Annotated in this window: 106 protein-coding genes (1 of these 106 cut by a window edge); 63 read left to right on the top strand and 43 right to left on the bottom strand. The window is 63.8% G+C overall.

Annotation, left to right across the window (positions count from 1 at the left end):
- On the bottom strand, positions 1-2,167 hold the 5' portion of the coding sequence (locus AC0L3U_RS21780; protein ID WP_473363147.1) for a multidrug efflux RND transporter permease subunit. The gene continues 980 nt to the left of window position 1, outside the view; only the first 2,167 of its 3,147 coding nucleotides appear in the window; the start codon lies at positions 2,165-2,167; its stop codon lies off the left edge, out of view.
- Entirely contained in the window at positions 2,164-3,336 is a 1,173-nt protein-coding gene (locus tag AC0L3U_RS21775; RefSeq protein WP_473363146.1) for an efflux RND transporter periplasmic adaptor subunit, read from the bottom strand. Before AC0L3U_RS21775 ends, AC0L3U_RS21780 begins: the two co-directional genes overlap by 4 nt.
- A gap of 376 nt (positions 3,337-3,712) precedes the next feature.
- Between AC0L3U_RS21775 and AC0L3U_RS21770 the strand changes: the two genes are divergently transcribed.
- The 6 genes from AC0L3U_RS21770 (at position 3,713) to AC0L3U_RS21745 (ending at position 9,622) form a co-directional block, all read left to right on the top strand.
- Positions 3,713-3,952 carry a hypothetical protein gene (locus AC0L3U_RS21770; RefSeq protein WP_456764784.1) on the top strand — a complete coding sequence of 80 codons (240 nt, stop codon included), beginning with the start codon at positions 3,713-3,715 and terminating at the stop codon, positions 3,950-3,952.
- Positions 3,953-4,180: 228 nt separating this feature from the next.
- Positions 4,181-6,712: a TonB-dependent receptor gene (locus tag AC0L3U_RS21765; protein WP_473363145.1), complete on the top strand. Its 2,532-nt coding sequence runs from the start codon at positions 4,181-4,183 to the stop codon at positions 6,710-6,712.
- Positions 6,713-6,731: 19 nt separating this feature from the next.
- Positions 6,732-7,421, top strand: a complete 690-nt coding sequence (locus AC0L3U_RS21760; protein WP_473363201.1) for a Fe2+-dependent dioxygenase — start codon at positions 6,732-6,734, stop codon at positions 7,419-7,421.
- Positions 7,418-8,338, top strand: a complete 921-nt coding sequence (gene exbB / locus AC0L3U_RS21755; RefSeq protein WP_473363144.1) for a tonB-system energizer ExbB — start codon at positions 7,418-7,420, stop codon at positions 8,336-8,338. The genes AC0L3U_RS21760 and exbB overlap by 4 nt, the downstream gene beginning before the upstream one ends.
- A 3-nt stretch (positions 8,339-8,341) precedes the next feature.
- Positions 8,342-8,797, top strand: coding sequence for a TonB system transport protein ExbD (gene exbD, locus AC0L3U_RS21750; protein ID WP_018459254.1), 456 nt, complete (start codon positions 8,342-8,344; stop codon positions 8,795-8,797).
- Positions 8,798-8,806: 9 nt separating this feature from the next.
- Entirely contained in the window at positions 8,807-9,622 is an 816-nt protein-coding gene (locus AC0L3U_RS21745) for an energy transducer TonB (RefSeq protein WP_473363143.1), read from the top strand.
- Here AC0L3U_RS21745 and AC0L3U_RS21740 read toward each other — a convergent pair.
- The 7 genes from AC0L3U_RS21740 to gntR form a co-directional block, all read right to left on the bottom strand.
- Positions 9,610-10,032: a hypothetical protein gene (locus tag AC0L3U_RS21740; RefSeq protein WP_456769649.1), complete on the bottom strand. Its 423-nt coding sequence runs from the start codon at positions 10,030-10,032 to the stop codon at positions 9,610-9,612. The two genes, AC0L3U_RS21745 and AC0L3U_RS21740, sit on opposite strands and share 13 nt — an antisense overlap.
- Before the next feature lie 65 nt (positions 10,033-10,097).
- The gene (locus AC0L3U_RS21735) at positions 10,098-10,778 is read right to left on the bottom strand and encodes a site-2 protease family protein (protein WP_456769648.1); all 681 of its coding nucleotides are present in this window, start codon (positions 10,776-10,778) and stop codon (positions 10,098-10,100) included.
- 149 nt (positions 10,779-10,927) lie between these two features.
- A complete protein-coding gene (locus AC0L3U_RS21730; RefSeq protein WP_473363142.1) occupies positions 10,928-11,320 on the bottom strand; it encodes a GFA family protein in 393 nt (130 codons plus the stop codon).
- 7 nt (positions 11,321-11,327) lie between these two features.
- A complete protein-coding gene (locus tag AC0L3U_RS21725) occupies positions 11,328-12,074 on the bottom strand; it encodes an SDR family NAD(P)-dependent oxidoreductase (RefSeq protein ID WP_473363141.1) in 747 nt (248 codons plus the stop codon).
- A gap of 27 nt (positions 12,075-12,101) precedes the next feature.
- The gene (locus AC0L3U_RS21720; protein WP_473363140.1) at positions 12,102-12,833 is read right to left on the bottom strand and encodes an SDR family oxidoreductase; all 732 of its coding nucleotides are present in this window, start codon (positions 12,831-12,833) and stop codon (positions 12,102-12,104) included.
- 112 nt (positions 12,834-12,945) lie between these two features.
- Positions 12,946-14,775 carry an IlvD/Edd family dehydratase gene (locus AC0L3U_RS21715; protein WP_473363139.1) on the bottom strand — a complete coding sequence of 610 codons (1,830 nt, stop codon included), beginning with the start codon at positions 14,773-14,775 and terminating at the stop codon, positions 12,946-12,948.
- Between the two features lie 122 nt (positions 14,776-14,897).
- Positions 14,898-15,998 (bottom strand): HTH-type transcriptional regulator GntR, encoded by a 1,101-nt coding sequence (gntR, locus tag AC0L3U_RS21710; protein ID WP_473363138.1) that lies wholly within the window; start codon positions 15,996-15,998, stop codon positions 14,898-14,900.
- 201 nt (positions 15,999-16,199) lie between these two features.
- On the opposite strand from gntR, the gene AC0L3U_RS21705 reads away from it, so the two are divergent.
- The 12 genes from AC0L3U_RS21705 (at position 16,200) to AC0L3U_RS21650 (ending at position 27,709) form a co-directional block, all read left to right on the top strand.
- Entirely contained in the window at positions 16,200-17,261 is a 1,062-nt protein-coding gene (locus tag AC0L3U_RS21705; RefSeq protein WP_007592328.1) for an ABC transporter ATP-binding protein, read from the top strand.
- Positions 17,262-17,339: 78 nt separating this feature from the next.
- Positions 17,340-18,653, top strand: coding sequence for an ABC transporter substrate-binding protein (locus AC0L3U_RS21700; RefSeq protein ID WP_473346519.1), 1,314 nt, complete (start codon positions 17,340-17,342; stop codon positions 18,651-18,653).
- A 66-nt stretch (positions 18,654-18,719) separates the two neighbouring features.
- Positions 18,720-19,667 (top strand): carbohydrate ABC transporter permease, encoded by a 948-nt coding sequence (locus tag AC0L3U_RS21695; protein WP_473363137.1) that lies wholly within the window; start codon positions 18,720-18,722, stop codon positions 19,665-19,667.
- A 2-nt stretch (positions 19,668-19,669) separates the two neighbouring features.
- A complete protein-coding gene (locus AC0L3U_RS21690; protein WP_007592322.1) occupies positions 19,670-20,545 on the top strand; it encodes a carbohydrate ABC transporter permease in 876 nt (291 codons plus the stop codon).
- 79 nt (positions 20,546-20,624) lie between these two features.
- Entirely contained in the window at positions 20,625-21,611 is a 987-nt protein-coding gene (gene denD, locus AC0L3U_RS21685) for a D-erythronate dehydrogenase (RefSeq protein WP_473363136.1), read from the top strand.
- Positions 21,612-21,634: 23 nt separating this feature from the next.
- The gene (locus tag AC0L3U_RS21680; protein WP_473363135.1) at positions 21,635-22,603 is read left to right on the top strand and encodes a sugar kinase; all 969 of its coding nucleotides are present in this window, start codon (positions 21,635-21,637) and stop codon (positions 22,601-22,603) included.
- Between the two features lie 13 nt (positions 22,604-22,616).
- Positions 22,617-23,267 carry a bifunctional 4-hydroxy-2-oxoglutarate aldolase/2-dehydro-3-deoxy-phosphogluconate aldolase gene (eda, locus tag AC0L3U_RS21675; RefSeq protein ID WP_473363134.1) on the top strand — a complete coding sequence of 217 codons (651 nt, stop codon included), beginning with the start codon at positions 22,617-22,619 and terminating at the stop codon, positions 23,265-23,267.
- A 59-nt stretch (positions 23,268-23,326) separates the two neighbouring features.
- Positions 23,327-24,496 (top strand): acetyl-CoA acetyltransferase, encoded by a 1,170-nt coding sequence (locus AC0L3U_RS21670; protein WP_007609038.1) that lies wholly within the window; start codon positions 23,327-23,329, stop codon positions 24,494-24,496.
- 172 nt (positions 24,497-24,668) lie between these two features.
- Positions 24,669-24,875: a hypothetical protein gene (locus AC0L3U_RS21665; protein ID WP_027517389.1), complete on the top strand. Its 207-nt coding sequence runs from the start codon at positions 24,669-24,671 to the stop codon at positions 24,873-24,875.
- Between the two features lie 121 nt (positions 24,876-24,996).
- Positions 24,997-26,220 carry a CaiB/BaiF CoA transferase family protein gene (locus AC0L3U_RS21660; protein WP_473363133.1) on the top strand — a complete coding sequence of 408 codons (1,224 nt, stop codon included), beginning with the start codon at positions 24,997-24,999 and terminating at the stop codon, positions 26,218-26,220.
- Positions 26,217-27,353 (top strand): thiolase family protein, encoded by a 1,137-nt coding sequence (locus AC0L3U_RS21655; RefSeq protein ID WP_473363132.1) that lies wholly within the window; start codon positions 26,217-26,219, stop codon positions 27,351-27,353. Before AC0L3U_RS21660 ends, AC0L3U_RS21655 begins: the two co-directional genes overlap by 4 nt.
- Complete coding sequence (locus tag AC0L3U_RS21650; RefSeq protein WP_473363131.1) at positions 27,350-27,709, top strand: Zn-ribbon domain-containing OB-fold protein; 360 nt, start codon at positions 27,350-27,352, stop codon at positions 27,707-27,709. Before AC0L3U_RS21655 ends, AC0L3U_RS21650 begins: the two co-directional genes overlap by 4 nt.
- 437 nt (positions 27,710-28,146) lie before the next feature.
- On the opposite strand, the gene AC0L3U_RS21645 is transcribed toward AC0L3U_RS21650, so the two are convergent.
- Complete coding sequence (locus AC0L3U_RS21645; RefSeq protein WP_473363130.1) at positions 28,147-28,317, bottom strand: hypothetical protein; 171 nt, start codon at positions 28,315-28,317, stop codon at positions 28,147-28,149.
- Here AC0L3U_RS21645 and AC0L3U_RS21640 point away from each other — a divergent pair.
- Complete coding sequence (locus tag AC0L3U_RS21640) at positions 28,316-28,843, top strand: carboxymuconolactone decarboxylase family protein (RefSeq protein WP_473363129.1); 528 nt, start codon at positions 28,316-28,318, stop codon at positions 28,841-28,843. The genes AC0L3U_RS21645 and AC0L3U_RS21640 overlap by 2 nt on opposite strands.
- Before the next feature lie 26 nt (positions 28,844-28,869).
- Positions 28,870-29,172, top strand: a complete 303-nt coding sequence (locus AC0L3U_RS21635; RefSeq protein ID WP_007609049.1) for a nucleoside triphosphate pyrophosphohydrolase family protein — start codon at positions 28,870-28,872, stop codon at positions 29,170-29,172.
- Between the two features lie 5 nt (positions 29,173-29,177).
- On the opposite strand, the gene glsA is transcribed toward AC0L3U_RS21635, so the two are convergent.
- From glsA to AC0L3U_RS21615, 4 genes are all read right to left on the bottom strand, one after another.
- Positions 29,178-31,025: a glutaminase A gene (gene glsA / locus AC0L3U_RS21630; RefSeq protein WP_473363128.1), complete on the bottom strand. Its 1,848-nt coding sequence runs from the start codon at positions 31,023-31,025 to the stop codon at positions 29,178-29,180.
- Between the two features lie 22 nt (positions 31,026-31,047).
- Positions 31,048-33,123 (bottom strand): TRAP transporter permease, encoded by a 2,076-nt coding sequence (locus tag AC0L3U_RS21625; protein ID WP_473363127.1) that lies wholly within the window; start codon positions 33,121-33,123, stop codon positions 31,048-31,050.
- A 35-nt stretch (positions 33,124-33,158) separates the two neighbouring features.
- Entirely contained in the window at positions 33,159-34,325 is a 1,167-nt protein-coding gene (locus AC0L3U_RS21620) for a TAXI family TRAP transporter solute-binding subunit (RefSeq protein ID WP_473363126.1), read from the bottom strand.
- A 166-nt stretch (positions 34,326-34,491) separates the two neighbouring features.
- On the bottom strand, positions 34,492-34,713 hold the full coding sequence (locus AC0L3U_RS21615) for an acyl-CoA carboxylase biotin carboxyl carrier protein subunit (protein ID WP_247408262.1): 222 nt from the start codon (positions 34,711-34,713) through the stop codon (positions 34,492-34,494).
- Between the two features lie 94 nt (positions 34,714-34,807).
- On the opposite strand from AC0L3U_RS21615, the gene AC0L3U_RS21610 reads away from it, so the two are divergent.
- From AC0L3U_RS21610 to AC0L3U_RS21585, 6 genes are all read left to right on the top strand, one after another.
- Complete coding sequence (locus tag AC0L3U_RS21610) at positions 34,808-35,782, top strand: IclR family transcriptional regulator (RefSeq protein WP_247286556.1); 975 nt, start codon at positions 34,808-34,810, stop codon at positions 35,780-35,782.
- Positions 35,712-37,271: an acyl-CoA carboxylase subunit beta gene (locus tag AC0L3U_RS21605; RefSeq protein ID WP_473346509.1), complete on the top strand. Its 1,560-nt coding sequence runs from the start codon at positions 35,712-35,714 to the stop codon at positions 37,269-37,271. Before AC0L3U_RS21610 ends, AC0L3U_RS21605 begins: the two co-directional genes overlap by 71 nt.
- A gap of 413 nt (positions 37,272-37,684) precedes the next feature.
- The gene (locus AC0L3U_RS21600) at positions 37,685-39,382 is read left to right on the top strand and encodes a GMC family oxidoreductase (RefSeq protein ID WP_473363125.1); all 1,698 of its coding nucleotides are present in this window, start codon (positions 37,685-37,687) and stop codon (positions 39,380-39,382) included.
- Between the two features lie 260 nt (positions 39,383-39,642).
- Positions 39,643-41,157 carry an ATPase domain-containing protein gene (locus AC0L3U_RS21595; RefSeq protein ID WP_473363124.1) on the top strand — a complete coding sequence of 505 codons (1,515 nt, stop codon included), beginning with the start codon at positions 39,643-39,645 and terminating at the stop codon, positions 41,155-41,157.
- Positions 41,154-42,863: a response regulator gene (locus AC0L3U_RS21590; protein WP_473363123.1), complete on the top strand. Its 1,710-nt coding sequence runs from the start codon at positions 41,154-41,156 to the stop codon at positions 42,861-42,863. The genes AC0L3U_RS21595 and AC0L3U_RS21590 overlap by 4 nt, the downstream gene beginning before the upstream one ends.
- 304 nt (positions 42,864-43,167) lie before the next feature.
- Complete coding sequence (locus AC0L3U_RS21585) at positions 43,168-43,731, top strand: hypothetical protein (protein WP_473363122.1); 564 nt, start codon at positions 43,168-43,170, stop codon at positions 43,729-43,731.
- A 716-nt stretch (positions 43,732-44,447) separates the two neighbouring features.
- Here AC0L3U_RS21585 and AC0L3U_RS21580 read toward each other — a convergent pair.
- Complete coding sequence (locus AC0L3U_RS21580) at positions 44,448-45,611, bottom strand: patatin-like phospholipase family protein (RefSeq protein ID WP_473363121.1); 1,164 nt, start codon at positions 45,609-45,611, stop codon at positions 44,448-44,450.
- Between the two features lie 230 nt (positions 45,612-45,841).
- On the opposite strand from AC0L3U_RS21580, the gene AC0L3U_RS21575 reads away from it, so the two are divergent.
- The 3 genes from AC0L3U_RS21575 to AC0L3U_RS21565 all read left to right on the top strand — a co-directional run bounded on the left by AC0L3U_RS21575 (position 45,842) and on the right by AC0L3U_RS21565 (position 49,176).
- Positions 45,842-46,624, top strand: a complete 783-nt coding sequence (locus tag AC0L3U_RS21575) for an acetoacetate decarboxylase (RefSeq protein ID WP_473363120.1) — start codon at positions 45,842-45,844, stop codon at positions 46,622-46,624.
- Between the two features lie 109 nt (positions 46,625-46,733).
- Positions 46,734-47,750, top strand: coding sequence for a transporter (locus AC0L3U_RS21570; RefSeq protein WP_473363119.1), 1,017 nt, complete (start codon positions 46,734-46,736; stop codon positions 47,748-47,750).
- A 13-nt stretch (positions 47,751-47,763) separates the two neighbouring features.
- Complete coding sequence (locus tag AC0L3U_RS21565; protein WP_473363118.1) at positions 47,764-49,176, top strand: carbohydrate porin; 1,413 nt, start codon at positions 47,764-47,766, stop codon at positions 49,174-49,176.
- Here the strand turns inward: AC0L3U_RS21565 and AC0L3U_RS21560 are convergent.
- The 3 genes from AC0L3U_RS21560 to AC0L3U_RS21550 all read right to left on the bottom strand — a co-directional run bounded on the left by AC0L3U_RS21560 (position 49,173) and on the right by AC0L3U_RS21550 (position 52,810).
- Positions 49,173-50,468 carry an MFS transporter gene (locus AC0L3U_RS21560; protein ID WP_473363117.1) on the bottom strand — a complete coding sequence of 432 codons (1,296 nt, stop codon included), beginning with the start codon at positions 50,466-50,468 and terminating at the stop codon, positions 49,173-49,175. The two genes, AC0L3U_RS21565 and AC0L3U_RS21560, sit on opposite strands and share 4 nt — an antisense overlap.
- Before the next feature lie 110 nt (positions 50,469-50,578).
- A complete protein-coding gene (locus AC0L3U_RS21555) occupies positions 50,579-51,775 on the bottom strand; it encodes an acetyl-CoA C-acyltransferase (protein WP_473363116.1) in 1,197 nt (398 codons plus the stop codon).
- Between the two features lie 264 nt (positions 51,776-52,039).
- Positions 52,040-52,810: an enoyl-CoA hydratase gene (locus tag AC0L3U_RS21550; RefSeq protein WP_473363115.1), complete on the bottom strand. Its 771-nt coding sequence runs from the start codon at positions 52,808-52,810 to the stop codon at positions 52,040-52,042.
- A 148-nt stretch (positions 52,811-52,958) separates the two neighbouring features.
- On the opposite strand from AC0L3U_RS21550, the gene AC0L3U_RS21545 reads away from it, so the two are divergent.
- Positions 52,959-53,498 carry a PaaI family thioesterase gene (locus AC0L3U_RS21545; protein WP_473363114.1) on the top strand — a complete coding sequence of 180 codons (540 nt, stop codon included), beginning with the start codon at positions 52,959-52,961 and terminating at the stop codon, positions 53,496-53,498.
- Positions 53,499-53,557: 59 nt separating this feature from the next.
- A complete protein-coding gene (locus AC0L3U_RS21540; protein WP_473363113.1) occupies positions 53,558-54,178 on the top strand; it encodes a TetR/AcrR family transcriptional regulator in 621 nt (206 codons plus the stop codon).
- A 103-nt stretch (positions 54,179-54,281) separates the two neighbouring features.
- On the opposite strand, the gene AC0L3U_RS21535 is transcribed toward AC0L3U_RS21540, so the two are convergent.
- Complete coding sequence (locus AC0L3U_RS21535) at positions 54,282-55,196, bottom strand: LysR family transcriptional regulator (protein WP_473363112.1); 915 nt, start codon at positions 55,194-55,196, stop codon at positions 54,282-54,284.
- Positions 55,197-55,297: 101 nt separating this feature from the next.
- On the opposite strand from AC0L3U_RS21535, the gene AC0L3U_RS21530 reads away from it, so the two are divergent.
- The 8 genes from AC0L3U_RS21530 to AC0L3U_RS21495 all read left to right on the top strand — a co-directional run bounded on the left by AC0L3U_RS21530 (position 55,298) and on the right by AC0L3U_RS21495 (position 64,608).
- The gene (locus AC0L3U_RS21530; protein ID WP_007592262.1) at positions 55,298-56,794 is read left to right on the top strand and encodes a CoA-acylating methylmalonate-semialdehyde dehydrogenase; all 1,497 of its coding nucleotides are present in this window, start codon (positions 55,298-55,300) and stop codon (positions 56,792-56,794) included.
- Between the two features lie 119 nt (positions 56,795-56,913).
- Positions 56,914-58,059 (top strand): isobutyryl-CoA dehydrogenase, encoded by a 1,146-nt coding sequence (locus AC0L3U_RS21525; RefSeq protein ID WP_473363111.1) that lies wholly within the window; start codon positions 56,914-56,916, stop codon positions 58,057-58,059.
- A complete protein-coding gene (locus AC0L3U_RS21520; RefSeq protein ID WP_473363110.1) occupies positions 58,056-59,123 on the top strand; it encodes an enoyl-CoA hydratase/isomerase family protein in 1,068 nt (355 codons plus the stop codon). Before AC0L3U_RS21525 ends, AC0L3U_RS21520 begins: the two co-directional genes overlap by 4 nt.
- A gap of 30 nt (positions 59,124-59,153) precedes the next feature.
- Complete coding sequence (mmsB, locus tag AC0L3U_RS21515; RefSeq protein WP_473363109.1) at positions 59,154-60,044, top strand: 3-hydroxyisobutyrate dehydrogenase; 891 nt, start codon at positions 59,154-59,156, stop codon at positions 60,042-60,044.
- The gene (locus tag AC0L3U_RS21510) at positions 60,044-61,762 is read left to right on the top strand and encodes an AMP-binding protein (RefSeq protein ID WP_473363108.1); all 1,719 of its coding nucleotides are present in this window, start codon (positions 60,044-60,046) and stop codon (positions 61,760-61,762) included. The genes mmsB and AC0L3U_RS21510 overlap by 1 nt, the downstream gene beginning before the upstream one ends.
- Positions 61,763-62,242, top strand: coding sequence for a MaoC family dehydratase (locus AC0L3U_RS21505; protein ID WP_007609115.1), 480 nt, complete (start codon positions 61,763-61,765; stop codon positions 62,240-62,242).
- 225 nt (positions 62,243-62,467) lie between these two features.
- Positions 62,468-63,385, top strand: a complete 918-nt coding sequence (locus AC0L3U_RS21500; RefSeq protein WP_473346482.1) for an SDR family NAD(P)-dependent oxidoreductase — start codon at positions 62,468-62,470, stop codon at positions 63,383-63,385.
- Positions 63,382-64,608 (top strand): BaiN/RdsA family NAD(P)/FAD-dependent oxidoreductase, encoded by a 1,227-nt coding sequence (locus AC0L3U_RS21495; RefSeq protein WP_473363200.1) that lies wholly within the window; start codon positions 63,382-63,384, stop codon positions 64,606-64,608. The genes AC0L3U_RS21500 and AC0L3U_RS21495 overlap by 4 nt, the downstream gene beginning before the upstream one ends.
- An 8-nt stretch (positions 64,609-64,616) precedes the next feature.
- Here the strand turns inward: AC0L3U_RS21495 and AC0L3U_RS21490 are convergent, their stop codons facing one another.
- On the bottom strand, positions 64,617-65,834 hold the full coding sequence (locus AC0L3U_RS21490) for an MFS transporter (RefSeq protein ID WP_473363107.1): 1,218 nt from the start codon (positions 65,832-65,834) through the stop codon (positions 64,617-64,619).
- A gap of 91 nt (positions 65,835-65,925) precedes the next feature.
- On the opposite strand from AC0L3U_RS21490, the gene AC0L3U_RS21485 reads away from it, so the two are divergent.
- Entirely contained in the window at positions 65,926-66,828 is a 903-nt protein-coding gene (locus AC0L3U_RS21485) for a LysR family transcriptional regulator (protein ID WP_473363106.1), read from the top strand.
- Here the strand turns inward: AC0L3U_RS21485 and AC0L3U_RS21480 are convergent, their stop codons facing one another.
- The 3 genes from AC0L3U_RS21480 to AC0L3U_RS21470 form a co-directional block, all read right to left on the bottom strand.
- Complete coding sequence (locus AC0L3U_RS21480) at positions 66,829-67,908, bottom strand: D-TA family PLP-dependent enzyme (RefSeq protein ID WP_473363105.1); 1,080 nt, start codon at positions 67,906-67,908, stop codon at positions 66,829-66,831.
- Between the two features lie 64 nt (positions 67,909-67,972).
- Complete coding sequence (locus AC0L3U_RS21475) at positions 67,973-69,778, bottom strand: ABC-F family ATP-binding cassette domain-containing protein (RefSeq protein ID WP_473363104.1); 1,806 nt, start codon at positions 69,776-69,778, stop codon at positions 67,973-67,975.
- Positions 69,779-69,786: 8 nt separating this feature from the next.
- The gene (locus tag AC0L3U_RS21470) at positions 69,787-70,284 is read right to left on the bottom strand and encodes a YaiI/YqxD family protein (RefSeq protein ID WP_007609125.1); all 498 of its coding nucleotides are present in this window, start codon (positions 70,282-70,284) and stop codon (positions 69,787-69,789) included.
- A gap of 141 nt (positions 70,285-70,425) precedes the next feature.
- Between AC0L3U_RS21470 and AC0L3U_RS21465 the strand changes: the two genes are divergently transcribed.
- Positions 70,426-71,226 carry a hypothetical protein gene (locus AC0L3U_RS21465; protein ID WP_473363103.1) on the top strand — a complete coding sequence of 267 codons (801 nt, stop codon included), beginning with the start codon at positions 70,426-70,428 and terminating at the stop codon, positions 71,224-71,226.
- 128 nt (positions 71,227-71,354) lie between these two features.
- On the opposite strand, the gene AC0L3U_RS21460 is transcribed toward AC0L3U_RS21465, so the two are convergent.
- Positions 71,355-73,727 carry a xanthine dehydrogenase family protein molybdopterin-binding subunit gene (locus AC0L3U_RS21460; protein WP_473363102.1) on the bottom strand — a complete coding sequence of 791 codons (2,373 nt, stop codon included), beginning with the start codon at positions 73,725-73,727 and terminating at the stop codon, positions 71,355-71,357.
- Positions 73,728-73,938: 211 nt separating this feature from the next.
- Here AC0L3U_RS21460 and AC0L3U_RS21455 point away from each other — a divergent pair, with 211 nt between their 5' ends.
- Both AC0L3U_RS21455 and AC0L3U_RS21450 read left to right on the top strand, forming a co-directional pair.
- On the top strand, positions 73,939-75,006 hold the full coding sequence (locus tag AC0L3U_RS21455) for a Ppx/GppA phosphatase family protein (protein WP_473363101.1): 1,068 nt from the start codon (positions 73,939-73,941) through the stop codon (positions 75,004-75,006).
- A 1-nt stretch (position 75,007) separates the two neighbouring features.
- On the top strand, positions 75,008-75,688 hold the full coding sequence (locus AC0L3U_RS21450) for an RlmE family RNA methyltransferase (protein ID WP_473346467.1): 681 nt from the start codon (positions 75,008-75,010) through the stop codon (positions 75,686-75,688).
- Between the two features lie 158 nt (positions 75,689-75,846).
- On the opposite strand, the gene AC0L3U_RS21445 is transcribed toward AC0L3U_RS21450, so the two are convergent.
- Positions 75,847-77,337, bottom strand: coding sequence for an MFS transporter (locus tag AC0L3U_RS21445; protein ID WP_473363100.1), 1,491 nt, complete (start codon positions 77,335-77,337; stop codon positions 75,847-75,849).
- A 392-nt stretch (positions 77,338-77,729) separates the two neighbouring features.
- Here AC0L3U_RS21445 and guaB point away from each other — a divergent pair, with 392 nt between their 5' ends.
- The 3 genes from guaB (at position 77,730) to AC0L3U_RS21430 (ending at position 80,897) form a co-directional block, all read left to right on the top strand.
- A complete protein-coding gene (gene guaB, locus AC0L3U_RS21440) occupies positions 77,730-79,220 on the top strand; it encodes an IMP dehydrogenase (protein WP_007609139.1) in 1,491 nt (496 codons plus the stop codon).
- 212 nt (positions 79,221-79,432) lie between these two features.
- Positions 79,433-80,455 carry an NADP-dependent oxidoreductase gene (locus AC0L3U_RS21435; protein WP_473363099.1) on the top strand — a complete coding sequence of 341 codons (1,023 nt, stop codon included), beginning with the start codon at positions 79,433-79,435 and terminating at the stop codon, positions 80,453-80,455.
- A gap of 151 nt (positions 80,456-80,606) precedes the next feature.
- Complete coding sequence (locus AC0L3U_RS21430) at positions 80,607-80,897, top strand: hypothetical protein (RefSeq protein ID WP_354161479.1); 291 nt, start codon at positions 80,607-80,609, stop codon at positions 80,895-80,897.
- 16 nt (positions 80,898-80,913) lie between these two features.
- Here AC0L3U_RS21430 and AC0L3U_RS21425 read toward each other — a convergent pair whose 3' ends face one another.
- Together AC0L3U_RS21425 and AC0L3U_RS21420 are read right to left on the bottom strand one after the other, a co-directional pair.
- A complete protein-coding gene (locus AC0L3U_RS21425; RefSeq protein ID WP_473363098.1) occupies positions 80,914-81,756 on the bottom strand; it encodes a metallophosphoesterase family protein in 843 nt (280 codons plus the stop codon).
- A gap of 70 nt (positions 81,757-81,826) precedes the next feature.
- Positions 81,827-82,474 carry an acriflavin resistance protein gene (locus tag AC0L3U_RS21420; protein ID WP_473363097.1) on the bottom strand — a complete coding sequence of 216 codons (648 nt, stop codon included), beginning with the start codon at positions 82,472-82,474 and terminating at the stop codon, positions 81,827-81,829.
- A gap of 168 nt (positions 82,475-82,642) precedes the next feature.
- Between AC0L3U_RS21420 and AC0L3U_RS21415 the strand changes: the two genes are divergently transcribed.
- Both AC0L3U_RS21415 and AC0L3U_RS21410 read left to right on the top strand, forming a co-directional pair.
- Complete coding sequence (locus AC0L3U_RS21415; protein ID WP_275167293.1) at positions 82,643-83,065, top strand: MAPEG family protein; 423 nt, start codon at positions 82,643-82,645, stop codon at positions 83,063-83,065.
- Positions 83,066-83,099: 34 nt separating this feature from the next.
- Entirely contained in the window at positions 83,100-84,398 is a 1,299-nt protein-coding gene (locus tag AC0L3U_RS21410) for an RsmB/NOP family class I SAM-dependent RNA methyltransferase (protein WP_473363096.1), read from the top strand.
- A 126-nt stretch (positions 84,399-84,524) separates the two neighbouring features.
- Here AC0L3U_RS21410 and AC0L3U_RS21405 read toward each other — a convergent pair whose 3' ends face one another.
- The 3 genes from AC0L3U_RS21405 to AC0L3U_RS21395 all read right to left on the bottom strand — a co-directional run bounded on the left by AC0L3U_RS21405 (position 84,525) and on the right by AC0L3U_RS21395 (position 85,852).
- Positions 84,525-84,734: a cold-shock protein gene (locus AC0L3U_RS21405; protein ID WP_007592195.1), complete on the bottom strand. Its 210-nt coding sequence runs from the start codon at positions 84,732-84,734 to the stop codon at positions 84,525-84,527.
- A 258-nt stretch (positions 84,735-84,992) separates the two neighbouring features.
- A complete protein-coding gene (locus AC0L3U_RS21400; protein WP_473363095.1) occupies positions 84,993-85,325 on the bottom strand; it encodes a DHCW motif cupin fold protein in 333 nt (110 codons plus the stop codon).
- Between the two features lie 155 nt (positions 85,326-85,480).
- A complete protein-coding gene (locus AC0L3U_RS21395; RefSeq protein ID WP_473363094.1) occupies positions 85,481-85,852 on the bottom strand; it encodes a nuclear transport factor 2 family protein in 372 nt (123 codons plus the stop codon).
- A 148-nt stretch (positions 85,853-86,000) separates the two neighbouring features.
- Between AC0L3U_RS21395 and guaA the strand changes: the two genes are divergently transcribed.
- Entirely contained in the window at positions 86,001-87,599 is a 1,599-nt protein-coding gene (guaA, locus tag AC0L3U_RS21390; protein WP_247360693.1) for a glutamine-hydrolyzing GMP synthase, read from the top strand.
- A 3-nt stretch (positions 87,600-87,602) separates the two neighbouring features.
- Here the strand turns inward: guaA and AC0L3U_RS21385 are convergent, their stop codons facing one another.
- From AC0L3U_RS21385 to AC0L3U_RS21375, 3 genes are all read right to left on the bottom strand, one after another.
- Complete coding sequence (locus AC0L3U_RS21385; protein ID WP_473363093.1) at positions 87,603-88,145, bottom strand: hypothetical protein; 543 nt, start codon at positions 88,143-88,145, stop codon at positions 87,603-87,605.
- Positions 88,146-88,391: 246 nt separating this feature from the next.
- Entirely contained in the window at positions 88,392-89,153 is a 762-nt protein-coding gene (locus tag AC0L3U_RS21380; RefSeq protein WP_473363092.1) for an FRG domain-containing protein, read from the bottom strand.
- A gap of 358 nt (positions 89,154-89,511) precedes the next feature.
- Positions 89,512-90,405 carry a LysR family transcriptional regulator gene (locus tag AC0L3U_RS21375; protein WP_473363091.1) on the bottom strand — a complete coding sequence of 298 codons (894 nt, stop codon included), beginning with the start codon at positions 90,403-90,405 and terminating at the stop codon, positions 89,512-89,514.
- 99 nt (positions 90,406-90,504) lie between these two features.
- Here AC0L3U_RS21375 and AC0L3U_RS21370 point away from each other — a divergent pair, with 99 nt between their 5' ends.
- The 5 genes from AC0L3U_RS21370 to AC0L3U_RS21350 all read left to right on the top strand — a co-directional run bounded on the left by AC0L3U_RS21370 (position 90,505) and on the right by AC0L3U_RS21350 (position 93,921).
- Complete coding sequence (locus AC0L3U_RS21370) at positions 90,505-91,146, top strand: NADPH-dependent F420 reductase (RefSeq protein ID WP_473363090.1); 642 nt, start codon at positions 90,505-90,507, stop codon at positions 91,144-91,146.
- 58 nt (positions 91,147-91,204) lie between these two features.
- Positions 91,205-91,807 carry a glutathione transferase GstA gene (gene gstA, locus AC0L3U_RS21365; RefSeq protein WP_473363089.1) on the top strand — a complete coding sequence of 201 codons (603 nt, stop codon included), beginning with the start codon at positions 91,205-91,207 and terminating at the stop codon, positions 91,805-91,807.
- A 97-nt stretch (positions 91,808-91,904) separates the two neighbouring features.
- Complete coding sequence (locus AC0L3U_RS21360) at positions 91,905-92,438, top strand: hypothetical protein (protein ID WP_473363088.1); 534 nt, start codon at positions 91,905-91,907, stop codon at positions 92,436-92,438.
- A gap of 77 nt (positions 92,439-92,515) precedes the next feature.
- Entirely contained in the window at positions 92,516-93,181 is a 666-nt protein-coding gene (locus AC0L3U_RS21355) for an SMI1/KNR4 family protein (protein WP_473363087.1), read from the top strand.
- A complete protein-coding gene (locus tag AC0L3U_RS21350) occupies positions 93,178-93,921 on the top strand; it encodes an SDR family oxidoreductase (RefSeq protein ID WP_473363086.1) in 744 nt (247 codons plus the stop codon). Before AC0L3U_RS21355 ends, AC0L3U_RS21350 begins: the two co-directional genes overlap by 4 nt.
- A gap of 123 nt (positions 93,922-94,044) precedes the next feature.
- Here the strand turns inward: AC0L3U_RS21350 and AC0L3U_RS21345 are convergent, their stop codons facing one another.
- From AC0L3U_RS21345 to AC0L3U_RS21325, 5 genes are all read right to left on the bottom strand, one after another.
- Entirely contained in the window at positions 94,045-94,677 is a 633-nt protein-coding gene (locus AC0L3U_RS21345) for a class I SAM-dependent methyltransferase (protein ID WP_473363085.1), read from the bottom strand.
- An 11-nt stretch (positions 94,678-94,688) separates the two neighbouring features.
- The gene (locus AC0L3U_RS21340) at positions 94,689-95,099 is read right to left on the bottom strand and encodes a nuclear transport factor 2 family protein (protein WP_473363084.1); all 411 of its coding nucleotides are present in this window, start codon (positions 95,097-95,099) and stop codon (positions 94,689-94,691) included.
- A 69-nt stretch (positions 95,100-95,168) separates the two neighbouring features.
- Complete coding sequence (locus AC0L3U_RS21335; RefSeq protein WP_473363083.1) at positions 95,169-95,768, bottom strand: NADPH-dependent F420 reductase; 600 nt, start codon at positions 95,766-95,768, stop codon at positions 95,169-95,171.
- Between the two features lie 32 nt (positions 95,769-95,800).
- Positions 95,801-96,553: an SDR family NAD(P)-dependent oxidoreductase gene (locus tag AC0L3U_RS21330; RefSeq protein WP_473363082.1), complete on the bottom strand. Its 753-nt coding sequence runs from the start codon at positions 96,551-96,553 to the stop codon at positions 95,801-95,803.
- A 52-nt stretch (positions 96,554-96,605) separates the two neighbouring features.
- Positions 96,606-97,340: an SDR family NAD(P)-dependent oxidoreductase gene (locus AC0L3U_RS21325; RefSeq protein WP_473363081.1), complete on the bottom strand. Its 735-nt coding sequence runs from the start codon at positions 97,338-97,340 to the stop codon at positions 96,606-96,608.
- Positions 97,341-97,603: 263 nt separating this feature from the next.
- Here AC0L3U_RS21325 and AC0L3U_RS21320 point away from each other — a divergent pair, with 263 nt between their 5' ends.
- A complete protein-coding gene (locus AC0L3U_RS21320; RefSeq protein WP_473363080.1) occupies positions 97,604-98,500 on the top strand; it encodes a LysR family transcriptional regulator in 897 nt (298 codons plus the stop codon).
- Between the two features lie 416 nt (positions 98,501-98,916).
- Positions 98,917-102,759, top strand: coding sequence for an SIR2 family protein (locus AC0L3U_RS21315; RefSeq protein ID WP_473363079.1), 3,843 nt, complete (start codon positions 98,917-98,919; stop codon positions 102,757-102,759).
- Positions 102,760-103,162: 403 nt separating this feature from the next.
- Here AC0L3U_RS21315 and AC0L3U_RS21310 read toward each other — a convergent pair whose 3' ends face one another.
- On the bottom strand, positions 103,163-104,068 hold the full coding sequence (locus tag AC0L3U_RS21310; RefSeq protein WP_473363078.1) for a LysR family transcriptional regulator: 906 nt from the start codon (positions 104,066-104,068) through the stop codon (positions 103,163-103,165).
- 111 nt (positions 104,069-104,179) lie between these two features.
- On the opposite strand from AC0L3U_RS21310, the gene AC0L3U_RS21305 reads away from it, so the two are divergent.
- The 3 genes from AC0L3U_RS21305 to AC0L3U_RS21295 all read left to right on the top strand — a co-directional run bounded on the left by AC0L3U_RS21305 (position 104,180) and on the right by AC0L3U_RS21295 (position 106,199).
- Positions 104,180-104,824, top strand: a complete 645-nt coding sequence (locus AC0L3U_RS21305; RefSeq protein WP_473363077.1) for a DsbA family protein — start codon at positions 104,180-104,182, stop codon at positions 104,822-104,824.
- Between the two features lie 72 nt (positions 104,825-104,896).
- Positions 104,897-105,793, top strand: a complete 897-nt coding sequence (locus AC0L3U_RS21300) for an MBL fold metallo-hydrolase (RefSeq protein ID WP_473363076.1) — start codon at positions 104,897-104,899, stop codon at positions 105,791-105,793.
- Between the two features lies 1 nt (position 105,794).
- Entirely contained in the window at positions 105,795-106,199 is a 405-nt protein-coding gene (locus AC0L3U_RS21295; protein ID WP_473363075.1) for a nuclear transport factor 2 family protein, read from the top strand.
- A 74-nt stretch (positions 106,200-106,273) separates the two neighbouring features.
- Here the strand turns inward: AC0L3U_RS21295 and AC0L3U_RS21290 are convergent, their stop codons facing one another.
- Together AC0L3U_RS21290 and AC0L3U_RS21285 are read right to left on the bottom strand one after the other, a co-directional pair.
- Positions 106,274-106,918 carry an NADPH-dependent F420 reductase gene (locus AC0L3U_RS21290; protein ID WP_473363074.1) on the bottom strand — a complete coding sequence of 215 codons (645 nt, stop codon included), beginning with the start codon at positions 106,916-106,918 and terminating at the stop codon, positions 106,274-106,276.
- Positions 106,919-107,057: 139 nt separating this feature from the next.
- Complete coding sequence (locus AC0L3U_RS21285; protein ID WP_219683236.1) at positions 107,058-107,504, bottom strand: Rrf2 family transcriptional regulator; 447 nt, start codon at positions 107,502-107,504, stop codon at positions 107,058-107,060.
- A 266-nt stretch (positions 107,505-107,770) separates the two neighbouring features.
- On the opposite strand from AC0L3U_RS21285, the gene AC0L3U_RS21280 reads away from it, so the two are divergent.
- Entirely contained in the window at positions 107,771-108,343 is a 573-nt protein-coding gene (locus tag AC0L3U_RS21280) for a suppressor of fused domain protein (protein WP_473363073.1), read from the top strand.
- Positions 108,344-108,408: 65 nt separating this feature from the next.
- Here the strand turns inward: AC0L3U_RS21280 and AC0L3U_RS21275 are convergent, their stop codons facing one another.
- Positions 108,409-108,756 carry a hypothetical protein gene (locus AC0L3U_RS21275; protein ID WP_473287192.1) on the bottom strand — a complete coding sequence of 116 codons (348 nt, stop codon included), beginning with the start codon at positions 108,754-108,756 and terminating at the stop codon, positions 108,409-108,411.
- 323 nt (positions 108,757-109,079) lie between these two features.
- Between AC0L3U_RS21275 and AC0L3U_RS21270 the strand changes: the two genes are divergently transcribed.
- The 3 genes from AC0L3U_RS21270 to AC0L3U_RS21260 all read left to right on the top strand — a co-directional run bounded on the left by AC0L3U_RS21270 (position 109,080) and on the right by AC0L3U_RS21260 (position 112,257).
- Positions 109,080-109,961 (top strand): AraC family transcriptional regulator, encoded by an 882-nt coding sequence (locus tag AC0L3U_RS21270; RefSeq protein WP_473363072.1) that lies wholly within the window; start codon positions 109,080-109,082, stop codon positions 109,959-109,961.
- A gap of 166 nt (positions 109,962-110,127) precedes the next feature.
- A complete protein-coding gene (locus tag AC0L3U_RS21265) occupies positions 110,128-110,886 on the top strand; it encodes an SDR family oxidoreductase (protein ID WP_473363071.1) in 759 nt (252 codons plus the stop codon).
- Positions 110,887-110,997: 111 nt separating this feature from the next.
- Positions 110,998-112,257 (top strand): serine hydrolase domain-containing protein, encoded by a 1,260-nt coding sequence (locus AC0L3U_RS21260; protein WP_473363070.1) that lies wholly within the window; start codon positions 110,998-111,000, stop codon positions 112,255-112,257.
- Between the two features lie 6 nt (positions 112,258-112,263).
- On the opposite strand, the gene AC0L3U_RS21255 is transcribed toward AC0L3U_RS21260, so the two are convergent.
- Positions 112,264-113,317, bottom strand: a 1,054-nt coding sequence (locus AC0L3U_RS21255) for a carboxylesterase family protein (RefSeq protein WP_473363069.1), incomplete at its 5' end; no start/stop codon positions are given.

Genomic DNA, 113,317 nt, shown 5'->3' with positions numbered 1-113,317 from the left:
CGTAACGCGCAGCCGTGTCGCGGTTGATCTTGAGCTGAACGGTGGTGCCCTGGGTCTGCTGGTCGGTCGCGACGTCGCGCAGTTGCGGCAAGGTCTGCATCTTGGCAAGGATCTTCGGCGCCCAGTCGTTGAGCTCGGCGAGATCGGCGTCCTGCAGGGTGAACTCGAACTGGGTGCGCGTCGGCCGGCCGCCGAGCCGGACGTCCTGGGCCGCCTGCATGTAGAGGCGGGCGCCGGACACCTTCTCGAGCTTGGGACGCAGCCGCGCGATGATCTGCTGCGCGGAGCCTTCGCGCTCGTTGCGCGGCTTCAGCGTGATGAACATGTTGCCGTTGTTGCCGGCGCGGCCGCTGCCGCCGATGTTCATCGCGATGGATGCGATGTCGGGATCGTCCATCACGATCTTGCCGAGCTCGACCTGGCGGCGCTGCATCTCCGCGAACGAGATGTCCTGGGAGGCTTCCGAGGTCGCGGTGATCAGGCCGACGTCCTGTTGCGGGAAGAACCCTTTCGGGATCAGCACGAACAGATAGACCGACAGGGCAAGGGTTGCGAAGAAGATCGTGAGCGTGGTGCGGCGCCAGGCCAGGGCATGGTCGAGCATCCATTCGTAACCGCGCAACATCCGGTCGAAGCCGCGCTCGCTCCACTGGTAGAACTTGCCGTGGGTGACCTCGCCATGGGCGCGCAGGAAACGCGAGGCCATCATCGGGGTCAGGGTCAGCGACACGAACATCGAGACGAAGATCGTCATCGCCAGCACGACTGCGAATTCGCGGAACAGGCGGCCGATGATGCCGCCCATCAGCAGCAGCGGAATCAGCACTGCGACCAGCGAGATGCTGATCGACACGATGGTGAAGCCGATTTCCTTGGAGCCCTTGAAGGCCGCCGCCATCGGCGATTCGCCTTCCTCGATGTAGCGCGTGATGTTCTCCAGCATCACGATGGCGTCGTCGACGACGAATCCGACCGCGATGGTGAGCGCCATCAGCGACAGATTGTCGAGCGAATAGCCGAACACCCACATCAGCGCGCACGCGCCCAGCAGCGCCAGTGGCACCGTGATGGTGGGAATGACAGTTGCCCAGAAGCTGCGCAGGAAGATGAAGATGACCATGACGACCAGCGCAATGGTCAGCAGCAGCGTGAACTGGACGTCTTCGACCGCGGCGCGGATTGTCGTGGTGCGGTCGCTGATGACCTCGATCTTGATTGCGGGCGGGATCGCTGCGACGAGGCGAGGCAACGTCGCCTTGATCCGATCGACGGTCTCGATGACGTTGGCGCCGGGTTGCTTGAACACCACCAGGAACACGCCGCGCTTGCCGTTGGCCCAGGCCGCCTGCTTGGCGTCCTCGGGGCCGCTGACCGCCTGGCCGATGTCGCGGATTCGCAAGGGACCGCCGTTGCGATAGGCGATGATGACGTCGTTCCAGTCCTTGGACTGGGTGAGCTGGTCGTTGGCGTAGATCGTGTAGGCGCGCTTCGGGCCGTCGATGTTGCCCTTGGGGCTATCGACCGTGGTGATCGCGATCTGGCTGCGCACGTCCTCCATCGACAGGCCCTTGGCGACGAGCTTCGCCGGGTCGATCTGAATGCGGATCGAGGGCTTCTGCTGGCCGCCGATGAAGACCTGCGCGACGCCCGAGAGCTGGCTGATCTGCTGGGCGAGCTGGGCATCGACCGCGTCGCTGACGCTGGTCAGCGGCATTGTCTCGGAGGTTGCCGACAACAGCAGGATCGGGGCGTCGGCCGGGTTGACCTTGCGGTAGGTCGGTGGGGAGGGCAGGTTCTTCGGCAGCTGACCGCTCGCGGCGTTGATGGCGCCCTGCACGTCGTTGGCGGCGCCGTCGATGCTGCGGTTGAGATCGAACTGGATGGTGATCGACGCGGTGCCCAGATAGCTCGTCGAGGTCATCTGGGCGATGCCCGGGATCTGGGCGAATTGCCGTTCGAGCGGCTGGGCCACCGACGAGGCCATGGTCTCCGGGCTGCCGCCCGGCAGATTGGCGGTGATCTGGATGGTCGGGAAGTCCACCTGCGGCAGGGGCGCGACCGGCAGCAGCGGATAGGCGACGAGACCGACGAAGAGAATGCCGGCCATCAGCAGCGAGGTGCCGATGGGATAACGGATGAAAGGTGCCGAAATCCCGCCCGCGTTCATTCCTGTCGAACCTTGTTCTGGGCCGGATCCGTACTCGCCACGGCCGTGGAGACGAGGCTTCCGGGCTGGACCTTGAATTGGCCCCCGGTGATCACCTGCTGCCCGGGCGTGAGCCCTTCATCGACGACCGAACGTCCGTCGATGGCGTAGCTGACCTTGATCTTGTGCACCTCAGCCTTGTTGTCCTGATTGACGGTATAGGCGTAGAGGCCGTTGGTGGAGTGCTGGACCGCGTCATCCGGGACAACAGTCGCATCCTTCAGGGTGCGCACCAGAAGGCGTGTCGACACCGATTGACCGGGCCACAGCGCGTGGTCCTTGTTGTCGAACACCGCCTTGAGCCGGATCGTGCCGCTGCTGGTGTCCACCTGGTTGTTGATGACGGCGAGCTTGCCCTCGGCCAGTGTCTTCTTGCCGTCGGTGGTGAACGCGATCACCCTGAGCGCGCCGGCCTTCTGGCCCTCGCTGATATAGGGCAGCTGATCTTCCGGCGCGGTGAAGATCACCGAGATTGGCTCGACCTGCGAGATCGTGACGATGCCGGTCTGAGTCGAGGAATTGACGATGTTGCCGACGTCGACCTGGCGCAGGCCCGCGACTCCGGTGATCGGCGCCTTGACCTGGGTGTAGTCGAGCTGGGTCTGCGCGTTGGAGATCGAAGCTTCGTCGGCGGCGATCTGCGCCGTGAGCTGGGCGACCGTGGAGCGCTGGGTGTCGACCCGCTGTGCGGTGGCGAATTCGCCGAGTTTCATGGCGCGCTGGAGCTCGAGATTGGCGTTGGCCAGATTTGCCTCGTCCTGCGCCTTCTTGGCCTTGGCCTGGTCGAGCGTGGCCTGATAGGGGCGGGGATCGATCGAGGCGAGAAGCTCGCCTTCCTTGACGATCTGGCCTTCGGTGAAGGCGATCTTGTCGATCTGGCCATCCACCCGGGTCCGGACTTGGACGGTGTTGAAGCCCGCAACCGTGCCGAGACCGGTCAGGTAAACCGGAAAGTCCACCTTCTGGACCGGCGAAACGCTCACGGGGACGGCGGGCGGGCGCTGCGGCCCCTTCTGTGCGGTCTGGGTTTTTCCGGCGCCGGGCGCGCCGAATTTCTGCCAACCATAGTAACCCGCGGAGGCCACGGCCGCGATGATCAGAATCCAGAGGATCGGCCGGGACTTTTTCATATCGTCTCGTGTCGGCTCTTATGCCTTAAGCTACGAATTGTGAGGCAATCATAGGGTTCCAGCGCGCTTGTATAATACACGCCAAGTTCCAGTGTAAACAGCACTATCGGCTGAGAATCCTAAACAATTGGAAAGCTTTGCACTGCCTAGGCAGCTCCGTGTCACTACGGTGTGCAGTGCTGCATTTTCCCGTCAGGAACGATCAGCGTGCAAAGTTTGTGCAATGCTCGAAAGCGGTGTGCTCTGGACCGAGCGGGGCTGCGCATACGCCGCAAGGCGTCGGCTCGCGAGAACGGTTCTAAATCGTGCGGAGGCCGTTTCGGTTGTCAGGAAAACCGGCATCAGTCATATCGGCGCTCCACAACGGGAGCGCAGCATGGACGAACTGAACGGCAAGCTGATCGCGTGTCAGATCCTGATCACGGGACTGATCGCACGCGTCGCCAACGAGCAGCGTGATCCCTTGCGCTTTCTCACCGACTTCCGCGACGAGATCAGAGCCGTCGTCGGCGGCGTCAACATTGCCGGCATGGACGACAGCGATCGCGTGCGCGCGGTGGCGCAGAAGACCGTCGACGAATTGTTCTCGCTGATGAAGCCGCCGAGCAGCGATTGACGATGCGCGCGCGACCGCCAATCCAGCGGCATTTTCGTGCTTTCTTTAGAACGAATCCAATGTCGATTTAGAACGATTTCAAACTGCAGTTTAGAATCGCTTTGATCTGGACTTATTCAAGCGTTCTCGCGGCTTACTCGCATTGACCCGATATTTTACGGCCGATACCAACACTCCAATCGCTCATCGAAGTGAATGGGCGAACAGGAATATGGGGCGTGTTTGGTAATGGGGCAGGTGGTCGCACCGAAGTCGTTGCGTTCGGTCGCAGCATTCGATGAAAAGTTCACGGGCGTTTCCGGCAAGAAGGTCTCGGCTGTCGCGGGCCTGATCGCGGCAGCATCGGTGTCGAGCGGCGCGGAGGCGCAGCAGTCGAACCTGCCGCCGGTAACAGTCGATGCGCCGGTCGCGCGTCCGCGCCCGGTGGCTTCGAAGCCGACGGCGGATCAGGTCCGCGCGCGCAATGCGCTTCGCCGCGCCGCGCAGCGGCAGCAGGCGGCGCAGCAGACCGCTCCCACCCCGCTGTCCGGTCCCGCCGACGCCAATCCGTATGCGGATCCGGCCGCGCCCTACAAGGTCGATCACGTGCAGGCCGGCGGAAAATTCCCGGAGAAGCTGGTCGATACGCCGAAATCCATCACGGTTCTCAGCAAGGAAGTGCTCGCGGACAAGAACGCCACGTCGCTGAAGCAGGCGATTCTGAGCACGGCCGGCGTGACGCTCGGTTCAGGCGAGGGCGGCAATGCGTTCGGAGACCGTTTCTTCATTCGCGGCTTCGATGCTCGCAACGACATCTTCATCGACGGCGTTCGCGATTCCGGCGTGAGCGTTCGTGAGAACTTCTTCACCGAGCAAGTTGAGATCCTGCGTGGTCCCGGCTCGACCTTTTCCGGCCGCGGTGTCGCTGGCGGTGCGATCAACATCGTCACCAAGCAGGCAAATTCGGACAAGAGCTTCTACAACATGGACACGACGTTTGGCACCGACCAGACCAAGCGTGTCACGCTCGACGTCAACCAGGTGATCAATCCGACGCTCGCCGTTCGCGCCGGCGGTCTGTTTCAGGACGCCAATGTCGCCGGTCGCGACTACGTCAAGGACGACCGCAACGGCGCCTTCGTCGCGACGACCTGGAGGCCTGTCGACGCCGTCAACGTCACCGCTGGCTACATCCATACCGAATTGACGGGAGTTCCGGACTTCGGTGTGCCCTATTATCGGCCGAGCACGACCTCGGCCGCGGGCGGTCCATTCCCGGACTTCGGCGCCAACCGCAACAACTGGTATGGTCAGATCGACCGGGACTTCTTCCGGACCGGTCAGGACATCGGCACGCTCAACGCCGAGGTGCAGATCACCCCGGACCTGATCGTCAGCAACAAGTTCCGCGCGTCGCGTTCGACGCAGAATTATGTCGGAACTCTACCGGAGAGCCCGGTCATCGCCACTCCGCTCTCGGGGTCGACGCTCACGATGAATCCGCAGAGCCGCCTGCAGATCACCGACGTGCTCGCCAACCAGACGGAGGCGACCTACAAATTCCAGGATGGGGCCGGCTTCAAGCATACCGCGCTGGCAGGAATCGAAGTCGATCGCGAGAGATCGTCGATCGATAAGTACCTCGGGCTTACCTCGGAGGGAAATGGTGTTCTCGTAACGCCAGGTGGCTCGCCGACGGGCGTCAGTGTGTTCTCTCCCCAGGACACTTATCTGCCAGGCAAAGCGCTCGCACTGGCAGGTCTGCCCATCAGCGTCGGCATCGACACCGTCAGCGGCTACGTCATGGACAGCGCGAATTATCGCGACCTGCTGATCCTCAACGGCGGCTTTCGCTACGACAATTACAGCATCAATTCATCCGGCTATGCGGCAAATGGCACGCTCGGCCAGCAGTCGGCGGAATTCCTGATCCCCAACTTCAATCTCGGGCTGACGCTCAAGCCTGCTCCGAACGGCAGCGTCTATGTGGCCTATGCCACTTCGGCGAACCCCGTCGGTGCCGAGTTCGACGGCACCAGCACGCCCTATGGCGCCTTCAATCCGACTCTCGCCGGCGGCAACACCCAGATCTTCGGGCCCGAGAAAAACAAGGCGATCGAACTCGGCACCAAATGGGAGCTGTTCGATCGTCATCTTTTGCTCACCGCGGCGCTGTTCCAGACCACCAAGGACAATGCGCGCGAGTCGCAGAACGTCGGTAGTGCGGCCGCCGCTGCGCCCTTGGGATGCGTCTATCCGACCGGAACGACCGGCAACATATCTTGCATTACCGCCGGTGCAGCCTACCGCATCCGCGGCATCGATCTCGGTATCGGTGGCAAGATCACCGACAAGTGGAGCGTGTTCGGCGGTCTCGTGCTGATGCAGTCGGAGGTGACGCAGTCGCTGGCGCCGTCGGCGAACAAGGCGCTGTATCCGACAAATGTCGGGCGTCCGCTCGCCAACGTCGCCCATGAGTCCTTCAGCTTGCTCACGAAGTACCAGCTCACCGACGTCTGGGAACTGGGTGGACAGGCGGTCTACCGTTCGAAGATCTACGGCGGCACTTTGCTCGCGGCGAACGTGGGCACGTCGCTTCCGAGCTATTGGCGTTTCGACATGTTTGCTGAGGCCAAGATCAACAAGAACTGGCAGGTCAAGCTGTTCGTGAACAACATCTTCGACAAACGCTATTACGACGCGCTGTACCAGAGCGCTGCGCCCTTCGTGCTGGAAGCACCGGGCCGTGCCGCCTATGTGGTGCTCTCGGCGCGCTACTGATGGAGCGACAGCCAGTTTCATGCTGACATGCATAGAAAACGTCCTGAGCAAAGATGATGTGGCGGATTTCCGCCGCATCATGGAGGCCAGCGAATGGGAGGACGGCCGTTCCACCGCCGGCTCGCAGTCGGCCATGGTCAAGCGCAACGAGCAACTGCCGCCTGATAGCGAAGTCGCGCGAAAACTCGGCAACCGCATCATCTCGGCGCTGACGTCGAATCCGCGCTTCATCGCGGCGGCGATCCCGCTCCAGATCTTCCCGCCGCTGTTCAACCGCTATGCGGCTAGCAGCGGCCACCATTTCGGCCTGCACGTCGACAATGCCATCCGCGGCGACCGCCTGACCGGCCTTCGCATCCGCACAGACCTGTCGGTGACGCTGTTCCTGGCCGAGCCGGAGGAGTACGACGGTGGCGAACTTGTGATCGAGGACAGTTACGGTTCGCACGAAGTCAAGTTGCAGGCCGGGGACTGCGTGCTCTATCCCTCGACCAGCCTCCATCTGGTCACCCCGGTGACCAGGGGAACGCGGGTTGCGTCTTTCTTCTGGCTTCAGAGCATGATACGGGACGATCAAGCCCGGAGCATGATCTTTGACCTCGACACCGCGATACAGGCGCTGGTGGAACGGCTCGGGCGTGACGATCCCGAAACGGTCAAATTGACGGGTATCTATCACAACCTCATTCGCTACTGGGCCGAAGTATGAAGATCATGTCCTTCCAAGCAAGTCTTGCCGCAGCTCTGGTGCTGGCGGCCGCCTGGCTTGCATCCCCTGTTTCTGCCCAGACACAGGCCGCGCCCGCGGCACCGGTCCAGTCGACGGCTCAGCCGTCTGCGGTCGGCCCGGTCCCGGTTGTTGCTCCGCCTGCGGCGCCCCAAGCTGCCGCGCCTGCGGCTGCAAAGTCCGATACGGCGGCCGGCATCGCGCCAGCCATGAAGGAATTGTCGCCCTGGGTGATGTTCCAGTCGGCGGACATCATCGTGAAGGCGGTGATGATCGGGCTCGCCTTTGCATCGCTGATGACCTGGACGGTGCTGATCGCCAAGTCGATCGAGCTGTCGATCGCCGCGACCAAGCTTCGCTCGGCGCTGAAGAAGATCGCGGAGGCGCGCTCGCTCGCGGAAGCGCAGATGGCGCTCGGCGCCAAAGCGGGCATCCTGCCGTCCTTCCTGGCGGCGGCGCTGCGCGAGGCGCGGATGTCGGCCGGCCTTTCCAGTGACACCGGCATCAAGGAGCGGGCGGCTTCGAGCTTCTCCGAGATCATGCGCGCGGAGGCGCGGCGCATCCGCGTCGGCATGGGCGTGCTCGCGACGATCGGCTCGACCTCGCCCTTCGTCGGCCTGTTCGGCACGGTGTGGGGCATCATGAACAGCTTCATCGGCATCTCGAAGTCGCAGACCACGAACCTTGCCGTGGTCGCGCCCGGCATCGCCGAGGCGCTGCTCGCCACCGCGATCGGCCTGGTCGCCGCCATTCCCGCCGTCATCATCTACAATTACTTCTCGCGCGTGACGAAGAGCTATCTCGAGCTCGTCAGCCGTGCTTCGGGCGCGGCGGGGCGGTTGCTCTCGCGCGATCTCGACCGTAGCCACGGCAGCGTGCATTCGCGCGCGGCGGAGTGAACCATGGGCGTTTCGCTCGCAGACAATGATGACGACGACGATTTCGGCGAGACGCATGAAATCAACGTCACGCCGTTCATCGACGTCATCCTGGTGCTGCTGATCATCTTCATGGTCGCAGCGCCGCTCTCGACCGTCGACCTGCCGATCGATCTGCCGACGTCGAGTGCGACGCCGCAGAAGAAGCCGGACAAGCCGACCTATCTCAGCATCAAGCCCGATTTGACGCTTGCCATCGGAGAGAACCCGGTTCACCGCGCCGAGTTGATCGGCACCCTCGACGGGCTGTCCGACATGAGCAAGGACAAGTACGTCTTCCTGCGCGCCGATCGCTCGGTGCCGTATGGCGAGTTGATGGGCGTCATGGAGCTGTTGCGCTCAGGCGGCTATTCGCGGGTGAAGCTGGTTGCGCTGGAAGGCGCTCCGGGAGCGCCTGCGGCAGGCGCCGCTCAGCCTTAGAGGCCCGCGATGTCGGACGAGTCCAGACCAGCCCGGACGCTTTGGATTTTGGCAGCGATGGCGGCGCTCGCGCTCCATCTCGGTGGCGCTGCGCTCGCGCTGGCGCACCTGCGGGCCGATGACGGCGACGATGGCCTCGGCGCGGCCGGCGCGGAGTTCGCTGTCGAGATGGCCTCGCCGAAGGCGCCCGACACCGACCTTCCGCCGGGACCGGATAGTGAAGCGATGCAGGAACAGCAGGCGCTTCCCGAGCAAAAGGCCGAGACCAGGGAAACCGAGCTTCCAAAGGATCAGTCGCAACAGGTCGACGATCCCGATCGGGTCGTCACCGAGAACATCTCGAAGAAGCCACAGGACGAGGATCCGAAGATCGCGGCCGTCGAGACGCCCGCTGCGGAGGCCTCGCCGAAGTCCGTCGCGACGGCGCGGCAGACGCTCGACGAGGACGCGCGCGAGGCCGAGAAGGCGCTGGCGCCCGTGCTCGGCATCGGCAAGGACATTCTGAAGCTCACGGCGGACTGGAATCGCAAGATCAGCGCGCATCTCACGGCCCACAAGGTCAACCCGGAGGGCAAGGAGCCCAACAATCAGAAGGTCAAGGTTAGCTTCGCGATCAACCGACGGGGCAACGTGCTTTCAGTCGACGTTGTCGAGTCGTCCGGGGATGCAGCTTACGATGCGGCGGCGATCTCGATTGTCCGCAAATCCGATCCCATCCCGCAGCCGCCCGCCAGCCTGACCGACGACCGGTTCGAGCGCACCGTCGACATCATCTTCACACCGCCGGACGCAAAGAAAAAGAAGAAGTCGGCTCAGCGCCAGTAGAGCCTGATCCCGACATAGACCACGACTAGGCAGGCGAAGATCAAGGCCACCGGGAGCGGCCGTTTCTGGGTTGCGCCAGCGGTCGCTGCCCCGAAGAAATTGACCTTTTTCGGCTTCGGGTCTGGGCGACGGAAAGCGGTAACATTGTCCGCCGCCGGTTCGGCCGCCCGGGGGCGGACGTCAGGCGGGGTTCCCGCGCCGCCCATCTCGGCATAGTAGGCCTTGTAGATGGCGCCGATGGTGGCCTCGGTAGCCTCGCCCTCGTTCATCTGCGCCTGCAGGTTCTTGTAGCTCACCAGGAACTCCTGCGCCCCCGGAGGCAGCGCGGACGACCCGTTGAGCTTGGCCATCATCTTCCAGGTGGCGAAATCGGCGCGGGCGCGGGTGTCGGCGCGTCGCGCGATCAGCATATCGGCAGCTTTGACCAAGTCGGCCTCGAGCCCTTCGGCTTGTGTTCGGGTGTGTCGCTGTTCAACTACGCATTGCCGGTCAGAATGAGAACACCCTGAATCACATAACCGGTCAACGTTCGCAGTATTGCTGAAATAACATCAAGATTTAGACCGAACTGGGAGCCCGCCAGCGGTAGCAGGATCAGCAAGCCGATCAGGATCAGCATCCCGAAGGGCTCGAGCCGGGCCAGCGGCAAGGCGAGCGCGCGGGGCAACAGCCCCACCGCGACGCGCCCGCCGTCGAGCGGCGGGATGGGCATCATGTTGAACACCGCCAGCACCGCGTTGATCAGCAGTGCGTTCTTGAGATTGTCGAAGATCCATTGCGCCGAGTTGGCCGGAGCCCAGGGGAGGGCGTGCAGGGCAAGAGCTGCGGCCAGCGCCAGCAGGATGTTGGTGGCGGGCCCGGCCAGCGCCACCCATACCATGCCGAGCCTGGGGTCGTTGAGCTTGCGGAAATTCACCGGCACAGGCTTGGCATAGCCGAACAGGAACGGCGAATGCGCGAACAGCAACATCGCCGGCAATATCAGCGTGCCGAACGGGTCGATGTGGCGGAGCGGGTTGAAGCTGACACGGCCGAGCTGCCATGCGGTGTCGTCACCGAGACGGTATGCGACGAAGGCGTGCGCAGCCTCGTGGAAGGTGATGGCGAGCACCAGCGGCAGCACCCACACCGAGAGGTCATACAAGGAAATGTTCACGGCTCGTCCGTCCCGGTTTGCTTGCGGTCTTGCAGCCGACCCAGCCAACCGGTGGTGCAGCAACGCTTCACCTCAACATAGGGTGGCCGGTTCCGAAATGCCACGCAGCAAATGATCGGCGCCCCGAACCCGCCGTGCAGTCGTGCAATTCATGCAGGAATCGTCCCCGGATATTGCGTCAGCCCGTCGTCGAGCTTCAGCCAGGCGAGCTTCTCCGAGACCCAGATGTGCTCGGTCGGCACAAACGCGTTGCGATCGTCGAAAGTCGCCAGCGCAACGCCAGCCAGCGTGCCGTTGCGTCGCCAGGCGAACAGCCGCGTGCCGCAGCGCTTGCAGAACACCCGGTCGATGTGCTCGGACGACGCATAGCGCTCGGTGTCGCCCTCGACGGTCAGCACGCGCTGGTCGAACTGCGCGCGGGCGAAATAGGGCGAGCCCATTGCCTTTTGGCACTTCCGGCAATGGCAGACGCGAACATTGAGCGGCTCACCTTCCGCCTTGAACCGCACCGCGCCGCACAGGCATCCGCCTTCTCTGATCATGGCGCCCTCAGTAGGTTGCGCGCCCGCCGGAGATGTCGAACACGGCGCCCGTCGAAAACGCGCAGTCCTCGGATGCGAGCCAGCTCACCATCGCGGCGAGCTCTTCCACCAGCACGAAGCGGCCTTTCGGAATCTTCGACAGCATGAAGTCGATATGTTGCTGCGTCATCTGGTCGAAGATCGCGGTCTTCGCAGCCGCGGGCGTCACCGCATTGACGAGAATGTCATGTGCCGCCAGTTCCTTGCCGAGCGACTTCGTCAGCGCGATCAGGCCGGCCTTGGACGCCGAATAGTGCGAGGCGTTGGGATTGCCTTCCTTGCCGGCGATCGAGGCGATGTTGACGATGCGCCCGTATTTTTGCTTGAGCATCGCGGGCACGATCGCCTTGCAGACGATGAAGGGGCCGTCGAGGTTGATGCGCAGAACTTTCCGCCATTCCTCGAGATCGGTCTCCCAGACCGGCTTGTTGACCCCGGCGATCCCGGCATTGTTGACGAGGATGTCGATCTTGCCGAAGGCGGCAAGCGTCGCGTCGCGGGCCTGCTCGACGGCCGCGGTATCGGTGACGTCGACCTTGAAGACGCGGGCATTGTCGCCGATTTCCTTTGCCGTCTTCTCGGCGAGGGCTGCATCAAAATCCCAGATCGCGACCTTCGCGCCGGAGGCGACGAAGCGCTGAACGATGGCGCGGCCGAAGCCCTGCGCACCGCCGGTGACGATGGCGACACGGCCGTTGAGATCGATTTTGTTCATGCTGGATGCCTTCTGGATGCCTTGGCGTCAGAGCATGTAGCCGCCGTCGACGACGAGGTCGACGCCGGTGGTGAAGGCGCTCTCGTCACTGCCGAGATAGACCGCCATGGACGCGATCTCGTCGGCGGTGCCGAGCCGGCCCATCTTCTGGCGGGAGACGAACATCTCCTTGCCCTGCGGCCCTTGCGCCGCGGCGCGGTCGAGCATCGAAGGCGTCTCGACGGTGCCCGGGCAGATGCTGTTGCAGCGGATGCCCTTGGTGATGAAGTCGAGTGCGACCGCGCGCGTCAGCAGCGACACCGCGGCCTTCGAGGCGCTGTAGACGTAGCGGTTGGCCGGCGGCCGCAGCGCCGCGCAGGAGGAGATGTTGACGATGCTGCCGCCGCCGCCCGCGAGCATGTCCGGCAGAAAGGCCCTGATGGTCCGGTGCATCGACTTGACGTTGAGGTCGAACGAGAAATCAAAATCCTCTTCCGAGCATTCGAGGATGGTCCCGTGGTGCACGAAGCCGGCCGCGTTGAGCAGGATGTCGACCTTGCCGACGCGCTTGGCGAAGGCGTTGACGTCGGCGGTGCTGCGCACGTCCAGCTTGGCGACCTCGGCGATGCCTTCCTTGGTCAGGCCCGCGATGCCGCTCTCGTTGATGTCGGTGGCGATGACGGTTGCGCCTTCACGCGCGAATGCGATGGCGCATGCGCGTCCGATGCCTGCCGCTGCAGCCGTGATGACGGCGCGCTTTCCCTTGAGGCGGTCTGCCATTTGTTGTTCTCCTCGATACTCAGTGCCGTAGCCCGGATGAGCGCGCGAGCGCGATATCCGGGAGCGGATGTCCCGGGTGTCGCTTCGCGCACCCGGGCTACGTGTTCCTAACTCAGTGATTATCCCGCGCCACACCAAAGCTGCCGGCGACGTTCTGGTAGCGCGTGGCGAGCTCCATACAGGCGCCGGTCGCGTGCTGGCCGACGGTGTTGCGATAAAGCTCCTGCCACGGCGTCTGGTTCGGCGGATGTTTGAAGCCGCCATTGGCCTTGAGCTCGGCATGGCGCTTCTTCACCTCGTCGTCGGAGATGAGGATGTTGGCGCTGCCCTTGTTCAGATCGACGCGCACCCTGTCGCCGTTCCTGAGGATCGCGAGCCCGCCATTGGCGGCGGCTTCCGGCGAAGCATTGAGGATCGAAGGCGAGCCCGAGGTGCCCGACTGCCGGCCATCGCCGATGCAGGGCAGGGACATGATGCCGCGTTTGATCAGCGCCGCAGGCGGCTGCATGTTCACGACCTCGGCGCCGCCGGGATAGCCGATCGGGCCGGTGCCGCGGATGAACAGCACGCAGCGCTCGTCGATCTCGAGCGAGGGATCGTCAATCCGCTCGTGATAGTCCTCAGGCCCCTCGAACACGACAGCGCGGCCCTCGAAGGCATTGAGATCGGTCGGATTGCTAAGGTAGCGATCGCGGAATTCCTTGGAGATCACGCTGGTCTTCATGATCGCGGAATCGAACAGATTGCCCTTCAGCACCAGGAAGCCGGCGTCCTTCACCAGCGGCTTGTCGTAAGCCCAGATCACGTCGTTGTCCGGCTTTGGCGCATTGGCGCAGTTCTCGCCGATGCCGCGGCCGTTGACCGTGACAGCGTTCTCGTGGATCCGCTTGTGCTTCATCAATTCGCGCACCACGGCCGGCACGCCGCCGGCGCGGTGGAATTCCTCGCCGAGATAGAAGCCGGCCGGCTGCATGTTGACCAGGAGCGGCACGTCGTGGCCGACCTTCTGCCAGTCGTCGATCGAGAGCTCGACGCCGATGTGGCGCGCCAGCGCATTGATGTGGATCGGCGCGTTGGTCGAGCCGCCGATTGCCGAGTTGATCACGATGCAGTTCTCGAACGCCTCGCGGGTCAGGATGTCCGAAGGCTTGAGGTCTTCCCAGACCATGTCGACGATACGCTTTCCCGTCTCGTAGGCGATCTGGCCGCGCTCGCGATAGGGAGCGGGGATCGCCGCACAGCCCGGCAGGGAGAAGCCGAGCGCTTCGGCAAGCCCGTTCATGGTGGAGGCGGTGCCCATGGTGTTGCAATGGCCGACCGAGGGCGCCGAGGACGCCACGATCTCCATGAACTCTTCATAGTCGATTTCGCCGGCGGCGAGCCGCTCGCGCGACTTCCAGACGATGGTGCCGGAGCCGGTGCGCTCGCCATTGTGCCAGCCGTTCAGCATCGGCCCGCCTGACAGCACGATCGCGGGCAGGTTGACGGTTGCCGCCGCCATCATGCAGGCCGGGGTGGTCTTGTCGCAGCCGGTGGTCAGCACCACGCCGTCGAGCGGGTAGCCGTAGAGGATCTCGACGAGGCCGAGATAAGCAAGGTTGCGGTCGAGCGCCGCGGTCGGGCGCTTGCCGGTCTCCTGGATCGGATGGGTCGGGAATTCCATCGCAATGCCGCCGGCCTCGCGGATGCCTTCGCGGACGCGATGGGCAAGCTCGATATGGTGGCGGTTGCAGGGGGAGAGGTCGTTGCCGGTCTGTGCGATGCCGATGATCGGCTTGCCGGACTGGAGCTCTGCGCGGGTGAGACCATAGTTCAGATAGCGCTCCATATAGAGCGCGGTCATGCCCGGGTTATGCGGATTGTTGAACCATTCCTGCGAGCGGAGGTGGCGGCGAGCGCCGTTGCCGGCGGGGGCATGCCCATTGGTTGGTTTTTTTGTCATTGGTTTCTCCTGCAATGCAAACGCACTGGCGTCCGTTTTAGGGTATCGGCTTGTGCGATGCCCAACGGCGCGAGCGACGATTTGCCTGCCCGCTGGCGGGTCGTTTCCTCACAAATCCGATACTAGTCATGGCCGCTTGGTAACGCTACCATTTTGTTCGCAGCGCCCGTGCCTGAAGCAGCTGGCCGGTTGTCCGACCGCCGGGCCAACGAGCTTTGCCGCTCGATCACCTTGAAGCCGAGATCGAGCACCGGATGCTCCGGGCGCCGTCCGTCGATCGCGTCGATCAGCATGCTGGCGGCCGTGTTGCCCATCTCGTAACGGTTGGTGCGCACGCTCGTGAGAGTGGGGACGGCGGAGGCCATGAATTCGAGATCGTTGAAGCCGACGATCGCGATCTGTTCGGGGATCGCGATCTCGCGGCGCTTGCATTCGAACAGCACACCCAGCGCGAGGTCGTCATTGGCGCAGAACACCGCGTCCATGCCGGGCTCCCGCGCCAGGAGATCGGTGAACAGGGCGCCTCCGAGCGTTACCGAGGTCGGTGTCGCCGTCGTCACGACGAGGCGTTGCTCGAAGAGCCCTGCGTCCTTCATGGCCGAGACGTACCCGTCGAGCCGCCGCTGCACCCGCGGATCCATCCGCGCGCCGACGAAGCCGATCTTGCTGTGACCTTGCGCGAACAGATGCGCAACCGCCGCACGGGCTGCTTCATAGTGCGAAAAGCCGATCATCATGTCGATCGGATTGGGCCCGATCTCCATGATTTGCACGATCGGGCAGTCGGCGGCATCGAGCATCGCGCGCGATTCCGTGGTCTGGTCGATGCCGGTGACGATCAGCCCGGCGGGCTTCTGCGCAAGAAACAGCCGCAGCAGCTTCTCCTCCTGGAGAATACTGTAGCGTGTGTTGGACAGCTGGATCGAGTAACGGCTGTTTTCGGAGGCGTCGTAGATGCCGCGCAGCACGTCGGAGAACACATTATTGGTTAGTGACGGAATCAAGACACCGATCACCTCGGTGCGCTGCGAGGCCAACGCGCGTGCCGCCAGGTTCGGCACATAGCCGAGCTCCCTGGCCGCGCTCTCGACCCGGGTCCGCTTGGCGACCGATAGCGCCTCGGGATTGCGGAAGAAGCGGGACGCCGTGATCGGGCTTACGCCAGCAAGCTCGGCGACTTCCGCCAGCCGGATTTTGCCTGACTTGGTGCGGTTTCGACCCATTTGCTGCTCTTAACACACTCACTGTCGCAAACAAAGGAACGTTGACAGCGCTACCAGCACAGACTAACCAAAGACAAATTGCCAAAACCGCACAAACTGCCGACAATGTCGCCCGCTAAGGTTGGGCTTCGTCGGTGAAGTCTGAAAAAACAAGACGGTCGCGGCGCGAGATGCGTCGTGGACTTTCGAGGAGGGAGCTAGATGTCGTCTGTGCAAATCCGCGACGTGCGGAAATCGTTCGGCAATTTTGAAGTCCTGCACGGCGTTTCGATTCCGATCGAGGACGGCCAGTTCGTCGTCCTGGTTGGCCCCTCCGGCTGCGGCAAGTCGACGCTTCTGCGCATGCTCGCCGGTCTCGAGAACATCACCTCAGGCACGATCTCGATCGGCGACCGCGTCGTCAACAATGTCCAGCCCAAGGAGCGGGACATTGCGATGGTGTTCCAGAACTACGCGCTCTATCCGCATATGACGGTCGGCGAGAACATGGGCTTCTCGATGAAGCTGCGGGGCGAGAGCACCGAAGAGATCAACAAACGCGTCAAGCGCGCCGCCGAGATCCTGGCGCTGTCGCCGCTGCTCGAACGCTATCCCCGCCAGCTCTCCGGCGGCCAGCGCCAGCGCGTCGCCATGGGCCGCGCCATCGTGCGCGATCCGCAGGTGTTCCTGTTCGACGAGCCCTTGTCGAACCTCGACGCCAAGCTGCGCGTCGCGATGCGCACCGAGATCAAGGAGCTGCACCAGCGGCTGAAGACCACGACGGTCTACGTCACCCACGATCAGATCGAGGCCATGACCATGGCCGACAAGATCGTCGTTATGCACGATGGCATCGTCGAGCAGATGGGTACGCCGCTCGAGCTCTACGACAAGCCCGAGAACCAGTTCGTCGCGGGCTTCATCGGCTCGCCGTCCATGAACTTCCTCAAGGGTCATGTGCGCGTCAACGGCGTTGCGACCTTCGAGGGGCCGAATGGCGTCAAGCTGCCGCTCAGGAACGCGCCGGCGGCGTCCGACGGGCGTCCTGTCGTTTACGGTGTGCGTCCCGAGCATTTCACCATCGCTGACGACGGCGCCGATGCCGAGATCGTGGTGGTCGAACCGACCGGCTCGGAAACGCAGGTGTTTGCGAAGCTCGGCGGTGAGCAGGTCGTCGCGGTCTTCCGCGAACGTCACCAGTTCAATCCGGGTGACAAGGTCAAGCTGAAGCCCGATCCCTCCGTGATTCATCTGTTCGACGAGGCGACGGGCAAACGCGTGTAGCGACGCCGAAGAACTGCCCAAGCAGAACTGCCCAATACAAGACGACCCAATACAAATATAAAATTTAGGGAGAGAACGATGAGCGATTTCGACAGGCGAAGTGTGCTTAAAGTCGGTCTGGGCGGCGCGGCGCTGCTGGCCGGCCCGGGCATCGTCCCGGTGCGCGCGGCGGAGTGGACCAACACGCCCGAGCCGAACGCCTCCATCCGCGTGCTGCGCTGGAAGCAGTTCATTCAGGCCGAGTTCGACAAATTCGCCGAGCAGACCAAGGCGTTCTCCGAGAAGACCGGAGTCAAGGTCAAGCTCGAGGCCGAGAGCTGGGAAGACATCCGCCCGAAAGCCGCGGTCGCCGCCAATGTCGGCGCCGGTCCCGACCTGATCATCGGAACGCTCGATGATCCCCATAAATTCCCGGAAAAGCTGATCGACATGACTGACGTCGCCGACTATCTCGGCGCGCAGTATGGCGGCTGGTATCCAGTTGCTGAACGCTACGGCAAGAAGGGCAACAGCTGGATCGCCATTCCGCAGGGCGCGACCGGCGGCTGCCTGAACTACCGCGTCAGCCACGTGAAGGCTGCCGGCTTCGATGAATTCCCCAAGGACACCGCCGGCTTCCTCAAGCTCTGCCAGGCGCTGAAGAAGAACAACACGCCGGCCGGCTTCGCGCTCGGCCACGCCACGGGCGACGCCAACGGCTGGTGCCAGTGGGCGCTGTGGGCCTTCGGCGGCAAGGTCGTCAACGACAAGAACGAGGTCGTGATCGACTCGCCGGAGACGATCGCCGCGCTCGAATACGTCAAGCAGCTCTACGAGACCTTCATCCCCGGCGTGCTGTCGTGGAACGACTCGAACAACAACAAGGCGTTCCTCAATGGCGAGCTCAGCCTGACGCTGAACGGCATCTCGATCTGGACCGTCGGAAAGAACTCGACCGATCCGAAGCAGCAGGAAATCGCCAAGGACATGAACCACGCGCCGATGCCGATCGGTCCCGTGGGCGTGTCGACCGAGCAGCAGAACGTGCTCGTCTATTACGGCTACAAGCACTCGAAGTATCCGAAGGCGGTCAAGGAATACATCAAGTTCATGATGGACAAGGCGAACTACGACGCCTGGGAGGTCTCCTCCAACGGCTACGTGTCGCCGCCGCTTCCGGCCTACAACGACAACCCGGTATGGACGTCGGATCCGAAGATCACGCCGTATCGCGACTGCCTGAAGCGCTGCCGCGACAACGGCTATGCCGGCGATCTCGGCTATGCCTCCGCCGCCGTCATGGGCGACTTCGTGGTCGTCGACATGTTCGCGGAAGCCGCGTCAGGCTCCGTGACGCCGAAGGCGGCAGCCGCACGCGCGGCCGAGCGCGCCAAGCGTTACTACCAGGTCTGATCAGCTCCAATCTACGCGGCGTCCGGTTCGCCGGACGCCGCGACTCTTCGTCAAGGGGAATCCGACATGGCAGTTATGGCCGAGTCCGCAGCCGCGCAGGTCAAGCGCAGCAGCCTGTGGACCAGAGCATTCGAGAGCCGGCATTTTCTCGGCGCGATGTTCATGGTGCCGGCGATCGCCATCCTCATCCTGTTTCTGGCTTACCCGCTGGCGCTGGGCTTCTGGCTCGGCATGACCGACACCAAGATCGGCGGCGCCGGGCGCTACATCGGCTTCCAGAATTTCGTCTCGCTGGCGAAGGACTCGGTGTTCTGGCTTTCGGTGTTCAACACCATCTTCTACACGGTCGCCGCCAGCGCGGTGAAATTCGCCATCGGCCTCTATTTGGCGCTGCTGCTCAACGAACGGCTGCCGATGAAGTCGATGGTCCGCGCCATCGTCCTGTTGCCCTTCGTCGTGCCGACGGTGCTCTCTGCGATCGCGTTCTGGTGGATCTATGACAGCCAGTTCTCGATCATCTCCTGGGTGTTGATCAAGGCCGGCCTGATCACACGCTATATCGACTTCCTCGGCGATCCATGGAATGCGCGCTGGTCGGTCGTCGCCGCCAATATCTGGCGCGGCGTGCCGTTCGTGGCGATCACGCTGCTGGCGGGATTACAGACCATCTCGCCCTCGCTCTATGAGGCCGCCAATCTCGACGGCGCCACCAATCTGCAGCGCTTCCGCCACATCACGCTGCCGATGCTGTCGCCGATCATCGCGGTCGTGATGACGTTCTCGGTGCTGATGACCTTCACCGACTTCCAGCTTATCTACACCATCACGCGGGGTGGGCCGATCAACTCCACCCATCTGATGGCGACGCTGTCGTTCCAGCGCGCCATCACCGGCGGCAATCTGGGCGAGGGCGCGGCGATCTCGAACGCGATGATTCCGTTCCTGGTCGCGGCGATCCTGCTCAGCTTCTTTGGGCTTCAGCGCTCCCGCTGGCAGCAGGGCGGGAGGGACTGACCATGACCACGGCAGACGACCAAAGCGTCGGAATGGACTACCTCGAGAGCTTCCCACGGAAATTTTTTCGGGTCTACCTTCCGCTCGGCCTGATCATCTTCTTCCTGCTATTCCCGTTCTACTGGATGGCGGTCGCGACGTTCAAGCCGGACGCGGAAATGTACGACTACGAAAAGTACAATCCGTTCTGGATCGTGCATCCGACGCTGGAGCACATCAAGAAGCTGTTCTTCGACACCGACTATCCGCTCTGGATGTGGAACACCGTGATCGTCTCGGTGTCCTCGACCTTCATTTCCCTGTTCGCCAGCGTCTGCGCCGCCTACGCGATCGAGCGCTTGCGCTACAAGGGCTCGCGCTATGTCGGCCTTGCGATCTTCCTCGGCTATCTCGTGCCGCCCTCGATCCTGTTCATTCCGCTGGCGGCGATCGTGTTTCAGCTCGGCCTGTTCGACGGCAATCTGGCGCTGATCCTGACCTATCCGACCTTCCTGATCCCGTTCTGCACTTGGCTGCTGATGGGCTATTTCCGCACCATCCCCTATGAGCTGGAGGAGTGTGCGCTGATCGACGGGGCGACGCGGCTGCAGATTCTGATGAAGATCACGCTGCCGCTTTCGCTGCCGGGCGTGATCTCGGCGGGCATCTTCGCCTTCACGCTATCCTGGAACGAGTTCATCTACGCGCTGACCTTCATCTCCTCGTCCGAGAACAAGACGATCCCCGTCGGTGCGATCACCGAGCTCGTCAATGGCGACGTCTACCATTGGGGTGCGCTGATGGCGGCGGCTCTGACCGGTTCGGTTCCCGTAGTTATCCTTTATTCCTTCTTCGTGGAGTATTATGTGTCGGCGATGACCGGCGCCGTGAAGGAATGATCGCGGGGCCTGCCTTGAGAGCGCGCCAGGACGAATCGCCGAAATCGGTGCGTTCGGGCTAATAAAAAGGAGTAGGCTCTTGCACATTCTGGTTCTGGGCGCCGCCGGCATGGTCGGCCGCAAATTGTGCGAACGGTTGTTGCGCGACGGCCGGCTCGGCAAGAGCGACATCACCAAGCTGACCATGCATGACGTGGTCGAGCCGAAGGCGCCGGAAAAGGCCGGTTTTGCCGTCGAGACCGTGTCGAGCGATTTCGCTGTGCCGGGTGCGGCCGAAAAGCTGATCGCCGGCCGTCCGGACGTGATCTTTCATCTCGCCGCGATCGTCTCGGGCGAAGCCGAGCTCGATTTCGACAAGGGCTACCGCATCAATCTCGACGGCACGCGGATGCTGCTCGATGCCGTCAGGCTCGCCGGCGGCGGCTACAAGCCGCGCGTGGTCTTCACGTCTTCGATCGCGGTGTTCGGTGCGCCGTTCCCCGATGCGATCGGCGACGAGTTCTTCCACACGCCGCTTCTGAGCTACGGTACGCAGAAGGCGATCGGCGAATTGCTGCTGGCCGACTATTCCCGCCGGGGCTTCCTCGACGGCATCGGCATCCGCCTGCCGACCATCTGCATTCGGCCCGGCCTACCCAACAAGGCGGCATCGGGCTTCTTCTCCAACATCCTGCGCGAGCCGCTGGCCGGCAAGGAAGCGGTTCTTCCCGTGTCCGAGGACGTCCGCCATTGGCATGCCACGCCGCGCTCCGCCGTCGGCTTCCTGCTGCATGCCGCCACCATGGACCTCGCAGCGGTGGGGCCGCGCCGTAATTTAACCATGCCGGGCCTGTCGGCGACGGTTGGCGAGCAGATCGCTGCACTGAAACGCGTCGCCGGCGACAAGGTCGCCGCCCGCATCAAGCGGGAGCCCGATCCTTTCATCGTCGGCATCGTCGGCGGCTGGCCGCGCAACTTCAACGCAAAGCGGTCGCTCGAGTTCGGCTTCACCACGGCCGAGAAGACTTTCGACGACATCATCCGCATTCACATCGAAGACGAGCTCGGCGGCAATTTCGTCGCGTGATCTCTGACTGAGCGGGTAAAGTGATGGCGAGCGTTGCTTGCATCGGCGAATGCATGGTCGAGCTCCGGCAGGCCCAGGGTGGACAATCCGCCGGGCAGGGTGGCGGCCTCTACTCGCGTGGATTCGGCGGCGACACTCTCAACACGGCCGTGTACCTCGCGCGCCTCGAGGTCAAGGTCGATTATTTCACCGCGCTTGGCGACGATGCCCTGAGCGACGAGATGATCGCAGCCTGGACTGCCGAGGGCGTCGGCACGAGGCGCGTCGCGCGGCTGCCGGGCAAGCTGCCCGGTCTCTACATGATCCAGCTGGACGCGAAGGGCGAGCGCCAGTTCTTCCACTGGCGCGACAGTGCGGCGGCGCGCCAGCTGATGAATCTGCCGGAGACGGACGATCTCCTCAACTCCCTGATGAGCTACGACATCGTTTATCTCTCTGCGATCACGCTCTCGATCTACGACGCGGCCGGGCGCGAGCGCCTGTTCGCGGCGATCAAGCGCGCGCGCCTGCTCGGCACCCGCTTCGTGTTCGACACCAATTTTCGTGCGCGCGGATGGCCGGATCGCGACGTCGCGCGCGAGGTGTTTTCAGCGGCCTTCGCGGCCGCCGACATCGTGCTGACCTCGACCGAGGACCTGCTCGCCCTCTATCCCGGCGAGAGCCACGAGCAGTTGATGGTGCGCATCCCGAGCCCTGAGCTGGTGTTCCGGCTCGCCGAGCCGGTCAGCCTGCTGCGTTTTCCCGGGGGCCCCTACGAGGTCCGCGCCGAGCCCATGTCCAAACCCGTGGTCGACACCACCGCGGCCGGCGACAGCTTTGCGGCGGCCTATATCGCGGCGCGGCTCGCCGGTTCCGACCCTGTCGAGGCCGCCCAGGCCGGGCACCGCCTCGCCAGCCTCGTGATCTGCTATTCCGGCGCCATCATTCCGGGTTATGCCATGCCGCCGAAGAAACGGCACCGGCCGGCGACCACGCGTCAAGCGACCAAGTGAAACGAAAGCCAAGATGACCACGACTGCCCAGCAGAACCACCTCGCCGCGCTGTTCAAGGCCGCGACCGTCATTCCCGTCCTCACCATCGAGCGTATCCAGGATGCGGTGCCGCTGGCGCGTGCGCTGGTGGCCGGCGGCGTCCGTACGCTGGAGGTGACCATGCGTACCCCTGTTGCGATCGAGGCGGCGAGGGCGATGATGGCCGAAGTGCCCGAGGCGGTGGTCGGCATCGGCACGATTCTCAATCCGGCCGACTTCACCCGTGTCGAGAAGCTCGGCGTCGCGTTCGGCATCAGCCCTGGTTTGACGCCGGACCTGTTGGCGGCCGCCACCCATAGCTCCTTGCCGTTTGCGCCGGGTATCGCCACGGCGTCCGAGCTGATGCTGGCGCTGTCCTACGGCTTCGACGTCGCAAAATTTTTTCCGGCCGAGCAGGCCGGCGGTATCAAGGGACTGCGCTCGCTGGGTGGGCCGTTCCCGAGCGTGCGGTTCTGCCCGACCGGCGGGGTCGGCGAGGCCAATGCGGCAACCTGGCTCGCGGAGCCCAATGTGGTCGCGGTCGGCGGTTCCTGGCTGTGCCCGACGGCGGAGATCAGGGCCGGGAACTGGGCCGGCATAACTGCCATCTGCCAGCGCACCCTCCAGGCCCTTAAACCCGCGTGAAGTCTTGCCATCCCTGGGCTAAGACTTAGGTCAGCAAGAGACCGCCAGGGAGAAAGACCATGACCGCCAGCATCGTCGGATGGGCGCATACGCCGTTCGGCAAGTTCGACACCGAGACCGTGGAAAGCCTCGTGGTGAAGGTCGCCAATGAGGCGCTGGCGGATGCCGGCATTTCGGCTGGCGATGTCGACGAGATCGTGCTCGGCCATTTCAACGCCGGCTTCTCGCCCCAGGATTTTACCGCCTCGCTGGTGCTCCAGGCCGACCCGAAGCTGCGCTTCAAGCCGGCGACCCGGGTCGAGAACGCCTGCGCCACCGGCTCCGCCGCCGTCCATCAGGGCGTGCGCGCGATCGCGGCCGGCGCAGCCAGGATTGTCCTCGTCGTCGGCGTCGAACAGATGACGCGCACGCCGGGGCCGGAGATCGGCAAGAACCTGCTCAAGGCGTCCTATCTGCCTGAGGACGGCGACACCGTCGGCGGCTTCGCCGGCGTGTTCGGCAAGATCGCCAGCTCCTATTTCCAGAAATACGGCGACCAGTCCGACGCACTGGCGCTGATCGCGGCCAAGAACCACAAGAACGGCGTCGCCAATCCCTTCGCCCAGATGCGCAAGGACTTCGGCTTCGACTTCTGCCGCGCCGAGAGCGAGAAGAACCCCTACGTTGCCGGCCCCCTGAAGCGCACCGACTGCTCGCTGGTCTCGGACGGTGCCGCTGCCCTGGTGCTGGCCGACGCGGAAACCGCCAAGGGCATGAGCAAGTCGATCGGCTTCCGCGCCACCGCGCACGCCCAGGATTTCCTGCCGATGTCCAAGCGCGACATCCTCCAGTTCGAGGGCTGCACGGTCGCCTGGCAGCGCGCGCTGGAGAAGGCGGGCGTTACACTGTCCGATCTCTCCTTCGTCGAGACTCATGACTGCTTCACCGTCGCCGAGCTGATCGAGTACGAAGCGATGGGCCTGACGCCGAGGGGGCAGGGCGCCCGCGCCATCAAGGAAGGCTGGACGCTCAAGGACGGCAAGCTGCCGGTCAATCCGTCCGGCGGCCTGAAGGCCAAGGGCCATCCGATCGGCGCCACCGGCGTCTCCATGCACGTAATGACCGCGATGCAGCTCGCCGGGCAAGCGCCCGAGGGCATGCAGCTCAAGAATGCAAAGCTCGGCGGCATCTTCAACATGGGCGGTGCGGCTGTTGCCAACTACGTCTCCGTGCTGGAGCCGTTGAAGTAAGGCTGCGTAGGGTGGGTTAGCGAAGCGTAACCCACCACCTTTCTTTCCTCGGCGACAAAGTTGGTGGATTACGCCTTCGGCTAATCCACCCTACGGCCTTTGCGCTAGATCATGGTGGGCACGCTTCGCTTTGCTCACCCTACGGCTCTGATTGATTCGCGGGACATGCATCATGAGCAATGACTACGAAGATTCGCTGTCGATGGACGCACTCAACGATCGCATCGCGATTCTCGAGGACAATATCCGCCAGCTCATCGAGCAGGCTGCGGCCGCCTCGGGTGAGCAGAACGAGTCGCGGATCGCGGACCGCATCAATCAGCAGAACGAGGAGCTCGACCGTCTCCTCAAGATTCGCGAATCCCGTCAGAAGAAATAGCGGCCTTTCGCCGCCGGCGCATGCGGCCATACGCCGGCCGCCCTTGCGCAGGCGACGCCGCTGCCGTTAGCTGGACCGAAATCGCAGGGCTCACTTGAGCCCGCGCAATCGGGAGCGAACGATGGGACCGCTGAAGGGCATCAAGGTCGTCGACATGACCACCGTGCTGATGGGTCCCTATGCGACCCAGATGCTCGGCGACTACGGCGCAGACGTCATCAAGGTGGAATCTCTGGACGGCGACGTCACCCGCCTGATCGGTCCGATGCGGCACGCCGGCATGGGCCCGGTGTTCCTCAACACCAACCGCAGCAAGCGATCGATCTGCCTCGACCTGAAGAAGCCCGCAGGCCGCGAGGCCGTGCTGCGCTTGCTGAAAGACGCCGACGTTCTCGTCTACAACGTCCGCCCGCAGGCGATGGCGCGGCTTCAGCTGGGCTATGACGTTGTTGCCAAGATCAATCCGCGTCTGGTCTATGCCGGCGTGTTCGGCTTCGGCCAGGACGGGCCGTATGCTGCAAAACCCGCCTATGACGATCTGATCCAGGGCGCCACCGCGCTGCCGGCTCTGATGGCGCAGACCGGTGACGGCGTGCCGCGCTATGTGCCGAACGCACTGGTCGATCGCATCGTCGGCCTCACTGCCGTCGGCGCGATCTGCGCCAGCCTCGTGCATCGCGACCGCACCGGACGCGGTCAGCGCGTCGACATCCCGATGTTCGAGACCATGGCCGGCTTCGTCATGGGCGACCACATGGGCGGGCTCACCTACGAGCCCCCGCTCGACAAAGGCGGTTACGCCCGCCATCTCTCGCGCGACCGCCGGCCCTACAAGACATCGGACGGCTATCTCAGCGTCATCGTCTACAACGACAAGCAGTGGGAGAACTTCTTCAAGGCGACGGGACGCGACGATCTGCGGGCCGACGCGATGTTCGCAACATTCGCCGGCCGCGCCGCCAATATCGATGTGGTCTATGCCGAGCTCGCGCGCATCTTCGAGACGCGCAGCACCGAGGAATGGATCGACCTGCTGACCAAGGCCGACGTGCCTGTGATGCCGATGCACGACCTCGCGTCGATGCTGCACGATGAGCATCTAGAGGCGACCAACTTTTTCCCAGTGGTGAACCATCCAACTGAAGGGCCGATCCGGAGCATGAGGGTGACGGCGACCTGGTCCGAGACCGAAGCCGAACCGGTGCGGCTCGCGCCGCAGCTGAACGAGCACGGCGCGGAAATCCTGCGTGAGGTCGGCTACTCCGCCCACGAGATCGACGCCATGGTCCGCGATGGCGTGACCCGTTCGCCGCCCCGGAATGACGATGCGCAGGTGCGCCCGTGAGCTTCATCACCGGCGCCGGCCTCACGCCTTTCGGCAGGCACGAAGGCTCGTCCTCGCTCGACCTGATGAGCAAGGCCGCGCAGTCCGCGCTCGACGACGCCGGGCTCGAGCGCGCCGAGATCGACGGCATCCTCTGCGGCTATTCCACCGTCTCGCCGCACATCATGCTGGCGACCGTCTTTGCCGAGCATTTTGGCATCCGCCCCGCTTACGCCCATGCCGTCCAGGTCGGCGGCGCCACGGGGCTGGCGATGACGATGCTCGCCCATCATCTCGTCGAAGCGGGCGTTGCCCGCAATGTGCTCGTCGTCGCCGGCGAGAACCGTCTCACCGGGCAGAGCCGCGATGCCTCGATCCAGGCGCTGGCGCAGGTCGGCCATCCCGATTACGAGGTGCCGCTCGGACCGACCATTCCCGCCTACTACGGCCTGGTCGCGAACAGGTACATGCATCAATACGGCGTGACGGAAGAAGACCTCGCCGAATTCGCGGTGCTGATGCGCGCCCACGCCTGCACCCATGCCGGCGCCCAATTCCGCGATTCCATCACTGTTGGCGACGTCATGGCCTCCAAGCCGGTGGCGATGCCGCTGAAGCTGCTCGATTGCTGCCCGGTGTCCGACGGCGGTGCCGCCTTCGTCATCAGCCGTGAGCGGACCGGAGAGGCCGGCGTGCGCGTTCGCGGTTGTGCCCAGGCCCATACCCATCAGCACGTCACTGCAGCGCCCGCCCTGAGCGAGTTCGGTGCCGAGATCTCCGTCGCTCGCGCCAGGGAAACCTCCGGCCTGGCGATCTCCGATGTGCGCTACGCCGCGATCTACGACAGCTTTACCATCACGCTCGCGATGCTGCTGGAAGATCTTGGCCTTGCTGGCCGGGGCGAGGCGGCCGCCCGCGTGCGCACCGGCCATTTCAGCCGTGACGGCGCGGTGCCGCTGAACACCCACGGCGGCCTGCTCAGTTACGGTCATTGCGGCGTCGGTGGCGCCATGGCGCATCTTGTCGAAACGCATCTGCAGATGACGGGACGGGCGGCGAATCGTCAGGTCCGCGATGCCTCGATCGCGCTCCTGCACGGCGACGGCGGCGTGCTGTCGTCCCACGTGACCATGTTCCTGGAGCGGGTGCGATGAGCGAGCGAATCGCGGATTGGACCCAAGGTGAGCAGGTCATCATCTTTCAGACCTGCACCTCATGCGGCCATGTGCAGTATTTCCACCGCGCCTTCTGCGCGGCCTGCGGCGCGTCCGATCCGCGCGAGCAGCGCGCCAGTGGCAAGGGCACGGTCTACGCGACGTCGCTGGTCTGCCGCGCCGCCACGCCCGAGACGCGCGCGCACGTGCCCTACAACATCCTGCTGGTCGATTGCGCCGAGGGTTTTCGCATGATGGCGCATGGTGAGAATGATCTCGCCATCGACGATGAGGTCAATGCCAGCTTCAAGCTGTTCGCCGGCAAGCTGGTGCCGTTCTTTGCCAAAAACAGATAGCGAACTTTGGATGCTCGAAGTAGCCCGGATGGAGCGAAGCGAAATCCGGGTTTTTACCTCACCGATAGACTTTCCCGGATTGCGCTGCGCTCCATCGAGCCACTGCAGCAATGCGAGCGGTGGGATCCGTCATTCGGGGGCGGTCCTGAGAGACCGAGCCTGGAACGGGAATTCTGGGCCTGGCCTGTGCGAGGGCCACCCCGGAATGACGAAAGCACTCACCCGACTCTTAACTAGCGCCCGTAGAACAGAATGCTGGCGATGACGAGCATCGCCATCACCGCCAGCATATGCGCGAACGCTTCCGAGGCCGCCCCCTTGGTGGCTTCCTTCATGCCGTTTTCTCCCTAGACTTGGGCGTGACTCATCGATGCGCGGTTAGCGCCCAACGGCCAATTGTTTTTACTCGGAACACCCCTTGCGAGTATCCGCCGCGATCAAGTCCCCACGCGGCGAATATCGACTGTAGCAAGGTCGTTCAGCAATGCGGCGGCATTTTGACTCGATGTTGTTGCTCCTGCGGACGCGCAAGAATACAGTTTCGTGGAACTTTCGCCGCGAACGACAAAAAGCATCAAAGGCTTAGGGAAAAACTTCAGGAAAATCATGGCCCGTATCAACTACAGCGACCCGTCCAAGGCATCCGACCGCACCCGCGAGATCCTCGACAAGAACCGCAATGCCAACATCTTCCGGATGATGTCGCATTCGCCGAGCTACTTCGAGCAGTACTGCCGGCTCGGCGGCGCCATCCGTCATAAGGGCGAGCTCGATCCGATCGTGCGTGAGCTCGCGATCACCCGCACCGGCATCTTGTGCGAGGCGCCGTATGAGATCGTCGCGCACAAGCGCATCGGCAAGAATGTCGGCGTCACCGACGAGCAGAACGAGGCGCTCGAGAACTGGCAGGCCGCGAGCTGTTTCGACGAGACGCAACGCGCCGCACTCGCCTTCACCGACGAGATCGTCAAGCTGAACAAGCCGACCGATGCGATCTTCAAGGCGATCTCATCGAAACTGACGCCGGCCGCGCTCGTCGAGCTGCAGCTCTCTGTCGGCTTCTACATCATGACGTCGAAATTTCTGGAGACCTTTGAGATCGACCTTCAGCCGGTCACCGAAGTGGTAGGCTGATCGAGGCATTGCTGTGAGGGACGCTCATGACGATCGATGAATATGCCGCCTGGGCTGCAACGATTGCGAAAGTCGATGAGCGTCCGTCCAACGAACGGCTGGCCTATCTGGGCCTCGGTCTCGCCGGCGAATCCGGCGAGGTGGCCGAGCACATCAAGAAGCTGCTCCGCGATGACTGGCTCGATCAGGCCGGCCTCGTTGATGAACTGGGTGATGTCATCTACTACTGGGCATGCCTGTGCGTGGCGACCGGCCAGCAGCCATCCGAGCTGCTCAAGACCAGCGCCGCCAAGATCAAGCGGCGGATCAGCGAGGCGGCGAGCCGCTAGGCCGCTCAGGTCGACGTCAAGATATCCACCCTGGCGTTGGCGACGATCAGGCGGTCGGCCAGAAGCTGCGCAAGATTGCGCATGATGCGTTCGCTGGCGTGGGGGTGCTGCTTACGGAAGCGCTCAAACGCTTTCAGGGGCGCCTCGAACGCCGTCGCCGCCATGTCCGCGAACACGTCGGCGGAGCGAGTGGTCTCGATCAGGGCCATTTCGCCGAAGGCCATGCCGGCGGTGAGCGTCGCCAGCCGCACGCCGTCCGGCAGGGTGACATGCACCGCGCCGCTGCGCAGGAAGAACAGGGAATCGGCGGGATCGCCCGTGGTGAGGATCTTTGTCCCGGATTGATAGGTCCGGATCGTGCAGATCGAGGCGAGGTCGGTCAGCTCTTCCTCGCTCATGCCGGCCAGCAGCGGCTGCTCGGCAAGCTCGGTGGTCTCGTGGAAATCGATCGAGCCTCCGTACCGATAGATGATCTGGTCTTCGGCCCATTCGATCGCGGTGTCGAGCAAATAGAAGTCGCGGACGTTCTTGAGCTCGGCGGTCCATTCCCGCAGGCTGTCCCATTCCTTGGAGGCACGCCTGACGCCTGACAGTACGACGGTCACATTCAGCCCCGCGAGTTCCTCGAACGCTTCGGCCACCAGCCGCGCTCCGGCGCGTGTGGTGGAGGTGACGCGGTGGAGATCGAAGATCACGAATTGCGGCCGCGGCCGGCCCGCAAGCCGGCGCGAGACATAGTCGACCGCCGACAGTGATAGCGTGCCGACCAGCTCGATGATCCTCACCTCCTGCTCGTGGGCTGCGAGAATATCGCGCTCCTGCGGGCGGCGCACGCGCCGCGACGGACTCTTGCCGATGTCGTAATCGGCGATGACGGCGTTGCGCGCGTCGTTGCTGCGGTTGAGCATGTGCAAATCGTAATGCGAGGACAGCGCCTCGCAGACCTTGATGCCGCGCACGCTGTTGCCGTGCTTGTCGAGTCTTGGCGAATAGCTGCCGAGCCCGAGGCGAGCGGGGAGGGCGGCGAGAATTCCGCCGCCGACGCCACTCTTGGCGGGGATGCCGATCCGGTAGATCCATTCGCCGGCATAGTCGTACATGCCCGACGACGTCATCACAGAGAGCGTGCGCGAGATCGCATACGGCGTCAGCACCTGCTCGCCGGTGACGGGGTTGACGCCGCGGTTGGCGAGGGTTGCCGCCATCACGGCGATGTCGCGCGCGGTGACCAGCACCGCGCATTGCCGGAAATAGACGTCGAGCACGGCAGCGACATTATCCGAGATCACCGCATTGGTCTTGAGGAGATAGCCGATGGCGCGATTGCGGTCGCCGGTCTGGCTTTCGGAAGCGTAGACGGCCTCGTCGACGGCGAGGTCGCGGCCGGCAAAACGCCCGAGCGCGAGGCGAATTTGCTCGAAGGCGTCCGGACCCTTGCTGTCGTGGATCAGCCCGGTGCAGGCGATCGCGCCGGCATTGACCATCGGGTTGAACGGATGGTTCTCCGAGTTGAGCCGGATTGAGTTGAAGGGATCACCTGACGGCTCGACGCCGATCGCGCTCTCGACCCTGTTTGCGCCGAGCAGGTCCAGCGCCAGTGCGAACACGAACGGCTTTGACATCGACTGGATGGTGAAGGGCGCCCTGGAGTCGCCGACCTCGTAGACATGACCGTCCAGGGTCGCGAGGCTGATCCCAAAACAGGCAGGATCGGCCTTGCCGAGCTCGGGAATGTAGTCGGCGACCGCGCCCGAGCTCTCCACCGAGAATTCGTTGAGGCAATTGTCCAGAAACCGCAGCAAAGGCGGCTTCGAACGGGTCCAGGCGGTGGTGAGAGGCGAAAGCGGTTTCATCGCCTCTCTTTGTGCAACGCAATCAGGGCACGCGCAACCCGTTCGGCACCATGGCTTGCCGCCGGACCAGCAGCAGGGCGAGCAAAACCGTGGGCACGAGGATGGCGAGGCCGAGCAGCGTCACCTGCATCTGCGACAGCGGCATGATGCCGCCGCCGGGGGTGGCCACCACGAACCCGCCGATCACCAGCAGCACGCGGATCGGCCATTCCAGCGCACCGGCGCCGCGGAGATCACCGACGAAGGGCTGGTAGCCCTGGATGCCGCCGCAGATGAACAGCGTGCCGAACGCCGCGAGCGCCATCAGGCCGAGGCCGGCGAAATAGGGGCTCGGCCCCTGCAGCACCAGCGCGGGATTGAGCACGAAGAAGAACGGGATGAAATAGATGATGCTGCCGACCCACATCGATTCCCAGCCCGTCTTCATCGCCGGCGAGCCGGCAATACCTGCCGCTGCGAACGAGGCGATGGCCACCGGCGGGGTGATCGACGACAGCATGCCCCAGTAGAAGATGAACATGTGCACGGCCATCCTGTTCAGCCCGAGCTTTTCCAGCGCCGGCGCGACCAGGATGGCGAGGAAGATGTAGCAGGCCGTCGTGGTCAGCCCGAGCCCGAGGATCAGGCTGGTGAGGGCGCACATGCCGAGCAGCAGGAACGGATTGTCACCGGCGATGCGCAGCAAATCGTTGGCGAGGCTCGACACCACGCCTGTCATCGAGAAGGCGCCGATCAGCAGGCCGCAGCCGGCGAGGATGCCGACCAGCTCGACGAAGGTGCGGCCGTTGACCTCGAGGAATTTGCCGATGGTCGCGACGGTCCAGCGCGTGTCCTTTGCGAACAGCTGGTTGAGGACCAGAAGCAGGGCGGTGGCGTAGAACGGCGCATGGCTCTCGCGCTTGAAGTAGAGCAGCATGACGATCAGCAGCGCGATCACGAAGACGTAGTACCAGCCGTCCCGGATCGTATCCATGACCCGCGGCAGCTCCGCGCGCGGAATGCCCTTCAGCCCGTGTCGTGCGGCATAGGAATCGACCTGCATGAATAGGCCGATGTAATAGAGCGCGGCCGGAATGATGGCGGCGATCGCGACATCGGCGTAGCTGACATTGAGGAATTGTGCGATTACGAAGGCGGTCGCGCCCATCACCGGCGGCGCCAACACCGCGCCGGTCGAGGCACAAGCCTCGATCGCGCCGGCATAGGAGGCGCGAAAGCCGCTCTTCTTCATCACCGGAATGGTCATGGTGCCGGCGGTCAGCACGTTGGAGATGATCGAGCCCGACATCATGCCGAGCAGGCCGCTGGCGAAGATGCAGACCTTCGCCGCGCCGCCGCGGAAGGTACCGCACAGCGCGAAGGCGAGATTGATGAAGAACTTTCCGGCGCCGGTCATCATCAGCGCGGTGCCGAATACCAGGAAGCCGATCACGGTGTCGGCAAACGCCTGGATGGGAATGCCGAGCAGGCTTTCGCCCGACAGCACGTGATAGGCGGTCGCCTGCTCCAGCGTCGACTGCGTGCCGCGGAACGGGCCGAGCCAACCGGATTCCGCGAACAGCGGATAGACGGTGAAGGGGAGTACGCTCAGGAGCAGGCTCCAGCCGCCGGTCCGGCGCAGCGCCTCCATCAGCATCACCCACATCACGAGACCCGCGGCTGTCACGCTGTTCGGCGCGCCGCCGAATTCCCAGCCGGCCTCCGCAGCCTTGCGCACGTTCGACATCAACACGAGCGCCGCGGCAAAAGTCACGACAAAGCAGAGAAGGTCATACCAGGGAATGCGGTCAAGCGGCGCGCGCGGGGTCCCCGGGAAGATCAGGAACGTGAACGGCAGCATCAGGGCGATCAGGAGATAGAAGTACTCGGTGTTGAGCTGGGTGTAGCCGATGAAGAAGCGCAGCGAGAATTGCTGGTTGATGCAGAGCAGGATGGTCGCGGCGGTCGCGACGACGAGCATCCAGCGCCAGGCACCGCGCAAGCTTCGGACGCGCGTGACCTCCGCTTCCTGCATGTTGCCGGCGGCGCCATGCGGATCGTCGAACACAATCCGCTTGGCCTCGTCCTGCGCGGCGGTGGAGACTGAAGCAGACGACATGATCGACCCCGCGCGTGGACAATTGACGCTGAGAACTAGTCCTCGAAGCCGTTCGGCATGTCGGCCTTCGCAAGCGCCGCGGCACGCGCCTTCATCCAGCCATCGAGGAACGCCTTGTCATCCGCAGGCGGGTTGGATTTTCCGTAGTCGGTCCACGCTGCGCCAAGCACCTCCTGGCGCTTGATCAGTCTGTTGTTGTGCGCGTCCTGCGCGTCGCTCCATTGCCCGGCTTCCTTCAGCGCCTTCACCGCGCCGGGATGCACTGGCACCACCCAGTTCTTGGTCTGGCGATCGGCAGCAAGCCCGCCGGCGCCGGGCGCGGAGTCCTTGTAGGAATCGTAGTTCACGATCATCGCCTTGGTGATCGCATAGACCTGGTCGGGGGCTTGCGAGGCGTAGGCGACGAAGATCGGGTAGGGGTAGTTGCCGAGCTCGATCGGCTTGTCCGGCGAGATGCCGGCGCCGCAGGTCGCGGTCTGCGGGAAAAAGAACGAGCCGACCTTCTGCATCCGCGCCCAGCCTTCCTTGTCCTTGGCGGGTAGCGGCGGCCAGATCAGGCCGCGCGGCGAGGTCTCGGCTTCCTTGGCGGGGCCGGTGATGGTGGTGCCGAAGGCCGCGTCGGTGTCGTTGTTGATCAGGCCCTTCCACATCGCGCCGTAGCTTGCGAACTCGACGACCTTGACGTCCTTCTGCGTCAGGCCGGCAAAGGCGAGCACCGCGAGCGAGTTCTGGTTCAGCGCCGGCGAGCCGACGACGAATCCGACGCGCTTGCCTTTGAGATCCTTCAGCTCCTTCACGCCTGTATCCGCAGCCACGCCGAGCGTGCCGCAATTGCAGTCGACGGATGAGAGCATAATCTGAAGCGGTTGCGGGCCCCATTCCCTGGAGCCGAATTCGAACACGCCTTCTTGTGCGAAATAGGTCCCCGATCCCATCGCCGCGGAGACCGCGCGCTTGGCGCGCAGCGGCGCCAGACGCGCGACGTCGTTGCCTGCGGGCAGCACGCGCACATCGGTCGAGTATTTGTCCTTCATCATCTTGCCGACGCCGACCGCGATGTTGAAGCCGGCGGTGCCGGTGTCATAGGCGGTGAACGTCAATGTCGCCGGCAGCTTGATGTCTTCAGCGGCTGCATAGCGTGTAGACGCAAAAGAAAGGCCTGCCACTAAGGCAGGCGCGAGCATGACCAGCCCACGACGCATGTTTCCCTCCAATGATCCTCGCGTTTGCCGCGACGATTTTCTTTCTTTGTTTGAAACAGGTTTTGTTTGATTCCGATCATGTCATCGCGATCAGGCGATGGCAACGCCGTACCGCGAACGCAGCAATGAGGCTGACAGAATGTCGCGGAAACGACGGAGAATGCAGTCAGTTCGCGACGATCGCGATCGCCTGTCCCTCGGCAACGACATCGTCGAGCTTGACCAGAAGCGATGTGATCTCGCCGCTCGCAGGAGAAAGCACAGGTATCTCCATCTTCATCGCTTCGACCACCACAATCTCATCACCATCCGCAACGGTTCCTCCAACTTGCACGGGAGTTGAGCAGATGCGACCCGCGATCTCCGTGACGATCTTAATCTCTGGCATGCCATCGCCTTCTTCTTGTGGTCGCAAAATGCCTGAGGTAGTTTCTTCTGCAAGCGGAATTTAATTCCGCACAGCGGAACAAGCGGTAGGGATCATGGGACGACGTTCAGAGCGGTTGAGTAGACAAGGTGCGCTCGCCGGCGATGCCGGCGAGGGTGATGTCATCCAAGTGGTGTCGCGCGCGTTCGACGTGTTGCGATGCTTCGAGGGCCACGATAGCAGGCTCGGCAATCTCGAAATTTCAAACCGCTGCGGCCTGCCGCGCTCGACCGTGTCGCGGCTCACGCACACGCTGACGCGAATGGGTCAGCTGGTCTATCTGCCGCGCGATCAGAAATATCGCATCGGCCCGAGCGCGGTGGCGATGAGCGCCTCGATGATGAAGGGCGCGCAGCTGCGCAGCATGATTCGCCAGCGGCTCCAGGAAGTCGCCGAGCAACTGCCCGGCACGGTCGGCTTCGTGGTCCCCGATCGCTTCCATCTGGTCTATCTCCAGTTTGCGCGCTCGGCCTCGGCACTCGGCCTGCACGAGGGCACCGGCAGCCGCATCTCGATGGCCTCGACTGCTGCGGGCGCAGCCTACACCGCGGCATTGGCGCCCGAGGTCGGCGATGCCTTCATCGCGGACATGGAGCGGGAAGCTCCCGAGGCCGCGAAAATCTTGCGGCCGCGCATCGAGGCCAACCGGCAGTCGCTGCATGAGCGCGGCTATGTCGTGGCGTGCGGTCTGTGGAGCCCGCACATCAACGGGCTCGCGGTGCCGATCTGGTCGCCGCAGTATCAGACGTTTGTGGTGATCACGATCGGTCTTCTGTCGTCGATGTATGACGAGCAGCGTCTGCATGCCGAAGTCGCCCCGTTGATGGTCGCGCTCGGCCGCTCGCTCGGCAGCCTGATGGACGGCGCCGAGGGCGACGTATTCAACGCCCGCATCCCGCGCAAACCAGTCGCCATGGCCGTGCACAACAACAACAAGCCGATCAATTCGGAGGGAGTGAATGAACTGGAAGTCGGAACTCGACGAGCTCGCCCGGCGCGAAGCCTTCGCGCGGGAGATGGGCGGCGTTGACAAGGTCAAGCGTCAGCATGACCAGGGCCGACTGACTGTTCGGGAACGTATCGACAGACTGACCGACAAAGGCAGCTTTCACGAGATCGGCGCCGTCGCCGGCGTCGGCGAGTACGATTCCAGCGGCGAGTTGCAGAAATTGACGCCGGCGAACTGCGTGTTCGGCCGCGCGCGCGTCGAAGGCCGCACCGTCGTCGTGGTCGGCGACGATTTCACCGTGCGCGGCGGCTCGGCGGACGCGTCCATCTCCGCAAAACCGCTGATGGCGGAGGAGATGGCGCATGATCTCCGCCTGCCCATCATCCGCATCATCGAAGGCTCGGGCGGCGGCGGCTCGGTCAAGACCATCGAGACCAAGGGCGCGGCGAACTTGCCGGGCGGCATCGGCGGCACACGCTGGTATCGCTTCACAACGGAGAATTTGTCGCGCGTGCCCGTGGTCGCGCTCGGCCTCGGCTCGGTCGCAGGGCTCGGTGCCGCGCGTCTTGCCGCCAGCCACTATTCCATCATGACCCGAAAGTCGGCGATGTTCGTCGCAGGCCCGCCGGTGGTGAAGGCGCTGGGGCAGGACCTCTCGAAGGAAGAGCTCGGCGGCGCCGACATCCAGACCCGCGCCGGTGCGGTCGATCATGCCGTCGACACGGAGGAGGAGGCCTTTGCCTGCGCGCGGCGATTCCTGTCCTATCTGCCGTCGTCGGTTGACGGGCTGCCGCCGACCTTGCCCTGCACCGACAATCCGGAGCGCACCGAAGAGGCGCTGATGAGCGCGGTGCCACGCAACCGCAAGCAGGTCTACAAGATACGGCCGATCGTCGAACAGGTCGTGGACAAGGGCTCGTTCTTCGAGGTCGGCAAGAATTTCGGCAAGCCGATCATTGTCGGTCTCGCGCGGCTCGAGGGCAGGGCGGTGATGGTGCTTGCCAGCGACAGCTTTCACTATGGCGGCTCCTGGACGGCGGATGCCTGCCAGAAGGTGGTGCGCTGGGTGGACTTCGCCGAGACCTTCCATTTGCCGATCGTCTATCTCATGGACTGCCCCGGCTTCATGATCGGCCTCGATGCGGAGAAGGCGGGCACCATCCGCCATGGCGTTCGCGCCATGGCCGCGGTCAACCAGACCACGGTGCCCTGGTGCACGGTGATCCTGCGCAACGCCTTCGGCGTTGCCGGCGTGGTGCATCAGCCCGCCGACCGCTTCTCGATCCGCTATGCCTGGCCGTCGGCCTATTGGGGCTCGCTCCCGCTGGAAGGCGGCATCGAAGCCGCCTATCGCGCGGACATCGACGCGGCCGAGGACAAGGCGGAGAAGCTGAAAGAGATCGAGGACCGCCTCAACAAGCTGCGCTCGCCGTTCCGCTCCGCCGAAAAGTTCTGGGTCGAGGAGATCATCGATCCCAGGAAGACGCGGTCGCTGCTGTGCGAGTTTGCGCGGCTGGCGGAGCCGCTGCGAAAGGCAGGGCCGCCCGGGAATTTCTCGATCAGGCCGTAGCTTCAGCGGTCCCGGCGAGCCGCTGATGCCGACCTCAGCCCAATTGCAGTTGGGCAAAATTGATCTATCGCAACGCCACGCGTCCCATTGACTGCAAGCGTCTCGTTCGGAACGAGGGAGAGACGTCATGACAAATGCGAGTAACGCACTGCTTTGGACGGCAATATTTTTCGGTCTGTCGTTCGCTGCAATTTTTGTAGTCTGGTTTGCCGAGCGGTTGCGCGCGGGCTTCGTGAGGAAGCCGTAGAGCCTCCTAGGTTCGCTACCTCGTCACCTGGCGACCGGACGGCGGATGCCTGCCGCCGGGCGATGCCTTCGGCACTGTGCTCGCACTTTGTCGCGGCAGCGATGACGTGACCTCAAAACAATAACGCGCTACGCTTCCCGGGCAAGAACAAGAGGAAGCGCCAATCGTGTACGACTTCATTATCGTGGGCGGCGGCTCGGCGGGGTCCGTGCTGGCCCACCGGCTCTCCGCGAGGAGCGCCAACAAGGTCCTGCTCTGCGAGGCCGGACAGGACACACCGCCCGGAGACGAGCCGGCCGAGATCAGGGACAGCTATCCGGGGACGGCCTATTTCGATCCGCGCTTCCACTGGACCGAGCTCAAGGTCACGACCCAGATCGTCAGCCACAACGATCCGAACGAAGGGCGTCCGCCTTTACGCAAGTACGAGCAGGCACGCGTGCTTGGCGGCGGCTCCTCGATCAACGGCCAGATGGCCAACCGCGGCGCGCCGACCGACTACGACGAATGGGACGCGCGCGGCGCTGCGGGGTGGAGCTGGAACGATGTGCTACCCTTCTTCAAGAAGGTCGAGCGCGACCTCGATTTCGACGGTCCCTACCACGGCAAGGACGGCCGGATCCCGGTCCGCCGAATCCCCAGGGAGCACTGGACGCGACATTCGCAGGCGTTCGCGCAAGCCTTCCAGCAGGCCGGACACCCGTTCCTGCCGGACCAGAATGGCGAGTTCGTCGACGGGTTTTTCCCGGTGACGCACTCGAACCAGGCCGAGCAACGCGTCTCGGCTGCCATGGGCTATCTCGATCGCGACACGCGCAAGCGCGCCAACCTCACGATCTCCACCAACACGCAAGTCAGGGAATTGCTGTTCGAAGGCACGCGGTGCGTCGGCGTGAAGGCTGTGGTCGACGGGCGGGAGCAGGAATTCCGCGGTCGCGAGATCATTCTCTCCAGCGGCGCCATCCATTCGCCGGCGCATCTGTTGCGCGCCGGCATCGGCCCGGTCGGTCACCTCAAGGACATGGGCATTCCCGTGCTGATGGGGCTGCAGGGCGTCGGCCAGCGCCTGATGGATCATCCCTCGATCTCGCTGTCGTCCTTTGTCCGCCGCGGCGCGCGGATGAACGAGCACACCAGGCGCCACATGCAGCTTGGCCTGCGTTACTCGTCCGGGCTCGAAGGCGTGCCAAAAGGCGACATGTTCGTCGTCCTGCTCAGCAAATCAGCCTGGCACGCTGTCGGTGAGCAGATCGGATCGCTGCTGACATTCGTCAACAAGACCTATTCCGAGACCGGACAGGTCAAGCTTGCCTCGCGCGACCCGGCGGTCGAGCCGATCGTCGAATTTAACCTGTTGTCCGACCGGCGCGACCTCGATCGCCTGATGAGCGGTTTCCGCAAGATGGCGGCCGTGCAGATGAGCGACGTCGTCCGGGCCGTGACGGACAAGCCGTTTCCGGCCTCTTATACCGATCGCGTGCGCAAGATCGGCGTGGTCAACACCAGGAATCGGATTCTGACCAAGATCGCCGCGGCCCTGATGGACGGACCGTCAGCGCTGCGCCACTACATGATCGACAATTTCGTGGTCGAGGGTTTCACCTTCGACGACGTCATCAACGACGACGAGGCGCTGGAAGCCTTCGTGCGCAAGGCCACCATCGGCGTGTGGCACGCCTCCTGCTCGTGCCGCATGGGGCGGGCCGACGACCCGATGGCGGTGGTCGATCCAGAGGGGCGCGTCAAAGGCGTGCAGGGCCTGCGCGTCGTCGATGCCTCGATCTTCCCGGTGGTGCCGTGCGCCAACACCAATTTTCCAGTCCTGATGTCGGCGGAGAAGATCTCGGCCGCGATGATGCAGTGAGCTGGAGCGGCTTTCGGGGCAGCGAACTGGCTTGTCGACGCTGACCGCCTGGGACCGCCAGTCAGACCGCAAAAGCTGAATGGGGGGCGAGAACGGTTCCGCGGCAGACGGTCTGGCGGACATGCGTCCGAAGGCGGAACTTGGAACCCGGCTTGGGCGTTCTTTGCCAGATTTCGCCTTACGGCCGGGGCCGGACCGCTGACCGCGCGTCCATCTCGGGCCGGAGCGCACTTTTGGCGATGGAACTTCACGGGGGTTCAATGATCAATCCATCGAGCCGGGCGCAAACCAGCGACCCCGGAGAGTTGCCCAGGATTTCGACCGGCAGTGACGGCCTCGACGATATCCTCTACGGCGGGCTCGATCCCAATCGCATGTACCTCTACGAGGGTCGGCCCGGCTCGGGCAAGACCACGATGGCTCTGCAATTCCTTCTCGAGGGCGCCCGCTGCGGCGAACGCGTGCTCTATATCTCCTTGTCGGAAACCAAGCGTGAGCTGACGCTGGTTGCACAGCGGCACGGCTGGTCGCTGCAAGGCGTCGACATCTTCGAACTGGTCCCGCCGGAGACGACGCTCGATCCGGAGCGCGAGCTCACCGTCTTCCACCCCGCCGAAATGGAGCTGAGCGAAACCACGGGCCTGATATTCAAGGAGGTCGAACGGATCAATCCCGCGCGCGTGGTGCTGGACAGCCTGTCCGAGCTGCGCCTCCTTGCGCAGAACCCGCTGCGGTACCGGCGCCAGGTTCTGGCGCTGAAGCACTTTTTCACCAACCGCAACTGCACGGTCATCCTCCTCGACGATCTCTCGTCCTCCCAGGACGATCTGCAACTCCATTCGATCGCGCATGGCGTCGTGATGCTCGAACAGCTCGCCATTGATTATGGCGCGGAGCGCCGGCGGCTTCGCGTGATCAAGATGCGCGGCATTCGATTTCGCGGCGGCTTCCACGATTTCACGATCGAAGCGGGAGGGGTGCGGATATTTCCCCGTCTGGTGGCGGCGGAACATCACACCTCGTTTATCGGTGAGTTGACGCCCAGCGGCAATGCGCAACTCGACCAACTCCTGGGAGGAGGGCTCGAGCGCGGCACCAGTGCATTGCTCTTGGGCGCCGCCGGCGTGGGCAAATCTTCCCTCGCGCTGACCTATGCGATCGCGGCGGCAGATCGCGGTGAGCATGCGGTGTTCTTTGCCTTCGATGAAGGTCGCGGCACGGTGGAGGCCCGGGCTCGAACGCTGGGCCTGCCCCTTGAAGGCCATCTGCAATCGGGGCTGATCCGATTTAAACAGATCGATCCCGCCGAGATGTCCCCCGGCGAATTCGCCGCCAATGTGCGCAACAGCGTCGAACAGGATAACGCCCGAATTGTTATCATCGACAGTCTGAACGGCTACCTTAACGCAATGCCGGATGAGCGGTTTCTGATCCTCCAGATGCACGAGCTCCTGAGCTATCTCGGACAGAAAGGCGTGCTGACCGTCCTGATCCTCGCTCAGCATGGGCTGGTCGGTCCGATGGAGACGGCTCTCGATATCAGCTATTTGAGTGATGCCGTGCTCATGCTGCGCTATTTCGAAGTCGGCGGAACGGTGCGGCGCGCTCTCTCGGTCGTGAAGAAGCGCAGCGGCAATCATGAAAATTCCATCCGCGAGTTTCGTCTTGGCCATGCCGGCATCACGGTCGGTCCGCCGCTGACCGGATTCAGCGGCATCTTTTCCGGGAATCCACGATACTCGGGCACGGAGATGCCGGAAGGGCTGTCGGAATGAGCGCCGACCGCGATCATTGCGTCCTCGTGTTTGCTCCCATCGGCCGCGATGGACCGGCATCGGTTGAGCTCTTCCGCAATTCGAATCTCGTCGCAATCAATTGTCGAGGTCTGCCTGAGCTGGTCAGCGAGATGTCGGCGGGCGTCGGCGCGGTCCTTCTCGCCGAGGAGGGCTTGTTCGGCAAGGATACCCAGCCGCTGGCACATTGGATCGAGAGACAGCCGCCCTGGTCCGACCTGCCTTTTGTCATTCTCACCAGCCACCGCGAGCAGCCCGCGGTGGTTGCCTGGCGTCGCAGCATCGTCGAGACACTCCGCAACGTTTCGCTGCTCGAGCGCCCGGTCCAGCCGATCACGCTGACGAGCGCAATTCAATCCGCAATGCGGGCCCGCCGGCGGCAATATGAAATTCGAACCTTGCTGCAGGCGCGAGAGCGGACGGCCCAGGAGCTCGAGAAGCTCGTGGTCGAGCGCACCCGTGCCCTCGAGGAAGCCAACAAGCATCTGCGGGCCGAAATGGAAGAGCGCGCCCGCGTCGAGGAGACCCTTCGTCAGGCCCAGAAGATCGAAGCCATCGGACAATTGACCGGCGGAGTAGCTCACGACTTCAATAATCTGCTGATGGTGATCTCCGGTGGATTGGACATGCTCGATCGGCAGACTGATCCCGATCGGCGGCGTCGTCTGTTGGAAGGAATGGTTCAGGCGGCACAACGTGGTGCCGGCCTGACCAGGCAGCTTCTGGCTTTTTCACGGCGGCAGAAGCTCCGGCCCGAGGCCGTCGACATCCCGGCGCAGATCGGCGGCATGCGCGAATTGCTCGATCGGAGCCTGAGAGGCGACGTTCACGTCGAGTTCGATTTTCCCGAGGGGCTTTGGCCGGTGGAGGTCGATCCGGGAGAGCTCGAACTGGTCGTTCTCAACCTGGCGGTCAACGCCCGCGACGCGATGCCGAACGGTGGCACGATCGTTGTCCGTGGCGAGAACCTGGCCGGCCTGAACGAGAACGAGATCGCGGGCGATTACGTTCGTCTGTCCGTGGTCGACAGGGGCGTTGGAATGAGCCCCGAGATCCTTGCGCGGGTCTTCGAGCCGTTCTTCACGACCAAGGATGTCGGGAAAGGCTCGGGTCTGGGGCTTGCGCAGGTGCACGGATTTGCGACGCAATCACGCGGGATGGTTCGCATAAAATCGGTCGTCGACGAGGGCACCAGCATCGAGCTGTATTTGCCGCGATCCAGGAATGTCCCCTCGGGTGAACGGCATCTCATCGACCTGAACAGGGCCCGGCCCAAGAAGGCCAATCATGGCAGGATCCTCCTCGTCGAAGACGACGACGAGGTCGCCGCGCTGGTCAGCGAGATGCTTGCGCAGCTCGGTTACCAGGTCACGCGCGCGGCCAGCGCCGCGGCGGCTCTCGGTGCCCTAGCGGACGGCCGTTCCGTCGATCTGGTGTTTTCCGATATCATGATGCCGGGCGGCATGAACGGTGTCGAACTCGCGCGCGAGATCCAGCGAAGGCGAAGCGACATCCCGGTCCTGCTGACGAGCGGATACGCCGAAGCCGCGGTTCACGACGCCGAAACGGCCGGGATCCGGATCCTGTCGAAACCCTACCATATCGATGAGCTCGCTGCAGCGCTCGGCGCCGCGAAGTCGGACTTTGCGACAACCGCAGGATCTGCCTTAGCGAAGACTCGGGGCTGACCATTCGCGCGACAATCAACGGCGGGGCTATGGCTTGCGGGCGCCCCTCCGCAATTGTGCGCTCGGCCATCGTGCCGCGGCGTACAACGATGCGACGCACGAATGCAACGCGGTCGCCTCTCGGTTGCGAAGACACGCATTCGTCCTCTGCGAGTTAAACATTTCCGCCGCTACGCTTGGGCTGTGATGATTGCCAAAATCGGCCCGCAAATGCAGCCACTTTCAGCCGCTATTTGAGACCATTTCAGCCAAACTGTTGTTGGTTTCTTTGCAGGGGCAGGGACCTTCAGTTTGGAGCCCTGCAATGTTCAAGTCGGTTCTTTCCGCGTGTCTCTTCGTTGCCTTTAGTTTCGTCGCTTCCGAAGCGCGGCCCTATCGCATTCATCAAGCAGCCGAATGCAACGTCACGATGCCCTGCGACTTCTCGTATTCGCAAACGCGCCGTGAGAGGACTTCCAGGTCGTTCCTAACTCCCAGGTCGTCACTCCAATCCTATCGCGCGACGCAACTGACAGCGACCGACGCAGGCGGCGGCGCGACGGCGAGCCTCTCGGGTGGTCGCATCGTCGGTAGTCGTCCCGCAGGTTGCCCTTCCTCCTTCTGCGGCTGCGGCGCTGCTCTGCGCGTGTTCGGCCGTATCGTGCCGGAATTGAATCTTGCGTCGAACTGGCTGCGCTTCCCGCGGACATCACCCGCACCGGGAATGGTCGCAGCCCGACACGGACATGTGTTCGTCCTCGAGCAACACCTAAGCGGGGATACCTGGCTGGCCTACGACGCCAACTCGGGCGGACACGCGACGCGAATGCATGCGCGTTCATTGCGTGGCTACACGATCGTCAACCCGCGCGGCGGTTCGGTCGCTTGAGACGCGGGCCGACAGGTGCGTCACGAGACCTGGTGCGCCATCGCGCGAAACACCTTGTCAACCCCGCACTGAATAATATTCGTATTTACAGAAGTTCGGATAAGGCGTAGTTTGCGCGCATCCCGGCCTGCTACAAGGGCGTTTCGCGATCGTCACGAGACGCGGGCCGGGAGGCGGTGGCCGCGACTGCGTCGACGCGCTGGGCAGGCTGCAGGGCGGGGTTTCCCGTGAGCAGCTGCACACGCGGTACGACACGGCGCTGACAGCCTCCTCGTTCGGTCTCGATGGCGAGCGCACGCCAGGCATCGAGGACAGGGGCGGGGAGGTGCGCGGACGGCAAAATCGTGTGGTCCTGACGCCCGGGGTCTGTGCGTCAAGTCTTGTGGTGATGCTCTGCCCAACCGGGTCAGCACATCAGCCATCCGCAAGGCGACGGGGGCAATAGTGCATCGCTCCCCGGGGAGAGCGCGTCATAAGCCGTAAAACCATTCGCGCAGGGAAGGCCGGTTGCCGGCGTCACCTGTCGTCCACCCCGTGCGCGTCTTGCTCGCACACGGGACTACGGGTGCCAGCCGGCGCCCGGCCTTCCCTGCGCCCTTTCTTTCGAGAGGGTGCGAAGACGAGAGCAAAGCTCGGGCAAAATGAGCCGCGAGAATGCGAAAGTGTGCCTGCAAGCCGGGAACGGGAATTGGGTGATCGCGATGGGGTCGATAGAGCTACGCGCTCTCCGTCTCACGGTGCACGTCGTGCACCACGAGGCCCATGCCTTCGTCGGGCATCTTGATCCAGTCACGGCGCTTCAGGGTGCGCTTGGTGTCTTCGTAGCCGGAGGTCCAGTGCTCGCGCATCGAGGTGCCCGAGAATTCGTGGTCCTTGGCGTCGCCCTCATAGGCCTTCTGCTGGTAGATCAGATGCAGGATCGCGATCTCCGGCATGTGGCGCAGGTTTGACTTGAGTTTGCGCTCCTCCTCGGAGAGCTGCTCGTCGGGGAGCTTTGCCAGGGCCTTGTAGAGCAGGACCTTGAGGTTGTGGGTGCGGCGGTAGACGTCGGTGTTGTGGCGGGTGCGCGAGGAATACATGATGTCCTTGTGGCGGGCCATCACGTCCTGGATCGAGCGCGGCAGCACGCCGCGTGCGCTGAAGAGGTCGACCTGGAACACCAGCGAATTGAGCGCGTCTTCCTGGTCGAGCAGGTGCTGGAGCGGCGTGTTGGAGACGATGCCGCCGTCCCAGAAATGATCGGTGCCGATCCGCACCATCGGCAGTGCCGGGGGCAGGGCGCCGGAAGCCATGATGTGCTCCGGCTCGATCTCGTCATGGGAATTGTCGAAATAGATGAAATTGCCGGAGAGCACGTTCACGGCGCCGACCGCGAAGCGAACCTTCTTCTCGTTGATGAGGTCGAAGTCGACGAGCTCGAGCAGGCTCTCCTTCAGCGGCATCGTGTCGTAATAGCTGGTGGCGGTCCGGGCGCCGACCGGGCTGAGCCAGGGATTGACCTGATGCGGGCTGAAGAAGCTCGGCTGGCCCATCGCCGACGTCATCCACGCGCTGGTGAGATTCCGCCACTGGCGGAAGATGTCTCCGTCAGGCGTGTAGTGCCAGATCTTGCGGTTGGTGATGCGCTCCCAGAAGATGCGCAGCGCCTCAAGCCGCTTCTCCGGCTTGTTGCCGGCGATGATGGCGGAGTTGATGGCGCCGATCGAGACGCCGCAGACCCAGTCGGGCTCGATGCCGGCCTCGTGCAGCGCCTGGTAGACGCCGGCCTGGTAGGCGCCGAGCGCGCCGCCACCTTGCAGTACCAGCGCGATGCGGTCGCAGCGCTCGGGCCGCCAACCTCGTGAAGAAGGCTGATGTGTCTGATATGTGCGGGCGTCCATGGTCGGTGCTCCCTGTTTCGCCAAACGATTGCGTCCGGCGGTGACGGCGTAATGACAATTCTGGCGCCGATGCATCGCTTGCATGCGCCATGATCGCCTTGGGAATGGCTGCGGTCGTGCGGCTGACGGAAATCCTTCACATCGCAGTCAATGACGGCAGCTAGCAATCTGCATCGCCGCCTGACGCCGCCAGGTCGGCATCACATGAGCACCACGAGAGGAGACCGGCGATGCGCAGGGAAGATTTACTGAGGCTTCCATCGATGCCGGCGGCCGGCCCGAGCTATCCGGCCGGGCCCTATCGCTTCGTCAACCGCGAATTCCTCGTCATCACCTACGAGACCGACCCGGACCTGATCCGCGCCGGCCTGCCTGAGCCGCTGCAGCCGATCGACCAGCCGATCGTGCATTACGAGTGGATCCGGATGCCGGACTCTTCCGGCTTCGGCAGCTACACCGAATCCGGCCTCGTCATCCCCGCGCGCCTGCACGGCGAGGAGGTCAATTTTGTCTCGCAGATGTATCTGGACGACGATCCGCCGATCGCCGCCGGCCGCGAGATCTGGGGCTTCCCCAAGAAATACGCCCATCCCAAACTCGAGATCGTCAAGGACACGCTGACGGGCACGCTGGAATATGCCGGCCAGCTCGTCGCCATGGGCACGATGGGCTACAAGCACGAGAGCATGGCCGGCAATGGCGATCTGACCCGGGCGACACTGTCGAAGACGCAGATCAATCTGAAGATGATCCCCGGCGTCGACGGCCGCCTCGAGATCTGCCAGCTGGTCGCGATCAACCTCATCGACATCGTGCCGAAGGGCTCCTGGATGGGCCCCGGCCGGCTGCATCTGGTGCCGCATGTCAACGCGTCCGTCGCCGATTTCCCGGTCCGCCGCTGCCTCGGCGCGCATCATTACATCGCCGACCTGACGCTGCCGTTCGGCCGCGTCGTGCACGACTACATCAGGGAAGCCGAGGCGGTGGCCGCGACCGGGCTGGCGGCCGAATAGGGCGGCATCATCAAACTGTAACAATGCCGTAATTGAGTACCCGCGCGGGGCCTGAAGATGTCGTCAGCCATCTTCCGGAGCGGGGCGTTCGTTGACGGTGGGGATGGTCATGGCTGAGCCGGCGAAGCTTGTCAGCGCGATATCGGATTCCGTGCCTGGCATTCCTGGCCTGGTGTGGGCGTTCCGCCTCCACAACGACGGCAGCGCCGAGGCGCTGCCGATCGACCAGCCGATCGAGTTCAGTCACGACGGCCGGCTATGGCTGCATTTCAACCTCACGGACACGCGTTCACGGCCGTGGATCGCCGCGTCGCAGCTGCCGCCGCTCGCGCGCGAGCTCTTGCTGTCCAACGACACCTTCCAGCAGCTTCACGTCATTGACCACTGCGTCTACGGCGTGTTCTCCGACCTTGTCCGCGACATCGACAGCGCGACGGAGGAGACCGCGTTCCTGCGCTTCGCCATGACCGAGCGGCTCCTGATCAGCGGCCGCCATCAGGCGCTGTGCTCGGCGGACGCGACACGCCGGGTGCTCGAAGGCGGCTACCGCGTCGACAATGTCGCCCATCTCCTCGAAAAGATCGTCGACGAGGTCGCCGACACGCTTGATAGGATGGCCGACAAGCTCGGCCAGGAGATCGACGGGATCGAGGAGCGGATTCTGGCCGACGACGCCAAGCCGGAGATGCGCCGCAATCTCGGCCGTCTGCGCCGGACCTGCGTCAGGCTGCATCGCCAGCTCACCGGCCTGCGTACGCTGTTCCATCGCCTCGACCAGAAGAACACCGACCACCTGTCGCCGGATTTGCGTATCCAGGCCGGCAAGCTGGCGCAGCGGCTGGACGGCCTCGACCACGACATCGTTGAGCTGCGCGAACGCAGCCGCCTGCTCGAGGAGGAGCTGCGTTTCAAGAACGAAGAGGAAAGCAACAACCACCTCCACACGCTCTCGATCGTGACCTCGCTGCTGCTGCCGCCGACGCTGATCACCGGCATCTTCGGCATGAACACCAAAGGCCTGCCTCTCACCGAGGTCGAGAGTGGATTTTTCTGGGCGGCTCTCCTGATGGCCTCGTCGGTCGGTGCGGCCTATCTCTTCATGCGGCGTACCGGTATCTTCAAGTAAGGCACGCTAGTCGGTGTCAGCCGGGATCGGGACCGCTCATCATTTTCCGCTGCGTCATGCGGCCGCGGTTGTGCTGGCGTTGACGGTGGCGAGCACCAGCGTGCTCGCCGGCGCCAAGGACGAGAGCGCGGCGGAGTGGCTGGTTCCGAAATGGTTCAACGAGTGGCATGACGGCCTCGCCAACAAGGGCCTGAATTTCGGCGCCACCTACATCGCCGACAATATCGGCAATGTGTCGGGCGGCGTTAAGCGCGGCGCGATCCATTTCGGCCGGCTCGATCTTTCGGTCGATGCCGATCTCGACAAGCTGGTCGGCTGGACCGGTGGCCGCTTTTACGCCAATGCCTTCGTGACCTACGGGCGAGGCCTGAGCCGCAACTACGTCATGAATCTCGCGACCATCAGCGAGATCGAGGCGCTGCCGGACCAGCGAGTCTACAACGCCTATTTCGAGCAGAGCTTCTTCAATGACAGGCTGAACATCAGGGCCGGCCAGCAGGCCGCCGATGTCGAGTTTTTCGACAGCCAGACCGACGACCTCTTCATCAATGGCACGTTCGGCTGGCCGGCGATCAAGGCCTCGAACCTCCCGGCCGGCGGCCCGGCGCCGCCAATCGCGGTCCCCGGCATTCGCATCAAGGCCGCGCTGACGGATCGGATCACCGCGTTCGGTGCTGTCTTCAACGGCGATCCGTCAGGACCTGGCGATGCAGATCCGCAGCTTCGCGACCATCATGGTCTCGCCTTCCGCATCAACGACCCGCCGTGGGTGATCGGGCAGGTCCGCTTCAACTACGACATCGATATCGGCGGCCGTCCGCTCGCCGGCAATGTCACCCCGGGCGCCTGGAAACACTATGGCTCCTTCGACAGCCAGCGCTTGACGGCGGAGGGGCTGTCGATCGCCGATGCCGGCGGGAGCGGCGTTCCGGCGAAGCTTCGCGGCAATTATGGAATCTTCGCGGTCATCGAGCAGGTGCTCTACCGCCCGCCGGAGGTCAGGGAGAACAGCACGTCGGCCTCGATCCCTGGCGTCACCGCGTTCGGCCGCATCGCCTATAGCCCGCCGGACCGCAATCTGATTGATCTCTATCTCGACGGCGGCATCGGCTTTGTCGGCTTCATGCCTGGCCGTCCGCTCGACCGGTTTGGCGTGGCGATGGCCTACATGCGGATCTCGAACACCGCGCGCAATCTTGATGTTGATACCCAATTCTTCACCGGCATCCAGAGCCCGGTGCGCAGCAACGAAACCCTGATCGAGATGATCTACGAAGCGCATGTCAAGCCGGGCTGGCTGGTCGCGCCGTACTTCCAATACGTGTTCCGTCCATCGGGCGGCATCCCGAACCCGAACGATCCGAGCGGTGTCGCGCGGATCGGTGACGCCGCGGTCTTCGGCGTCGCCACCACGATCAGGTACTAAGCCATCGCAGCTTGCGGCTTCGGCTTCGGTTGTCGCGAGAGCGTCAGCACGATCAGCGAGGCGAGCACGCAGAGCGCGCCGGCGATGAAGAAGGCGGGCAGGTAGCTCTGATAGACCGTCCGCGAGAAACCGGCGCCGAAGGCGGCGGTGCCTGCGCCGAGCTGGTGGCCGGCAAAGATCCAGCCGAACACCAGATTGGCGCGCTCGGGTCCGAATTTCTGTGCGGTGAGGCGCACCGTGGGCGGCACGGTTGCGATCCAGTCGAGCCCATAGAACATCGCGAAGATCGAGAGCCCATAGAACGAGAAATCGCTGAAGGGGAGGAAGATCAGCGAGAGCCCGCGCAAGCCGTAGTACCAGAACAGGAGGTAGCGGTTGTCGTAGCGGTCCGACAGCCAGCCCGACATGATGGTGCCGAAGAAGTCGAAGATGCCCATCGCAGCCAGCAAGCCCGCGGCCTGCACCTGCGGAATGCCGAAATCGAGGCACATCGGAATCAGATGTACCTGCACGAGGCCATTCGTGGATGCGCCGCAGACGAAGAACGTCGCAAACAGGACCCAGAACGCGCTGCTCTTCGAGGCGTCGCGCAGCGTGCCGAGCGCAACGCCGGTGATCGAGCCGTGGCTCACGGGCGGCGCGGGCAGGGGTGCGGTGCCTTCATCGCCGAACGGGCGCAGGCCGACATCGCTCGGCCGGTCGCGCATCGCGAGCAGGACCGCGAGGGCGGAAACACCAAGCGCGATGCAGACGAAGCCGAGCGCAAGCCGCCAGCCGAAACGTTCGGTGAGGCTTGCCAGCAGCGGCAGGAACACGAGCTGGCCGGTGGCGACGCTCGCGGTCATGATGCCGATGACGAGGCCGCGCCGCGCCGCGAACCAGCGCGTCGCGATGGTGGCGCCCAGCACCAGCGCGGTCATGCCGGTGCCGATCCCGATCACGACGCCCCACAGCGCGACGAGCTGCCAGACCTCGGTCATGCCGAGCGACAGCACCAGCGCCGAGACGACGATGAGCTGCGCGGTCAGCGTGACGTTGCGCAGGCCGTAGCGGTTGAGCAGGGCAGCCGCGAACGGCGCCATCAGCCCGAACAGGATGAAGCGGATCGACAGCGCCGACGAGATCTCCGCCGTGCTCCAGCCGAACTCCTTCTGAAGCGGAACGATGAACACGCCGGGCGCGCCGACCGTGCCGGCGCTGATCAGCGCGGTGAGGAAGGTCACGCCGACCATCACCCAGCCGTAGTGGATATTGCGGCGGCCGAGTGCTGCCGCGAGCCAGCTCGAGATCATTGGGCCTCAATCTTGGTGGGCAGGATTTGAAACACCTGCGCGAGTTTCCAGAATGGCACGGGACGCGTCTGTCGGAAATGACGGAGTTCCCTCATTTACGGACTTTAACGTCAGTGCGTCAGGCGCTCCACCGCGATCGCTGTGGCTTCGCCGCCGCCGATGCAGAGCGCGGCGACGCCGCGCTTGAGGTTACGCGCCTCGAGCGCATGCAGCAGCGTCACGATCAGCCGTGCGCCGGTGGCGCCGATGGGATGGCCGAGCGCGCACGCGCCGCCGTTGATATTGAGCTTGTCGCGGGGAATGCCGAGATCGCGCTGCGCCGCCATCGCGACCACGGCGAAGGCTTCGTTGATCTCGAACAGATCGACATCGCCGGCACTCCAGCCAACTTTGTCCAAGAGCTTGCGGATCGCCGGGATCGGCGCCGTGGTGAACCATTGCGGCTCCTGGCTGTGGGTGGCGTGGCCCTTGATCACGGCGAGAGCCGGCAGGCCGCTGCGATCGGCGAGTGAGCGCTTCGTCAGCACCAGCGCAGCGGCGCCGTCGGCGTTGGCGGAGGAGGCCGCCGGCGTGATGGTGCCATTGGCGCGGAACGCCGGCTTCAGCCCAGGGATCTTTGCGGGATCGACCTTGAGCGGATGCTCGTCATTGGCAACGATGCGGAGGCCTGCCTTCTCGCTCAGCGTGATCGGCGCGATCTCGGCCTTGAACGCGCCGCCCTCGACCGCCTTGCGCGCGCGGTTCAACGTTTCCATCGCGAAGGCGTCCTGGTCCTTGCGGGTGAACTGGTAGGCTTCGGCGGTGGCCTCGCCGAAATCGCCCATGGATCGGCCGGTCTCGTAGGCGTCTTCGAGCCCGTCCATCATCATGTGGTCGATGATGCGGTCGTGGCCGGCGCGATAGCCGCCACGCGCCTTGGCGAGGAGATACGGCGCGTTGCTCATGCTCTCCATGCCGCCGGAGACGACGATCTCGGCCGAGCCGGCGCGAATGATGTCGTGCGCCAGCATGGTCGCTTTCATGCCGGAGCCGCAGACCTTGTTGACAGTAGTCGCGCCGGTGGCATCGGGCAGGCCGGCGGCACGCGCAGCCTGGCGCGCCGGGGCCTGGCCCTGGCCCGCGGGAAGGACGCAGCCCATGAAGACCTCGTCGACCTTCTCCGGCGCAAGCTTGGCACGCTCCAGTGCCGCGCCGATCACGTGCGATCCGAGCTTGTGTGCGGCAAGCGGCGACAGCTCGCCCATGAAACGGCCAAGCGGGCTACGGACGGCGGAGACGATGACGACGGGATCGGCGGCTTCGGCCATGGGGGAGCTCCCTAGAATGTCAGATATGTAAGATTATGACCATCATATGATGCGGCGCAAAAAATGCAACTGCGTCGGGCATGAGAAAATCTTGTGGTTCGCATGAGATTTGGTCGTGCGAACGGAAGAGGTTGTCACATAACTTGCTGCCATCGCCCGCGCAGGCGGGCGATCCAGTACGCCGAGGCGGTTGTGATAGAACCGATGGCGCGCGGAGTACTGGATGCCCCGCCTTCGCGGGGCATGACACCGTTGCTGATGGCCCTACCGCTTCCGATTCACAAACGCGCCCATCAGCCGCGTCGGCTCGTCCGTCAGGAACGACTCGCCGAACACCTTCACGCTCAAATTCACCGACTCCGTCAGCGGCAGTTCCTCCCATTGCCGCAGCAGTGCTTTCTGCGAGCGCAGCGCCTCGGGGCCGCATTCGAGCAGCGCCTGCACAAGGTGCTCGACCTCGGCATCGAGCCCGTCCTCCGGCGCGACCTTGTCGACCAGCCCCCAGGCCAGCGCCGTCGGCGCGTCGATGTTCTCAGCGGTCATCACCAGCCAGCGTGCGCGGGCCCAGCCGATCAGACGCGGCAGCAGCGCGGCATGGATCACTGAGGGAATGCCGACGCGCACCTCCGGCATGCCGAAATGCGCATCAGGGGCTGCGATCCGGAAATCGCAGGCGGCAGCGACTTCGAGCCCGCCGCCGAGGCACCAGCCGGGCATGCGCGCGATCATGGGAGCCGGGAAGGCGCGCACGGCCTCGCAGAGGTCGCGCAGGCGGCTGATGAACGCTTCGGCGGACTTCTGGCCGAGCCTCGCCATCTCCTTGATGTCGGCGCCGCCGATCATGCTCTTCTCGCTCTGGCCGCGCAGCACCGCAACCCGGATGCTGCGGTCGGACGAGAGCTGCTGCAAGCCTTCGCGCACCGCATCGGTGACGGGCGAGCCCAAAATGTTCAGCGAGCCGGCGTTGCAGATCGTGACGTGAACCACGCCGCGCGCATCGCGCGTCACGCCGCAGTGGTGGTTGAGCATTTCCATGAGAGGATCTCTGAGTTTCGTAGACGCGCGAATACGCCGGTCGGGTCACACTTCCGGGCCGAAACGCATTGCTTGTCAAGCGGCCGGGAGGAGTTGCCAGCGTGAAGTCCGCAGCATAGTATGATGTAAATCATACAAAGAGGCCGCAATGACCAACATCGATCAACTCGACCTTTTTTCGCCCGCGCAGCGGCGCGAGCGTGTGGTGGAGTGGCAGGTGCCTGCGCCGGTTGCGAAAGTGGCGATGGGCCTGTCAGGCATGGATGCGATGCTGGGCATCCGCGACGGAAGGCTGCCGCCGCCACCCTTTGCCAAGCTGATCGGCTTCGTCATGGCCGTGGTCGAGCCGGGCCGGATCGTCATGGAACTCGAGCCGCGCGAGGATCTCGAGAATACCATCGGCCTCCTGCACGGAGCTACAGCTGCCGCGCTGATCGACACCGCCATGGGATGCGCGATCTCGACCCGGCTGGAGCCCGGGCAGGGCTCCGTCACCCTCGATCTGAAAATGACCTTCCTGCGTCCGCTCTCGGTCCGGTCCGGGCTGATCGCCGCCGAAGGCAAGGTGATCAAGCTGGGACGCCAGACCAGCTACACCGAGGGCTTCGTCCGCGACGGTCAGGGGGCGCTTGCGGTGCACGCAACAGCGACCTTCTCCATGATCGGCAACAATTTTACCGGGAATTAATGCGCCGTCCGGCCGATATCCGTGTTATTAGATGACCTCCGACATCCAATGAGATCCGAATGCGCTATTCCCGGGAACACAAGCAGGAAACCCACGACCGCATCGTGAAGAAGGCCTCCGTGCGGCTGCGCGAAAAGGGCGCCCACGGCATCGGTGTCGCCGACCTCATGAAGGAAGCGGGCCTGACCCATGGCGGCTTCTACGCACATTTCGATTCCCGCGAGGCGCTGGTGATCGAGGCGTTCGACTACGCCATGAATCGCTCGATGGAGCACTGGCGCAAGCAGTCCGATCAGGTCGCGCCGGAGAAGCAGCTCACTCAGATCGTCGAGACTTATCTCTCGACGGTGCATCGCGACAACCCCGGTCACGGCTGCTCGATCCCCGCGCTTGGCGCCGAGATCGCCCGCGAGAGCCCGAAGACGCGAAAGGCCTTTGCCGGCAAGCTCGACGAGATGATCGAGATGATCACGGACTTCATCCCGAATCTGCCGCGCAAGGCCGCGCGCAAGCAGGCGATCGCGACGCTGGCGACCATGGCCGGCACCATGCTGCTCGCGCGCACTGCCGGCTCGAGCGAGCTGTCGGACGAGGTACTGAAGACGGGCAAGGACAGCGCGCTCGAAGGTGCGAAGCGCGAGCCGAAGGTGGCGGCTGCGAAGAAAGTGAAGCAGAGTTAGGCCGAGGTGCCGTTGAATGCGTAGGGTGGGTTAGCGAAGCGTAACCCACCATGCTTCAGTGAGCGCTGGACGAAGTTGGCGGGTTACGCTTCCCTGACCCACCCTACGAAGTCCGCGCCGCAAACAACGCCCGCTCGCGCTCCACAATCTCGGAAATATAATCCGCCACCGCGCGGATGCGTGCGAGGTCCTTGCTGTCGGCGTGCATCAGCATCCAGAAGGTGCGGGTGATCGACACCTCTTCCGCCAGCACCGCAAGCAGCTGCGGATAGTCGGCCGCCATGAAGTGCGGCAGGACCGCGATACCGAAGCCTGCAAGCGTGGCGTTGAGTTGCGCGATCAGATTGGCGCTACGCAAGCGTGCGGAGATCTTCGGCGACACCTGCGGCAGATAGTCAAGCTCGGGCGTGAACAAGAGCTCCTCGATATAGCCGACGAATCGATGCTGCGGCAGCACCTCGCGCGAGGTGATTTTCGGGAAGCGGTCGAGATAGGCGGGCGCGGCATAGAGTCCGAGCCGGTAATCGAGCAGCTTGCGGCCGACGATGCGGCCTTCCTTCGGCATGGTCAGGCTGATGGCGATATCGGCCTCGCGCTTGGAGAGGCTGAACAGCCGCGCGGTTGCCACCAGTTGCAAATCGAGATCGGGATACCGGTCGGCGAACTGAGCGAGCCGGGGCGCCAGGAAGGCGGTGCCAAATCCGTCGGGGGCGCCGATCCGCACCGTTCCGGTCAGCCGCGCCACGGAGCCACCGACCTGCTCCTGGTTGGCGACGATGGTCGATTCCATGGCTTCCGCGCTGTCGGCGACGCGCTGGCCGGCCTCTGTCAGCAGGTAGCCGGTCTTGCGCCGGTCAAACAGCTTGGCCGAGAGGTGCTTCTCCAGCCGGTCGACGCGGCGGATGACGGTAGCATGGTCGACGCCGAGCTGTTTTGCCGCAGCCGAAACCGAGCCGCCCCGCACGATGGCCAGCACGAAGCGGAAGTCGTCCCAGTCGATAGCGCCTTGATCCAGCATTTTCGCACATCTATGGTGCATTATCTCAGACTTGAATCCTATAAAATGCAGGTCGATAGGATTTGTCAAAGCGTTCAAGCTTGCCTTAAGGAGACCATTCCATGCGTTCAGTCGGACATTTCATTGGTGGCAAGGAGGTCAAGGGCACCTCGGGCCGCACCGCGGACGTTTTCGAGCCGATGACCGGTGACGTCCAGGCGAAGGTGGCGCTGGCGTCCAAGGCCGAGGTCCGCGCCGCCGTGGAGAACGCCCGCGCCGCGCAGCCGGAATGGGCCGCGACCAACCCGCAGCGCCGCGCCCGCGTCATGATGAAGTTCGTCGAGCTGGTGCAGCGCGACTACGATAAGCTCGCCGAGTTGCTCGCCCGCGAGCATGGCAAGACCGTTCCTGACGCGAAGGGCGACATTCAGCGCGGCCTCGAAGTCGCGGAATTTGCCTGCGGCATCCCGCATCTGATGAAGGGCGAATACACCGAAGGCGCCGGCCCCGGCATCGACATCTATTCGATGCGCCAGGCGCTCGGGGTCGTCGCCGGCATCACGCCGTTCAATTTCCCGGCGATGATACCGATGTGGAAGTTTGCGCCCGCGATTGCCTGCGGCAACGCCTTCATCCTGAAGCCGTCGGAGCGTGATCCCGGCGTACCGATGATGCTTGCCGAGCTGATGATCGAGGCGGGCCTGCCGGCCGGCATCCTCAACGTCGTCAACGGTGACAAGGAAGCGGTCGACGCCATCCTCGACGATCCCGATATCAAGGCCGTCGGCTTCGTCGGCTCCACGCCGATCGCGCAATACATCTACGAGCGCGCCGCCCAGACCGGCAAGCGCTGCCAGTGTTTTGGCGGGGCCAAGAACCACGCCATCATCATGCCCGACGCCGACATGGACCAGGCGGTCGACGCCCTGATCGGCGCCGGCTACGGTTCGGCCGGCGAACGCTGCATGGCTGTGTCCGTCGCGGTCCCCGTCGGCAAGTCCACTGCCGACCGCTTGATGGAAAAGCTGGTCCCGCGCGTCGAGTCGCTCAAGATCGGCACCTCGATCGATCCGTCCGCCGATTATGGTCCGCTGGTGACGCGGGAGGCGGTCGAGAAGGTCAAGGGCTATATCGACATCGGCATCAAGGAAGGCGCGACGCTCGCCGTCGACGGCCGCGGCTTCAAGATGCAAGGCTACGAGAACGGCTTCTATCTCGGCGGTTCGCTGTTCGACAACGTCACCAAGGACATGCGAATATACAAGGAAGAGATTTTTGGCCCCGTGCTCTCGGTCGTGCGCGCGCACGATTACAAGGAAGCGCTGGCGCTGCCGTCGGAGCATGATTACGGCAACGGCGTTGCGATTTTCACCCGCGACGGCGATGCCGCGCGCGATTTCGCTGCCAAGGTCAATGTCGGCATGGTCGGCATCAACGTGCCGATTCCGGTGCCGATCGCCTATTACACCTTCGGCGGCTGGAAGAAGTCGGGCTTCGGCGATCTCAACCAGCACGGTCCGGATTCGGTCCGCTTCTACACCAAGACCAAGACGGTGACCTCGCGCTGGCCGTCCGGCGTCAAGGAAGGCGCGGAGTTCTCGATCCCGCTGATGAAGTAAGGCTGTAGCCCAGCCCGTCATTGCGAGCGTAGCGAAGCAATCCAGACTTTCTCCTCGGACCCACTGGATTGCTTCGTCGCTTCGCTCCTCGCAATGACGAGAACAGTGAGCAGCCCATCATGCAGTTCGCTCTGAACGAGGATCAGATCGCGGTTCGCGACATGGCGTTGGCGTTTGCGGCGGAAAAGATCGCGCCGCACGCGCTGCGCTGGGACGAGGAGAAGCATTTTCCCGTCGAGGTGATGCGCGAGGCCGCTACGCTCGGCATGGGCGGCATCTACATCCGCGACGATGTCGGCGGCTCCGCCATGTCGCGGTTCGACGCGGCGCTGATCTTCGAGGCGCTGGCGACGGGTTGTCCGACCACCTCGGCCTTCATCTCCATCCACAACATGGCGTCCTGGATGATCGATGCCTACGGCAGCGACACCCAGCGCCACACATGGTTGCCCAAGCTCTGCACCATGGAGCTGATCGCGAGCTACTGCCTCACCGAGCCAGGCGCCGGCTCGGACGCGGCAGCGCTGCGCACCCGCGCCGTGCGCGACGGCGACCATTACGTCCTCAACGGCCAGAAGCAGTTCATCTCCGGCGCCGGCGGGACCGATCTGCTGGTCGCGATGGTGCGCACCGGCGGCGATGGCCCCGGCGGCATCTCGACGCTCGTGATCGACGGCAAGACGCCGGGCGTCTCGTTCGGCGCCAACGAGCGCAAGATGGGCTGGAACGCGCAGCCGACCCGCGCCGTGATCTTCGAGAATGCCCGCGTGCCGGTGGCCAACCGTTTGAGCGAGGAAGGCATCGGCTTCAAGATCGCGATGGCGGGCCTCGACGGCGGCCGCCTCAACATCACGGCGTGCTCGCTCGGCGGCGCGCAGACCGCGCTCGACAAGGCGCGCGCCTACATGAAAGAGCGCAAGGCGTTCGGAAAACGTCTCGACGAATTCCAGGCGCTGCAATTCAAGCTTGCCGACATGGCGATCGAGCTCGAGGCCGCGCGCACCTTCCTCTGGCGTGCCGCCGCCGCGCTGGATCGCAAGGACCCCGACGCCACCATGCTCTGCGCGATGGCCAAACGCTTCGGCACCGACGTCGGCTTCGAGGTTGCCAACCAGGCGCTCCAGCTTCATGGCGGCTACGGCTATCTCAGCGAATACGGCATCGAGAAGATCGTGCGCGATTTGCGCGTGCACCAGATCCTCGAAGGCACCAACGAAATCATGCGGCTGATCGTGGCGCGCAAATTGATCGAGGGCGCACGATGAGTGGAGTGGAGGAGGGCGATCTGGTCGCACGGGTCGAGGGCGCGGCCGGCATTATCAGGCTCAACCGCCCCAAGGCGATCAACGCCGTGACGCTGGCGATGTTTCGCGAGATCGACAAGGCGCTCGACCGTTTTGAGGCCGATCCAGCCGTTGCCCTGATCGTGCTGGAAGGTGCCGGCGAGCGCGGCCTGTGTGCCGGCGGCGACATCCGTGCGCTCTGGGAGAGCTCGAAGGTCGACGGCGACCTCGGCAAGATCCTCTGGCGGGAAGAGTACATCCTCAACGCGCGGATCAAGAAATTCCCAAAACCCTATGTCGCCTTCATGGACGGCATCGTGATGGGCGGCGGCGTCGGGCTTTCGGCACATGCGAGCCATCGAATCGTCACCGACCGCACCAGGCTCGCGATGCCCGAGGTCGGGCTCGGTTTCTTTCCCGACGTCGGCGGCACCTGGCTGTTGTCACGCGCGCCGGGCGAGATCGGCACTTATTTTGGCCTGACCGGCCAGACCATGAACGGCCCCGATGCGATCCATGCCAGATTTGCCGATGCGGTAGTACCGGCGGCCAAATGGTCCGAGTTGCGGGAAGCGCTGACCAAGGTTCGCCGGGACATCACCGCGGCCGATGTCAGCAAGCTCATCAACGGTTTTGCGACCGGGGAGACCGCCGGGCCGGTCGCCGTAAAGGAGCCGGTGATCGACGCATTGTTCGGCTTTGACCGCATGGAAGACATCTTTGCCGCGCTCAAGCGCGACGGTTCCGAGTTCGCGCTGGCGACATTGAAGACGCTCAACGAAAAATCGCCGCGCGGCATGGTGGTGACGCTGAAGCTTTTGCGGCTGGCGCGCACCGCGTCGAGCCTGGAGGAGTGCCTGGTGCGCGAATATCGGGCTGCCCTGGAAGTCTTCCGCAGCGACGACTTTCGCGAAGGCGTGCGCACCGCTGTGATCGACAAGGACCGCAATCCGACCTGGTCGCCGTCTCGGATCGAGGACGTCACGCCGGACCTACTTGCGCACTATCTCGCCGAGATCGGCGCCGACGAATTGAAGTTCAACTAATCAACGAAACGTTCAGCGGAGGAAACCAAGATGGCCACGATCGCATTCATCGGTCTCGGCAACATGGGCGGCCCCATGGCCGCCAATCTGGTCAAGGCCGGCCACAAGGTCGTCGCTTTCGACCTCGCCGAGGCCTCCCGCAACCAGGCCAAGGCCGATGGCGCGGGCATCGCCGAGAGCGCGGCAGGCGCCGTGAAGGGCGCCGATGTCGTTGTCACCATGCTGCCGGCCGGCAAGCATGTGCTCGGCGTGTGGGGCGAGGTCGTTCCTGTCATGACCAAGGGCGCGCTGATCATCGATAGTTCCACCATCGACGTCGAGAGCGCGCGCCAGGCGCATGTGCTGGCGGCCAAGCACGGCGTGCTTTCGGTCGACGCGCCGGTCTCCGGTGGCACCGGCGGCGCCAAGGGTGCGACGCTCACCTTCATGTGCGGCGGCGAGGACAACGCGTTTGCTGCGGCAAAGCCCGTGCTGGAGAACATGGGCAAGAAGATCGTGCATTGCGGCGGTGCCGGCGCGGGCCAGGCGGCAAAAATCTGCAACAACATGATCCTCGGAATTTCCATGATCGCGGTGAGCGAAGCGTTCGCGCTGGCCGAGAAGCTCGGGCTCTCGCATCAGGCGCTGTTCGACGTCGCCTCGACCTCGTCAGGCCAGTGCTGGTCGCTGACGACCTATTGCCCGGTGCCCGGACCGGTGCCGACCTCGCCCGCCAACAACGACTACAAGCCGGGCTTTGCCTCGGCGCTGATGGTGAAGGATCTGACGCTGGCGCAGGACGCCGCCAAGGCCGCCGGCGCGGCAACGCCGCTCGGCAAGCATGCGCAGGAAATTTACCAGGCCTTCGACAGGGACGGCCAGGGTGGGGTGGATTTTTCCGGAATTATCAAGCACGTTAGGGGGCTGGCCGGGAAAGCCTAATGACGACATTTCAGGAAGCGCGCGCGTTTCTGCTCCACAACCGCACGGACTACGAGACAGCGGTCAAAGACTTCCGCTGGCCCGATCCTGTTCCCTTCAACTGGGCACTCGACTGGTTCGACGCCGAGCTGGCGGCGAATGCGGACAGCAAGGATCGTCCTGCGCTCTGGATCGTCGATGCCGCGCAGGACCGCCAGACCAAGCTCTCGTTCGGGGCGTTGTCGCGCCGCTCCAACCAGGTCGCGAACTTCCTTCGTGCACAGGGCTTGAAGCGCGGCGATCATCTCCTGCTGCTGCTCGGCAATGTCGTTCCGCTGTGGGAGACGATGCTGGCCGCGATCAAGCTCGGCGTCGTCGTGATTCCCGCGACAACGCTGCTCACCGCCGACGAGCTGCGCGACCGGCTCGATCGCGGCCAGGCGAAGGCGGTGGTGGCAGCGCAAGACCAGGTTGCGAAGTTCGCAAGTCTTGGTGCCGACAATATCGTCCGCATCGTCGTGGGCGAAGCCTCCGATGGCTGGCTTTCCTATGATGACGCGGCAAAGGCGTCGGAGAGCTTTGCAGCCGACGGCCCGACCAACGCCGACGACCCGATGCTGCTCTATTTCACCTCAGGCACCACCGCAAAGCCAAAACTGGTGCGGCACAGCCAGCGCAGTTACCCAATCGGCCATCTCTCGACCATGTACTGGATCGGGTTGAAGCCAGGCGACGTGCATCTCAATATCTCCTCGCCCGGCTGGGCCAAGCACGCCTGGAGCTGTTTCTTCGCGCCGTGGAATGCGGGCGCGACCGTGTTCGTGGTCAACCAGCCGCGCTTCGATGCCAAGGGGCTGCTTGCCACCATCGGCCGCTGCGGCGTCACCACGCTGTGCGCGCCGCCGACGGTGTGGCGGCTGTTCATCCAGGAGAACCTGGCGTCGTTCAAAGTGGCCTTGCGCGAGGTCTGCGGTGCCGGCGAGCCGCTCAATCCGGAGGTGATCGACCAGGTGCAGGCCGCCTGGGGCCTCACCATCCGCGACGGTTACGGCCAGACCGAAACGACGGCGCTCGCCGGCAACTCGCCGGGGCAGACGATCAAGATCGGCTCGATGGGCCGGCCGCTGCCGGGCTATCGCGTGCAGGTCAGCGACGCCGATGGTCATCCGGCCAAGGAGGGCGAGGTGGCTCTGGTGCTCGGCCAAAACCGCCCCGCCGGCCTGATGCAGGGCTATCAGGGCGACAACGGTGGGCTGTCCGGCGCCGAAGGCGAGCTTTATCGCAGCGGCGACGTCGTGTTCGAGGACGACGACGGCTATCTCACCTTCGTCGGTCGCTCCGACGACGTGTTCAAATCCTCCGACTATCGCATCAGCCCGTTCGAGCTCGAGAGCGTGTTGCTCGAGCACGAGCTCGTCGCGGAAGCCGCCGTGGTGCCGAGCCCGGATCCGATCCGGCTCGCGATTCCCAAGGCCTTCGTGCTGCTGACATCCGGCGCGGAGCGCTCGCCGGAAACCGCGCTCTCCATCTTCAAGCATCTGCACACGCGCCTTGCGCCGTTCAAGCGCATCCGCCGCCTCGAAATTGTCACGGAGCTGCCGAAGACGATCTCGGGAAAGATCCGCCGCGTTCAGCTCAGACGTCTCGAGCGTGACGACGATCGCAACGACCCCCTGCGCGGCCGCGAATTCCGCGAAGAGGATTTTCCGGAGCTACCGAAAACACGGAGTGAGACCTAAGTGAACGAAGTCTGGAAGAAGCCGCCGATTTCCCTGGACGCCTATCAGGCCATGGTTGGCAAGGAGATCGGCGTGTCGTCGTGGCACCTGGTCGATCAGCCACGCATCGACACCTATGCCGACGTGATCGAGGATCACCAGTTCATCCATGTCGATCCGGAGCGTGCGAAGAAGGAGACGGCGTTCGGCACTACCATCGCGCACGGTTTCCTGACGATGTCGCTGCTGTCGATCATGTCCTATGAGGTGATGCCCGTCATCGCGGGCACCACGATGGGGGTCAATTACGGTTTCGACAAGCTGCGTTTCATCTCGCCGGTGCGCTCGGGCAAGCGCGTTCGCGGCCGTTTCGTGCTGGCGGAAGCCAAGCTGCGCAAGCCGAATGAATTGCAGTCGCGCACCAACGTCACCGTGGAGATTGAAGGAGAGGACAAGCCCGCGCTGGTCGCGGAGTGGCTGGGATTGATCTATTTCGCCTGAGGGGGCCGTCGCTGCCGGGCTTGACCCGGCAGCCCATCGCTGCTCAAAAAGCGACCCAAAGCGCGGTCTGACCCTCTCCCCTTGTGGGAGAGGGTGGCTTCGCGGAGCGAAGCCGGGTGAGGGCTATCTCTCCGCGGACTCGCTCGTCGAGACAACCCCTCATCCGGCGCTTCGCGCCACCTTCTCCCACAAGGGGAGAAGGAAGAAGAAGCAGGAACTGCACTCATGGCAATCAGGTTCGACGGACGCGTCGCTATCGTCACCGGCGCGGGCAATGGTCTGGGGCGCGCGCATGCGCTGGGGTTGGCAAGCCGCGGCGCCAAAGTCGTGGTCAACGATTTCGGCGGCGCGCGCGACGGCAGCGGCGGCTCGCTCTCGCCGGCGGAAACCGTGGTCGAGGAGATCCGTAAAGCGGGCGGCATCGCCATGGCCGACGGTGCCGACGTCTCCAATTTCGAGCAGGTCACCGCGATGGTCGAGCGCGCCACCAAGGAGTGGGGCAGCGTCGATCTCTTGTGCGCCAATGCCGGCATTTTGCGCGACAAGTCGTTCGGCAAGATGGAAGCGGCCGATTTCCAGAAGGTACTCGACGTGCATCTCGTCGGCACCTTTTATTGCTGCAAAGCGGCCTGGGCCGGCATGCGCGATCGCAACTACGGCCGCATCGTGCTGACGACGTCGTCCTCCGGCCTCTACGGCAATTTCGGCCAGGCCAATTACGGTGCGGCCAAGTCCGGCATGGTCGGCCTGATGAACGTGCTGGCGGAAGAGGGCCGCAAGTCCGACATCCGTGTCAACATCATCTCGCCGACGGCGGCAACCCGCATGACGGAAGAGCTGCTGCCGCCGCAGGCGCTGCAATTGATGAAGCCGAATGCGATCACGCCCGCGGTCGAATACATGTTGAGCGAGGACGCGCCGACCCGCACCATCATGGGCGCTGGCGCCGGCTCGTTCGCGGTGATCAAGATCGTCGAAAGCGAGGGCATCAACCTGCCGGAGTCCGAGTGGACCCCGGACGCGGTCGCAGCGCATTTCGCCGAGATCAGCGACATGTCGAAGGCGAAGGCGCTGCAGGGAGCGTTCGAGCAGACGCAGAAATACGTGGCGCAGGCCGCTGCGCGCGCCGGGGTGAAACTCTGACAGCTGTCGCCGTCATCGGCGCCGGTCCTGCCGGGCTGATGGCGGCCGAAGTGCTCGCGCAGGGCGGTGCTCGTGTGACCGTCCACGACGCCATGCCGTCTGCGGGCCGCAAATTCCTGATGGCCGGCCGCGGCGGTCTCAACCTCACCCACAGCGAACCGCTGCCGCAGTTCATGGCGCGCTACCGCGAGGCGGCGCCGAGACTACAGGCTGCGATCGAAGCGTTTTCTCCTGACGCACTGCGCGCCTGGAGCGAGGCGCTGGGCGAGCCGACTTTTGTCGGCTCCAGCGGGCGTGTGTTTCCGAAAGCGTTCAAGGCATCGCCCTTGCTGCGGGCCTGGCTGCGGCGCCTCGATGCTGCTGGCGTGCGCTTTGCCTTTCGCCAGCGCTGGATGGGCTGGGACGGGGAAGGACGGCTGGTCTTTGATGCACCCGGCGGCCGCGCCACCATCGCCGCGGACGCCACGGTGCTGGCCGTGGGCGGCGCCAGCTGGCCGCGGCTAGGCTCGGATGGCGGCTGGACGACGATCCTGGCCGACAAAGGCGTTGCGATCTCGCCGCTGCTGCCGGCGAACTGCGGCTTCACCGTGGCATGGTCCGAAATCTTCCGCGCGCGCTTCGAAGGCCAGCCGCTCAAGGGCATCACGCTGTCCTTTGGCGCGCAGCGCGTGCGCGGCGAGGCCATGATCACAAGCGGCGGGATCGAGGGCGGGGCGATCTATGCGCTGTCGGCCGACCTGCGCGAGGCGATCGCGGCGAACGGCGAAGCGGTCCTGCAGGTCGGTTTGCGGCCGGATGCCGATCATGGCGAACTCGTCAAGCGCCTGTCCGCCTCGCGCGGCAAGCAATCATTCTCCAACTTCCTGCGCAAGGCGGCGCAGCTGTCGCCGGTTGCGGTCGGGCTGTTGCAGGAAGCCGCCATCGGTGCTGGCCAATCGTTGTCGGCGATATCGGCTGAACGGTTGGCCGAGCTCATCAACGCCGTGCCGGTCAAGCTCACGGGCGTCGCGCCGATCGCGCGCGCGATCTCCAGCGCCGGCGGGATTTCCTTCGATGAACTCGACTCCGACTTCATGATCCGCAAGCTGCCGGGCGTGTTCGCGGCCGGTGAGATGCTGGACTGGGAGGCGCCGACGGGGGGCTATTTGCTCCAGGCCTCGTTCGCGACCGGAGCTGCGGCGGGCAGGGGCGCCTTGCAACGGCTCGCCCAATTGTCGCCCTGACCATCCCATCATGACGTTCCGGTCGGGGTTGCGAGATCCGTCAGGAGACCGAGCACGCCGAAGCTTGCCGCCACTGCGCAGACCATGGTCCAGCCGCCAAAACTCCAGGCCAGCGATGCCGCCGCCGCGCCGACGCCACCGCCGATAAAGAACAGCGCGACGAACAGGCCGTTCATGCGACCGCGAGCCTCCGGGCGCAACAGGTTGATGGCGCGGCGGCCCAGCGTCTGGTCGGTGGTGATGCCGATGTCGAGCAGGATCGTGCCGAGGCTCAGGACCAGCAGACCGGTGATCTGGGATTCAAGCACGCCCGCCCAGGCACAGAGCGCAAGCGACCCGATGATGAGCAGATGGGCGGCAAAGAACATCGGCCGCGCCCGGCCCTTGTCGCCCCAGCGGCCGGCCATCGGCGTCGCCGCGGCGCCCGCCACGCCGATCAGTGCGAAAGCCGCAACTCCCTTGGAATGGAGGTCGAACGGCGCCTCCGGCAGCCGCAGCGCGACCGCCGACCAGAACGCCGTGAAGGAGGCCATGACAAGCGACGCGGTCCAGGCCCGCACGCGCAGCACGGGCTCTTCGCGGAGTAGTCTTGGAAAGGACAGCAGCAATTCGGCGTAGCTCGCGCGTCCCGTCGGTTGAAGGGTCGGAAGGTAACGGGCGAGCGCGCCGGCAAGCAGGGCCATCAGAGCGGCCGAGACGACATAGTAGGCACGCCAGCTCCAGAGATCGGCGATCAGGCTCGCCGCGGGTCGTGACAACAGGATGCCGATCATCAATCCGCCCATCACCTCGCCGATGGCCTGGCCGCGGCGATCCGGCGCCACCATCGATGCGACCAGCGGAACCATCATCTGGATCGCCGCGCAGCAGGCGCCGAGGATGAAGGTGGCGAGCAGCAGAAGCGCAGGCGTCGGCGCGAGCGCCGTCGCAAGAGCCGCGAGGATCGCGCAGCCGAGTGTGCGGAGGATGACAAGCCGGTTCTCGACCAGATCGACCAGAGGCACGAGCAGCAGTAGGCCGAGTGCATAGCCGAGCAAGGTCAGCGTGCTGATCAGCCCCGCCTGCCACGCCGGCATGGACATCGACCGGCCGATCAGGCCGAGCAGGATCTGCGGCGCGAACAGATTGGTGACGACGACACCGGCGGTGATCGCACCGAGCCAGATCAGCGGCCGCTCGGCGAGCTGGTTTCGGGACGCAGGCCTGGTGGCTTCGGAGACAGTCATGGGACCTCGCAGCTGTGGCGCGGGACCCTTTAAGCGGGGACATCAATATGCTACAATTCAAATAAGCCTATAAAGAATATGCGGGTTTGTTATGAATACCCATGACCTTGTCGCCTTCGTCGCCGTGGTCGAGACCGGATCGATCGTCGCAGCTTCGGCGCGTCTCAATCTGACCCAGCCTGGCGTGACCCGACGTATCCAGAATCTCGAGGAGATGTTGGGGGCGCAGCTTCTGGATCGGCTGTCGAAGCCCCTGAAGCCGACGGCAGCGGGCCATGAGGCCTACGAGCAGGGCAGGCGCCTGCTCAGGATGCTGGACGACCTCAAGTCGGGTGTGGCCAACGACGGAATGGTCCGCGGCGAGTTCAGGCTCGGTCTGACGCCGTTTCTCTCGGAGGCGGGCCTGACCGCACCACTCGATGCGGTGCGCGCCGAATTTCCCGCGCTGGCGGTGCGGGTGGTCTCCGGTTGGTCGCCGGACCAGCTCGAGCGTGTCTGCCGCAACGAGCTCGATGCAGCCGCGATTTGTCTACCCGACGGTGCAGTGCCGCCCGCCGATCTGGCGGCCGACGATCTCGGCGCGCAGCCCGTCGTCTTCGTCGTCGCACGCGACATGAAGATTCCGCGCACTGTCGACCTGGAAAGGCTGTCCCAATTGTCGTGGGTGATCAACCAGGACGGCTGTGGATTTCGCGATACGCTGAAGCGAAAATTCGATGCCTCGCATCTGCCGTTCAACATCGCCGTCGAGGCGCTGGACAGTGAGCTTCGCCTGTCGCTGGTGTCGCGTGGCCTCGGCGTCGGGCTGGTCACCCCGATCGCCCTGAAACGCAGCGCATTTCGCGACAGGCTCAAGCCGGTCGCTGCGCGCGACTTTAAACCCGCCGTGCGCGCATGGGTGGTGCATCGCGCCCCCGCCGGTCGGCTGGAGCGGCCGATCAAACTCTTCCGCGATGGCCTGGTCCGGGAACTCCAGGCGCTGATCGGGGGCTAGCTACCGCAGCTTCCCCCGTGCCGCCACCGGCAGCGTGCCGATGATCTCCTCGCCGCGCACCATCACCACTTCGTCCATCATGTTGACGACGACGCAGACGTGATTGGGCACGATGCGTACGATGTCGCCGACATTGGGCCGGGTGTTGCTGCGGGAGAGATCGAGGAAGCCGTGCTCCTCGGCGAAGCGTGCGATCTTTGCTTCGGGGTGCTCCAGGATCAGGCCGTGCCCGTCGAGGCCGCCGGTATCCGTGGTCAGCGTCTTGGAGCCGGCGTCGAGGATTCCGCGCTCGGGCGCGGCACGGCTCACCACGGTCGAATAGATGTGCAGCGCGCAGTCTTCCCAGGTGGCGGAGCCGGCGGCGACCTGCATGCGGTCGTTGTAGATGTAGGTGCCGAAGCGGTGCTCGGTGCCGCCCTTGAGCTTGCCGAGATTCTTCAGGTTCGGCGTGCCGCCGGTCGAGACGATCTTTGCATCCAGCCCGTGCGCGCGCACGCCGGCCAGAGCTTCATCGTAGAATTTTTGCGCATCCGCCCAGCCAGTCTCGGTCGGATACATCATGAAGCCGGCGAATTGCAGGCCCTTGGATACGGCAATCTCCTGTGCCAGGGCAATCGCCTCGGCTGGCGTCTCGACGCCGGCGCGCTTGCGGCCCGTGTCGCATTCGACCACGACCGACAGCGGTCGGCCTGAGGCCGCAGCGGCCTTGGGCAGGCCGGCAACGACGATCGAATTGTCGGCGGCGACCGTCATGTTCGCCTTTGCCTGCAGCGCCCCTAACCGCGCCATCTTCTCTTCGCCGAGCAGGTTGTAGCTGATCAGGATGTCGTCGACACCGGCATTGACCATGATCTCGGCCTCACCGAGCTTCTGGCAGGTGATGCCCTTCGCGCCGGCAGCAATCTGCATCTTCGCGATCGTCGGGTTCTTGTGCGTCTTGATGTGGGGACGGTTGGCGATCCCGGCGTCATCGCAGGCCTTCTGAATCCGCGCGATGTTGCGCTCGACCTTGTCCATGTCGATGACGGCGCAGGGCGTGCCGTATTCGCGGGCGATCTTGGCGGCAAGAGTCGTTGTCATGGAAGTCTCTGAGTTGGCGCGCATTCCGTTTGCAAAAGCGGTGCCCACTTTTGCGAAATGCACGCTAGGCCTGTTCAATCTCTTCGCGCCGCACTTCTAGCTCCAGCCATTTGTCTTCGGCCTCCGCCAGTTCCTTTTGCGCCTTCGTCAGAGCATCGGAGGCCTGGTCGAAGCGCTTGCGATCCTTGCGGAAGAGATCTGGATCGTCAAGGAAGCGCTGCTGCTTGGCGATCTCGGCCTGCAGCTTGGCGATGGTCTTGGGCAGCGTCTCCAGCGCGTGTTGCTCGTTGAAGGTCAGCCGTCGTCTCGCGACGCCGGAAGGCGCGGCTGATCGCTGCTCTCTCGTCTCTTCGACGGCCTTCGCTGTCGCGCGCTTCACGTCGGCGCCGCGCTGGGCCAGCATGTCGGTATAACCGCCCGCATATTCGAGCCAGCGTCCGTTGCCCTCGGGCACGATCACGGACGTCACCACGCGGTCGAGAAAATCGCGATCATGGCTGATCAGGATCACGGTACCCTCGTAGTCGCTGAGCATTTCCTCGAGGACGTCGAGGGTCTCGAGGTCGAGGTCGTTGGTCGGCTCGTCCAGCACCAGGAGGTTGGAGGGCTTCGCCAGCGCGCGCGCCAGCATCAGCCGGCCGCGCTCACCGCCCGACAGCACCTCCAGCGGCGTGCGCATCTGTTCCTGGGCGAACAGGAAGTCCTTCATGTAGCTGACGACGTGCTTCGGTTTGCCGCCGACCATGACATGGTCGCCGCGGCCGCCGGTGAGCGCCTCGGCCAGCGTCGTCTTCGGATCGAGACTCTCACGATGCTGGTCGAGCGTCGCCATCTCGATGTTGGCGCCGAGCCGTAAGCTGCCGCTGTCCGGTGCGCTGCCGCCGGTCAGCATCTCGATCAGCGTGGTCTTGCCGGCGCCGTTCGGGCCGACGATGCCGATGCGATCACCGCGCTGGACGCGGATCGAGAAGCCGTCGACGATCTTTCGCTCGCCGTAGGACCGGCTGATATTCTTGGCCTCGATGACGAGCTTGCCGGATTTGTCGGCCTCGGCAGCCGCGAGGTTGGCGTTGCCGGTCGCGTCGCGATGGGTGCGGCGCTGGTCGCGCAGCGCGTGGAGATTGCCGAGCCGCTTGACGTTGCGCTTGCGGCGGCCCGAGACGCCGTAGCGCAACCAATGCTCTTCGTTGACGATCTTGCGGTCGAGCTTGTGCTGGTCGCGCTCTTCCTCCGCGAGCACCTCGTCGCGCCAGGCCTCGAAGGCACTGAAGCCGCGGTCGATCTGCCGGATCTGGCCGCGGTCGAGCCAGGCGGTGCTGCGCGAGAGATTACCGAGGAAGCGCCGATCATGGCTGATGATCACCAGCGCGCAGCGGCGGCTCTCCAGTTCGCTCTCCAGCCATTCGATGGTCGGAAGATCCAGATGGTTGGTCGGCTCGTCCAGCAGCAGGATATCGGGCGAGGGCGCCAGCACGCGTGCCAGCGCGGCACGGCGGGCTTCGCCGCCGGAGACATGCGCCGGATCTTCTTCACCGCTCAGACCGAGCTGCTCGACCAGATAGCGCGCCTGATAGTGGTCGTCGCCGGCATTGAGGCCGGCCTCGACATAGGCCAGCGTGGTGGAGAAACCGGAAAAATCCGGCTCCTGCGGCAGGTAGCGGATGGTGGCGCCGGGCTGCACGAAGCGGCTGCCGCTGTCTGGTTCGACCAGGCCGGCGGCGATCTTGAGCAGCGTCGATTTACCGGAACCGTTGCGGCCGATCAGGCAGACGCGCTCGCCGGTCGAAACCGACAGTTCGACGCCCGCCAGGAGCGGCGTGCCGCCAAAGGTCAGCTTGATATCGCGCAGTTGAATCAGCGGTGGCGCCATGCGGTGTCTCAGTCCTGTCTTGTTGCGGCCTGATCGGCGCGGCGGCGCTGGATGCGGCGGATGGTCTGGTCGAGCGTCGACAGAAACGTCGAGCGGTCGCGCGGCGAATATGATTTCGGACCGCCGGTGACTTCGCCGGCCGAGCGCAGATCGGTCATCAGGTTGCGGACCGCGAGCGTCATCCCGATCGATTCCTCGGTGAACGCCTTGCCGTTGGACGCAATCACATCGGCGCCGGCCTTGACGCAGCGGCTCGCGAGCGGAATATCCGAGGTAATGACGATATCGCCGGGCCCGGCGCGTTCTGCGATCCAGTCATCGGCCGCGTCCATGCCGGCGCCCGCGGCGACCCGCTCGATCAGCGGATCCTGGGGCACGCGGATGAAATTGCCCGCGACCACGCTCACGGGCAGGCCGTGCCTGCCGGCGACGCGATAGATCTCGTCCTTCACCGGACAAGCGTCGGCGTCGACATAGATGCGGGTGGTGTTTTGAGGGTTCGTCATTGTCCGTAGATAGGGCTTGCGAAGCGGTTCCGCAGCAGCCGCGTGGTACCCCATTCGGGCTGCAAAGGCGAGGGGATTGACCCCGGTTCCTCAGGGCCTACGATCGGCCCGAAACAACAAGAATTTGGGGAAAGCCAAGCCATGCCGAACCGGCTCGAAACCTATCGCGTCGAGGCCTACAACACGGCCAAGCAATCCGAAAACAAGATGCATGACGACAATGTGGCGCGCCGCTTCGGGTTTTCCGGTGGGCTGGTTCCCGGCGTCGACGTCTTCGCCTACATGATGCATGTGCCGGTGGCGCGCTGGGGCCGCGATTTCCTGTCGCGCGGGCTGATCGAGGCGCGTTTCATCAAGCCGGTCTATGACGGCGAGACCGCCGACGTCGATGCGACCGAGCACAACGGCCTGCTCACCATCGAGGTGTTCAGCCGCACCGAGCTCTGTGCCACCGGCACGGCATCGCTGCCGGCGATTGCGACTGCGGTGTCGTTGAGCGACTACATCGCAGTCCCGGCAGTCGCGGAGCGCAAGCCGGTCAGCCCGGCAACATTCGAGACGGGCAAATGGCTCGGTACGACGCCGCGCCGCTGGGCCGGGCAGGATGCCGCCGACTATCTCGCCGACATCCGCGAGGCCGATCCGATCTTCGCGCGCGAGGGGCTCGGCCACCCCGGCCTGATCCAGCGCGTCATGAATCGCGTGCTGGTGGACAACACCATCCTCGGCCCGTGGATCCATGTCGGCAGCCGTATGCAACTGCTGTCAGCCGCACACGCCGGTGACGAGATCAGCGCGCGGGCAAAAGTCACCGCGAACTACGAGAAGAAGGGCCACCGCTTCGTCGAGCTCGACGCGCTGGTGGTCGCCAACGGCACGACGCCGCTCGCGCACTGCCAGCACACCGCGATCTACCAGCCGCGCGAGCAGGCGGCGGCGTAGGCGGTAGGTAAGGGGCACATCATCACCACATCGTCATGCCCGGGCTTGTCCCGGGCATCCACGTTCTTGATGCCTCACGGCGTGGATGGCCGGGTCAAGCCCGGCCATGACGAAGGAGAGAGCGTGATTTACGCCGCTTTCCCCTTCGCATCCTGGATCGCGCGCCACACGCGTTCCGGAGTCAGCGGCATGTCGATGTGCTTGACGCCGTAGTCGGAGAGCGCGTCGATCACCGCGTTCACGACCGTTGACAGGCTGCCGGCGCAACCGGCTTCGCCGCAGCCCTTGCTGCCGAGTGGATTGGTCGTGGCCGGCACCGGGTGGTCGCCGATCGTCATGTTCGGAACGTCCTCGGCGCGGGGCAGTGCGTAGTCCATCAGCGAGCCCGTGATCGGCTGGCCGCTCTCGTCGTAGCGGACGTGCTCCATCAGAGCCTGGCCGATGCCCTGGACGACGCCGCCATGGAGCTGGCCCGCGACCAGCAGCGGATTGATCACCGTGCCGAAATCGTTGACCGCGCTGTAGCGCACGATCTGCACGACGCCGGTCTCAGGGTCGATTTCAACTTCGGCGACATGGCAGCCGTTCGGGAAGGCCGAGGGCACCGGTTCGCTGGTGTGATCGACGTCGAGGCTGTCGGGCACGCCCTCCGGCGTCTTGCCGTCGTGCAGGCGTTTTGCCAGCTCCATGATGTCGATGCTGCGGTCGGTGCCGGCGATGGTGAAACTGCCGCCTTCGAATTCGATGTCGGCTTCGGAGGCCTCCAGCATATGCGCGGCGGCGCGCTTGCCCTTCTCGATCACGAGCTTGGCGGCACCCACGATCGCCATGCCGGTCGCGGTGATCGAGCGCGAGCCGCCGGTGCCATTGCCGGTATGGACGATATCGCTGTCGCCCTGCACCAGCTTGACGCTGTCGAAGGGCACGCCAAGCTGCGCACACAGGACCTGCGCGAATGCGGATGCGTGGCCCTGGCCGTAATCGAGCGTACCGGTGATGAGCTGCACCGAGCCATCGGGATCGAACACAATCTTGCCGAGTTCGACGCCGGGAGGTGCGGTCACCTCCAGATAGGAGCCGACGGCGATGCCGCGCAGCTTGCCGGACTTCTTGCTCTCCTTCTTGCGCCTGGCAAAATTCTCGTGATCGGAGATCTCGAGCGCCTTGTTGAAGACAGCCTGGAAGTCGCCGCTGTCGTAGGTGACGCCGGAGGACGCGGCGAACGGCATCTGGTTCTGCTTGATGAAGTTGCGCTTGCGCAAGGTCAGGCGGTTGATGCCCATCTCGTCGGCGGCGCGGTCGATCAGCCGCTCCATGTAATAGTTCGCCTCGGGCCGGCCGGCGCCGCGATAGGCGCCCATCAGCGTGGTGTTGGTCAGCACCGTCTTGATGTCGACCGCCATCAGCGGTGTGCGATAGACGCTGGAGAAGTTCTTGCTGGTGTTGAGCGAGAGCGGACTGGGGGCAACGCCGGTGATGTAAGCACCGAGATTGCCGTAGCCCGAGAGCTTGGCGGCCAGGAAATGTCCCTCGGCGTCCAGCGCGAGCTCGGCGTGAATCTTCTGCGCACGGCCGTGGCTGTCGGACAAGAAGCTGGTCGAGCGTTCGTCCAGCCATTTCACCGGCCGTCCCAATTCCTTGGCCGCGTACAGGATGCACATGTATTCGGGATAGTTGACGTTCTTCATGCCGAAGGAGCCGCCGACATTGGCGGTGAGGATGCGCACCTTCTCGTTCGGCACTTTCAGGTTCTTGGCGAGGTTGGCGCGGTTGCCGGCGACGCCCTGTGTCGGCATCTGGATGGTGTAGCGCTCGGTCTTCTTGTCGTAGGAGGCAAGGCCCACGCGCGGCTCCATCGAGACCACGGCGACGCGGGTGTTCTCGATGTCGACCTTGGTCACGTGCGCGGCGCTGGCGAAGGCGGCGTTGACCTTCTCGATGTCGCCATAGTGGTAGTCGAGCGCGACATTGTTCGGGATGTGGTCGTAGAGTTGCGGCGCGCCAGGTTTTGCGGCTTGCTCGGGATCGGTCACCGCCGGCAGCGGCTCGATATCGAGCTCGACCGCCTCGGCCGCGTCGCGCGCCTGGGCCAGCGTCTCCGCCACCACGAAGGCGACGGGATCGCCGACGAAGCGGACCTTGTCGGTTGCGAGCGGCTGCCGGTTGGTCTGGAGCAGGGGCGAGCCGTCACGGCTCTTCAGCGGCAGGCCGCAGGTGAAGGGGCCGTAGCCTGCCGCATCGAGGTCTTTGCCGGTCCACACCCCTAGCACGCCCGGCATCGCCCTGGCGGCGTCGATGTTGATGCCGCGAATGATGCCGTGGGCATGGGTCGAGCGGACGATCGCGGCATGGGCCTGGCCGGGCAGGTTGAAATCGTCGGTGTAGCGGCCCTTGCCGCGCACCAGGGTATCGTCCTCCTTGCGGCGGACCGGCTGCCCGACACCATATTTTTGCAGTGCAATAGCGTTTTCGAGCGTGGAGGATTTGGTGTGTTCTTGCATGGAATTGACCTGAAAAGCCGGCAAATGCGCGGTTTGGGGGCGCCTGGGGAGACCGGACCCCTCAAAAATAGCCCACCGGCCCGTTCACGACAACGCACGAATGGGCATGGTCCCATGTGATGCGTTGTTGCGCAGGATTGGCGCGCTGCTAAGGTTTCAGGCGAAAAAGCAATTCCAGATCGGCCCAACCGGCCGCGGAAAGACAGTTTGTATGAATGACCACACGCGGCTCCGCGACGGCCTTGCGCCGCACGGTGAGCTGGGGTCGATGGCGGCGGCGTTCGCCACTGAACCGGCCGTCGGCGCGCAAGCGCCGGGAACCGGCGTCTACGCGGCGCTCGACCTCGGCACCAACAATTGCAGGCTCCTGATCGCCTGTCCGACTCACGACGGCTTTCGCGTGGTCGATTCCTTCTCGCGCATCATCCGGCTCGGCGAGGGCGTCTCGGCAACGGGGTGCATCAGCGAGGCCGCGATCGAACGCGCCATCGTGGCGCTCGGCATCTGCCGCGACAAGATCAACCTGCGCAAGGCGCGGCGGCTGCGGCTGATCGCCACCGAAGCCTGCCGCGCCGCCTCGAACGCCGAAGGCTTTCGCAGCCGCGTGGCTGCCGAGACCGGAATCGAGCTCGAGGTAATCGATCGCGAGACCGAGGCGGCGCTTGCCGTGCTCGGCTGCTCGCCGCTGGTCGATCCCAGGGGGCGCGGCGCGATCCTGTTCGACATCGGCGGCGGCTCGACCGAGCTGGTGCGGATCGAGCGCGACGCCGCAAATCCGGAGCCGCGCATCAAAGCCTGGATGTCGATCCCGTTCGGCGTGGTCACGCTTGCCGAGCAGTTCGGCGGGCGCGACGTGACGCCGGAGATCTACGCCGCGATGGAGCGCGAGGTCGCCCATCACATCAAGCCGTTCGCCGAACAGCATGGCGGCGATCTCGCCGACATGCATCTGCTCGGCACGTCAGGCACTGTGACGACGCTCGCCGGCATCCATCTCAATCTTGCGCGCTACGACCGCCGCCGCATCGACAGCGTCTGGATGAACGATACCGACGTCACCGCAACCATCAACAAGCTGCTCGGCATGAGCTACGAGGAGCGCGCGGCGAACAGCTGCATCAGCGTCGAGCGCGCCGATCTCGTCCTGGCCGGCTGCGCCATCCTCGACGCGATCCGCCGCGCTTTTCCGCTGCCACGTCTGCGCGTCGCCGACCGGGGCCTGCGCGAAGGCATGCTGGTCGAAATGATGCGCGAAGACGGCGCGCTCAGGAGCTGGTGAGATGGCCAAGGACACCACCGGCCGCTTGCACGTCCAGGTCAAGACCCATGGCAAGCGCAAATTGTCATCGAAGCTCTGGCTGGAGCGGCAGCTCAACGATCCCTATGTGGTGAAGGCGAAGGCGCTGGGCTATCGCTCGCGCGCCGCGTTCAAGCTGCTCGAGATCGACGACAAATACCGGCTGCTCAAGCACGGCATGGCGGTGGTCGATCTCGGTGCGGCGCCGGGCGGCTGGAGCCAGATCGCTGCCAAGCGCGTCGGCTCGGTCGACGGCAAGGGCAAGGTCATCGCGATCGACCTGCTGGAAATCCCCGAGATTGCCGGCGTCGAGTTCGCGCAGCTCGACTTCATGGACAATGACGCGCCGGACAAGCTCAAGGCGATGCTCGACGGCGGCGCCGACATCGTGATGTCCGACATGGCTGCCAACACCACCGGTCACCGCAAGACCGACCAGCTTCGCATCGTCGGCCTGATCGAGACCGCCGCCGCGTTCGCCTGCGATGTGCTGAAGCCGGGCGGGACCTTCCTGGCGAAGGCATTCCAGAGCGGGGCCGATGCCGAGCTGCTCGCCCAGCTCAAGCGCGATTTCGCCACGGTACGGCACGTCAAGCCGGCCGCGAGCCGCGCGGATTCCTCCGAGCGCTACGTTCTCGCGACGGGATTTCGGGGCGGCATTTGATCGTCGTCCCGGCCTAGTGCGCAATTGCGCACGGGGGCCGGGACCCATAACCACCGAATTAAGTTTGGCGAAGACTGCCAATTGCCGTCTCGCGCCGAACTGCCGTCTCGGCGTATGGGTCCCGGCCTGCGCCGGGACGACATCGAGAGTGGTGCTGGCTACCCCAGCCGCTGATCCCGCACGTCCTGCGTATCCTCGGTTGCGGCCTTCACGGCCGCCTTCTCCGCGCCCTTGCCGGCACCTTTGCGGCTCGCGATCTCCACGGCCTTGCGGCCGGAGACTTCGTGGCCGGCATTAGCGGGCATCTGCCAGAAGAACCAGCTCGACGCTGCCGAGGTCAGGGCGACCACGATGAAGGCCGGCGCAAACACACTGGCGTTGAGCTCGCTGACGTGGCTGAGCCACATCGTCGTCTCCACGGACGCAGCGCCGACCGCGACACCGGCCGAGACCGCGAGCTGCTGGTTGACACTGACGAGCGTGGTGGCGCGGCTCATCTGCGCGTGCTCGACCTCGGCATAGGCCACCGTGTTGATCGCGGTGAACTCGAGCGAACGGAAGAAGCCGCCAACCACCAGGATGATCATGATGATCAGCAGCGGCGTCGTCACGGTGAAGAGCGCACAGGCGGCGAGGAAAACTGCACTGATGATCGCATTCACCGTCATCAGGTTGCGGAAGCCGAAGGCGCGGATGATGCGTGCGGCCAGCGCTTTCATGCCCATGGCGCCGAGCGAGGAGCCAAACGTGACGAGGCCGGACTTGAACGGCGAGAGGCCGAAGCCGATCTGCATCAGCAGCGGCAACAGGAACGGCAGCGCGCCGATGCCGAGCCGGAACATGAAACCGCCGAAAATGGCCGCGCGCAGTGTCGGCAGCCTCAGCAGCGTGAAGTCCAGCACCGGCGACCCCGTTCGCCGTGCGTGAATGACATACAGCGTCATCGAGATCGATCCGCCGGCGACCAGAGTGGCAACCGTGCTCCATGGCAGCAGATTGAGGCCGGCAACCGACAGCCCGAAGGCGATGCCGGCGAGCCCGAGGCCCGCGAGCACCATGCCGTAGAGGTCGAACGGCTCTCGTTCCTCGCTTTTGATAGGATCGATGAAGCGCAAGGCCATGAAGATGCCGAGCAGCCCGATCGGGATGTTGATCAGGAAGATCCAGTGCCACGACGCGTAAGTCGTGATGAAGCCGCCGAGCGGCGGCCCGATCACGGGGCCGATCAGGGCAGGGACCGTCACCCAGGCCATGGCATTGACCAGCGCACTCTTGTCGACCGACCGCAGCAGCACGAGGCGCCCGACCGGCGTCATCATCGCCCCGCCCATGCCTTGCAGGATGCGGGCGAACACGAAATCGGTGACCGATGTCGAGAGCGCGCAGCCGACCGAGCCGACCATGAACACGCCGACGGCAATCGCAAACACCATGCGCGCCCCGAACCGGTCGGCGGTCCAGCCACTCGCCGGGATGAACACCGCAAGCGACAACAGATAGGAGGTGATCGCGAGCTTGAGCGTCAGTGGGCTGGTGCCGATATCGGCCGCAATCGCGGGCAGCGACGTGGCGATGACCGTCGAGTCCATGTTCTCCATGAAGAGAGCAGTGGCCACGATCAGCGGAATGATGCGTTGCTTGTCGACCATGACGGATTGGTAATGGAAATCAGAAGGAGGGGCGGGAATTGCGGCTTATCACCGCCGCTGGGCCGCGACCATTGCGGATCGACGCATGGCACCTAAATCCTGCGTGAGCCCAGGTGGGGTGCGCCCTGCGCCGGAGATCGCGATGATCTACCGGCACGGGGGCGTCGTTCGCCAGTACGAGGCGCCGCGAGGCTGTCCCCCGCTGAATTTGCCTAAAAAGCCTGTGCATGGCTGGCCGGCGGTCCGAATTGCTTTGATTCGTCAACCACTCGTGCTATCGACCCGCGTCAACCCCACCGATGGGCTCCGATTCTCCGGCGTTGCCGCAAGGCACGCCGAGGGCGGCGCTCATCCATAGCTATTTGCGGCAGGGCCGCGGAAGGAGTTGGCACATGGCCACCGTGCAACAAGGCATTCGCGAAGCCCTCACATTCGACGACGTGCTGCTGAAGCCGGGCCTGTCGGACGTCATGCCGGGCGAGGTCGACATCCGCTCCCGCGTCACCCGCGCGATTCCGCTCAACATCCCGATCATGGCCTCCGCCATGGACACGGTCACCGAAGCCCGCATGGCGATCGCCATGGCGCAGGCCGGCGGCATCGGCGTCATCCACCGCAATTTCGATCCCGAAGGGCAGGCCGCCCAGGTGCGGCAGGTCAAGCGCTACGAGTCGGGCATGGTGGTGAACCCGCTCACCATCAGCCCCGATGCCACGCTGGACGACGCGCTCAAGCTGATGAGCGATCACGGCATCTCGGGCATTCCCGTCGTCACCGGTGCGGGCAAGTCCACGCCGGGCAAGCTGGTCGGCATCCTCACCAACCGCGACGTCCGCTTCGCCACCGACCGCCAGCAAAAGATCTCCGAGCTGATGACGCATGAAGGTCTCGTCACGGTGCGCGAGAATGTCAGCCAGGACGAGGCGCGGCGGATGCTGCATCAGCATCGCATCGAGAAGCTGCTCGTGGTCGACGAGCAATATCGCTGCGTCGGCCTGGTCACCGTGAAGGACATGGAGAAGGCGGTCGCCCATCCGCTGGCCTGCAAGGACGCGCAGGGCCGCCTGCGCGTCGCCGCCGCCACCACGGTCGGTGATAGCGGCTTCGAGCGCACCGAGCGGCTGATCGACGCCGGCGTCGATCTCGTCGTGGTCGACACCGCGCACGGCCATTCCCGTCACGTGCTCCATGCGGTCAACCGCATCAAGCGCCTGTCCAATTCCGTGCAGGTCGTTGCCGGCAATGTCGCGACCTCGGAGGGTGCGCAGGCGCTGATCGATGCGGGCGCGGACTGCATCAAGGTCGGTATCGGCCCGGGCTCGATCTGCACCACGCGCATCGTTGCCGGCGTCGGCGTGCCGCAGCTCACTGCGATCATGGATGCGGTCGAGGCGGCGAAGAAGTCCGACATCCCCGTCATCGCCGACGGTGGTATCAAGTTCTCCGGCGACCTTGCCAAGGCGCTCGCTGCCGGTGCCGACATCGCGATGGTCGGCTCGCTGCTCGCCGGCACCGACGAGACGCCCGGCGAAGTGTTCTTGTGGCAGGGCCGCTCCTACAAGGCCTATCGCGGCATGGGTTCGGTCGGCGCGATGGCCCGCGGCTCGGCCGACCGCTACTTCCAGCAGGACATCAAGGACACGCTCAAGCTCGTGCCCGAAGGCATCGAGGGCCAGGTGCCTTACAAGGGCCCGGTCGGCAACGTCATGCACCAGCTCGCCGGCGGCCTGCGCGCCGCGATGGGATATGTTGGTGCAAAGGACATGAAGGACCTGCACGACAAGGCCCAGTTCGTCCGCATCACCGGCGCGGGCCTGCGTGAAAGCCACGTCCACGATGTCACCATCACGCGCGAGGCGCCGAACTATCCGGGCGGGGGTTAGGCGCTCCACATTCCGCTGTCATGCCCCGGCTCGACCGGGGCATCCAGTACGCTGCGGCTTCTCGGCTCTATTAAGACCGTCTCGGAGTACTGGATGCCCCGCCCCCCGTGCGCAATTGCGCACTAGGCGGGGCATGACAGCGCCTGTTGGGTTTGCTTCATTCCCGCCCACCTCCTAAATGATTGCGACAAAGCAATCAGGAGGAAGCCATCATGTCCCAAGGCAAGCGCATCGTTCTCGCCGCGCGTCCCGTCGGCGAGCCAAAGCCGTCCGATTTCCGCATCGAGGAATTCGCCGTGCCGACGCCTGCGGCAGGTGAAGTCCTGCTGCGCACGATCTGGCTCTCGCTCGATCCTTATATGCGCGGGCGCATGAGCGACGGTCCGTCCTATGCGACCCCGGTGCCCGTCGGCGGCGTGATGGAAGCCGGTACGGTCTGTGAGGTCGCAGCCTCCAACAATCCGAACTTCGCCAAAGGCGACATCGTGCTCTCGCGCGCGGGCTGGCAGACGCACGCGATCTCCGACGGCAAGGGGCTGAACAAGATCGACCCGAAGCTCGCGCCGATCTCGACGGCCGTCGGCGTGCTGGGCATGCCCGGCATGACCGCCTACACGGGCCTGCTCGATATCGGCAAGCCGCAAGCAGGCGAGACCGTCGTCGTCGCCGGTGCCTCCGGTGCGGTCGGCTCGGCCGTGGGACAGATCGCGAAGATCAAGGGCGCACGCGCGGTTGGAATCGCCGGCGGCAAGGACAAATGCGATTACGTCGTGAAGGAGCTCGGCTTCGATGCCTGCATCGATCACCGCGATCCCGATCTGGCGGCGAAGCTGAAGGACGCCTGCCCGAAAGGCATCGACGTCTATTTCGAGAATGTCGGCGGCGCCGTGTTCGAGGCGGTGTTCCCTCTGCTCAATGCGTTTGCGCGCGTGCCCGTCTGCGGCCTTATCGCCCACTACAACGACACCGAAGCGAAGCCGCCGAAATGGGCCGCCAGCATGATGCGCGCGACCCTGACCAAGCGGCTGACCTTCCGCGGCTTCATCGTCTCCGACTTCGCCTCCCGCCACGGCGACTTCCTGCGCGACATGTCCGGCTGGGTCCGCGAGGGCAAGGTCAAGTACAAGGAGTTCGTCACCGAGGGCATGGAGAGCGCGCCCGAGGCCTTCATGGGGCTTCTGAAGGGGGCCAATTTCGGCAAGCAGCTGGTGCGGGTTGGGCCGGACAAAGCTTGATCCGCCGCTCTCGGCCCCCTCAGCGGCCGGGTATGGTTAACAAAGAGTGACCGATCGGCCACACCCGCCCGTAAAAGCCGCAGGTGTGACCGTCGGTTCATTGACGAGCAGGCGAAGGCATTGAATCATTGCGCATATTTCAGGTGCGATGATGTTAGAGCTTGTTGTTTTCTGCGTAATCCTTGTGGCCGCCGGTTATTGGGCGACGATGTTTGTCATGGGCCGTCGCGACGACGTCATTCATGGCAAGTTCGTCCATACTGAAGACGTGTTCGCGCAATCCGCGATGCCCACGCCCACGCCGCCGTTCCCCAAGCGTCCGGTCAAAGCCGCGCGGCCTGCCAATGTTCAGCCCGCTAATACCGGGGCCAAGCCGGTGAACAGCGACGCGCTGCAGTCCTTGCTTGCCGCGATCCAGCAGGATCTCAAAAGCGTCGCTTGAGCAGCGACGGGAAGCGCTAATGCTCGCCGCCCATCTGGGCGAGCAGCTCCTCGATATCGATATCGACCTGGCCCGCGGCCCTGACGTGGCGAACCTCGAAGCCGTCGGGCTGGAAGCGGTACTCCACAAGGCCGACCTCCTTGATCGCGATCCGGTCCTGGCGCGCATCGTTGATCTTGAAGCCGGCCGACGGTGCCCAGACGTGGCGGGTGTGGCGCCAGGTGAAGTCGCGCCGCTGGTGCACGTGACCGCTGGCGATGAGGCGCAGGTCGACATGTGCAAACATCTCGATCAGCCGCGCGCGGGCCGGCTGCGGCACGTAGCGGATCGACGTCTCCGGCGTCTCGGGGTCGTCGGGCCCGTTGAGAAATATCGGCTTGTGTACGAACAGCGCCACCGGCTTGCCGTTCGTGCGCGAAACTTCCGAGGCGAGCCAGTCGAACTGCTCGGCCTCGAAGGCGAGCCCTGATTTCATCACCAGCGAGTTGAGGCCGATGAAGCACCAGCCCGCGGCCTCGAACGACCAATGGTCCTCGCCGATGATCTCGCGGAATTGCTGACGATGCGCTTCCGCGACCGGCGGCTTCGGCGCGGGGCCAACCGCGGTCGGATTGTCGCCAATGTCGTGATTGCCAGGGATGTAGCGGCAGGCGACGGGCAGGGCATCGTGCAGGCCCTTGGCGAATTCGACATCGTCGCGGCTGGTCGGCCCGTCGAACGAGACGTCGCCGGTGTTGACGACGAGGTCGGGCCTATCGGTGTCGATGTGCGCGCTCAGCGCCTGGAAGTTGGCGATCAGGCCGGGGAAGCGCCGGCCAAGATGGGTGTCGGAGATCTGTGTCAGGCGAAATTCGGACATGGATCGATCATAGGCCACGCCCGACGTCGGAACGATGACGGTGCGTTCGTGGCCAGCGATCGAACAATGTTTAAAGCACGCGATAGCGGATCATATAGGCGTCCTGCGGCGCGACCGCGCTTGTCAACGGCGAGGCGATGCGGTCGGCGAGGTGCCAAGGACCGAATTGAGCACCGGACTGCTCGGAGCGATGCGGCTCGGCGGGCAGGCGGAGGCGGAATTCGAAGGTGCCCTTGCCGGGCAGGTTCACGACCAGCACGCGGTCCGCGGTGCGGTGGTTGAGCGCCACCGCGCCACGCAGGACGGAGCGGCCATCACCGAGCTCCCGCACGCCCTCGACCAGTGCCAGCGTCTGGTTTCGGTCGGTATGCAGCTCGATCTGGGTGTCGGATACTGCTGCCAAGGTCTCCTTGGGCATGCGGATCTCGAACTCGACCGCGGGTTTTGACGGATTGAGGCCAAGATAGGCCAGCGCGGCATGGCGCATGTCGTAGGCGGCAAAAGCGAACAGAGCGAGGGCGGCGAGCGCAGCGAGGCCATGCCTGAGGACATCGCGCCAGGTCCGATAGCTCATTCGGAAGTAGACCGTCATCGCCAGCGCCACCGCAAGCGCCGTCGCGATGCCGGCCAGCGCCGACATCAGGATGCCGAACTGCCCGTCGGCGGACTCGGTCAAAGCGCCAGTCAGGCTGCCGATCTGGCTGAAGAGGGTGTTCATGGCGGTCTTTCGCCTTGCGCCCCCGAGGGGCCAAAATCGCTTTAACTGTCGACAGTTGGTCGCCTCATCGGGAACGCCGGTTCAACTCGTTGATTGTCAGGACCAGCGGTGACAGCTAATGGACGCTAGCTGTGGCTTCCGCCCGATGGGAAATCCCGGGAAATTCCGATGTCCGTTCAAATGGTTTTGCTGCCGGTCTTCGTGCAGGTTGGTCTCACCTTCGCACTCCTGATCGCCATGGCAATGGGACGCCGGCGCGCGCTCGTCTCCGGCGAGACCAAGAGCCGTGACATTGCGCTGGGCGAGCCCAACTGGCCCAAGGGCGCCACACAATTCGCCAATTGCTACCGCAACCAGTTCGAATTGCCGGTGCTGTTCTATGCCCTGATCGCGCTGGCGCTCCCGTTGCGCCACGCCGATCTCTTCATCGTGCTGATGTCCTGGGTGTTCGTGGTGACGCGCTTCGTCCATGCCGGAATCTTCGTCTCCTCCAACAACCTCGGCCGCCGCTCCACGATCTGGCTCGCCGGCGTGCTCGTCCTGCTCGCGATGTGGATCTACTTCGCGTTGAAAATGCTGTTGCTGATCTAGGCGCTACTCGCCGATCCTGATCTGAAAGATTCAAATGACTCCCGCTGCCCGGCTGTCCGCAGCCATCGAACTGATCGACACCATCGAGAAAGATCGCGTGCCCGCGGCCAAGGCGTTGAAGGAGTGGGGCACCGCGCACCGCTTCGCCGGCTCCGGCGACCGCGCCGCCATTGCCGGCCTGGTCTGGGACGTGCTGCGCCGCTATGCCTCCAGCGCCTACCTGATGGATTCGGATACCGCGCGGTCGCGGCTGATCGGCATGCTTCGTCTCGAGCGCAACATGGATGCGGCCACGATGGCCGCGCTGTTCGACGGCAGCCGCTTTGCCCCTGCGCCATTGACCGAGGCCGAGCAGGCCGCGCTCGCCTCGCGGTCGCTTGAAGGTGCCCCGGCCGCGATCGCCGGCGACTATCCGGAATGGCTGGATCCGTATTTGGCAAAAGCCTTCGGCGACGAGCGCGTCGCGGAGGCGGCCGCGATGGCGAGCCGGGCGCCGCTCGACCTACGCGTCAACACGCTAAAATCCAATCGCGACAAGGCGCTGGGGGCGCTTGCTCATCTTCATGCGAAACCGACGCAGTGGTCGGCAACCGGCCTGCGCATCGAGCTTTCGGCCGATGCGCGCAACCCCGGCATCCAGGCCGAAGAGGATTTCATCAAGGGCGTCATTGAAGTGCAGGATGAGGGGTCGCAGCTGGCGGCTGCCTTGACCGCCGCAAAACCCGGCGAGCAGGTGATCGATCTTTGTGCCGGGGCCGGCGGCAAGACGCTGGCGCTCGCCGCGATGATGCAGGGCAAGGGCCGGCTGATCGCGACCGACAGCGACAAGCGGCAGCTTGCGCCCATTCACGAACGCCTGTCGCGCGCCGGCGTCCACAATGCCGATGTGCGCACGCCCAAGGGCGAGGCCGATCCGCTGGCCGAGATCAGCGCCACCGCCGACCTCGTCGTGATCGACGCGCCGTGCACGGGAACCGGAACCTGGCGCCGCAACCCCGATGCCAAATGGCGCATGCGCCCGGGCGCGCTGGAGATTCGCCTGCGCGACCAGACCGAGGTGCTCGAGCGTGCGGTTCCGCTGGTCAAGGCCGGCGGCCGCATCGCCTACATCACCTGCTCGGTGCTTTCAGAGGAGAACGGCGAGCAGGTGAGGGCGTTCACCTCCCGTCATCCCGAGTTCGCGGTGGTGCCGCCCGAGCAGACCGCCAGAGTGCTCTGGGACAAGGCGGAGGAGTTTGCGCAAGCCGCGCTGCAATCGCCGGAAGGCTGGCTGATGACGCCGCGGCGGACCGGGACGGACGGGTTCTTCGTCGCGGTCTTGAAGAAATCGTAGCGTCATAGCCGCTCTTGGTGGGTGCGGCGGCCCCCAAACAAAAACCCCGCGAACCGGAACCCGGTCGCGGGGTTTTCTGAGTCTGCGTTCTGCCGGTACGTCCGTGGTCAGAACGGTGCGCGGGCGTTAGCCGACGCGGAGATTGTCAGCCGAGGACTTGCCGCTGCGACGATCGGCGACGATGTCGAACGAGACCTTCTGACCTTCGTTGAGGGTCGAGAGGCCAGCGCGCTCGACGGCGCTGATGTGCACGAACACGTCCTTGTCGCCGTCATCCGGCTGAATGAAACCAAAACCCTTTTGATTGTTGAACCACTTCACGGTGCCCATAGCCATGGGAATTTCCTTTGCTTAAGAAGTTAACACGCGGACCGGTACGCACTATTGCGCCCATAATCCTGATCAGTCGATGTTGGAGAAATCATCTGAAGCGTGCGCGCCCGTCAGCAACGAAGCGAAGCGGCCCAGTCGTTCGGCCAAGTATCGATGATCACAATATAGCGAGATTTTGGGGCCACTTCAAGGCACCACCCGTCGCTCGGAATGTCGCCGCATTTTGCTATTTTGCGGTGCAAATTAACCCTTCCGGGGCGCTCAATCGACGATAAACAGCGTCGCCCCGGTCGCCGTCGAGGACCGGTGCGCGGCGTCGCCGAAATCCGAGACCTGGTAGCTCATCCCAGCCGTGAGCTTGAACTTGCGGCCGTCGCGCAGCTCGCTGTCGAGCTCGCCCTGCAGCACGTACAGCACGTGGCCGCGGTCGCACCAATGGTCGGCGAGATAGCCCGGCGTATACTCGACCATCCGCACCCGGAGTTCGCCGATGTTGAGCGTGCGCCACTGCGCTTGCCCGGTCTCGCCGGGATGGATGGTCGGCTCGACCTTGCTCCAGTCGGTGACGGTGAAGGGGGAGGTGGGGAGCTTCATCTGGAATCCTGTGTCAGAGCCGGCGCCGGTGTTGTTAGCGTATGTGCTCGCCACAGTCTCCGTCATTGCGAGGAGCCCTTGCGACGAAGCAATCCAGACTATCTCCGCGGACAGATTCTGGATTGCTTCGCTACGCTCGCAATGACGGGGACAAGCTAGTGCACCGGATGATTCGCCGATCCCTGCACGATCTTTCCGGCCGCATTCACCCGCAGATATTCGCAGATCCGCTTTCCCCGCTCGTTCTCGTAGAACACCACCACGCTATCAGGGCTGACGAACAATTCGATCAGCGAGAAATGCAGGTTCGGCAACAGGGCGAGCGCCTTGCCCCAATAGGCGCGCAACGCATCCTTGCCGCGCACGGTGCCGCTTTCGTCGAAGCCCATCGCGGGGATGCGGTCCGACGTCATCACGGCGTCCTCGTCATAGAGCGTGAGCACGCGTTCGAGATCGCGCGCGTTCCAGGCCTCGACCCAGGTGCGGCCGAGCGCGGCGAGATTCGACGGCTGATGATGCTGTGGCATGACGTTCTCCCTGTTCGGCCCTTGGTGAGTGACGGACCATATTAGGTCAATAATACTTACCTATATTGATTTGTCCATGCCCAAAGAAGAATGTGGGCGCGCGGCCCGCGCGGTTGCAGGAAAAGTCCCCGTCGCGTATTTGCTTGCCATGACAGCAGCACAGACCGACCGCTCCGCGTCGACGCCCTCCGTGGCCTCGGCGCATGACAAGATTCTCATCGTCGACTTCGGCAGCCAGGTGACGCAGCTCATTGCGCGTCGCGTGCGCGAGGACGGCGTCTATTGCGAGATCGTCCCGTTCAACAAGGCCGAACAAGCCTTCAACGAGATGAAGCCGAAGGCGGTGATTCTCTCCGGCGGGCCTGAATCGGTGCATGAGGCGGGCTCGCCCCGCGCCCCGCAAGCAATCTTCGATTCCGGTGTGCCCGTGATGGGCATCTGCTACGGCCAGATGGCGATGGCGGAGCAACTCGGCGGCACCGTCGAGGGCGGCCATCACCGCGAATTCGGCCGCGCCGATGTCGAGGTGAAGGCGCCGAGCAAGCTGTTCGAGGACGTCTGGTCACCGGGCGGCAAGAACCAGGTCTGGATGAGCCATGGCGATCGCATCACCAAGATGCCGCCGGGCTTCTCGGTGGCCGGCACCTCGCCGAACGCGCCCTTCGCGATCATCCAGGACGAGACGCGCAAATATTACGGCCTGATGTTCCACCCGGAAGTGGTGCACACGCCCGATGGCGCCAAGCTGATCCGCAATTTCGTCCGCAAGATCGCAGGCCTTTCCGGCGACTGGACCATGCGCGCCTTCCGCGAGGAGGAGATCGCGAAGATCCGCGCCCAGGTCGGCAAGGGCAGGGTGCTCTGCGGCCTCTCCGGCGGCGTCGATTCCGCGGTCGCGGCCGTGCTGATCCACGAAGCCATCGGCGAGCAGCTCACTTGCGTGTTCGTCGATCACGGCATGCTGCGTCTTGATGAAGCCAAGACCGTGGTCGACCTGTTCCGCCACCACTACAACATCCCGCTCGTGCACGTGGATGCCTCGAAACAGTTTCTCGGCGAGCTCGAAGGCGTCACCGATCCCGAAACCAAGCGCAAGACCATCGGCCGCCTCTTCATCGAGGTGTTCGAGGCGGAGGCCAAGAAGATCGGCGGCGCCGACTTCCTCGCCCAAGGCACGCTCTATCCTGATGTGATCGAGAGCGTCTCCTTCACCGGCGGCCCCTCGGTGACGATCAAGTCGCACCACAATGTCGGCGGTCTCCCCGAGCGCATGAATATGAAGCTGGTCGAGCCGCTGCGCGAGCTGTTCAAGGACGAGGTGCGCAAGCTCGGCCGCGAGCTCGGCCTGCCCGAAATCTTCGTCGGCCGTCACCCGTTCCCGGGCCCCGGCCTCGCCATCCGCTGCCCCGGCGACATCACCCGCGAAAAACTCGACATCCTGCGCAAGGCCGACGCGGTCTACATCGACCAGATCCGCAAGCACGGCCTCTACGACGACATCTGGCAGGCCTTCGCCGTGCTGCTCCCGGTCAAGACCGTCGGCGTCATGGGCGACGGCCGCACGTATGATTTCGTGGTCGGCTTGCGCGCCGTCACCTCCACCGACGGCATGACCGCGGACTTCTACCAGTTCGACATGAAGTTCTTAGGCGAGACCGCCACGCGCATCATCAACGAGGTGAAGGGCGTGAACCGGGTGGTGTATGACGTGACGAGCAAGCCGCCTGGGACGATCGAGTGGGAGTAGGGGTCAGGATGCAGAGTTTGGGATGTCAGCCCAACGATATCCTTTCTCACCAGTCGCGTCGCCGTGCCACGGAATAGGATTGTTGTTGGGCACGAACTGAAAGTCGATGCCCGATGCGATTTTGACTATTTGCCCTTCAGCATAATTTTTCTGTCTGGGCGCTTTTCGCCAAGCTCGGATTTCTCCTTGCAAGTACGATGCTTCCGCCTTGTTCGTATGCAATGCAACAATTGAATTATACGTTTGTGCGTCGGCCGCATTGTCTTCGGCGACGACCCAAGTTCCTGTCCAGACTGACCCGTCTGCATTTTCCGCTACGCCGATTTCCCTTGGGCAGATGAAGTGAAATTCACATACGTATTGGTCGGGTCTGCGTTCCGGTGATTTCGTCTTGAGACTTTTGATGCGAGGGGGCTTCCGATGTTCAAGCTCGATGACGCATAGAGCGACAATGTCGCTCCGACCTTGCCTCGCAGCATTTTCTTGGATGATCTTGATTTGCTCCGTAGAGCGCTTTGCAACGTCTTCTTGCGTCCAGACAACCATTTTGACCCGGCCCTGCGCGTATGTGAGTGACGCCAAAATCTATGTCATGGTGAAGAGGACGTCCAGGACTACGCAGCGCATTGACGGACAGAGCGGTGAAACCCATCGCGTTGACAACGAATTAACCGACGCAGCTTCGCTCTACCTCCAAGGCTTGCTGGAGATTCGCTGACCTCAGCCTCACGACCTTGATAGTACGTCGGTCGTGATGATCCCGGATTAATGATCGCGTGCGCAACAACACGTTCAAATTTGGCGCGTTTCTAAATCCTCAGCTAGGCTTCCCAAATCGGGAAATAAGGTGCTTCTTCTGAAGCCACAGAGGTGAATTTCTTCAGCTATTCCGAGAACGTTTGCTGCTGGAATTACAAGTTGGTCTAGGAACTGTCCGGCCGCGTTGTGAGCTTGCAGCGGCGCCTTCAGCGTATGAATAGTGAAGCTACCCTGCTGTGCAAATATTCGGGTGTCTGTTTCGGCCCCCATTACGGCGCACACTTTGTTCAACGTCAATTCCACATAGTCGATTTCGTCGCCACTAAAATCCAATTGCCAAGGTCCATAATCTGAGAATGCTCCTCTAAGAAATCTTCTCACAGACCACCCCTCGATCGAAGGTGTTATTGCTTCTCCGATCTCGAGTTGATTTAGCAGATAAGGATCTAAGATCCACACGGATGCGTCGGTGAGTGGATGTTTCGGCTCATAAATATACTTTTCGACTGCAAAGTATAAAGCGACCAGCGGCGATGTGGACCAGTCCAAAAGACGGGTTGGCAATCCGTAATGCTGCATCAGGCTCAGATACTGACCATAGTTGTCATATTCTGGGAGTCGTTCGTGTCTGGATCTGGACAAGACACGAAAACGATTCGTTAAATCTCGTTCAATGTACTTTTGGTTCCGAAATGCCTTAGGCTGCAACTGCCAGGTGCTATCACGTTCGCCTCGGTACCAATGATCAAACGGTCTGCCGGCGCGAGATGTGCCTGTTTTGTCAATCGCCGCCAACTTTGTCTTCAGAACTGAGACAAAGTCACCCAGGTTCGCAATCCGCATATTTCGACTGCCTTTTCCGCGAGCGATATCGATTCAGTTTATTCAGACCAACACAAAAATGTAGCGCTACAGAAAAGTATGTTCAAGTTGCGCATTGGTTGCGCGCAGTGACGGCGTAGTTGAGGCTGGAATCGGCCGTTGCCAGGCGCACGGTGAGAGCTACCTCGGCACTAGGATTGCGGTGACAGTGTATTTACTGTCGCTCGCCAAAGAAGCCTTCTAAGAAAACGAAGGCTTGCGAGTTGAATGCACTGTCACCCTAATTCGCATACGTCGTCCGCCCATCCCGCACGGCCTATCGCCTCTGTCGTCATTTCTTCTTCCGCCGAAACGCCGCGACGAACGCGTCCATGACTGCGGCAAGCGCCGGTCCTGCGGGCCCCGGCGCGCGCAACATCCACACCGCCCATGGAGGCGGTGCGTAGGCGTCGAGTACCGTCACGAGACCGCGCGAGCCGAGGAGAGCCGCCGTTCCCTCCGAGCCAGCTTGCCCGATCCCGGCCCCAAGCACCGTCGCTGCGCGCAGGGCATCCGAACCGTCCACGGTCAGTGCGAAGTCGGGCTGGAGGCGGCGCGTGCCGCCCGGTGCGCGGAACAGCCAGGGCATCACCCGTCCCGTCGCCGGAAAACGCAGGCCGATCAGCCGGTGCTTTGCGAGATCATCAGGCGTTAGAGGCGTCCCGTGCCTGGCAAGATAGGCGGGCGCGGCAAGGGTGATGAGCGGCAACGGCGCAAGGCGCCGGGCGAGGAGACTGGCGTCGGCGATCCGGGGCGCGATCCGAACCGCGAGATCCCAGCGTCCGCCGCCGAGGTCGGCGAAGTGGTCATCGAGGGCCAACTCCACGCGCAGGGCCGGGTACCGCTCCAGAAGCGAGGCCAAGGCGTGCAACAGGGGCGGAGCGAGGGAGGCGGCTGCGGTCACGCGCACCGTACCCGCGACTCCGACTGGTGCGCCGAGACGGCTGGCGGCAGCCGCGAGTGCGAGGGCCGGGCCTCGGACCTCGGCGAGGAAGCGCTCACCGTCGGGTGTGAGGGAGAGTGCGCGGGTCGAGCGGCGGAACAGGCGCGCACCGTGCGTGGCCTCGAAGCGGCCGACGAGGCGGGCAATTGCGGCCGGGGTCACGCCGAGCTCGCGCGCGGCCCCGGCGAAGGAGCCGGCCTCGGCAACACGGAGAACGACGACGGCGGCGCGCAGAGTGTCCATGCTTCATTCAATACATTTGGTTGCTTCAGCCGCAACCCATTTGTCCTGCCCTGCGCGGCCCCGCGCCCTTACGTTGGCAGTGTCAGAAGCAGGAAAACGATGATGCGCATTGGAATCGTGGGTGTTGGGCCGGTGGGGCAGACCTTAGGGACCATCTGGGCGCGGGCGGGTCACGAAGTGGCCTTCGGCTCGCGTGACCCGGCTCGCGCTGCGGAGGCGGTGTCGGGTCTTGCCGGTGCGCGAGCGACCACACAGGAACAGGCTGCGGCGTTCGGCGAGGTCGTATTGTGGACGCCGCGCGGCGTCATGCCCGCCAACCCGGACATGCTCGCCGGGAAGATCGTACTCGACCCGAACAACCGAGAGCCCGGTTCGGTCGGCGATTACGCCTCACCGCGTCCCGAGGGACCAAGCTTCGCCGAGCAGCTGCAGGCGGCCGCACCGCGGGCGCGCGTGGTGAAGGCGTTCAATACTGTGGTGATGCGGTTGCTGAGGGAGAACCCCGAACGGCTGACGGCGTCAGGGGCACAGGTGTTCCTCGCCAGCGACGACGCGGAAGCGAAGAGGGTGGCTGCCGCGCTGGCGGCGGATGCCGGGCTGGCCGCGGTTGATCTCGGGGGGCTGGACGCGGCGTGGCTGGCAGAGACGATGGCCGACGCGTTCCGCCAGGCCATGAGGACGAGCCCTGCCGGATGGCGCCAAGCGCTGGTGTTCGCCGACCTCGCAGGGAGGCCAGGCTAGAACTCATGAAGCTACACCTCATGAAGCTGATCTCCTCTCTCTTTAGAAGGTACATGCAATGAAGCTGTTCTACTCTCCCTCCTCATGCTCTTTGTCGCCGCACATCGTGCTGCGCGAACTCGATCTGCCCTTTACGCTCGACCGCGTCGATCCGGTGACCAAGCGAACCGAGTCGGGAAACGACTATCTGACGATCAATCCGAAGGGCTACGTGCCCGCGCTGGAGCTCGATGACGGGGAGGTTCTCACCGAAGGTCCTGCGATTACGCAGTATCTCGTCGACAGATACGCGCCTGGCACACTCGCGCCGCTCTTCGGCACGATCGAGCGGGCACGGGTCAACAGCTATTTGACCTATATCAGCACCGAGTTGCACAAGCCGTTCGGGCGGCTGTTCGATCCAGCGCTGACCCCTGACGCCCGTGCCTCGACCGTAGCCTACCTGAATCGCAGGTTTGCGCTGATCGAGCAGGAGCTCGCCGATGCACGACCGTTCCTGACCGGTTCGGCCTTCACTCTCCCCGACGCCTATCTTTTCGTGATCGGGCGATGGGGAGCGTTCACCGGCTTCGATCTCTCGCCGTTTCCCAACATCGTCGCGCACGCCGGGCGGGTCATGGCTAGGCCTGCGGTTCAGCTAGCACTCGACGCCGAGAAGTAGGCAGCGGCAGGGCACGTTTTGGGGGCTCCGTTTCGGTCGGTTCCTGTACCATGATGGTTCATGATGGTATGTGACAGCGAACCGAACGGAGAATACCTTGTTGACCGATACGGGACTTCAGAAGCTCAAGCCTGGCGAGAAGCTTTGCAAGCGCGGCGACTGCGACGGCATGTCCATTGCCGTCCTGCCCATCAACAGGCGCAAGCAGATTTATAAAAGTGGACCACACCATCGAGGAGGTACATTGATGCGCGCCGCCTTGAAAGTGGTGATGGCCGCGATATTTGCCATGCCGGCTGCGGGGGCTCTGGCGAAGTCTCCGGACTGCGCGAGTTGGCCCACCAACATGGCCCTCGTGCACCTCAAGAACGCCGGCCTGATCGATATCCCGTCAGTGATCGAGGCGCAGACCAAGGCCGTTCGTCTCGCATCCGAAAAGATCGGCAAGGACCTCCACCTCCAGGTTTACGACATCACGTTTCACACCAAGGATGGCAAGACAATCGAGGTCATCACGAAAAACCAGGCATCAAGCGAGGAATGCTCGATGAGCGGCGTCGACGTCTATGTGGTCGCGAAGAAAATCGGCGGGTCGGCAGAGCTGCCATCTGACGGCACGCCTAAAAAGTGATCCGGCAGCATCGAAAGCTCAAGAACCAGGGGGGAATGACGATTGATCCAAATCGGATCGAGCCCTAGCATCGCGTCATGGACGCCGAACAACGAATTGAGAACTTGGAAGCTGCGCTTGGGGCCAGCTTGCCCATGGCGTATCGCGACTTCCTGCGGTCACATAGGGAAGAGCCGTCTCGTCCGGTTCAGGTCGTCTCGACCAATCCCGACTACTGGGATGTGAGCTGCATCTTCGAAATCGGGGACGCTGAAGACTACCGCCAACTCGATGGTTGTTATGAACTGGTTGGCGACGTCCTTCCCGAAGGGATGTTGCCAGTTGGCGAAGACCAAGGCGGTAACCTCTACCTTTTGGATTGCCGCACGGGTCCGAGCACCGGAGCCGTCTATTGGTGGGATCACGAACAGGAGCCTGGCGAGGACCGCGTGGAGTTGGTCGCGACGAGCTTCCCGGAGTTTCTCGCCGTTCTGGTCCCCGATTCGCAGCGGCACGCGCGTGGGCGACGACGATCAACTTCGCTGTCAGGTCGATACCGCGCGGCCGGTTTGGAGTTGCTGAAGCCCACCGCGAAAAGCGGAATCGGTCGCATTCGTATTGGGGCTTGCTGCTGCTGCGCGGCAGCCTCGCCTCGGATCCTCGCGCACGTCCGCTCCGCTCCGCGCAAGCCGCACCGCGATTTCGTCAAGAAGTCGTTCAATCCTGCGAGCTGCGGGAACAAGACGAACGGAAACATCGCATGAGTACAGGCAAACTGACCGGAAAAGTCGCGCTGGTGACCGGAGCGTCATCCGGGATTGGAGCAGCAACGGCCGTGGCTCTGGCAGCCGAGGGAGCGTGCGTGGCGATCGCAGCCCGACGCATGCAGCGCTTGGGTGATCTTGCGGAGCGGATCCGCCAAGCCGGCGGCCAGGCGCTTCCGCTCGAAGTCGATGTTTCGGACGAGGCACAGGTCTCGGCGATGGTGCTGCGCGCTATCGAGGAGTTTGGGCGGCTCGACATGTTGCTCTGCATCGCCGGCGTTGGTGTCGCCGCGCCGTTCCAGAACACCACGACAGCTGAATACCGTCAGATGATCGAGGTAAACTTCCTGGGGCTGCTCTACCCGATCCATGCCGCGCTGCCGGGAATGAAGCGGCAAGGTTCGGGACACATCGTAATCCTCTCATCCGGCACCGGACGCTATATCCATGCCTCAACGGTCTATTCCGGGACCAAGCATGCTGCCAGCGCCATGGCGGAATCGCTTCGACGCGAAGTCGGGAAGGACGGCATCCGCGTCACGACGATCGAGCCGGGGGCCGTCAAGACCGAGTTTGTCGCGCAGATGCGCCCCGATGTCCGCCAGGCGGTGGAGACCAGACTGGGCGACATGGAGCAGCTCGAGAGCGAGGACATCGCCGCTGCCATCCTCTACGCGGTGACGCAACCGCCCAGGGTCAACGTCAACATCCTCACGCTTTATCCCACCCAACAGGCCTGAGCCCGGCGCCATGCCGGGTAACAAACATTCAGGGATTTGCCGCATCCTGATCGGCGCGGGGCATCCCGGCGCGGTCGATTGAGTGGGAGTGAAGGGTCGCGCGCTGCTTTCGCGGGGAAGGCATCACGGCTTCACGAACCGATAGGCGAAGCGATCGGTCTTGCCCTTGATGGCGGGATCAAACACCTTGATCGTGTGCGGGTCGTCCTTGTTCGCGAGCAGGGTGCTTTCCGCGTCCAGGACGAAGCCGGCCGCCTCCACCTCCTTGCGAACGGATGCAGGCTCGATCCGATGCAGCGATTGGGCGTCGCGCGTGCCCGCGCCGAGCGCGGCGGCGTGGTCGACGATGACGTAGCACCCGCCGGGCTTCAGCCGCTCGTAGACGGCGTGATTGAACTGGGCCGCCGTCGCGCCCCTAGCCTGGATCAGTGCGGTGTGGAGATCGTGGTAGAACAGGTGCAGCCACAGCACGTCCGCTGGCTGCGTGGCCTGCGGCATGGCCACGAGGTCCGCCGAGACGGCTTCGACGTTCTCTCGACCCGGCTCCCTTGCAAGCGTCTGGATGCGACCGAGCGGATCGTTCTTGAAGTGGGCGACTTCGGCCGGCACGAAGCTGTCAACCCGTCCTTCGCCTCCCACGATGCCGGAGAAGAGACGGGTCCAGTCGCCGTCGCCCGGGTAAACGTCGATGACGGTGGATCCCGCACCTATTCGTGCAAATTGAATCAGCTCGGCTAGCTTGGATTGATCGTACATCGAGATCTCCTTCAAGCTTGGGCATTCGACACGCGCGCGGCCCGCGCCAGTGCCTGCGTGTCGACGTATTCCCGGATGCTCGTCAGTTTGCCGTTTCGAATGGTGATGGCGAAGACCCAGTCGTCCTCGAAAATCTTGTTCGTGGCTTTGATCTTTCCCTTTGCGAATCCGACGACCAGGACCCGGTCTCCTTGCGCGACGAACTCGCGGGGTTCCGTGGACGTTTCGATCGACTTGGATGCCGTCTCCAGCAGATCCGTCACCCCGTCGTGCCCGCGATGCGTTCCGGCCAGCGGCCAGTCCTCGCCGGGGATGATCCACTCGATGTCCGCACTGATCAGCGCCAGCAGAGCCTCTCTGTCGCCGTGGCCGATCGCGGCGAAGAAGTCCTTCACGGTCTGGATGTTTTTCTCGATGCTCATGGGATTTCTCCATTTCGCTCCGATCGGATCGCACTCGATCCGATCGGATGCTTCGTGTCCCCGTGTTCGTCAGTCGAACTTGACCAGATCCTTGAAGATCAGGTGGCCCCAGCTGTTTCCGCGCGCCTGCACCAGCAGTCCGCCTTCCGCAAGCCCGCCAAGTTTGATCGGCGCGAAGCCGAGACTGTCCGCAAGCGCGCCGATTTCCGCTGCGGCAGCGTCATCGTCGCTCGCCAGGAACACGACTCTCCTGCCACTATGGACGGCAGGATCCTGGGCAAGCACGGCAGCACCCAAATGGTTGAAGCCCTTGACCAGTCGACCGCCGGTGAAGGCTTGCGCGAGGGCCTTGGACGAAGGTTGTCCTCCGAGTTTCTCAGGGGGCACGCCGTAGGCATTGGTCACATCGACGATGGTCTTGCCCTGCCAGGTGGGCAGCGCCTTCGCGACATCCTGGTGCGACTCGAAACGGACCGCCAAAAAGATGATGTCCGCCTTGACGGCGTCCGCCAGTCTTTTGGGAATGATCGTGGGTCCGATCGCGGCCGCGGCGGATGCAAAGCTTTCCGGGTCGCGCGTGGTTGCAACGGATACTTCGATGCCATTGCGGGCAAACGCCCTGGCCAGGGCCTGGCCGATATGGCCGAAGCCGATAATTGCGTAGCTCATGATGTTTCTCCGATCTTCTGTCGATGGCGCGGTCAGACCTGCGCCATGCCGCCATCGACGGCGAGATCCACGCCGGTGATGTAGGAACTTTCATCGCAGGCGAGGAAGGTGACGGCAGCCGCGATTTCCTCCGGCTTGCCCCTGCGACCCATCGGGACCTGTGAAGCAAATCCGGCGGCGGCTTGCTCGGCTTGCTCGCGGGTCAAGCCCGTCGTCGTCTCCAAAGCGGGGGTCTCCGTTGGCCCGGGGCTCATCGTATTGACGCGGATTTTGCGGTCCTTCAGCTCCAGCGTCCAGGCGCGCGAGAAGCTGCGCACCGCCGCCTTGCTCGCGGCGTAGACGCTGAACCCTGGCAGCCCCTTCACGTTCGACACCGAAGAGTTCAAGATGATCGAACCGCCGTCCCTAAAGAGGGGGAGGGCCTTCTGCACGGTGAAGAACAGCCCCTTCACGTTGACGTCGAAGGTCTGGTCGAAATGGGCCTCGGTAGCCATCGCGAGCGGTGCGATCGTCCCTGCGCCCGCATTCGCGAAGAGAATGTCGATGTGACCATGTTTCTCTTTCACGACGGCGTAGAGACGGTCGAGATCGTCCAGGCGCGACACGTCGCCGATGACCGTCGTCACGTTTCTCTCGATGAAGGCTGCGGCGTCCTTCAACTCTTTCTCGCGTCGTCCGGTGATCACGACATGCGCACCTTCGTCCACGAAACGCTTGGCTGTGGCCAGCCCAATGCCGCTGCTTCCGCCGGTGATGATTGCGATCTTGCCTTCGAGTTTTTTCATGATGTTTTCTCTTTCGTTGTGTGTGTGGGCCAGGCGCGGGACCGCGCCGGGATCAGAGTTGCGCCAGGCCGCCGTCGACGGCGACTTCGCTGGCGGTCATGAAGCTGCTGTCCGACGAGGCGAGAAAGGCGGCCACCGCTCCGATCTCTGCGGGATCGGCCATGCGCTGCAGCGGAGTCATCGCGGCGAACACCTTCTGGCCTTCCTCGCCCAGCGCTTCCTTCGCGAGTTCGGTCGCGGTCGCCCCGGGCGACAGCACGTTGACGCGGATGCCGCTGCCCTTCAGGTCCTCCGCCCAGGTCCGCGCGAGGTTGCGCACCGCCGCCTTGCTGGCGCTGTAGGCGCTCATGGCCGGCGCGCCCGTGGTGCCCGCGCTCGATCCGGTCAGGATGATCGAACCGCCCCGGCGCATCAGCGGCAGCGCCTTCTGCACGGTGAAGATCGTCCCCTTCACGTTGGTGTCGAAGGTTTCGTCGATGTGCGCGGAGGTGATCTTGCCGAGCGCAAGCTGGCTTCCCGCGCCGGCATTGGCGAAGACGATGTCGAGGGCTCCACGCTCGGCCTTCACCGCCGCGTAGAGCCGGTCGAGGTCGGCCTCATCCGAGACCGAGCCCTTCACCGCGCGGGCATTGGGCCCGAGGGCGGCGACAGCAGCGTCGAGCGCTTGCTGTCGGCGGCCGAAGATGAAGACGAAGGCGCCGTCCTCGATGAAGCGCTTTGCCGCGGCGCGCCCGATGCCGGTCGCGCCACCCGTGATGACTGCAACCTTGCCGTCAAGCTTTCCCATAATTTCTCCTGTCGTGGTCGGGACAGCATCTGCCCCCGAGGTCCCCGAGATAGGTCCGCCGGCGTCAGGCATTGAGTGCGGAAGCGCGCACATCGGTGGTGCGAAATCGATCCGGCCGGATGAGCGACGCCAGCGGCGACGATCGACGTCCGCCGTTGGGAAGGGGCTGCGCCTGCCGGAACGGGCTATGTTGACCGCCCGTACTGCGGTACGAGGCGTTGGATAGGGCTCGGAAGGCGCACCGCGCGGTGCGGGATTGCACCATGATTGACTGGGACGACGTTCGCTACTTTCTGGCCGTCGCGCGCGGAGGCTCGGTGCGGGCGGCCGCCGAGCAACTCGGCGTGAACCACGCGACCGTGCTGCGACGCATCGCCCAGCTCGAGGAACGCCTCGCCGTCCAGATGTTCGAAAAGTTGCCTTCGGGCTACCGCTTGACCGCTGCGGGCGAGGAGGTCCTCGAATTCGCCGACCAGATGGAAGCCTCGTCGCACCAGCTCGAGACGCGCGTGTTCGGGCGCGACCAGAGCGTGCGCGGGCGTCTGCGGGTGACGCTGGCGCCGCCGATGGCGACACATTTGCTGATGCCTGATTTCGCCGATTTCGCGCGTCTGCATCCCGACATCGAGATGGATGTCCTGTCGTTCGGCGAACTTGCAAACCTGACCAACCGGGAGGCCGACGTCGCGATCCGCGTCGTCTACGACCGCAAAACCCTGCCGCAAAATCTTCACGGCATGAAGGGACCGGAGCTGTTCGGCGCCGTCTACATGTCGCGCGACAGACTAGCCGCGTGGCGTGCCGGCGCGCCTGATCCGTTCCGCTGGATCGTCATCAGCATGCATGGCATCCCAAATTGGGCCAGCGCGGGTGAGGTCCGCACCACGGGCGTTCCATTCAGGGTCACGGACGCCGGGGCGCAGATCGTTGCTGTCCGGCAAGGGCTCGGGATCACGACACTGCCGTGCTTCGTCGGCGATGCCGACCCGCTGCTGGTGCGGGTGCCGGGCAGCGAGTTGCACATGTACGGAACGGTTTGGCTCCTCACACAGGGAGAGACACGCAAGACCAAGCGCGTGCGGCTCTTTACGGAGTTCGTATCCCGCCGGCTCGCCGCGTACGCGCCGCTGCTGGCGGGGCTGTCGGTGGCGCGTGAGTGAGGCGCGGCAGGTCGCAGGGGATGGTTGGCGTCCGGGGAAAATCGACCAATCGATATCCGTAGTGTGTGAAACCGAGCAAATCGTGGATGGACGAAATTTTCCAATGAATTCAAGAACGAGAATTTCTGACGGATTCGGGATAAGGTTCTTCGTCGTCAGCGGAAGATCTTCCTCGATGGATCAATGCGTTACGATGCCTTCGGAGCAATCGAGTGTAAGCAGGGGGCGAACTCAAACTGTGCCGTCGATTATCACCTGAAGCCAAGTCGCTAAGTCGGCGTCCAGCTTTGTCTAAGAACAGTACCTGGACCGGATCGCGATGCCTGCCAAACAGTCATAAACTCTACCTCACGTTTTGTGAGTGCCAGATTGCGATTTGAGGCGATCAAGGGTCGCTTCGGGTATATTGGTCCCTGTTGATTCTTGAGTATTCCATGCGCTTTACCGAATATGGACCAAGCATCCCAAACGTCTTGCTTGACGCGCGCGACGTGGGCGATGTGGTGTTTCTGTGCGGCGCCGGGATTTCCATCCCAGCCGGACTTCCCGATTTTTTCCGCCTCACCTGCGATGTCGCTAGTCGTCTAGGGTGCCCGTCCGACTCGGCGGCTGGCAGACTCATTGCGCTGGAGCAGCGCTTTCGTGAAGGCGGAGCTGTACAAGACCTTCATGAGCCGGTCTCGTTCGACCGCATCTTCACGCTCCTTATTCGACAGTTTGGAGCGCCGCAAGTTGAGGTGGAAGTGATCGGATCGCTTAGCATTCCACGAAAGCCAAATCTAGCACATCACCGCGCGCTCCTGGACTTGGCCCGCGGCCCCGATGGCCGTCGCCGACTTATTACGACCAATTTCGACCGCCTTTTCCAAAAGGCCGACCCGCATCTTCGCAGCTATGCTCCTCCGAACTTTCCGGATCTGTCACGGCGCGATGGATTCGATGGTGTCGTGCATCTGCACGGCCTTCTACCGGCTAAGAACGCCAAGCCAGCAGAGAACATTTTGGGCTTGGTTCTAAGCGGCGGCGATTTCGGTCGAGCTTACCTTGCGGAGGCGTGGGCCACTCGATTTGTCTGCGACTTGCTCGACCGCTACATTGTGGTCCTTCTCGGTTATAGCGCCGACGATCCGCCAGTCCGCTATCTCCTCGAAGGCCTGCACGTGACAGGTCGCATTCGCGAGCAGCGTCTTTACGCCTTTGCCGCAAACGATCCTGGTCGCTCGGATCTAGATTGGCGTGAACGCGGGGTCACTCCGATTTTGTACGATCCCGCTGACTATCATCGGCATCTTTGGGAAGGCATCCACGCTTGGGCGGATCGAGCCCGTGATGTCGATGCTTGGCGTACGCGCATCGCTGGGTTAGCTCAGACCAGGCCGGAGTTGCTAAAAGCATTCGAGCGTGGCCAAGTCGCCGCCCTGTGCAGTTCGGCCGAAGGAGCCCAAACGTTCGCGTCCGCAGTGCCGCCCCCAACACCCGAATGGCTGTGCGTGTTCGACGCCGGGTGTCGTTACACCAAACCTGGCCGCACTATTAGTTACGATGATGAGCCGAAACCGGAAATCGATCCCCTTGCGGCCTATGGTTTAGATGACGACCCGGTGCGGCCTGATCCGCAAGGGAGAGACCAAGGTCCGCCGGGAATAGATCTGCTCGGGCCGTTGAAGACGGACGATCCAGTTGCGCGCGAATCGGGCATTGCCTCTGGTTCGCATTGGCCGCTCGCTCCATTGAACGCGCGCCTGTTCCAGCTTGCGCGTTGGATTCAGTCGGTCATGACTTCGCCGACTACAGTCTGGTGGGCGGCCGGTCGCGGCCTGCTGCACAGCCATTTGCACAACCAGTTGTCTTGGACACTCGATCGCGACAATGTCGCGTTCGATCCAATTGTCCGACAGGCGTGGCGTCTCGTTCTGGAAGCGCGTGAAGCGGCGCCAGACGATGCCCGTGAAGGCTGGCACTACGTCCTTCAGCAAATACGCAAGGAAGGTTGGACGTCGAGCACGATCCGCGCTTTCGTCGTTGCGACGCGACCAAAGCTGACGGCTGTCCGCTCTTGGCACTATGCGCCGGTTCCGCCAACCGTTGCCGAAGCGCTCACGCTGACGCGGATCGGCTATTTCGATGTCGTCTATCCCACGCTGATCGAGAGCATCGCGGACGTTCCCGACGATTCACTCCCTGCCGTCTTGGCGGCCGCGCGCACCAATTTGGAGCTCGGTGCAGCACTTGAGAGCGAGGTCTCACGCTATCACTTGCGTTTGCCAACACTCTATCCCGAGGACAAAGACGGCGAGCATCACTATTCTGAGGTAGAAAGCTACTTCATCTGTTTCGCAGAATTGTTCAAGCGGTTGGTGAATGTTGATGCGGAAGCTGCTGTGCGCGAGTTTCGGCGTTGGGATGACGCCGTGCGTTTTTTCGTGCCATTGCGGTTGTTTGCGTTCGCGGACGCGCGGATTGTGACCCCTGCCGAAGTCGGTAAAGGCATCCTCGCGATGTCGCGAGAGTCGTTTTGGAACGCGGACCATGCTCGCGAAATTCTCTGGGCGTTACGAGCGCGCTGGCCGGACCTTTCTAAGCGGGATCGTTTGGCAATTGAAAAGGCCGTACTCGAAGGCCGCGAAAAATACCAGGAAGAAGATGACAAAGAATACGCCCAACACCGAGCGAGCCTTTCTGCGGCACGTTTAATCTGGATGCAAGATCAACGTCTCGCCCTAAGCGCCGCGACAAGAGCCAAACTTCCGAAACTCAAGCGCGCCAATCCGCGCTGGCGGGTCGCCTGGGCGAAGACCGCGGATGCGAGTCTCGATAGCCGGACCGGATGGGTGAAACAAGAAACGGATCCGACGTCGATCGAGGATCTACCGGTTTCTAAGGTGATTGCGCGTTGCGATGCCTTGGCAGAGCGCCACTTTGAGAATTTCACCGACCGTGATCCATTCCGAGGACTCGTGGCGACCAATCCGCAGCGGGCCATGGCGGTTCTTAACTTCGAGGCTCGACGAGGCAATTACCCGCGACGCTATTGGTCGCGCCTCTTTAACAATTGGCCCAAGAGCGCTACTACGCACCGTCTCAAGCTCGTCGCGCGAGCCGGCGCCAATCTTCCGGCCTCCGTTATCGTGGAGATGCGCTACGACCTCACTAGATGGCTGTCGACTCACTACAGCACCATCGATCGGCTAGAGCGTAAAACCGCGCATCGTTTCTTTGATCGGGTCACCGATGCGCTCGCTGATGCCGGCCACGATGCGATGCGCAGCGGCCTTGGCAAGTCCTCCGTCGCTGGTGTCGAGATTCCGAGCAACCGCATGGGGATTGACTATGCCATAAACGCTCCCACTGGCCATCTAGCGGAGGGTTTGCTAGTCGCGCTCTACGAGCGTAAGCCCAAAGCCAATCAAGGCTTGCCAACCGCTATCCGCCAACGTCTCGAGACGCTTATCGCTTTGTCAGACGAAGGTGGTTGGCATCCGTTGACCATTGCGGCGCAAAATTTGCAGCAACTTTATGAAATCGACCGGCATTGGACGCGCAGCTTCCTGCTGCCGCTGTTTGATCCCCAGCTGCCGGAGGCGGAAGCCGCTTGGAGTGGCTTCGTGGGCTCGAGCCATCTGGCATCGCACGCATTGTTCAAGGATATGCACGCGCATTTCCTCGCGGCCATCGCTGGAACAAGCCGCTGGACCGCTGATGGCATCGGTCGTCTGGGACAGCATCTTCTGCTTGCCTTGGAAGCTGCTCCGGGCGGCAAGCCCTACATAACGGCTGATGAAGGCCGCATGGCGCTGCGTGGCACGAGCAGCACGGTGCGGTTGGAGACGCTGTCCTTCCTGCGTCGACGCGCAGCGACGGTTGACGGGTGGAAGCGCGTTGTCGTTCCATTTTTCCGTAAAGTCTGGCCGCGCGATCGGCAGTTTCAAACGGCCGAAACGAGCCGCAGACTCGTGCTCTTTTTGAAGGATCTCGATGAGCGCTTTCCTGACGGTGTCCAACTCGTGAGCGATTTCCTAGTAAATTCGTCTAACGCCGATATTTTTGTTTTTCAGTTCGGAAACGACGGCCAACACGGCCGAGCTGATCTGACAGCGAAATACCCGCTGGCAACGTTGGCACTTTTGAGCAAGGTCATCGACGAGAACAGTGCGCGTTCGCCCTACGGACTAGCCGAAATAGTGAAGCGTCTCGCGGATGCCTCGCCAGATCTTCGTCAAGATGCTCGCTGGCAACGTTTGCACAAAATGGCGCAGTAGCTTTACGCCAGAATCGTGAAATTGCGGACTGAGCCGCTTCGAAGCCGGGATGTCGTTTCAGTATGGTTCGCTGCCAATTTGTCGCACCTTGGGTGTGTAGCGCTTCGCACTCGCTGGGTTCAATGCTGCGATAAAGTGCCTGCTGTGATTGTACGCGGTGAATTGGGGCGATTTGATAAACCCATTACCACGACGGCTTAAAATGAGCGGCACACGCCAGAGCGGCATGTTGGAATAGCGATCGATCGGCCGCACGGCCGATGCAAGCTATGGAGACACTATAGCTGACAACGACAAGCAGGGCATGGTTGGTACGTAAACCAAAGCCACGGAATTACGGTGACATGCGCTCAACTCGTTTGAGAACAGCAGACGGTCCAGCGGCCGCCGGTTCTCTCCCCATCTAATCCGTCCCGACCGAACCTGCCCGTCGCTGAGCCGCAATCAGCATCTCCACAAATGCCATCACCTTGGGCGGCCGGAAACGGGCCGCGGGATACACGGTGTGGATGCCGCCGGATGGCAGTTGCCATTGCGGCAGGATGTGGATGAGGCGACCCGCCGCGAGATCGTCGGCCACCAGGAAATCCGGCAGCACCGAAAGGCCGCCGCCGGCGAGCACGGCCGCGAGCACGCCCGGCGTCGTGTCGATGGCGATGCTGGCCTGCAGGCGCACGGCGCGTCGATCGAGATCGCCGCGCGAAAACTGCCACAGCAGTGGCTCGCGCAGTGCCATGTTGGCGACGAACGGTAGCGTCGCGAGGTCGTCGGGATCGCGCGCGGCGGCGATCCGATCCGTGAAGGCGGGAGCGCCGACCAGACATTGCCGGAACGATCCGATCTTGCGCGCCTGCAGGCTGGAATCGACCAGCCAGCCGACACGGATTGCCATGTCGATCTGGCCTGAGGCGAGGTCGACCGTCTGATCTTCGAGCGTCAACTCCACCCGGCAGTTGGGATAGCGTGCCGCGTAGGCCGTAACGACGGCGACCACGACGGCGGTGCCGTAATCGTTGGGCGCCGTGATCCGCAATGTGCCGGTCGGCGCTGCGGCGGCCTGGGCGAGTTCGTCGAAGGCATCCTCCGCTTCGCGCAGGATCATGACGCAGCGCGCATGAAACATGCGGCCCGCCTCGGTCGGATGGACCCGGCGCGTCGTGCGCACCAGCAGGCTGGTGCCGAGATCGCGCTCCAGCTGCGCCACTTGCTGGCTCACCACGGCCTTGGTGATGCCGAGCCGTTCGGCGGCCCGCGTGAACGATCCGGTGTCCACGACGGCTGCGAAATAAGCCAGTCGGTTCAGGTTCATGGGCTCTGTCCGGTCAGGTCTATTTGTAAGTTTATAACATACATTCTGTCTGTTTTGTTGGTATTTATCTACCAATTCGCACGTGCCACATTGCGGTCCAAGGAGATCGCCATGTCCGCGCCCATTCAAATCACCTACCTGTTCGACCCGCTCTGCGGCTGGTGCTACGGCGCCTCCACCCTGCTGGAGCAGCTCGTCGCCCGACCGGATTTTGCGGTCGAACTTGCGCCGACGGGTCTGTTCGCCGGCGAGGGCGCCCGTCCGATGGACGATGGTTTTGCAGCCTACGCCTGGGGCAACGACCAGCGGATTTCGCGCCTGAGCGGCCAGCCGTTCAGCGAGGCCTATCGCCGCGATGTGCTGGGTGACCGCACGCGCCTGTTCGATTCCGGCCCGGCGACATTGGCGCTCACGGCTGTCGCGCTCACGGCGCTTGATCGGGCGTTCGCGGCGCTGAAGGCCTTCCAGCTCGTCCGCTATGTCGAAGGCCGCGACAGCACTGACATGTCCGTTCTGTCGGACGTGCTGCGCGCGATGAATTTGCCTGAGGTTGCCGCGCGGCTGGCGACGCCCGACACCGCATTGATCATCGCCTACCGCGCGCGCCTCGAGGCGGCGCGTGCCGAGATGCGCCGGTTCGGCGCCAACGGCGTCCCGGCCCTGATTGTCGGGACGGGCCATGATCGCCGCCTCGTGCAAGCAAGCGCGCTGTTCGGCAGCCTCGACGTCCTCGTCGACGGACTGAAGGCGGCCTGAGCCCAGCGATCAACACAGACCGGACCATCCAGCTTTCATTTCGCGATCCCAGACCAGCACCAGGAGACCAACATGCCCACAAGGAGAACCATCATGAAAACCACTCTCGCCGCGGGCGCCGCCGCACTCTTCGCACCCGCAGGCCTCGGCCATGCCGCCGGCGGGCTAGCCTGGAAGCATTTTCCAGCCGGACCGAACGGCTTCTTCCGGGCACCCGTTCTGGTGTCCGGGCCGAGCGAAGCCGTGCTGATCGATGGCGGCTTCACGCTGCCCGATGGCAAGGCTGTCGCCGACGCCATCAAGGCCACCGGCAAGAAGCTCACCACGATCTACATCAGCCAGTCGGACCCGGATTATTATTTCAGCCTCGGCGCGATCAAGGCTGTCTTCCCCGAGGCCCGCGTGCTCGCGGCGCCCGCAACATTGGCGGCCATTAACGCCAGCGTCGAAAAGAAGCTTGCCGTCTGGGGGCCGCAGCTCAAGGCGAACGGCCCGCAGGTGCTCGCCGATGTGGTCATTCCCGAAGCGTTCGACGGCAAGACGCTCAGCGTGGACGGCGAGACCATCGAGATCGTCAGCGCGGACGGCCTGGTCAACCGGCGCTATCTGTTCGTGCCCTCGCTCAACGCGGTGTTCGGCGGCGTGCTGATCTTCTCGGGCGTCCATGTCTGGACCGCCGACACGCCGACCAGGGAGCAGCGCGCCGCCTGGATCGCCAATCTCGAAAAGATCGCGGCGCGCAAGCCGGCGGTCGTCGTCCCCGGCCATCTGTCGGTGGATGCAAAGACCGACCTGTCCGGGGTCGAGCACACCATCGCCTACCTCAAGGCGTTCGACGAAGAGCTGACCAAGGCCAAGGATTCCGTGGCGCTCAAGGCGGCGATGGAGGCGCGCTTCCCCGGCCTCGGCATGGGCGTTGCGCTCGACATCGGCGCCAAGGTCGCCACCGGCGAGATGAAGTGGGGTTGAGATGGGGGCGAACCTCGACCTGATCCGCGCCACCTACGAGGGATCGTCGTCGGAACAGAACGGCCGCAACTTGCTGGCCGCTCTCGCTCCCGATGCCGCATGGACCGAAGCGGAAGGCTTTCCGTACGCGGGCACTTATGTCGGCCTCGACGCGATCATATCAGGCGTGTTCCGGCGTCTCGCCACCGAATGGACCGGCTACCGCGCCGATGTTCACACCTATCTCGAAGACGGCGACCGCGTCGCCGCCTTCGGTGTCTACTCCGGCACCTACAAGGCGACGGGCAAATCCATGCGCGCCAGTTTCGCGCATCTCTATCTGGTGAAGGACGGCAAGATCGCCAGCATGACCCAATATGTCGACACCGCGATGGTGCGGAAGGCGCTGGAGCCTGCCGGCCTGTAACAGCGATATGATGTCGGAATCTAGGAGAGGGGAGCCCGCGACATGCGGGCTCCCCTTTTTCGTTCCGGCGTCTGCTAGATCTTGATGAAGTTGTGCGCGGCCAGCGCGCCGAAGGGCAGGGTTGCCAATCGTCCGCCGACGTCGAGCGAGCCCAGATCGACCGGGAAGAAGCCGGCGCCTTCGATGAGCTTGCGGACCTCGGCCTTTGCGGCAGCGTCATCGCCCGAATAGAACAGGACGTGCCGGCCACCCGCCACGTCCGGATTCGACAGCGCCGCGACGTCGTTATGGTTGAATGCCTTGACTACGCGGGCGCCCGGAACGAACTGGCTGAAGACGTCGCTCGAATGCTTGTCGCCGAGATCGACGGCCTTGATGCCGTAAGCCGCGAGCGGATTGCTCGGGTCCTTCGCATCCGGCGAGTTGGGGTCGAGGAATTCCACCGGGTTGGTGGCGTCGATGACGATGCGACCGTTCCAGGCCGGCAAGCGGCTGAACACCTTCTGCACATCAGTCCAGCGGACGGCGGCGATGACGATATCGGCGCCGGCCGCCTCTTCCACGGTGCCGGCCTTGATCAAGGGGCCGAGCTCCTGGACCAGCGCCGCGAGCGATTCCGGTCCGCGGCTGTTGGAGATGGTGGCCGAGATGCCCTTTTTGGCGAGAGCGCGTGCGAGGTTCGAGCCGAGGGCGCCAGAACCGATGATACCAATACTCATGATGGACTCCTGTGAGGTGAGGGGCTTGAAAATCAGGACCGCCAGCGCCCCGAAGGCTGGTCGGCTGTCGCTGATCAATGCCGTTCGGCATCGAAGTTATTATGTGTCAATGACACGATGACATTTGCGGGCAAACAAGTTACCAAGCGAGCGGAATGGAGAACTTGCCCAATCGCGCCACCTCGGCTGCAACATCCGCCACTGTCGTTTTTGCGAGTTCAGCCTCGAGCGCTTTGCGCGCCCGATCGAGGGCGGGTTGTATCGCTGCAATGATGTTGCCGCCGACCGCGCAACTCTCGCAGGGCGGGGTCCGGTGCAGCGAAAACAGCTCGGTGTCCTCGACCGCCGCATAGACATCGAGCAGCCGTATCTTCTTCGCCGGTTTTGCCAGCAAGGAGCCGCCACCCGCTCCGAGCTGCGAACGCGTCAGCCCGGCATCGCTCAGGCGGGACAACAGCCCGCGGATGACGACGGCACCGGTGTTTGCCGACCAGGCGAGATCCTCGGACCGCAGCGGCTTTCCCTCGCTCACGGCAAGTCCGGTGAGGATATGGACGGCAACGGCGAAGCGGGTGCTGGTCGGCATGATGATCTCGTTGGTGTGTAACCATCGCTATTACACACTTTCGGCGATGTCAACACTGGTGCGTCTGCAAGCGGCTGGATGCGCGGCTGTGCCGGAGCTAAAGGCCAGCGCCTTTTGGCGATGCGCGCGTGAACGAAGTCATGGATATGACCACCGGCCCCGTCTATACCGACGTCCCACGAGAGGCCAGAGCGGCGATCGTATGGTCGCAGTCATCGCGGTGAAGATATGACTGCCGACGACCTCGGATTTTGACGTGAGGAGCCATGGCGGTTTCGGAAGACAACAAATCTCTCGCCCGCTATTTGAGAGATGTTACGCAGGGCTCACCGACGGTTACGAAATATTGGGATGATGCCCACGTCTGCGACGTCGATATCATGATCATCAAGAACGTCCCGGCAGGAGGCGTTTCCACCTATGTCAGCCTCGCGCTCTCTGATGCGAAGACAGGCCTGACGTCCGGCGACAAGGCCCTGGGCATCGAGATTCTGCTGGCTCTGGCGACGGAATGCGCCGAGGGCGCCAACATGATCGCGACCTGCGCTTTCAGCATCAAGAAGGCCGAGATCACACCCTTGCCCGGCGTCGTCATTCCGCGAGCCCTGGAACTGTATGGCGCAAGGCGTGACATGAAGCACGCCATGCTCATCTCTCCGTTTTTGTGGAACCTTGAAACACAGTCCTTCTCGGCCAAGTCCGTCGCCTGGCTGCAGGTGCTGCCTATTTCCGACGCCGAGCGGGACTACGCGCTGGCGAACGGGCCCGAAGCGCTGGAGGATCTGTTCCAGGACCGACAGATCGACGTATTCGACATCGATCGTCCCAGCGCTCTTTGATACCTTGATGCCGCCATCCTCGTGGACGCCTGCGCGGTGCCTGGAGGGTATCGCTTCGCGTCTCCCTACCGCGGCGCCAGCCCCGCGCCGTTTTGAAATGCCAACAGCCCAATGCAGAAAATCGCTGCGCCAACCCACAGCACCACCGGCACCAGATACGGCGACGAAATGACTTCCAGCACCGGGAATGCTTTGTCTGAAACAAACCTTCTGTGCGCCACCCATGCGGTTGCGACGAGCGGCGTAAAGGCGACAATGAAGTAAAGCGCCCCCAGGACCCAGCCAAAGGCGGTCAAATCCCTGGATCGCGTGACCTCTCCCGCGAAGCCGAGCGCGGCAATTGACACGAACGCACCCAACGCGCTGATGAGGAGCTCGGCAGCCAGGACGACGATGGATAGAGTTGCATTCATGCTTGGATTCCGTTTGCGAATGAGAATTCCCCGAAGCCGCAGCCCGGATGGCCGCTGACCGCATCAGCCATGATTGAAGTCCTCGAGATCGCGGATGAAGCGTTCGAAGTCGGGCGTCAGTTCGTGCATGTTCGGGAAGTCGGCTCGAAGGGGAACGCCCACTTGTGGGTCAAGGGGTTCCGACAGTTTAGCGCGGAGAGGAAGGTGCTTGCAATCGGCGTGGTCATTCGAACTGGGATTGGCCAGACTCGGCCAAACCGCAAGATCGGTCGAGCGTGTCATGGCCGTCAGCGACTAGATGGAGCCGCCACGGAGGAGGGACGATGAAGGCGGCGCTGCAAAACTATCAGGACCGGATGCGACGGGTGCTTGATCATATCGACCGGCATCTCGACGATGATCTGGATCTGGACACGGTGAGTGCTGTTGCGGCTTTCTCAAAATTTCATTTCCACCGGCAGTTCTCGGCAACCTTCGGATTATCAGTGCATCGCTATGTCCAGCTGGCCCGCATGAAGCGCGCTTCGCATCAACTGGCCTTTGTGGACGCCCTTGATGTCACGGAGATTGCGATGGATGCCGGTTACGATGCACCGGATGCCTTCGCCCGCGCCTTTCGGCAACGGTTCGGGCAATCGCCGTCGTCGTTCCGGAAGTCTCCCGACTGGGAGCCGTGGCTTGCGGCCTTCGGGCCTCTCGACAATGCGAGGAGCAAGCTCATGCAGAAGACCTTTACCACCGACGACGTGACGATCCGCGATGTGCAAGCCACCAAGGTGGCGATCATGGAGCATCGCGGCGACCCGGCGACGCTTCCCGCCACGATCCAGCGCTTCATCGCGTGGCGCAAGGCGGCGAACCTGCACCCCAGGACAAGTCCGACCTTCACGGTCTGGCGCTCCGAGCGGCGTCCTGCCTCGCCGGCCGCGTACAGCACGGACCTCTGCGTCGGGACCGACCAGCCGATCGCGGCGAACGGCGAAGAGATCAAGGCCGGCGAGATCCCCGGCGGACGCTGCGCGGTGCTGCGCGTCGTCGGCTACACCGACAATCTCGAGCCGGCCGCGCTCTTCCTTTATCGCGACTGGCTTCCCGCCAGCGGCGAAGAAGCGCGCGACTTCCCGATCTATTGCCAGCGGCTGAGCTTGTTCCCGGAGGTGCCGGAGCATGAGACCGTCGCGGACGTTGTTCTGCCGCTGAAGTAGCGTCCGCTGACGGCGCCTGTTGCTTCCGATCACGGAAACCGACAGGCCGCCATTCCCCGATCAAGTCCGCCGATATGATCCCGCGTTCAACTCGGGAAACGGGTGGCAGCTCGCTGGTGCCTGATGTCTTGTTCGGCTCCTTTTTTGACATCAGGAGAGTCTCACGGTGGAACTGGCAAACAAGACGATCATCGTAACCGGCGCCAGCAGCGGTATCGGTGCTGCCGCAGCATCATTGTTCGCGTCCGAAGGCGCCGATGTGGTGCTCGGGGCGCGTCGCGGCCCCGAGCTGCAGGCCGTTGTTGCCAGCATCAAGAGCGCCGGAGGGCGCGCGACGTTTCTCGCCGGCGATGTTCGGGACACCGGCTATGCAGCCCGCCTTGTGGAGCACGCCGTCAAGACTTTCGGAAAGCTCGACGGCGCCTTCAACAATGCTGGCATCGTCGGCGACATGACGCCGGTGCCCGAGATGAGCGTCGAAAACTGGACCGATGTGCTTGCGGTGAACCTCACCTCGGCGTTCCTCAGCGCGAGGGCGCAAATCCCGGCACTGCGCAAGCAGGGCGGCGGCTCGATCGTCTTTACCTCGTCCTTCGTTGGCTTCAGCAACGGGGGCCTGCCGGGAATGGCGGCGTACGCAGCCTCGAAGGCAGGACTGATCGGCCTGGCTCAATCACTGGGCGCCAACCATGCGGCCGAAGGCATTCGCGTCAACGCGCTTCTGCCTGGAGGGACCGTCACCCCGGCGGCAGGCGAGGGAAATCCCGACGCCTTGAATTTCATCGCCGGGCTCCACCCGATGAAGCGGATGGCCAGTCCCAAGGAGATCGCGCAGGCGGCGGTTTTTCTCCTGAGCGACCGGGCATCGTTCATGACCGGCAGCCCCATGACGGTGGATGGCGGCATGTCGGTGCGCCTGACCTGACGACGAACCCGCCAAGCGCGCGGCGACGGTCACCTCGGCGCAAAGATTGGATGTTCGCCACGTATCGCCATGATACGAGACCCCGTCGTTCGCTTCCGGAGCCCAATATTCATGTCCGCCGCCATCACCCCGAGTCAGTCGCCCGCGACCGCCGCCGAAACCGATCCCGAAACACTCGGCTGGATGAAGGGCTTCCCGCCACCGGAAAACCGCACCATCTCCTTCCAGAACGGCTCGTTCCGCAGCTTCCCCGAGCTGCGCTGGGCATGGAGCAACATCCGCCAGCTGGTGCCGACCGTGAACGTCTGGCGCGGGGCGGGGCCTGCATCGGTGCTGCCGCGCCAAGACCATGACATCGGCGCCTCCGCCTCGACCACGATGGACGGCCGGCCCATGACGTTCGCGAAGATGCTCGAGGAGACCTACACCGACGGCATCGTCGTGCTGCATCGGGGCAGGCTGATCTATGAGCGCTATTTCGGCGCTTTGAAGCCGCACAAGCCGCATATCGCGATGTCGGTGACGAAGTCGTTCACGGGCGTGCTCGCCGGCATTCTGGTCGCCGAGGGCAAGATCGATCCGCAGGCGCCTGTCACGGAGTATGTGCCGGAGCTGAAGGCCAGCGCCTTCGGCGATGCGCGCGTGCACGAGGCCATGGATATGACCACCGGGCTCGAATACACGGAGGTCTATACCGACAAGAACTCTCACGTCTGGGGGCTGCGGCGGGCGAACGGCATGGCACCGATTCCGCCTGACTACGACGGCCCGACCACCATCTTCGAATTTCTGATGGCGCAGAAGAAGCAGGGCGAGCACGGCAAGACCTTTGCCTACAAGACCGTCAACACAGACGTGCTGGCCTGGATCATCCGGCGCGTCAGCGGCATGAGCTTGTCCGATCTGCTGTCCGAGCGCATCTGGCAGCCGATCGGCGCGGAGGAGGACGCGCATTACCACGTCGATCGCATCGGCACCGAAAGCGGTGGCGGCGGCCTCTCCACCACCTTGCGCGATCTCGCCCGCTTCGGCGAGACCATGCGCAATCACGGCCGCTTCAACGGCCGGCAGATCGTGCCTTCATCTGTTGTCGAGGACATCGCGCGCGGCGGCGATCCCGAGAAATTCAAGCCCGCCGGTTACACCACGCTGCCCGGCGCGTCCTATCGCAATCAATGGTGGGTCACGCACAACGCTCACGGCGCTTACATGGCGCGCGGCGTCCACGGCCAGGGCATCTACGTCGATCCCAAGGCCGAGATGGTGATCGCGCGCTACGCCTCGCACCCCGCAGCGGGCAACGCCGCCAACGATCCCGTGACGCTGCCGGCCTACATGGCGCTGGCGAAGCAGCTGATGGCGGGCGAGTGAGGCCGCCTACGGCAGCTCCCGCCAGCGCATCGGCAAAATGCCGTCCTGCCTGAAACTGGCGAGGAAGCGGAAGCGGGCGGCTTGCGGATTGGGGCGGGCTTCGATCGGCGTGCCCAGGATCTGCACGACGTCCTTCTCGTCATAGGCGGGCCAAGCTGGCAGGCCCGATCCGTTCGGGTCCCCGTGCGCCGCGAAATTCACCCAATAGCTCATCATGGTCCGCGCCAGAGCGCGGTCCTGTTCGGCCGGCGGTGCTGAGCTGCCGATCACCTGTTGCGGTGTCAGGGTGCCGAACACGAACGGAATTTCAGTGACGTGCGAGGCGATCGGCGTGTAGTGCGAGGTATAGCTGAAGTGATAGCCGTAGACCGGCGCGCGTCCCCCGCGCCGATGCAATCGTAGCCACTGCCAGCATTGCTCGCCGACCACATAGTCGCCGTTAAGCGCCGCCGCGGAAGTCCTGGCCTCCGCGTCGGTCGCCGCGGGGTAGACCTTCAGGAAATCGGCCATGCGCTCCCTGCCGAACATCGCCTCGGCCGCGGCGAGAAAGGCTTGCGCCGATTGATCGGGCGGTGACTGCGAACGGAAAGGAAACTCTTCGGCCGCATTCCAGCCCGCCAGCAGCGGGATGTGCATCTGTTCGCCGCGCAGGAAGCGCCGCGCGGGCACATCAGGCACAACATGACCATCGATACTCGGCGAGAAGGCTGTCACGACCGGGCTGGTCCTGAAACTCCACGGCGCGGCTGCATTCAACCGATCGGCCGGCATGCTGCGCAAAGCTGCGATGGACCCGTTGCCCTGTTGCCGGGCAAAAGACAGACCCCGCGCGCGGGCTTCTTCAAAGCCCTGGAGCGGGCCGTGCTTGCCATCCCAGAACGCGCCGCTCTGTCCAATGGCCTTGTGAAACAGTCCATGTGCAAGCGGCGAGGCCATCAGGATGCCGACGGCCATGGCGCCGGCGGATTCGCCGAACACGGTGACGTTATCGGGGTCGCCGCCAAAGCCGGCGATGTTGGCCTTGACCCAGCGCAGCGCCATCAGTTGATCCTGCAGGCCG

Source organism: Bradyrhizobium sp. Kon69 (assembly GCF_055807515.1).
This window is presented reverse-complemented; position numbering and strand designations above follow the sequence as displayed.

Coding starts and splice junctions, on each gene's coding strand:
- AC0L3U_RS21775 (WP_473363146.1), bottom strand. CDS start 3,336: ATGAAAAAGTCCCGGCCGATCCTCTGGATTCTGATCATCGCGGCCGTG.
- AC0L3U_RS21770 (WP_456764784.1), top strand. CDS start 3,713: ATGGACGAACTGAACGGCAAGCTGATCGCGTGTCAGATCCTGATCACG.
- AC0L3U_RS21765 (WP_473363145.1), top strand. CDS start 4,181: ATGGGGCAGGTGGTCGCACCGAAGTCGTTGCGTTCGGTCGCAGCATTC.
- AC0L3U_RS21760 (WP_473363201.1), top strand. CDS start 6,732: ATGCTGACATGCATAGAAAACGTCCTGAGCAAAGATGATGTGGCGGAT.
- exbB (WP_473363144.1), top strand. CDS start 7,418: ATGAAGATCATGTCCTTCCAAGCAAGTCTTGCCGCAGCTCTGGTGCTG.
- exbD (WP_018459254.1), top strand. CDS start 8,342: ATGGGCGTTTCGCTCGCAGACAATGATGACGACGACGATTTCGGCGAG.
- AC0L3U_RS21745 (WP_473363143.1), top strand. CDS start 8,807: ATGTCGGACGAGTCCAGACCAGCCCGGACGCTTTGGATTTTGGCAGCG.
- AC0L3U_RS21740 (WP_456769649.1), bottom strand. CDS start 10,032: ATGCTGATCGCGCGACGCGCCGACACCCGCGCCCGCGCCGATTTCGCC.
- AC0L3U_RS21730 (WP_473363142.1), bottom strand. CDS start 11,320: ATGATCAGAGAAGGCGGATGCCTGTGCGGCGCGGTGCGGTTCAAGGCG.
- AC0L3U_RS21725 (WP_473363141.1), bottom strand. CDS start 12,074: ATGAACAAAATCGATCTCAACGGCCGTGTCGCCATCGTCACCGGCGGT.
- AC0L3U_RS21720 (WP_473363140.1), bottom strand. CDS start 12,833: ATGGCAGACCGCCTCAAGGGAAAGCGCGCCGTCATCACGGCTGCAGCG.
- AC0L3U_RS21715 (WP_473363139.1), bottom strand. CDS start 14,775: ATGACAAAAAAACCAACCAATGGGCATGCCCCCGCCGGCAACGGCGCT.
- gntR (WP_473363138.1), bottom strand. CDS start 15,998: ATGGGTCGAAACCGCACCAAGTCAGGCAAAATCCGGCTGGCGGAAGTC.
- AC0L3U_RS21705 (WP_007592328.1), top strand. CDS start 16,200: ATGTCGTCTGTGCAAATCCGCGACGTGCGGAAATCGTTCGGCAATTTT.
- AC0L3U_RS21700 (WP_473346519.1), top strand. CDS start 17,340: ATGAGCGATTTCGACAGGCGAAGTGTGCTTAAAGTCGGTCTGGGCGGC.
- AC0L3U_RS21695 (WP_473363137.1), top strand. CDS start 18,720: ATGGCAGTTATGGCCGAGTCCGCAGCCGCGCAGGTCAAGCGCAGCAGC.
- AC0L3U_RS21690 (WP_007592322.1), top strand. CDS start 19,670: ATGACCACGGCAGACGACCAAAGCGTCGGAATGGACTACCTCGAGAGC.
- AC0L3U_RS21680 (WP_473363135.1), top strand. CDS start 21,635: ATGGCGAGCGTTGCTTGCATCGGCGAATGCATGGTCGAGCTCCGGCAG.
- eda (WP_473363134.1), top strand. CDS start 22,617: ATGACCACGACTGCCCAGCAGAACCACCTCGCCGCGCTGTTCAAGGCC.
- AC0L3U_RS21670 (WP_007609038.1), top strand. CDS start 23,327: ATGACCGCCAGCATCGTCGGATGGGCGCATACGCCGTTCGGCAAGTTC.
- AC0L3U_RS21665 (WP_027517389.1), top strand. CDS start 24,669: ATGAGCAATGACTACGAAGATTCGCTGTCGATGGACGCACTCAACGAT.
- AC0L3U_RS21660 (WP_473363133.1), top strand. CDS start 24,997: ATGGGACCGCTGAAGGGCATCAAGGTCGTCGACATGACCACCGTGCTG.
- AC0L3U_RS21650 (WP_473363131.1), top strand. CDS start 27,350: ATGAGCGAGCGAATCGCGGATTGGACCCAAGGTGAGCAGGTCATCATC.
- AC0L3U_RS21640 (WP_473363129.1), top strand. CDS start 28,316: ATGGCCCGTATCAACTACAGCGACCCGTCCAAGGCATCCGACCGCACC.
- AC0L3U_RS21645 (WP_473363130.1), bottom strand. CDS start 28,317: ATGATTTTCCTGAAGTTTTTCCCTAAGCCTTTGATGCTTTTTGTCGTT.
- AC0L3U_RS21635 (WP_007609049.1), top strand. CDS start 28,870: ATGACGATCGATGAATATGCCGCCTGGGCTGCAACGATTGCGAAAGTC.
- glsA (WP_473363128.1), bottom strand. CDS start 31,025: ATGAAACCGCTTTCGCCTCTCACCACCGCCTGGACCCGTTCGAAGCCG.
- AC0L3U_RS21625 (WP_473363127.1), bottom strand. CDS start 33,123: ATGTCGTCTGCTTCAGTCTCCACCGCCGCGCAGGACGAGGCCAAGCGG.
- AC0L3U_RS21620 (WP_473363126.1), bottom strand. CDS start 34,325: ATGCGTCGTGGGCTGGTCATGCTCGCGCCTGCCTTAGTGGCAGGCCTT.
- AC0L3U_RS21615 (WP_247408262.1), bottom strand. CDS start 34,713: ATGCCAGAGATTAAGATCGTCACGGAGATCGCGGGTCGCATCTGCTCA.
- AC0L3U_RS21610 (WP_247286556.1), top strand. CDS start 34,808: ATGGGACGACGTTCAGAGCGGTTGAGTAGACAAGGTGCGCTCGCCGGC.
- AC0L3U_RS21605 (WP_473346509.1), top strand. CDS start 35,712: ATGAACTGGAAGTCGGAACTCGACGAGCTCGCCCGGCGCGAAGCCTTC.
- AC0L3U_RS21595 (WP_473363124.1), top strand. CDS start 39,643: ATGATCAATCCATCGAGCCGGGCGCAAACCAGCGACCCCGGAGAGTTG.
- AC0L3U_RS21590 (WP_473363123.1), top strand. CDS start 41,154: ATGAGCGCCGACCGCGATCATTGCGTCCTCGTGTTTGCTCCCATCGGC.
- AC0L3U_RS21585 (WP_473363122.1), top strand. CDS start 43,168: ATGTTCAAGTCGGTTCTTTCCGCGTGTCTCTTCGTTGCCTTTAGTTTC.
- AC0L3U_RS21580 (WP_473363121.1), bottom strand. CDS start 45,611: ATGGACGCCCGCACATATCAGACACATCAGCCTTCTTCACGAGGTTGG.
- AC0L3U_RS21575 (WP_473363120.1), top strand. CDS start 45,842: ATGCGCAGGGAAGATTTACTGAGGCTTCCATCGATGCCGGCGGCCGGC.
- AC0L3U_RS21570 (WP_473363119.1), top strand. CDS start 46,734: ATGGCTGAGCCGGCGAAGCTTGTCAGCGCGATATCGGATTCCGTGCCT.
- AC0L3U_RS21560 (WP_473363117.1), bottom strand. CDS start 50,468: ATGATCTCGAGCTGGCTCGCGGCAGCACTCGGCCGCCGCAATATCCAC.
- AC0L3U_RS21555 (WP_473363116.1), bottom strand. CDS start 51,775: ATGGCCGAAGCCGCCGATCCCGTCGTCATCGTCTCCGCCGTCCGTAGC.
- AC0L3U_RS21550 (WP_473363115.1), bottom strand. CDS start 52,810: ATGGAAATGCTCAACCACCACTGCGGCGTGACGCGCGATGCGCGCGGC.
- AC0L3U_RS21545 (WP_473363114.1), top strand. CDS start 52,959: ATGACCAACATCGATCAACTCGACCTTTTTTCGCCCGCGCAGCGGCGC.
- AC0L3U_RS21540 (WP_473363113.1), top strand. CDS start 53,558: ATGCGCTATTCCCGGGAACACAAGCAGGAAACCCACGACCGCATCGTG.
- AC0L3U_RS21535 (WP_473363112.1), bottom strand. CDS start 55,196: ATGCTGGATCAAGGCGCTATCGACTGGGACGACTTCCGCTTCGTGCTG.
- AC0L3U_RS21530 (WP_007592262.1), top strand. CDS start 55,298: ATGCGTTCAGTCGGACATTTCATTGGTGGCAAGGAGGTCAAGGGCACC.
- AC0L3U_RS21525 (WP_473363111.1), top strand. CDS start 56,914: ATGCAGTTCGCTCTGAACGAGGATCAGATCGCGGTTCGCGACATGGCG.
- AC0L3U_RS21520 (WP_473363110.1), top strand. CDS start 58,056: ATGAGTGGAGTGGAGGAGGGCGATCTGGTCGCACGGGTCGAGGGCGCG.
- mmsB (WP_473363109.1), top strand. CDS start 59,154: ATGGCCACGATCGCATTCATCGGTCTCGGCAACATGGGCGGCCCCATG.
- AC0L3U_RS21510 (WP_473363108.1), top strand. CDS start 60,044: ATGACGACATTTCAGGAAGCGCGCGCGTTTCTGCTCCACAACCGCACG.
- AC0L3U_RS21500 (WP_473346482.1), top strand. CDS start 62,468: ATGGCAATCAGGTTCGACGGACGCGTCGCTATCGTCACCGGCGCGGGC.
- AC0L3U_RS21490 (WP_473363107.1), bottom strand. CDS start 65,834: ATGACTGTCTCCGAAGCCACCAGGCCTGCGTCCCGAAACCAGCTCGCC.
- AC0L3U_RS21485 (WP_473363106.1), top strand. CDS start 65,926: ATGAATACCCATGACCTTGTCGCCTTCGTCGCCGTGGTCGAGACCGGA.
- AC0L3U_RS21480 (WP_473363105.1), bottom strand. CDS start 67,908: ATGACAACGACTCTTGCCGCCAAGATCGCCCGCGAATACGGCACGCCC.
- AC0L3U_RS21475 (WP_473363104.1), bottom strand. CDS start 69,778: ATGGCGCCACCGCTGATTCAACTGCGCGATATCAAGCTGACCTTTGGC.
- AC0L3U_RS21470 (WP_007609125.1), bottom strand. CDS start 70,284: ATGACGAACCCTCAAAACACCACCCGCATCTATGTCGACGCCGACGCT.
- AC0L3U_RS21465 (WP_473363103.1), top strand. CDS start 70,426: ATGCCGAACCGGCTCGAAACCTATCGCGTCGAGGCCTACAACACGGCC.
- AC0L3U_RS21460 (WP_473363102.1), bottom strand. CDS start 73,727: ATGCAAGAACACACCAAATCCTCCACGCTCGAAAACGCTATTGCACTG.
- AC0L3U_RS21455 (WP_473363101.1), top strand. CDS start 73,939: ATGAATGACCACACGCGGCTCCGCGACGGCCTTGCGCCGCACGGTGAG.
- AC0L3U_RS21450 (WP_473346467.1), top strand. CDS start 75,008: ATGGCCAAGGACACCACCGGCCGCTTGCACGTCCAGGTCAAGACCCAT.
- AC0L3U_RS21445 (WP_473363100.1), bottom strand. CDS start 77,337: ATGGTCGACAAGCAACGCATCATTCCGCTGATCGTGGCCACTGCTCTC.
- guaB (WP_007609139.1), top strand. CDS start 77,730: ATGGCCACCGTGCAACAAGGCATTCGCGAAGCCCTCACATTCGACGAC.
- AC0L3U_RS21435 (WP_473363099.1), top strand. CDS start 79,433: ATGTCCCAAGGCAAGCGCATCGTTCTCGCCGCGCGTCCCGTCGGCGAG.
- AC0L3U_RS21430 (WP_354161479.1), top strand. CDS start 80,607: ATGTTAGAGCTTGTTGTTTTCTGCGTAATCCTTGTGGCCGCCGGTTAT.
- AC0L3U_RS21425 (WP_473363098.1), bottom strand. CDS start 81,756: ATGTCCGAATTTCGCCTGACACAGATCTCCGACACCCATCTTGGCCGG.
- AC0L3U_RS21420 (WP_473363097.1), bottom strand. CDS start 82,474: ATGAACACCCTCTTCAGCCAGATCGGCAGCCTGACTGGCGCTTTGACC.
- AC0L3U_RS21415 (WP_275167293.1), top strand. CDS start 82,643: ATGTCCGTTCAAATGGTTTTGCTGCCGGTCTTCGTGCAGGTTGGTCTC.
- AC0L3U_RS21410 (WP_473363096.1), top strand. CDS start 83,100: ATGACTCCCGCTGCCCGGCTGTCCGCAGCCATCGAACTGATCGACACC.
- AC0L3U_RS21405 (WP_007592195.1), bottom strand. CDS start 84,734: ATGGCTATGGGCACCGTGAAGTGGTTCAACAATCAAAAGGGTTTTGGT.
- AC0L3U_RS21400 (WP_473363095.1), bottom strand. CDS start 85,325: ATGAAGCTCCCCACCTCCCCCTTCACCGTCACCGACTGGAGCAAGGTC.
- AC0L3U_RS21395 (WP_473363094.1), bottom strand. CDS start 85,852: ATGCCACAGCATCATCAGCCGTCGAATCTCGCCGCGCTCGGCCGCACC.
- guaA (WP_247360693.1), top strand. CDS start 86,001: ATGACAGCAGCACAGACCGACCGCTCCGCGTCGACGCCCTCCGTGGCC.
- AC0L3U_RS21385 (WP_473363093.1), bottom strand. CDS start 88,145: ATGGTTGTCTGGACGCAAGAAGACGTTGCAAAGCGCTCTACGGAGCAA.
- AC0L3U_RS21375 (WP_473363091.1), bottom strand. CDS start 90,405: ATGGACACTCTGCGCGCCGCCGTCGTCGTTCTCCGTGTTGCCGAGGCC.
- AC0L3U_RS21370 (WP_473363090.1), top strand. CDS start 90,505: ATGATGCGCATTGGAATCGTGGGTGTTGGGCCGGTGGGGCAGACCTTA.
- gstA (WP_473363089.1), top strand. CDS start 91,205: ATGAAGCTGTTCTACTCTCCCTCCTCATGCTCTTTGTCGCCGCACATC.
- AC0L3U_RS21355 (WP_473363087.1), top strand. CDS start 92,516: ATGGACGCCGAACAACGAATTGAGAACTTGGAAGCTGCGCTTGGGGCC.
- AC0L3U_RS21350 (WP_473363086.1), top strand. CDS start 93,178: ATGAGTACAGGCAAACTGACCGGAAAAGTCGCGCTGGTGACCGGAGCG.
- AC0L3U_RS21345 (WP_473363085.1), bottom strand. CDS start 94,677: ATGTACGATCAATCCAAGCTAGCCGAGCTGATTCAATTTGCACGAATA.
- AC0L3U_RS21340 (WP_473363084.1), bottom strand. CDS start 95,099: ATGAGCATCGAGAAAAACATCCAGACCGTGAAGGACTTCTTCGCCGCG.
- AC0L3U_RS21335 (WP_473363083.1), bottom strand. CDS start 95,768: ATGAGCTACGCAATTATCGGCTTCGGCCATATCGGCCAGGCCCTGGCC.
- AC0L3U_RS21330 (WP_473363082.1), bottom strand. CDS start 96,553: ATGAAAAAACTCGAAGGCAAGATCGCAATCATCACCGGCGGAAGCAGC.
- AC0L3U_RS21325 (WP_473363081.1), bottom strand. CDS start 97,340: ATGGGAAAGCTTGACGGCAAGGTTGCAGTCATCACGGGTGGCGCGACC.
- AC0L3U_RS21320 (WP_473363080.1), top strand. CDS start 97,604: ATGATTGACTGGGACGACGTTCGCTACTTTCTGGCCGTCGCGCGCGGA.
- AC0L3U_RS21310 (WP_473363078.1), bottom strand. CDS start 104,068: ATGAACCTGAACCGACTGGCTTATTTCGCAGCCGTCGTGGACACCGGA.
- AC0L3U_RS21305 (WP_473363077.1), top strand. CDS start 104,180: ATGTCCGCGCCCATTCAAATCACCTACCTGTTCGACCCGCTCTGCGGC.
- AC0L3U_RS21300 (WP_473363076.1), top strand. CDS start 104,897: ATGCCCACAAGGAGAACCATCATGAAAACCACTCTCGCCGCGGGCGCC.
- AC0L3U_RS21295 (WP_473363075.1), top strand. CDS start 105,795: ATGGGGGCGAACCTCGACCTGATCCGCGCCACCTACGAGGGATCGTCG.
- AC0L3U_RS21290 (WP_473363074.1), bottom strand. CDS start 106,918: ATGAGTATTGGTATCATCGGTTCTGGCGCCCTCGGCTCGAACCTCGCA.
- AC0L3U_RS21285 (WP_219683236.1), bottom strand. CDS start 107,504: ATGCCGACCAGCACCCGCTTCGCCGTTGCCGTCCATATCCTCACCGGA.
- AC0L3U_RS21280 (WP_473363073.1), top strand. CDS start 107,771: ATGGCGGTTTCGGAAGACAACAAATCTCTCGCCCGCTATTTGAGAGAT.
- AC0L3U_RS21275 (WP_473287192.1), bottom strand. CDS start 108,756: ATGAATGCAACTCTATCCATCGTCGTCCTGGCTGCCGAGCTCCTCATC.
- AC0L3U_RS21270 (WP_473363072.1), top strand. CDS start 109,080: ATGAAGGCGGCGCTGCAAAACTATCAGGACCGGATGCGACGGGTGCTT.
- AC0L3U_RS21260 (WP_473363070.1), top strand. CDS start 110,998: ATGTCCGCCGCCATCACCCCGAGTCAGTCGCCCGCGACCGCCGCCGAA.